This window comes from Actinacidiphila glaucinigra (genome assembly GCF_035918135.1).
Lineage (GTDB): Bacteria > Actinomycetota > Actinomycetes > Streptomycetales > Streptomycetaceae > Actinacidiphila > Actinacidiphila glaucinigra.
Genome location: NZ_CP109144.1, coordinates 8,503,183 through 8,618,525, shown reverse-complemented (window position 1 = coordinate 8,618,525; position 115,343 = coordinate 8,503,183). Strand labels below are relative to the sequence as shown.

Sequence of the window (115,343 nt, the reverse complement as noted above, 5' to 3'; positions counted from 1 at the left end):
TGACGGGGCCGTTCCAGTACCAGTAGACCGTCGGGCGGCTGTCCTTGGCGGGGTCGGCGAAGCGTGCGGGCGACCAGGTCGCCTCCGTCGTGCCGTGGTGCTGCTGTGCGGCGTACGCGGGGAGGGGCAGGCCGGACGCCAGCGCGGCTCCGGTCACTCCCGCGGCGGCCACGAAACGGCGTCTGGACAGGGGGAATTCAGGCATGGCGGTACTCCGTGAGGTGGGGGCGGGGGGAGGCGGGAGGGCGGGACCTGGCGCTCCCGCCGGCCGTGTCAGGCGGTCGCGAGGGCGGCGACGTCGGCGGGCGCGAGGGCGCGGTTGTGCAGCCGGAAGCCGGCGACCGCACCGGTGAGGTAGGGGTGCGTGGGGTTCTGCGAGCGGCCGAGGTAGTTGTGCGTGGTCGTGCCGAGCAGCAGCGGGCTCGCGGCCATCGCGGGGTTGCGGCCGGCTTCGGCGCCGTCGACGTAGAGGATGCCGGTGCCGTCGCCGAGGGTGAGGGCGACGTGGGTCCAGCGGCCCGCGGGCAGCGGCGCGGCGGCGTCGACGACGTCCTCGGCCTCCATGCCGGCGATCTTCAGGGCGGCCCGGGCGCGTCCCGCGCCGGTGCGCGGGGTGAGGAACAGGTAGGTGTCCTTGTGGTAGCCGAGGTCGAAGACGCGGGCGGAGTTGACCAGGACGTCCACCCGCACCCACATGCTGACGGTCAGCTCGGACAGCCCCGCGGTCAGGGCCGGGGCCAGCGCGACGTGGCCCCCGGCACCGTCGAGGGCGACGGCGGACCGGCCGCCCGGTCCGTCCGGTCCGTCCGCGGTCCAGGAGGCTCCCGCGGTGAGCGCGGCGGGGGCGAACGTCCGCGTGGTGTCGAAGGAGGTCGTGCCGGCGCCCTCGTCGAGGGGGTAGCGGGCGATGTCGCGTTCGCGGCCGGGGCGGGGGGCGACGGCCCAGTAGACGCTGTAGTTCTCGTGGTGGACCTGGTGGAACGGCCTGAGGGTGACCGCGCCGCCGTCCGCTTCGGCGGTGAACACGCCGTCGGCGCCGCGCACGGGGCGCAGGGATTCCGGCCGGATCTCCGGGATCGTCGTCAGTTCCGTCGGACCGTGGGTGCCGGCCAGCACGAGCGGCCCGTACGACACCGAGCGCACCTGCGGGTTGTCGGGCGCGGGGCGCCACACGGGTTCGCGGGGCAGTGTGAGTTCGACGGTGTCCCCGGCCCGCCAGCGCCGGTCGAGGGTGAGGTGGCTGCCGGGCTCGACGCGGCCGGTGTAGGGGTGTCCGGCCACGCGGACCCGGGCCCGTCCCGGGCCGTCCGCCAGCCAGCCCGGTATCCGGACCTTGAGCGCGAAGCGGCCGCCGCCCTCGGCGACGGTGATGCGCACGGTGTCCCCGGAGACGGCGTGCTGACGGATCGTCACCCTGCCCGTCGCCCCGTGGGGCCGCCAGTCCGCCTCGGAGGGGATGAAGAGGTTGACGTAGAGCGCGTCGGCGGACTGGAAGTAGATGGTGTCCGCGAACTTGGTGTGGGTCTCCAGGCCGGTGCCGTGGTCGCAGGAGAAGTTGTCGTAGTCGCCGCTGTAGCTGCCGGGCGCCGCCCCCAGCCCGCCCTTGGGCTGCCGGTGCGAACCGGCCCACAGCCCGGTGTAGTACGTGACGAAGCCGTGCTCGGAGTCGGGGTCCTGCTCGCCGAGCATCTGGTTGTACAGGGTCCACTCGTAGTGGTCCATGTAGGCGGTGCGCGACGGTTCGTGCAGGAACAGCTGCCGGCCGAGCTTGAGCATGTTGTAGCTGTTGCAGTTCTCGCAGGTGTTCTCCGACAGACGGCTCACGATCTCGTCCGGCGGCCCGAAGAACTCCAGGTTGGAGTTGCCGCCGATGGCGTACGTGTGGTGCTCCACGACCGTGCGCCAGAAGGTGCGCGCGATGTCGAGGTAGCGGCGGTCCCCGGTGGCCTCGTAGCTGTACGGCGCGCCGACGATCTTGGCGATCTCGGTGTTGGCGTGGCGGCCGGCGAGTTCGTCGCGTCCGGCGGCGAGCGGCGCGTAGAGCTCCTCGTGGTCGAAGCGGCGGGCGGTACGCAGGTGCGCGGGGTCGCCGCTGAGGAGGTGGAGGCGGGTCAGGACGTCGTTCATGCCGCCGAACTCGACCTTGAGCACGGACTGCATGCGCTCGTACGGCAGCGGCGCGGTGCGCGCGTCCGCCCAGGCGGCCATCCCCAGGAGCACGGTCATGGCCTGCCCGTTGCCGCTCAGGGTGTACTGGTCGAGCAGCCCGGCCATGATCTTGTGCAGGGTGTAGTACGGCGCCCAGGGCTTGCCGCCCGCCTCCAGGCTGTCGAAGACCGACTCGGGGAAGGCCGACAGGTATCCGTCGTGGAACCCGGCGCCGGGCGAGGCCGCCTGGCACTGGGCGAGCGCGGCGACGAGGACGCGGGCCTTGTCGGCGTAGACCTGGTCGCCGGTGTTGGCATGGGCCTGGGCGAGCGCGGAGAGCAGGTGCCCGGTGGTGTGGCCGCGCAGCTGGACGTCGGGGGCCTCCCAGCCGCCGCAGGGCTCGGCGGACGAGGGCAGTCCGACGTTGCGGCGGAAGGTGTGCAGGAGCCGGTCGACGTCGACGAAGCGCAGATAGGCGCTGGTGCGGCGCATGTTGTCGAGGAAGGGGCTCGCCAGCAGGCGTACCGCGGACAGCGGCAGCGGGGCGAGCCTCGGACGCGCGGCGGGCGTCGGCCCGCTCCGGCCGGCGACCGGCGGCTCGGAGACGCTCGGCGCGGCGGCTGCGGGGGCCGCCTGGACGGCCTGGGCCGCCACCGACAGGGTCGCGGCCGCGGCGGCGCCGGCGGTCAGCACATTCCTGCGGGACGGCTGGGAGGGGTGTGGTGCGGACATTCTCGGAACTCCTTCCGGGCACGGAGGAGTACCACCGGTCGGCGGCTGCCCGGCGGTATGCGGCCGTGGAACGCGGTTGGCCGGGCAGCCCGATGCCCGGCCACTGGCCTGAGAGCGAATGAATCGTTTTTAGAGCCAGCGGCAACCTAGGGTGACTTCACGGAGACCGTCAAGGGCCGCCGGACATTCCGGGGGACGTGGGGCCACGTCCCCGACGGACCGTCACAAATGGCTGGACAAGGGACATCTGGACGCCGGCGGTCCACCCCCAATGGCGGCGGCGCGGCTTCCGGAGCCGGGCGCCTTGTCGCGGCAGCCGTCGCCGCGTATGTTCCTCCCCGGCGCGCACTGAATCGTTCAAGTCCAGAAGGGGGGCAGCGAGCGCGGTCACCGTGCCGCACCGGGCGTTCACGGGCGGCAGTGGGCACGCCGCCGCATTCCGGCAGCGTCAGACTCCGGGGGATACTCCTTGACGGCGAAAGGAACAGTCACCCATGACCACTGACGAGATCTCCGCGGCCGCCGCCGGCACCTGGCTCCTCGGCGACATGAAGGTCAACCGGATCGGCTTCGGCGCGATGCGGCTGACCGGCAGCGCCGCCTTCCACCTCGGCACGCCCAGCGACCGCGACCGCGCGATCGGCGTCCTGCGCCGCGCCGTCGAACTCGGCGTCGACCACATCGACACCGCCGCCTTCTACTTCTCACGGCTGCGTTCGGCCAACGAGCTCATCAACTCGGCCCTGGCGCCGTACCCGGAGGACCTGGTCATCGCCACCAAGGTGGGGCCCGCGCGGGACGCCTCCGGGGAGTGGGCCACCGCCGCCCGTCCCGACGAGCTGCGCGGCCAGGTCGAGGAGAACCTGCGGCAGCTCGGCCGCGACCACCTCGACCTGGTCAACCTCCGCTTCATGAGCCGCACTTCCGTCGCCGAGCACTTCGGCGCCCTGTCCGAGCTGCGCGACGCCGGACTCGTCCGCCACCTCGGGCTCTCCAACGTCCGTCCCGAGCACCTGGCCGAGGCGCAGGCCATCGCCCCCGTGGTGTGCGTCCAGAACCGCTACGGCGTCGACGCCCGCGACAGCGACGACCTGCTGCGGGAGTGCGGCGCCCGGGGCATCGCCTTCGTGCCCTTCTACTCCATCGCCGGCGAGGGCCGCGAGCACGGGTTGGACGCCGGCGGTGCCGAGAGCGACGCCGTGCTCACCGTCGCGGCCGCCCACGGCGTCTCGCCCGCGCAGGTGCGGCTCGCGTGGACGCTCGCCCAGGGCGACCACGTGCTCGCCATCCCGGGGACGGGCAATCCGGAGCACCTGGTCGACAACCTGGCGGCGGGCGCGCTGCGGCTGACGGACGAGGAGACGGCGCTCATCGACGCGGCCGGCCGCCCCGCCCGCTGACCCCGGCCGCGCCAGGGTGCCCGGGGTCAGTCGTGGGGGACGACCGCCACGGGCGCCTTGGCGTGGTGCAGCACCGCGTGCGTCACCGGGCCGACGTGCAGCCCGGCGGCCGCGTGCCGGACACGGCGGCCGACCACGACCAGCGAGGCGTCGGCCGCCGCCTCGATCAGGTGGTGCGCCGCCCCGCCGGCCAGGGAGTCCTCGACGACCGCGACGGCGGGGTACTTGGCCCGCCACGGCGCCAGCACCTGGGTCAGCGCCTTCGCCTGGGCGCCGGTCAGCTCGTGCTCCAGGTCCAGGGCGATGGCCGCGGGGTTGTAGCCGTAGGAGGCCGGCAGGTTCCAGCCGTGGACGACGCGCAGGCCCGTTCCGCGCAGCACGGCGGCCTCGAAGGCGAAGGCCAGCAGATCGTCGTGGGGCCGGGTCAGGTCGATGCCGAGCACCACGTCGCGGAAGGGCGTGTACTGCGAGACCAGCCCGTCGAGGTCCGGGCGGTGCTCGTCCTCGCCCTTCTCACCGGCCCGTACCAGGACGACGGGCCGGACGGCCTGGGCGACGGTCGCGGAGGCCACGGAGCCGACGAGGAACCCGGCCAGCGCGCCGAGGCCGCGGGAGCCGAGCACCAGCAGCTCCGATTCCTCGGCGGCGACCGCGAGGGCCGCCGCGGGCTGCCCGCTCACGAGACCGGCGGAGATCTCCAGGTCCGGATGGCGCCCGGCCAGTTCGGCGGCGGCGTCGCGCGGCACGGACTCGGCCCACTCCCGCTGGGCGTCGGGGTCCACGGCGGCCACCGCACCGGCCAGCGGGGCGTAGACGGAGCTGTACGGCTGCCACTCGTGGACGTGCACGAGCCGCAGCGGCAGCCCGCGGCGCAGTGCCTCGCGGGCGGCCCAGTCCGCCGCGGCACGGCTCTCGGGCGATCCGTCGAGACCGGCGGTGACCGTACGGGACATGAGGCGCCTCCTGGCGAACGGGACGAAGGGCATGGGCTGTTCGCCCCCAGCTTCCCGCCGGCCGCGGGCCCCGGGCAGGGGCCGCCGGGCCCGGCCGGGGGCCGATCGGCCCATGGGCGACGGCATACGACGTCCGGGACAGTGGGGAGCAGGTCACCGCTGCGATCAAGCGTACGGGGGCGGATCCGGGCGCGACGGCAGGGGGTGACGCATCCGCGACGTACGAAGGGACGTGGCCGGTCATGACGCGGCAGGACGCGGCCGCCGCGGCCGCCGCGGCCGGGGACATCGGGCACCGGATCGCGAGCCGCCGGGAGGAACTGGGCCTGTCCCCGGAGGAGACGACGGAACGCGCCGGCATCGCCCGGGCCACCTGCGGTACGTGGAGCAGGAACCGACCGCGGCCCCCGGCAGTGCCACGCTGCACGGGCCGGCCACGGCGCTGGGGACGAGCGCGTCCGCGCTGAGGCGGGGCTGCCGCCCGGCCGGGGGCGCGCGGCGGACCGGGCGAAGCTGGTCGAACTCGGCCCCGGGAGTGCTGGGCGCCTCTCTCCACCCACGGGGTCGGCAGGATCGGGCTGGACACGCCCGACGGGCTCGCCGTCCTGCCGGTCGACTACACGGTCGCCGAGGGCGTGATCGCCTTCCGCACCTCTGCGGGCGCCACGCCCGCGGCAGCCGCGGACACCCGGTGCGCGTTCGAGGTCGACCACGTCGACGAGGCCCCAGCGAGGGCTGGAGCGTGCTCGTCCGCGGCGTCGCCTCCGCCGTGACCGACCCGCGAGCCGTCCGCGAACTGGCGGAACGGGAGTACGGCGATCCCTGGGCAGGGGGTGAGCGCGACCTGTGGATCCGCCCCGTCCCGGCCGGCGTCACCGGCCGCCGCATCGCGGTCGGCTGGGCACGCGGGCCGCCGCCGCGGCCGCGGCGAGGCTCGAGGCCGAGCCGTCCGCTCCCACGACCACCAGGCCGCTCACCGCGCCTCCTCCGCCGCTCTGCCGCTCGTGCCGCTCGTGCCGCTCGGGCCTCCCCGGGCTCAGGCCCTGCGGTGGCCCCATGAGGGACCGGTCTCCTCCCACTCGCGGGCCCACGCCGCCGCGCGGTGGCGGTCGATCTGCAGGCGGACGACCCAGCGTCCGGCGAGGACCAGCGCGCAGGCGCCCGCCGCGGCGACCGTGCCGAAGACCACTCCCTGGGCCTCGGCCTGCGCGGGGGTGAGCCGGTTCTGCTGCAGGCGGCCGTTCGCGTCCAGCCAGACGGTGGCGGGGGATCCCGCGGGGCTGCCCGGTTCGACGCGGGCCTGGCCGGTCCGGGTGGAGCCGTCGGGCGCGGTCCACCGGACGGGGGTGAGGACCTTGCCGATGGAGCCGGTGTACGGGTTCTCCACGGCCCTCGCGGCGTCCTCGGTCAGGAAGGCCGTCGCCAGGTGGGTGCCCTGGCTGCGCCGGAGCTCGGAGTGCTCCACCGCGGCCGCCGTGGCCGCGCCGGCCGCCGGGGCCCCGGCGGCGATCAGCAGGGCGGCCGCCACGCCCGTACAGGCCTCCACGACATCGCACCGGCGCCGCAGCGGATTGCGGCGCCAGCGCCAGAACACCGCCCTGCCGCCCATGCCCGCGCTCCCTTCCCTGTCCGACGACCGTCGCACGCGCCGGCGCTCCCGCAGCAGGGGCCGCACGGATCATTTCCGCCACAGGACGGGGCCGACCGGCCCCTCCGTGCGTACGCGCCCGGCGCGCCCGGCACCGCCGCCCCGGATGTGACGACCGTCACCCGCCGGCGATCGAACTTCACGTGCCGCCCCGCGTCCTGTCGGTGTCCTCGACACCTTCCGGATACGGAGTACCGATGCCCACCCCCCTGACCGGCCCCCTGTCCCCCGGCACCCACACCTTCGAGGTGGACGGGGTCGTCCAGCGCTACCACGTCCACGGCACCGGCCCGGTGTGCATCGCGCACTCGGGCGGGCCGGGCGTGTTCTGGGAGTACCTGCGCATGCCCGAGGTCGAACGGCAGCTCACGGTCGTCTACCCGGAGCCGGCCGGCACCGGCGGCTCGGGCCGCCTCCCCTCGCACCCGCACGGGTACACCCGTGAGCTCTACAGCCGGTTCCTGGACGCGCTCGTCGACCACCTGGGCGTCCCGCGCGTGCACCTCCTCGGGCACTCGCACGGCGGGTTCGTCGTCCAGTACCACGCGCTGCACCGGCCCGCGCGCGTCGCCGGGATCGTCCTGTACGACAGCGCGCCGGTCACCGGCCCCGAGCACGGCGCCGAGGCGATGCGCATGGTCCAGGAGTTCGCCGCCCGGCACGAGGGTCACCCCGGTCTGCCGGAGGTCCTGGGGGCCCTCCAGGGGGTGTCCGCGATCTCCGACGACGTGGAGATGACGGCGGCCCTCAAGGGGCTGCTGCCCGCGTACTTCGCCGACTACTGGGGCCGGGAGGAGGAGTTCGCACCGCTGCGCGCCGCGGTGGCGGGTACGCACATCTCGGGGCTGGACGAGAATCTCGCCCCCGATCTCATCGACGACCGGGGGCAGTTGGGGGCTCTCACCGTGCCGGCGCTGGTCGTTGCCGGCCGGTACGACGTGATCTGCGGGATGCGGTGGGCCGGTGAACTGCACGAGCTGATCCCCCAATCGGAGCTGGTGGTCCTGGAGAACAGCGGGCACTTCGGCCACCTCGAGGAGCCCGGGCGCTTCGCGGAGGCGGTGGTGGGCTTCGTGACCGCCCGGGAGCGGGTGGTCCCCGCCTGACGGTCCGGAGGAACGAGTGCGACGCGGCGGCCGCGTGGCCGCCGCGTCGCAAGGCCGAACGGGCCTCACCCGGCCGTCGGGGGGCCGGGCCGGCCGGTGACCGGGGACGCCGTGGCGTCCCAGGTCACCGCCGGCCCGGACCGTCGCCCGCCGGGGCCGCGGCTCAGGTGATGACGTCGTACTCCCCGTAGGAGTGCTGGGGCGTCATCGTGGAGTCGAGCCCGTTGGTGACCCATGTCCCCAGGACCATCTCCGCGGTGATGCCCGGGCCGAAGCCGGCCAGCAGTCCGCGGTGCCCGTCGAGGGCGGAGCCCTCCTCGAACATCCGGTACAGGGCGTCGAGGACGACGGCGCTCGCGATGTTGCCGTACTCGGTCAGCGTCGCCCGGCTGAACCGGAACGACTCCGCCGGGACGCCGAGGAAGCGGCACAGGTCGTCCAGGATCCGGGGGCCGCCGGCGTGGATGATGTAGTAGTCCAGCTTGGCGGCGTTCCACGCGTGGTCCTCGGCGACCTGGCGCAGCACCGGTGCCAGGGGTTCCATGGTGCCGGGTACGCGCTTGTCGAGCTGGAAGTGGAAGCCCGTCTGGCGCACCGCGTAGGAGATCCACTCCTCGGTGTTCGGGATGAGGTAGGAGGCGTTGCGCTCCAGCCGCATCCCGGTGCCGCCGCTGCCGCGGACGACGGCGGCGGCGATGCCGTCGCCGAACAGCCCGTTGGACAGCAGCGTTCCGACGCTGAGGTCCGTGGGCTGATAGCACAGTGAGCAGAACTCGCATGCCACGATGAGGGCGTTGGACTCGGGGTACGCCGTACAGAAGTCGTGGGCGCGGTTGATGGCCGCACCTCCCGCCGCACAACCCAGTTGCGCGATCGGCAGTTGACGGGTGTCGTGGCGGAATCCCATCTTGTTGATGAGCCACGCCGTCAGCGACGGCATCATGAAGCCCGTGCACGATACGTACACGATGATGTCGATGTCCTCGGGCTCCAACTCGGCCTGGTCGAGGGCCTTTCGTACGACGGCCGGTACCCGTGCCTTCGACTCCGCCTCGTAGATCTGGCTGCGTACGTCGAAGCCCGGATGTTTGAGCACCTCTTCGATCGGCTGGATCAGGTGCCGCTTCTGAACGCCCGTGTTCTCAATGAGCCTGAGGGTCAGGCCGAGTTGCGGGTGGTCCTTGTGTAGCCGTCGTGCCAGCTCAAGCGTTTGTTCGCAGGTGATAACGTTGTCGGGAACCGAGATCACCGGCTTGCACAGAACAGCCATGGGTGGCTCCATTTCCTGCCCCTCGGCGGGCTATGGTCCATCTGGTGCGCTGCTCCGGGATTTCCGGAGCAGGCCCGTACCTGTCACGAAAATGCGGTAGGGGGTACGGGCGCATTCATCGGCGCACCCACAAAGGACTTTCAGGAGGTCCCGGCAAAAGTCGGTTCACAAGAAGGGACCGGCCGCTGTCGAAGTGGATTCATGGCCTGTTCAGATTTGCGTCCACCAGGAAAATGTACGTCACTTGGGCGGATTCCGCATGTCGGAGCGGCCCGCACCCGCACTCACAAGGGACGACGTGACGAAGCCGGCCCCGCACCCGTGAGGGGTGCGGGGCCGGACCGGAACCGGAGCGGGCAGTTCACCAGGCGACGTGCAGGGCCACCGGGTAGCGCCAGATCGACGTGGCGCTCCACCGCACCTCGTCGGCCGGCTTGGCCAGCCTCAGGTCCGGGAAGCGGCGCAGCAGCTCCCTGAAGGCCACCTGGAGCTCCATGGTCGCCAGCGGCGCGCCCAGGCAGTGGTGGCCGCCCCAGCCGAAGGTCATGTGGGGCGTGCCGGCGCGGTCCAGGTCCAGTTCGTCGGGCCGGTCGTACTTCTCGGGGTCGCGGTTCGCGGTCAGGTACGAGACGTGGACGACGTCACCGGCCCGGATCAGCACGCCGCCCATCTCCACGTCCTCGACGGCGATCCGCGGGATGCCGACGCCCTTGCGGAACGGGATGTACCGCAGCATCTCCTCGATGGCCTGCGGGATGCGGTCCGGCCGCTCGCGCAGCATGGCCAGCTCCCGCGGGCGGGTGAGCAGGGTGTACGCGATGTTGCCGATCTCGTTGGACGTGGTGTCCTGGCCCGTGATGAGCAGGACCATGGCCATGACGGCGAGTTCCTTGTCGTTGAGGATCTCGTCCCCGTCACGGGCCGTGGCCAGCACACTGACCAGGTCGTCGCCCGGGCGGGCGCGCCGTTCGGCGGTGAGCTTGGTGAAGTACTCCCGCAGGTAGGCCTTGGAGTGGACGGCGGCGTCCCGGTTGTCGGGGCTGAAGTCCATCATGGTGCGGGCGTGGCCGCGCAGCTCCCAGCTGTCCTCGTCGGGGATGTCGAGCACCTCGCAGATGGCGGCCAGCGGCAGGGGCGCCGCCAGGTGCTCCACGAGGTCGGCCGGGGAACCGCTCTCCTCCATGCCGTCGAGCAGTTCGGCGACGACCCGCTCGATGCTGGGGCGCATGTGCTCGACGTTCCGCGGGGTGAAGCCCTTGGAGACCAGCGAGCGCAGCCGGCTGCTGTCCGGCGGGTCCATCACGTTGATGGCCTCGTCCTGGACGATCGGCTCCGGCGTCATGCGGGGGAAGTCCTTGCCGACGACGGCGGCGCGGCTGAAACGCCGGTCGGTCGTCACCGTCCGCACGTCCTCGTACCGCGTGACGAGCCAGGCCTCACCCTCGCCGTGCGGCAGCTTGATGCGGGAGATCTGCTCGTTCTCCATGAACTGCTTCAGCTGCGGGTCGAACTCGAGGGCCTCGGCGAAGTCGAAGGGGCAGTTGTGCGCGGAGGAACCGGATTCCATGCGAATACTCCAGTGCACCTGGGCGTCGGGGGGACATATCACAACCAATCCCCAGCGCGCGCCGGTGACCACTGCAGGCGGCCCATCCGGGCGACCCCCGCCCCGGGCCGCGCGGACGGCCGGCCAGGGCCGCGCCCCGCCCCCGCCCATGAGGGTGCCGCGCCCTCGGGGACACAGGGCGCGGCACGCACTCGGGCCCACCGGCCGTCAGTAGTAGTGGCGGCGCCCCGCGACGGCGTGCCCCATGACACCCAGGACCCAGAGCACGAGGCCGATGACCACGAGGATGACTCCCAAGGTCCACAGGATGGACATTCCTGTCAGGAATCCGATGATGAGCAGGATGATGCCGAGGATGATCATGATGCACTCCCTTGCTCGGCCCTGGTCGCCGTTGCCGCGTCCCGGGCCGGACGCGCCCCCGGGGACGGGCCCCGGGGCGTTGACCGCGCGGTCCGCGGTCGCGCCCGGCCCCGTTCGGACGGGACCGGCCGTCGGCGTCGCCCGCCGTCCACGCCTGCGGCCTGGATCTGCCGGCTTCGCATTCACGCCCATTCGTACACGGATCGGCTACCCAGCTCCTCGCGGTTCATGACCGCCGGCTTCGGCCGGTGTGCTGTCGGCCGGGTTCACGACCTCATCTGAGAGAGCGCTCTCAACAGCACGAACTCAGTCAGCGCGGCATCCCGTGATGCCCCCAACACCCCAGCACCGGCGGTCGCTTCCTGTCCGTGACGTCGCACGACCCGCCCTCGCCCGGCCTCGCCGGCTCCAAGCAGTGAAGGCAGGAAACGGTGTGCGACTTCTTTTGTTCCATGTATTGACCGCGGTTCACCCTGGCGGGAAGGTGTTCCCGCCAGATGAGAGCGCTCTCAACGGCTCTCGGACCTGAACCGCACCCTTCCCCGGCACCGATTCCGAGGAGGCATCACACCCGTGTCCGCGCGAACGACCACCGGCAGGCGGTACGCCGCCAGACCGCTCACCCTGATGGTGGCCGCTGCAGCCACCGTGACCGCGCTCTGCCTGGGCCTGCTCGGCTCGGCCAGGGCCGCCGTCCCGTCCGCACCGTCCGGCTGGACCACCGTCTGGAGCGACGACTTCAGCGGGGCCGCCAACTCTCTCCCGTCGGGCGACAACTGGATCATCGACACCGGTACCAGCTACCCCGGCGGCGCCGCCAACTGGGGCACCGGCGAGGTGCAGACGTACACCTCCAACACCGCCAACCTCCGGCAGGACGGTTCGGGCAACCTGCGCATCACCCCGATCCGGGACTCCGCGGGCAACTGGACCTCCGGGCGCATCGAGACCCGCCGCAGCGACTTCGAGCCCCCGTCGGGCGGCAAGCTCCGCATCGAGTCCCGCATCCAGATGCCGAACGTCACCGGCGCGGCCGCGGCGGGCTACTGGCCGGCCTTCTGGACGCTGGGCGCGCCGTACCGGGGCAACTACTGGAACTGGCCCTCCATCGGCGAGTTCGACCTGATGGAGAACGTGAACGGCGTCAACCAGGTCTGGGGCACCCTGCACTGCGGCACCAACCCGGGCGGCTACTGCAACGAGACCAGCGGCCTCGGCGCCACCCGGGCCTGTCCCGGCAGCGCCTGCCAGGGCAACTTCCACACCTACGCGTTCGAGTGGGACCGCAGCGTCAGCCCCCAGCAACTGCGCTGGTACGTCGACGGCGTCCAGTTCCACTCGGTGAACGCGAACCAGATGGACGCGTCCACCTGGAACGCGGCCACCGCCCACGGCCACTTCATCCTGCTCAACGTCGCGATGGGCGGGGCCTTCCCCGACCCGGTGGCCGGGTACAAGACGCCGACGGCCTCCACCGTCTCGGGCGTGCCGATGCTGGTCGACTACGTCGCCGTCTACAGCTCCGGCGGTGGCGGCACGCAGCCCCCGACCTCTCCCCCGCCGTCCGGGAACACGGGCAGCGCGTACGGCACCCTCCAGGCCGAGTCGTACACGCAGCAGTCCGGCACCACCGTGGAGAACACGACGGACAGCGGTGGCGGCCGGAACCTGGCGTCGCTCGCGAACGGCGACTGGGCGCTGTACTCCGGCGTCGACTTCGGGACGACCACGGCCCGGCAGTTCAAGGCCCGCGTCGCCTCCGGCGCCGGGGGTGGCGTCAGCGGTCTGGTCGAGGTCCGGCTGGACAGCCGGAGCAACGCCCCGATCGGCAGCTTCTCCGTCGGCAACACGGGCGGCTGGCAGAACTGGACGACGATCCCCGCCAACATCTCGGGCGTCACCGGTAAGCACGACGTGTACCTCACGTTCACCAGCGGCCAGCCGGCCGACTTCGTGAACGTCAACTGGTTCACCTTCAGCACGACCTGACACCCCGCCGCCCGCGGCGCCCCCGGCCGGTACCTCCCCCGGCCCGGCCGCCGCGGGCGGCACCGTGTCACGCCCCGGTCACGGCGGCCGGCCTCCGCCAGGTGGTCGCCGAGGCACCCGGCCCCGCGCCGCGGAATGAGCGATGTCCCCGTATCCGGATCTTCTGGGCACCGCTCGTGCTCGTCATCGCACTCGCCTCCTGGGTCGGCTGAAGAGCGCGCCGGCACGGCGAGCATCCCTTCCGCGACGGCGTGGCCATGTCGCGGGACGTACGGGACGCCCGCCGCGACATCCGCGCCTGGAAGGCGGGGTCCCTGGGGCACTACGGCGAGGACATCTCCTGGATGAAGCGTCACCGACCCGAGCACGCCCGTCCGGGCACACACCGCACCCGTCACAGCGGTTCCGCGCGCGACTGCTCCCCCCGCGGACCGCGCAGCAGACGCAGCCCGGCAAGACTCTGGAGTGCCATCGCGGCGGCGGCTGCGGTGGTGACCGTGAAGCCACCACGCGACCCGAGTGCGTCGATCGCCCAGCCGGACAGTGCCGCCGCGGCGGCCGTGCCCGCGGCACTGGCGGAGCCGAGCCAGGAGAACGCCTGGGTCAGGACGGCCTGGTGGACGGTCGACTCGGTGAGCACGGAGCAGAGCACCAGAAGGGGTGGGACCGCGGCGCCGGTCAGCACCACCACCAGTCCGAGTCCGACCGGTGAGCGGACGGTCGGCAGGAGCAGGGTACCGAGCATCAGCGCGGTGGTCGCCACCAGCAGTTGCACCGGAGGTGTGGCCTGCCACCGGCGCAGCCCGTACAGCCATCCGGCCAGCAGTCCGCTGCAACTGGAGACGGCGAAGACCGGGGAAGCGGCGCTCGGTGCACCGTGCTCCACCACAAAGGCGGTCACCGAGACCTGCATCGCGCCGAAGAAGACCCCGAGGGCGAGATTGAGGCCCATCAGTACGAAGACCCCGCTGCGCAGCAGCGACCGGCCCGCAGGGGCGTGGGCGCCGGCGCCGCCCACCGGTGAGGGCGCGCTGCCGCGCTGCGCCGCGAAGACCAGGCCGCCGACCACCGACAACGAGGCGGCCAGGACCGTACCGGCCACGGGATGTCCGGCCGCGGCGAGGGCGCTGACCAACGCCGGTCCCACAAGGTAGGCCACCGCGTTGCCGAGGGACTCCAGCGCGAAAGCGGTGGGCAGCTCCGCCGACCGGCCGGTGCGCAGCAGTGCCGCCCAGCGTGCCGCGGACATCGCGCTGAGCTGCGGAACGCTGGCTCCGACCAGCGCACCGCCCAGGACCAGATAGAGGTCGGAGGCATCTGCGGCAACCAGGGACACCAGGGCGGCCACCGCAAGGGCGTGGGCGAGCAGTGCGGGCGGCAGGATCCGGGTCTGCCCGAACCGGTCCACCAGCCGGGCTAGTTGGGGCGCAACGAGCGCGTCCGTCACCGCGAACCCGCCGCTGACCAGGCCGGCCGAGGCGAAGGTGCCGGTCCGGCCATGTACGAGCCAGACGATGCTGAGGCTGGTCATCGCGATGCCGACGCGGCCGAGCGACGCCGGGAGGAAGAATGCTGCGGCGCCCGGGGTACGCAGCAGGGAACGGTAGTTCGCCGATGACACGGCGAGTCCCTTTCGCTGCCCGACGGGGCGGCCCACCTGGGTCGTCGGTGCCCGGATGTACCGACCTGTGGTCGCCGCCTGGAACCGTCCAGTGTTGGCGCGGAGAGGGGGCACGCGCCCCGCACCGACTCCATCACCGGGCAGAAGTCCTGATGTGCTGTTGGTTGTTGTGATCACGGCGATTCTCGCCGCCAGGGCGAGCGCTGTCCATCGCGACACGGATGGGGACCGTCCCCAGCCGGCCCCGGACGTCGCCGCGGGCCTGCGAGCGGCAGGTGTGGACGTGGTCGCTCCCGAAACTGCATCGGGGCTCCCTGGCCTCGGACACGGCGGCGGTGCAGGGCGCCGTTGACCGACTGGCGGAACCTCCCGTGGTTCTGGGCCACTCGTATGGAGGGTCCGTGATCACCGGTCTGCGCGGCGTCGCACGCCTGGTGTTTCTGGCGGCGTTCGTGCCGGATGCGGGTGAGAGTGCGGCCGGACTGGGCGGCGCATCCGCCCGGTTGAAATCCGCCGTCGAGGCGCAGGACGACGGCTCCACCCGCCTTGACCCGAACAGGGCCGTGGAGGCGCTGTACGCGGGCTGCCCCCAGCACCTGGCCGCTTGGGCGACAGGACTCCTGCGAGCCCAGGCCGCTGGCTGCGGGCGAGGGGTACCGGAGCGTCAAAGCTGGAGGGAGACACCTGCCGCCTATGTCGTCTGCGCGAAGGACCGCGCCATCGACCCCGCGCTTCAACGCGTCATGGCGGCACGCTGCGGCTCGGTCCGCGAGTGGCCGACGGGGCACTCCCCGTTTGTGAGCCGCCCGGAACTGGTCGTCGATCTGATCCTGGAACTGTTCGACGCTTCGGACCCGCCGGGCCAGGCGAGACGAGGGCTGATCTCCCCTCGTTGACGGCGGAGGTGAGGGCGTTCGCCTCGCAGTGGACCGCCGTCTCCGCGGCAGGCGGATTCGCTCGCCCGATACGTGCCGCCGAAGACCACGTCGCTGCCGTCACGGCCCGGGCGGTCGACTCCACGGCGACCGGCCGGTCGCTCTGACGTGGAGAATGAGCGAAACAGCGGAAGGGACCACAATGACTGCTTGGTTCAGGGCGGTGTACGACCTCGGGGTCGGAGTGGCCCTGATGTTGGTGGCGCTCGATGTGGGCGCCGTCGCGGGGCGGCTTCACGGCCGTCTGGCGCATCATCCGAGGATCGGCGTCGTCCTGACTCCCCTGGTCCTGAGGGCCGCATGTGCGGTCCTCGGAGCGATCGTGATGGCGGTCGGTGCCGTACGTCTGGTGGTCCGATACCGCGCCACGGCGTAGCTCCTGGCGGGCACGTCCTTCACACGTCCCTGGGGCGCGCGATGAGCAGGGCCACGTCGTCGCGGTCGGCGGGGTGGCGCAGTGCGGCGAGGAGGCGGTCGCAGGTCTCCTCGACCGGCTCGTCGGGGGCGTCCAGGAGCCGGAGCAGGTCGTCGAGGCGCTCGTCGATGGCGCGGTCGCGGGTCTCGACCAGGCCGTCGGTGTAGAGGACGAGGCGGTCGCCCGGGACGAGGTCGACGGTGGTGCTCTCGAAGGGCACGCCGCTGACCACCCCCAGCGGGGTGCCCGTGGGCAGGTCGAGCAGTTCGGGGCGCTTGCCGGCGCGGACGACGACCGGGGGCAGGTGCCCGGCGTTGGCGAGGTGGCAGACTCCGCGACCGGGCTCGTACACCGCGTAGACGCAGGTCGCGATGTAGGGGTCCAGCCCGTGGGTGATCCGGTCGAGGTGGCCGAGGACCTGGGCCGGGGCGAGGTCGAGGCCGGCGAGGGTGGAGGTCGCGGTGCGGAGCCGCCCCATGGTGGTGGCCGCGGGGACGCCGCTGCCCATGACGTCGCCGACGACGAGGGCGACCCTGCCGTCGTCGAAGGGGATCACGTCGTACCAGTCGCCCCCCACCTCGCTGCTGGCCTGCGCCGCGCAGTAGCGGGCGGCGAGTTCCAGCCGGGCGTGGGCCGGCGGGAGTTGGGGAAGGAGGCTGCGCTGCAGGGTCTCGGCGGTGCTGCGCAGCTGCTGGTGGAGGCGGGCGTTGTCGATGGACACCGCGGCCCGGGAGGCCAGTTCGCAGGCGAGGGTCTGGTCGTCCTCGTCGAAGGGCTGGGGGGTGCGGGCGCGGGCGAGGCCGAGGACGCCGAGGATCCGGCCGCGCGCGATGAGCGGCACGGCCAGGGCCGTGTGGACGCCCGCCCGGGCCAGCAGCGAGGCGGCGTCGGGGTCGCGGGCGACGTGCACCAGGCTCCGCTCGTCGGCGTGGGTGATCAGTCCCGGGCGGCCCGTGTCCAGGCATCTCGCGGCCAGGTGGTCGGGACCGTACGAGACGAGGCGCCCGGGCCTGCCGAAGGCACCGGCCGCCTCGCCGGCCTCGACGCACTTGGCGGAGAGCGCGCGGAAACGGGTGCGGTCGTGGCCGGGCTCGCCGCCGTCGTCGCGCAGTGCGGAGTCGAGGACGTCGACGGCGGCGAAGTCGGCCAGTTCGGGGACGACGACGTCGACGAGTTCCCGGGCGGTGTCCTCGACCTCCAGGGAGTTGCCGATGCGGGCGGAACTGTCGGCGATCACGGCGAGGCGCTGCCGGGCGCGGTCGGCCTCCTGGGCCGAGCGGTGCCGGTCGGTCACGTCCACCACCGAGGTCGCGATGCCCAGGACGTGCCCGTTGCGGTCCGCCAGCCGGAAGTAGGACACCGACCAGGCCCGGTCGGCCGTCGGGTCGGCGGGCGTGCGGCCGACCACGTACCGGTCGACGATCGGCGTGCCGGTCCGCAGGACCTGGCGGAGCGCGTCCTCCGCCATGCGGAACCTGGCGCCGGGGAGCACCTCGCGGAAGGGGCGGCCGACGTGGTCGCCCTCCGTCATGCCGTGCATCGCGGCGAGTGCCGGGTTGACGGACAGGTAGCGCAGGTCGGTGTCGAGCACCGCGAGCCCGATCGGGGACTGCGCGACCAGTTGGAGGGAGAGGGCGAGGCCGCGTTCCAGCCGCTGCAGCACGGGCCGGTCGGTGGCTATCCCCAGGGCGTAGACGCGGCCGCGGCTGTCCGTCAGGCGGACGTTGCGGAACTCCGCCAGCCGGGTGCTGCCGTCCTTGTGGCGCACGGGGAACGCCCCCGACCAGCTGCGGCCGGTCTCCAGCACCTCCGTGAACAGCCTCATGGCGTCGTCGCGGTGCTCGGGCCGGACCAGCAGCGGCGCGGCGTACCGGCCGACCGCCTCGTCCGCGGTGTAGCCGAACAGTTGCTGCGCCTGCGGGCTCCACATGTCGATGCGCCCGTCCGACTCGAGCAGGACCGCGGCGACCCCCAGGAGGTCCATCAGTCCACTGGGGCCCAGTGCCCTGGCCTCGAGCTGATCGGCGCCGAGCGGCGGCCGCGCTTCGCTCATCGCAGGCTCCCTCTTCGCCCGCCCCTTCGCCGATCCCTTCCTCGCTTTCCGTCCGTCCGCCTACCCCGGCTGCGGCGAGTGAGTCCTGCTCTTCGGCTCCTCCCGCGGACCGCGTGACCACGTTTCGCCGGCCCGCTCCCGGGCAGGCGCCCATATCGCACGAGAAGCGCACAGAAGAGGGAAATCCCATGGCTGCAGAGTTCCCGGGCGGCCGCCACGTCCTGGCGGTCGTCTCCAATTACGGGGTCGAGCAGGACGAGCTGGTCGTCCCCGTCGAGCACCTCCGTGACAAGGGCGCCGACGTCACCGTCGCCGCGACGCGGCGTGACGCCGTGCAGACCCTGGTCGGGGACAAGGATCCGGGCAAGGTCGTGGAGCCGGACACCACCCTCGACGAGGTGGACCCGACCGGTTTCGACCTGCTGCTCATCCCCGGCGGCACCATCAACGCCGACAACCTCCGGCTCCAGGGGAAGGCGATGGACGTCGTACGCGCGTTCGCCTCGTCCGGGCGACCGATCGCGGCGATCTGCCACGGCCCGTGGGCGCTGGTCGAGGCGGGAGTCGCGAAGGGCAAGACGCTCACCTCGTACGCCTCGGTGCGGACCGACCTGCTCAACGCGGGCGCCGCGTCCTGGGTCGACGAACCGGTGGTGAGCGACGCCTCCGCCGGGTACCCGCTGGTCACCTCGCGCACGCCGAAGGACCTGGACGCCTTCCTGGGCGAGGTCGACAAGCTCCTCGCCGGCGCCTGAGCGCGGTCGCCGCGCGAGCCGGGTCACGGCTCGATGAGGCCGGCCCGGATCGCGTAGCGCGTCAGTTCCAGGCGGTCGCGCAGACCGAGCTTCTGCAGGAGGTTGGCGCGGTGGCGTTCGACCGTCTTGATGCTGATGAAGAGCAGGTCGGCGATCTCCTGGGACGTGTGGCCCTCGGCGACGAGCTTGAGGATCTCCTCCTCGCGTTCGGTGATGGCACGGGCCGGCAGGGGCTCTCCCTGGCGGGCGCGTTCGAGGTAGCTGCGGATCAGGGTGGTCACGGCGCCGGGGTAGATGAAGGGTTCGTCGCGTACGGCGGCCCGGCAGGCCTCCACGAGATCGCGGTCGGCGACGGACTTCAGGACGTATCCGCTGGCCCCGGCTTTGAGGGCCTCGAAGAAGTACTGCTCGTTGTCGTACATCGTCAGGATGAGGATGCGCAGGTCGGGACGGAGCCTGCTCAGCTCCCGGGCGGCCTGCAGGCCGGTCATACGGGGCATGGCGATGTCCAGGACGGCCAGGTCGACCGGCTCCTCGCGGGCCTTGGCGACGGCCTCGGCGCCGTCACCGGCCTCGGCGACGACGGTCAGGTCGGGTTCGCCGTCGAGGATCAGCCGGACGCCCCGCCGCACCAGCGCGTGGTCGTCGGCGAGGAGGATGCGGGTGGGCGGCGGCGCGGTCATCGCGGGCCGTCCGCCGCCGGCGCGGGTACGTCGAGCCGGGTGTCGGCGCCGCCGCCGGGGGCGGCACCGACGGTCAGCGTCGCGCCGATGAGCAGGGCCCGTTCGCGCATGCCGCGCATCCCGGCGCCCTCGGGCGCGTCGCCGATGCCCTTGCCGTTGTCCCTGACCAGGAGTTCGGCCCCGCCTCCGGCGGCGGCGCCGAGGTGTATCTCCACCCGGTCCGCGCCCGAGTGCCGGGCCGCGTTGGTGACGGCCTCCTGGGCGACCCGGTAGAGCACCAGCTCGGTCTCGTCGTCGAACGCGGGGAGCGCGGGCCCCCACTGCTCCACGACGGTGAGTCCGGGGCTGGTGAACTCGCCGGCCAGGGCGCGCAGGGCGCTGTGCAGGCCGAGTTCCTCCAGGACGCCGGGGCGCAGACGGCGCGCGATGCGGCGGATCTCGTCCAGCCCGGCGCGCGTGGTCTCCTGCACCTGCCGCAGGTCGTCCTTGAGAGGGTCGGGGGCCAGGTCCGCGCTGCGGCCCAGTTGCAGGACGACGGCGGTGAGGGTCTGGCCGACCTCGTCGTGGAGTTCCTGGGCGATGCGCTGCCGTTCGGCCTCCTGGGCGGACAGCACGCGGGCGCTGGTGGTGGCGCGCTCGGACTCCAGACGGTCGAGCATGGTGTTGAACGTGGAAATCAGTGCGGACATCTCACCCGATCCGGTGACGGCGGGCCGGCCGCCGGGGCGCAGCAGGTCGGCGGAGTTCATCGCCCGGCTCAGTCGCTGGAGCGGTGCCAGCCCGACGCGCAGCAGCAGGGCGTTGGCGACGAGCATCGCGGCCAGCCCCACGCCCAGCACCAGCGCCTCGCCCAGCAGCACGGGGGTGGAGACCGTGACGGGGCCGAGCAGGAGCACCGCGGCGACGACCAGCACCGCGCCGTTCAGCAGGAAGATCCGCCAGTACAGCGACATGGTCCCGCCCTCCTCGGGGGCCTACCTCCACTGTCCGCGGACACCGCCGTGACGTCCTGCGCGGGCGGCCCGCCGCGCCCCTCCTGCCGTGGGTGGCGGGCACCCGGGTCCCGCTTCCAGCCTGCCCCCGGCCGGGGGGCCGCGGCCATCGGGGGCGGCACCCATTTCCGGGCCGCGGGATTGGGTGCCGCCCCCGATGGTTCCGCGGCCGGGTACGGGCGACGGTGGAGGTGACAGGGCCCACCGCTCCGGGAGGAGGACACCATGCCGCACCTGCACAGGGCCATCGAGGACCTCGAGGCCGAGACGAGGCGCACGGACCCCCGCTTCGCCGAGGGGTTGCGGACCGGCCGCCCCTGCGCGCCACGCGAGTACCGGCGCCGCATGGGCTGGTTCCTGCAGGCGGTGGCGCTCGCCTGGATCCTGATCGGCATCGCGCTGCCGCAGGGGCTGCTGCTGGCGGCCGGACTGGTCCTGGCCGGCATCGGCACGGGGGTCCTGTCCCCCCGGCACGACGCCGTGGGGCGGGGCCGCCGGCGGTCCTGAGCCGGGGCCGGGACGGCGGGTTCAAGGATCGGACGCGCGGTGGGCGGGCGGCCGGCGGGTCCGAAGGTTGTTGCGGGGCCCGCGTGTGGCGCCGTTGCGCGGGGCTCGGGCGGGCTATTGTGTCGCCGACCGAAAAATTGCGCAAATCGTCACATTTGGGAGACCTACGTGATCGAAGGCATCGGCAGGCGCCGTTTTCTCGCCGCGGGGGCGGCCGTCGTCGGGGCGGGCGCGGCGGCGAGCCGTGCCTGGGCGGGCACACCGCTGGCCGATGTACCACCGGGCGGGATCCTGCGGAGCAAGGCCCGGCTCCCCCGCCCGTTCCAGGTACCCCTGCCGGTCCCGCCGGTCCTCGAGCCCACACTGCGGACCGCGACGACCGACTACTACAACATGACGCAGCGCGAGGCGAGGCTGGAGATCCTCCCCGGACTGCGCACCAGTTGCTGGACGTACGACGGTCTCTTCCCCGGGCCCACGATCGTCTCCCGTTCGGGGCGCCGTACGGTCGTCACGCACCGCAACGAGCTGCCCCAGCCGACCGTGGTCCACCTGCACGGCGGTCACACCCCCGCCGAGAGCGACGGGTACCCGATCGACCTGACCATGCCGGTCGGCGGCAACATGTCGTACGACGACGCGATGGCGGGCATGCCGGAGATGCACGGCTCGTCCGGGAACCTCAGCCACGGCCAGCGCAGTTACACCTACCCGATGCTGCAGCGCGCGGCGACGCTCTGGTACCACGACCACCGCATGGGCTACACCGGCCCGGCGGTGTACCGCGGTCTGGCCGGGTTCCACCTGCTGACGGACGACGAGGAGGACGGGCTCGACCTGCCGCGCGGCTCCCGCGACATCCCGCTGCTGCTCGCGGACCGGGCGTTCGCCGAGAACGGGGCGCTGCTGTACCCCGCGGTCGACTCGGGCATGCACAAGCCGGGCGTCGTGCACTCGCACCACTTCGGGATGATGGGCGACGTCATCCTCGTCAACGGCGCCCCGTGGCCCGTGCACCGGGTCCGGCGGCAGCGCTACCGGCTGCGCTTCCTCAACGGCTCCAACGTCCGGGACTTCCGTCTGGAGCTGGACCCGCCGCCGCCGGGCGGCAGGGGCCTGCTGCAGATCGGCAGTGACGGCGGACTGCTGGGCAGCCCGCTGGCCCACGACAGCCTGCGCATGGCCCCGGCCGAACGCTTCGACATCATCGTGGACTTCGCCCGCTACCGGCCCGGCACCAAGGTGCGCCTGATCAACCGCTTCGGCAGCGGCAGCACCGCGCAGGTCATGCGCTTCGACGTCTCGCCGTCCTCGCGGAAGCCGCACGACGACACCCACGTCCCCAAGCGGCTGTCGCGCTACCCGGCCACCGTCCTCGACCCCAGCAAGGCCGTGGCGCACCGGACCTTCGCCTTCCGGCACTCGCGCGACGGCTGGACGATCAACGGCCTGCCGTACAAGCCCGGCCGCTCGCTGGCGCGGGTGAAGCTCGGCACGGTCGAGATCTGGAAGTTCACCTCGGTGTTCTTCCATTCGGTGCACGTGCACCTCGACGCGTTCCGGGTGCTGTCGCGCAACGGCAAGAAACCGGGCGCGTTCGACGCGGGCTGGAAGGACACGGTGGCGACGGGCCCGGGCGAGACCGTCGAGGTGGCGGTCCGCTTCACCGACTACACGGGCAAGTTCATGATCCACTGCCACAACCTCGAGCACGAGGACATGGCGATGATGGCCGACTTCACCACGTACTGAGCGGACCCGGGCTCAGCCACGGCGGCCCCCGGCCCGGCGCGGCGTCACTGCGACGCGGCCGGGCCGGTCGGCTGTCCGGGGCCCGTACCGCCGGGCGGGGGGCTCTCCCCGCCCGGCGGTCCTGGCGTTCCGGGCTCGGGACTGCGCGGGGCGGGGCCCGTGCCGGGCGGCGGGGACTGCGGGGCGGTCCCGCCCGGTTCGCCCGTCGGCGTGGCGGGGCCCTCCTCCGGGGCGGCGGGCGAGCCGTCCCGCGGCGACCCGGACGGGCTGCCGGACGGCGCGTTCCGCGGGGGCGTCGTCCGCTCGTCCCCGGAGGCCTTGCCGTCGCCGCCGGCCCGGGTGAACCACTCGCCGGTGTCCGGGTCGCGGACCACGAACGTCCGCACCGGCTCGGACGCCGGGGCCACCACGACCGTCCTCGACGGCTGGTATCCGGGCCACGCACGGCCGACGGTCGTGGCACCGCCCTTCTGCTCGACCGGCCGGGTCAGCGGATTGCCGCAGGCGCAGCGCACCCGGGGCAGGCCCCGGTCGTCCACCAGCACCGCCGTCCCGGCCTGCAGCACCGACTGGAAGGCGGTGGGCCGCCCGCCGCGGTAGCCGTGGTTGGTGACCCGGGTGTCCGCGCGCAACTGAAGCGGGGTCAGGTCCCGCAGGTACGCCGGCACGCCGGACGGCTCGAGGCCCAGCACCCCGGCGAAGGCCTTGTTCTTCGCCGGGTCCGCCGACAGGGCGCTGATCTGCTTCTCCACGTCGCAGCTCGCGGCGTCGCGCGTTCCGCCGTAGAGGCCGGGCATGGCGCCGCTGTAGACCTGCCGCACGGCACCCCCCGTCGTCGACGGGGTCGGCAGTGCCGGTGTCGCCGAGGGGGCGGCGGTCTCCTCGGCCGTCGACCGCGTGAACGGGTTCGGTCCCGCACTGCCCGCCGTCTGCAGGAAGAGCTCCCCCTGCTTGCCGCCCGACACCCCGCCCGGCCGGGTGAACACCACGGCCAGGGCCACCGCGGCCACCACGACCGCGGTGATCGCGGCCACCTTGGGCACCGATCGCCACCAGGGGCCTTCGTGTCCTCCGCCGTCCCCGTCGCCGTCTCCCCCGCCCCCTCCGCCGCCGTCGTCCGGCGGTTCGCCCGGTGGCGGGGGCGGTTCGCCCACGACGACCGTCGGCGTCCGGCGCCGCCGTCCGTGCGGGTCCTGGCCGGGGGGCATCGCCTCGTCCGTTCCGTCGGGTCCGGACAGCGGGCCCGCGGGCGGGCCCTGGGGGCGGGCGAGCGAGGGCGGTAGAACGCTCACAGGGCTTTCCTCCACTCGTCCCCGACCGGCACGCGAGGCGGACGGCGCCGCCGTCCGCCTCAGAAGCCCCACCCGCTGACCATTGTGTGCGCCCGCGGCACAGTCCCCGCAAGCCGACGTCGGCCGGGACGGCACGCCCGTACGGTCCCCTCACGGGGCCGCTGCGAGGGGTGCGCCGCCACGGCTCCGGGGGGACCATGGAATCGCGTCGGCGGGAACGGCGGGGGACGGCGGGCCGACCGGCCGGAACGGCAGGCGGAAGAGGCGCCCACCATGAGCGACACGGATCGGTACACGACCGGCCCGGAGCGGCTGGAGGGGCTCTCGACGAGCCCGAGCGGGCTGATGGACCTCCTGGGTGTGGCCGCGGTGCTCCTGGAGGGTGACGGCCGGGTGGACATGTGGAGTCCGCAGGCCGAGGAGCTGTTCGGCTACACGGCGGAGGAGGCGGTCGGCCGCTACGCCGCCCATCTGCTGGTGCACGACGCGCACCGCAAGCTCGTCGTCCGGCTGTTCGCCGAGGTCATGAGGACCGGCGAGAGCTGGGCGGGGTCCTTCCCCGTGCGCTGCAAGGACGGCAGCCGGCGCCTGGTGGAGTTCCGCAACATGCGGCTGATGGACAGCCTCGGTGACCACTACATCCTCGGGCTCGCGACCGACCGGTCCACCATGCGCGAGGTGGAGCAGGAGGTCGCCCTGTCCACGCGGCTGATCTCGCAGTCGCCGATCGGCATCGCCGTGCTGGACATCGGGTTGCGGTACCTCAGCCTCAACCCCGCGCTCGCGCGGTTCCACGGCATCTCGGTCCAGGACCACCTGGGGAACACATTCCGCAGCGTCATGCCCGGGCCCGAGTTCCGGACGGTGGAGACGGAGATGCGCCAGGTGCTGGCGTCGGGGGTGCCGATGGTCGACCGCTACATCGTCGGCCGCACCCCCTCGGGTCCGCGTGACGAGCACGCCTGGGCGGTGTCCCTCTACCGGCTGGAGGACCACCGCGGACACGTGCTGGGCATCGCCGAGGTCGTCGTCGACATCACCGACCGGCACCGTGCCGCCGCGGAGGCCGACCGCGCCCGGCGCCGGCTGGCGATGATCGCCGACGGCTCCGCACGGATCGGCACCGCCCTGGAGGTGGAGCGGACGGTACGGGAACTCGTCGAGGTCGTGGTGCCCGAACTGGCGGACCTGGCGGCGGTCGACATCCTCGACGTCGTCCTGGACCAGCGCGCCCCCGCCCCGCCCCCGGACGCACCGGTGTTCCGCTCCCTCGCGGTCAAGAGCGCCTATCCGACGGACGCGGCCCGGGCCGTCCCCGCCCCCGGCGTCGTCGTCACCCACCACGCCGAACACCTCTCGGCGCTGTGCGTGCGCACGCTCCGCCCCCACATGATCGCCCACGCCGGCCCGCACGACCTAGAGCGGATCAGCCCCGACCCCGAGTCGGCCCGGCTCCTGGCCGACGCCGGGGTCCACTCGTGCATGGCGATCCCGCTCATCGCCCGCGGCGAGGTGCTGGGCGTGCTCGGCATGTGCCGGGCCCGTACGCAGGAGTCCTTCGACGAGGACGACCTCACCCTCGCCTGCGAGCTGGCCGCGCGCGCGGCCGTGTGCATCGACAACGCCCGCTGGTACCAGCAGGTGAGCAACACCGCCGAGACCCTGCAGCGCAGCCTCCTCCCGCAACCGCAGCCGTACCACCCCGGCCTGGAGGTCGCCGCGCGCTACCGGCCCGCGCAGGCCAGGAGCAAGGTCGGCGGCGACTGGTACGACGTCATCCCGCTCGACGACGAGCGGACCGCGCTCGTCGTCGGCGACGTCATGGGCAGCGGCATCGAGGCCGCCACCACCATGGGTCGCCTGCGTACCGCCACCTCCACGCTGGCCGAGCTGGACCTGGACCCCGCCGAGGTGCTGGCCCACCTCGACAAGATCACGCGCGGCCTCGACCCGTACATCGCGACCTGTGTGTACGCCCTGTACGACGCGCGCAGCGCCGAGTGCCGGTTGGCGACCGCCGGGCACCTGCCTCCGGTCCTGGTGCACGGCGACGGCTCTCCGGAACTGCTCGACCTGCCCACGGGGACGCCCCTGGGGGTCGGTGGCGTCCCGTTCGAGAGCACGAGCATCACGCTCGTGCCCGGTGACCGTCTGGTGCTGTACACGGACGGGCTCGTGGAGACCCGCGACGACCCGATCGACGAGCGCCTCGCGCTGCTCCTGGCCCTGCTCGGCACGCCGGACCCCTCGGTGGAGGAGACCTGCGACCGGCTGCTGCGGGAGCTGCCCGGCGCGGACGGGCACGACGACGTCGCCCTGCTGATCGCCCGCGCGGACCCGCACCGCCGGCCGTGGGAACGCCCCTGATCAGGTGCCGCCGGGCGGGTGGTGACCGCGTCCCCGGGTGGGCTGGGCCCCGGGAGGGTGGAATGCATGGGGTTCGGCCCCGGCGCACGCCCGGGCCGTACTGCCGCACGAAAGGCGTGAGGGAATGGGACACGGCGGAAACGTGATCGCTGAGCTGCTGGCCGACCACCGCGAGGTCGAGGAGATCTTCGACCGCATGCAGTCGATGTCGACCGGCAACCCGGCGCTGCGGGAGCTGGTGGACGAGGTGACCATCGAGCTGGTGCGGCACTCGGTGGCGGAGGAGCAGTACCTCTACCCGGCCGTCCGCGAGCACGTCGAGGGCGGGGACCGCATCGCGGACAAGGAGATCGCGGACCACGCCAGGATCGAGGAACTGCTGAAGGAGCTGGAGCAGCTGCCGCCGAACGACGGCCGGTTCCACCCCCTGCTGATGCGGCTGATGGACGAGGTCACCGCGCACGTCCAGGACGAGGAGGGCACGCTCTTCCCCAGGCTCGGCAGCGTCTGCTCCCCCGAGGCGCTCGACGACCTCGGCGACAAGGTGCGCCGCGCCAAGTCCCTCGCCCCCACCCGGCCCCACCCCTCCACGCCGGACACGCCTCCCGCCAACAAGATCATCGCCCCGGGCGCCGGCCTGGTCGACCGTGCCCGCGACTTCGTGAGCGGCCGCGGCCGGTCCTGACCGCCCGACGCGGGGCGGCGGCGCAGGGTTCCCGTTCCTCCCGGGACCCTGCGCCGGGCCCTCCGGGGCGGGCGTGATGCGGCTCATGTCGCGAAAGCGCTGTTTTGCGTACGCTGGGCGCGCCGCGCACCGGACGGGCGCGGCACCCCCGCGCACGGAGGACGGTTCGTTCGGCATGCACAGTGAGCTCTCGTCGGTCATCGCCGCCGCCACCCGGTGGCTGCTGTCCGCCTATCCGGCGACCGGTGGAGCGCTCAGCCGTGCCCTGGCGGAGGCCCAGGCCCGCCAGGCCGCCATGGTCGCGGCCGCCCTGCGCCATCCGACGGCGGTGGACGCCGCCCTGCTCGGGCTGCTGGCGCCCGGTGGCGCCGACCGGCTGGACCGGATCGCCGGCGCCTGGATCGCCGGCGAGAACAGCGGGGACGGCTGGCGGACCTGGGTGGACGAGGTCGTCGTGAGCTGGGCGGCCTGTCTGCTCTCCGACCCGGGCCTGGCCGCCTCCGCGGTGACGGCCCTCGCGGCCACCGAGCACGGTGCCGCGCTCGCCGGCGACGCCCTCCGGCTCACCGACCCGGGCGCCCACGACCGCGCGGCGGCCGCCCTCCTCCGGCACCCGGACCTGGTGGCCCCGATAGCGGGCCTGCACCGCGCCGAACTGACGGCCCTGCTGGCGGCGGAGCCGCTCGACAGTTCCCCGGCCTAGCCAGGCCGTGTCGTCACATGCCCTCCCCCCAACCTTCGGCCGGGGGTGGCCCCACTCGGCGGCGCTCCCCCGGCTTCGCTGGGAGGTGCCCCCGCGTTGTCGAATCGTCCGAGTCTCCGCCTTGCGATGCACCGCACCTGGGGGCACCTCCCAGCGGTAGCTGGGGGAGCTCATTCGAGGACACGGCCCAGCCTGCCGGTTCCCGCGGCGCCGGACCCGCCGCCCGCGCGCCGCGAGTGACATTCGCAGGTGTATGCGGCGCTTGTTCGGGAAAAGGCAGAAGATGCCTGTACGTGACGCCGTGACCTGGTTGGCCCGCCGCTGCCGGGACCCGGTCGTCACGCTGACCACTCGGGCGACCGTCGCCGCGACCATCTCGTATGTGATCGCCGTGCACGTCAGCAGCGAGTCCGCCCCGCTCACGGCGCCGCTCACCGCGCTGCTCGTCGTGCAGGTGACGCTCTACTCGACGCTCACCACCGGCATCCGCCGGGTGAACTCCGTGGTGGTCGGGGTGCTGATCGCCGTCGGGTTCAGCGTACTGGTGGGGCTGACGTGGTGGAGCCTGGGGCTGATCATCCTCGCGTCGCTGGTCATCGGGCAGTTCGTGCGGGTCGACGAGTTCGTCAACGAGGTGGCCATCAGCGCGATGCTGGTGCTCGGGGTGAGCCAGTTGACGGTGCAGGCGTGGGACCGCGTGCTGGAGACCCTCATCGGGGCGGGGGTGGGCCTGCTGCTCAACGTCCTGTTCGCGCCGCCCGTGTGGGTGGGGACCGCCGGGGCGTCCATCGAGGACCTCGCCCGCCGCATGCGCCATCTCCTGCTGTGCTGCGGCGAGGAACTCGGCTCGCCCACCGCGGTCGAGCGGGCCGCGGCCCGGCTGCACGAGGCGCGCCGGCTGGACCAGGACGTCGCCGAGGTCGACACCGCGCTGCGCAGGGCCGAGGACAGCCTGCGGCTCAATCCCCGCGTCAGGGAGGGGCTGTTGTCGCGGGTGGTGCTGCGGACCGGTCTGGACACCCTGGAGATCTGCGTGGTGGTGCTGCGCGTCCTGGCGCGGTCGCTGACCGATCTCGCCAAGCGGCGCGGCGCCGACGAGCCGCTGTTCGACCGCGACGTGGCGGTCGCCCTGGAGGAGCTGTTCGCGCATCTCGGAGGGGCGCTGGTCAGCTTCGCCGTCCTGGTGACGACGCAGGTGAGCAGCAACGCCGAGGAGGCCGAGGCCCGGCTGGCCACGGAGCTCGCGGCGGCCCGCGCGAGCCGGGAGAAGGTCGCCGACATGCTGCTCGACCGGGTGCGGCAGCATCCGGGGGCCTGGCAACTGCACGGGTCCCTGCTCGCCGAGGTGGACCGCATCCTCGACGAGCTGGCCCTGGAGCACCGTTCCGACCGGCTGATGGAGGAGCTGGACGAAGCCGCCCGCGCGCAGCAGGAACGCTTCGCCGTGCTGGCCCGGTTGCGCCTGGTGGCCCGCGGCGAGCACGTCCGGCGCCGTCGTCGCGGGCAGGGGGCGCCCGCCGCGGAAACGCGGACGGGAAGGCCGCCGGTGCCCTCCGCCCGGGCGGACCGGCCGGGCCGTGCGCCGGGCGACCGGCGCCGCCCGGCACATGACCGGTCCCGCTCGGGGTGACGTCACGACCCAGCCGGCCCGGGGCGCGACGGTGAAGGCGGCGGACGGTTCAGCCGCGCGCGAACTCCAGCAGGTCGGCGTTGAAGCGTTCGGCGAATTTGGGCACCATCGCCAGCCCGTGCGGGGCTCCCTCGTACACCTTGTAGACGGCACCCTTGACCAGCTTCGAGCTCTTGGCGCCCGCGGCCACGATGGGCACGATCTGGTCGTCGTCACCGTGCACGATCAGCGTCGGGACGTCGATCCTCTTGAGGTCCTCGGTGGTGTCGGTCTCGGAGAACGCCTTGACGCAGTCGTACGCGCCCTTGATGCCCACCGTCATGCTCCACAGCCAGAACTCGTCGCGGGTGCCCTGGCTGACGGTCGACCCTTCGCGGTTCGCGCCGTAGAACGCGGCGCTGAGGTCCCGGTAGAACTGGGACCTGTCGGTTGCCACGCCCTCGCGGATCTCGTCGAAGACCTCGATCGGAAGACCCTCGGGGTTGGCCTCCGTCTTCAGCATCAGCGGCGGGATCGCGCCCACCAGCACCGCCTTGGCGACCCGGCCCGTCCCGTGCCGCCCCATGTAGCGGGTGACCTCGCCGCCGCCGGTCGAGTGCCCGACGAGGACGATGTCGCGAAGGTCGAGTTCCTCGATCACGGCCGCCAGGTCGTCGGCGTAGGTGTCCAGGTCGTTGCCGTCCCACGGCTGCCCGGAACGCCCACCACCGCGGCGGTCGTGGGCGACGCCGCGGAAACCGTTGTCCACCATCCACTGCATCTGCGGGTCCCAGGCGTCCGCGGTCAGCGGCCACCCATGGGAGAACACGACGGGCCGGCCGGTCCCCCAGTCCTTGAAGAAGATCTGGGTCCCGTCCTCGGCTGTTGCGTACGGCATGATCCTGAGGCCTCCTCGCTCCGGTGGGAACGCAGGGTTTCGGGGTTTGCCCGTACTCGGGCCGGACCACGGGCCGGGCCGAGTACGCCGTTGCTCAAACCGTAATGCTGCGGCGATGTCGCGGCGCGCCGAGATCGGGCCCGGCAGGGTCCGGGGGTGCGCCCGGGACGCCCGATCAGGAGGGTGTGTCCAGCAGGTGGGGGCCGTTGTTGCGGACGCTGTTCACCGCCGTGCCGACGGCGCGGGCGGCCAGGTGGCCGTCGGCCGGCGCGGTCAGGAGGGCGCGGAGTTCGCCGGGGTCCTGGTGCTCGGGGTCGAGCCAGGCGTCGTAGTCGGCGGCCGCGATCGTCAGCGGCATCCGGGGGTGGACCCGGCCGGCGGCGTCGCTGGCGTCCGTGGTGATGATCGTGCAGGTGGCCAGCCAGGCGCCCGGGTCGTCGTCACCGGCGACCTCCTTGTTCCGCCACCATTCGTACAGGCCGGCGAAGGCCATGCCCTGGTCCCGTGCCTCGGGGCTGATGAAGTAGGGCTGTTTGTAGGCCTTCCGGTCCTCGGTGGCCGGGACCGGGACCCACTCGTAGAAGCCGTCGGCCGGCAGCAGGCAGCGGCGCCGGCTGAATGCGCGGCGGTAGGCCGGTTTCTCGTGGACGGTCTCCATACGGGCGTTGATCATCCTGGAACCGACCGCCGGGTCCTTGGCCCAGGACGGGACCAGGCCCCACCGCAGCGGCCGCAACTGCCGCTCCAGCGCGCCGGTCTCCCGGTCGACGCCCTCCAGGACCGACCACACGCTGTCCGTCGGGGCGACGTTCCAGCTCGGCGCGACGAGGGCTTCCGGATTCCATTCGGTGACCCGGAACTGCTGGACCAGGTCCTCGGGGCGTCGGGTGGAGACATAGCGGCCGCACATGCCGACCAGCCTGCCACGCCGCACGGACACTCATCGCGGCGGGCATCCACGGACGACCGGAAGAGGGCGGGTTCAGCCGGGGGGTGCGACGGAGGCGTCCAGCAGGGGGCCGAGTTCGCGGGCCACGGTGGTCAGGGCGCGTACGTCCCGCTCCGCCCTGGCGATGACGATGGCGCCCTCGACGGCGCTGATCATCAGCGTCGCCAGCGACGGTGCCCGCCCGGCCGGCACACCCATCTCCTCCAGCGCCCCGGCGACGGGGCCGGTCCAGGTCGCGAAGGCGGCGGCCGCCGCCGAACGGGTGGCGGCGGAGGTCCCGGCGCAGTCGACGGTGGCCGCCGCGACAGGGCAGCCGGCGTCGTAGCCGGAGGCCAGGAACTCGTCCGTCCACTGGCCGACCATGGCGGCGAACAGCCCGGCGGGGGTCGGCTCGGGCAGGGCGGCCAGGAAGCGGGCCACCCTGTTGCCGGCGTAGCGGCCGGCCCAGCCGACGGCCTCGTTGACCATCTGCTCCTTGCCGCCGGGGAAGTAGTACTGCAGCGACCCCCTGGGGGCTCCCGCGTGGGCGGCGACGTCGCGCATCCCCGTCGCCGTGACACCGCCTCGGCGGATGAGCTGCGCGGCGCTGAAGACCATGCGCTCGCGCGGACCCCGCTCGGAACCGGTCATCGCCGACCTCCCACTGTCTGCCCCTCCCGCCTTCCCGTCCTGCCCGCGCACGGGCCGACGGCCGGCGCCGCGAGGTCTATTATGACGGCTGTCATAGCGTTATGACAGCCGTCATAACGCTACGGGTCGATCGGCCGGACGGCCGGAGCGGCGGTGGGCAGTGGCGGACGTGGGATTCATCGGCCTGGGGATCATGGGGCAGCCCATGGCGCTCCGTCTGGCCGGTTCGGGGACGCGGCTCGTGGTCTGGAACCGCACGGCGGCACGGTGCGCCCCGCTGCGCGCGGCCGGGGCCGAGGTCGCGGACGGCCCCGGCGCGGTGTTCGACCGGGCCCGCGTGGTGGTCCTGATGCTCGCCGACGGCGCCGCCGTCGACACCGTCCTGGGCCGCGGCACCCCGGACTTCGCCGCCCGGGTGGCCGGGCGTGTCGTCGTGCACATGGGGACCACCTCGCCCGCGTACTCGCGCGGTCTGGAGGCCGCCGTCCGCGCGGCGGGCGGCCGCTATGTCGAGGCCCCGGTCTCCGGCTCCCGCAAGCCAGCCGAGGCGGGGCAGCTCGTGGCGATGCTCGCCGGGGACCCGGAGGTCGTGGAGGAGGTGCGGCCGCTGCTCGCGCCGGTGTACCGGGAGTCGTTCGTCTGCGGGCCGGTGCCGGGGGCGCTGCTGATGAAGCTCTCGGTCAACCTCTACCTCATCACGATGGTCACCGGGCTCACCGAGGCCTTCCACTTCGCGGAACGGCAGGGTCTGGACACCGGGCAGTTCCTCGACGTGCTGGACGCCGGGCCCATGGCCAGCGCGGTGTCGCGGATGAAGGCGCCCAAGCTGCGGGAGCGCGACTTCTCGGCGCAGGCCGCCGCGGCGGACGTGCTCCACAACAACCGGCTGATCGCCGAGGCGGCCCGCGCGTCCGGCCTGGCCTCGCCGCTGCTGGACGTCTGCCACGCCCTCTTCGACGAGACCGTGGAACAGGGAGGCGGGCGAGCGGACATGGTGGCCGTCCTGCGGGCGATCGAGGCCAGGACGGACGTCGACGGCGGCCTGCCGGCCGAGCTGCCGGCGGGATGTGGCCGGCGGTGAGCGCGACCGTCACGCCGGCGGAGGCCGCCGTCACCGCGCGGCGCGTGTGGCGGCTCGCCGAACCGGTACACGCCGTCACCTATTTCGCGCCCGAGGCGCGCGCCGCGTACGAGGAGGCGGGGCTGCGCGGCTACTGGCGCGGCTACTTCGCCGGTCGGGCGGCGCCCCTCGGCCCGGTGGGCCCGGAGCCCGTCGTGGCCGCCTTCTTCGGCTTCGCGCCCGGCATGGTGGCCCGCGCGCTGCCCGGCGTCTGGGCGCTCGCTCCGCCCGAACGCGCCCTGGAGGCTCGCCGGCTCGGGGCGGGCGCGGCGCTGCGGCGGCTGCTGGCAGGGCGGGAGGCCGCGGTGGCGGAGGCGGTGGACCTGCTGCGCCCGGTGACCGGCGGCCTCGACATCGCGGGGCGGGTGCTCGCCGCCGCGAACCTGGCGCTCCCCTCCCCCGGCGACCCGGTCGACGCCCTCTGGCACCAGGCCACGCTGCTGCGCGAGCACCGCGGAGACGGCCATGTCGCGGCGCTCGTCGCGGCCGGCCTGGACGGGTGCGAGGCGCTGGTGCTGCGCACGGGCATCGACCTGCCGCGTACGGAGCTGCAGCCGCACCGCGGCTGGACCGACGAGCAGTGGGACGCCGCCGCGGCCCGTCTCGCCGCCCGCGGTCTGCTCGGCACGGACGGCGCCGCGACCGCCGCGGGCCGGGAGGCCCACGGCGCGCTGGAGGAGGCCACCGACCGCGCCGCCGGGCGGCCCTGGGAGGCGATGGCCCCCGAGGCGGTCGAGCACCTGGTCACGCTGCTGTCCACGGTGGCGCGGGCCTGCGCGGGGGCGTTGCCGTACCCGAATCCGATGGGTGTGCCCGCGCCCTGAGGGGCGTCGCAGGAGGTGCGGGCTGCCTCAGGCGGAGAGGAGCCCGGCGATGCAGGCGTCCCAGTCGATGCGGGTGCCCTCGGTGCCGAGGGGGACGAGTTCCGCGGTCGCGGCCAGGAAGCGGGCGAGTTCACCCGTGGCGACCTGGAGGACGGCCGCGCCGCCGGGCCCGGCGAGGGTGATCAGGGTGTGGGCGTGGTCGCCGGGTTCGACGTGGACGTCACCGTCCCCGGCCGGGGCCGCGAGCCCGGCCAGCAGCAGCTCACGGGAGAGCACCCACTCCGCCTCGTCGCCACCGTCGCCGTGGCCGAAGCGCATCCGGACGGTGTAGGGGTCGTCGGGACGGTACCGGCAGTCCGCCGACAGATCGAGGACCCGCCCGGTCCCGGTGATCAGCCGGAGGAACAGGTGCTCCGTGAGTGCTCGCATGGACGCCCCCTCGTGGGCCCGGTTCGGCCGCGTTGCCGTTCAGCAGCATGTCGTTGCCCTGCGCTTGCCCCGTGAGTCGCGGTCCGGGCCGGGGCGGCCGGGAAGATTTGGTGAAGGCTCGGCGTGCTCGCCGCCGGGCGGGGTGAAGCAGGCCGTGATCGTCTTGCCCTTCGCCTGGGTGCGGGCGTGGCAGTGGTCCGCGACGGCGTTCACCAGCACCAGGCCGCGCCCTCCGGTGGCGGACCATTCGGGGAGCCGCGCGGCGGGCACCTCGTCGTCGGAGTCGTGGACGCTGACGTGCAGGCGGCTGCCGTCCCAGGTGAGGACGAGGTCGGCGGAGCTGTGCGCGTGGATGTGGGCGTTGGTGACCAGTTCCGAGACGGTGAGCAGCACGTCGTCCACCGTGCCGGGGGCGTCCGCGGTCCAGCCGAGAGCCGCGAGGTGCTCACGCGTCCAGTGGCGGCCCGCACGCGCTCCGCCCGCCGCCGGGAAGGACCTGGCCCAGCCGACCGCCTTCAGGGAACCGCCGGTCATCGCAGCCCTCCCTCCGCCGCGGGTTACGGCCCGACGCCGTCCCGGTCCCGGCTCCTGCCCGAGGCGGGGCCGGGAAAACGGCCGTTCACCCGGGTGCCCGGTCAGGAGCGCCGGTCCGGCGCCATGACGTTTGCGGGTCCGGGGAGTTCACCGCCGATCCCGCGGACCGGGGGGAGGTCCGCGTCCGCCGTGGACTGCGGGAGCGGTACTCCGGCGGCGGCCGCCGCCCGTTCGGTGTCGTCCGGGGAGCAGCCGAGCCACGCGCAGAACAGCACCGTCGCGTCGTCCTGGAACTCGCCCACCTGGTGGTCCGACACCCTGCGCATCAGACGGCACAGGGTCTCCGGGAGGGGCAGCCGGTCGGCGTGGTGGCGGATGAGGAAGTCGAGGAAACCGGTGAGCCCGAACTCTCCGCCGGTGACCGTACGGGCCTCCGGGATGCCGTCGGTGTACAGCACCAGGCGGTCGCCGGGCTCCAGTTGTTCGCGGCACACCTGCGGTGCCACCCCCAGGCCCAGGCCCATGGGGTCGCCGGGCGCGCAGGCGAGTTCGGCGACCCAGCGTCCGCCGCGGATGAGGATCGGCGGGTGGTGGCCGCGGTTGACCCATTCGAAGAGGCCGGTGCCGGTGTCGAGCCGGGCGACGACGCCGGTGGCGTAGCGCGTCCCCTCGAACTGCTCGACCAGCACCTTCTCGATCTCCTCGGTGGTCTCGACGAGTTCCGCCTTGCGGCGGCGGGCGTTGCGGCCGGCGCCCATGGCGAGGCTCGCGGTCAGGCCGGCCGCGGTGTCGTGCCCCATCGCGTCGAAGATCGACAGGTGGACCAGCGGGCCGTCGAGGGCGTAGTCGAAGGCGTCGCCTCCGACCCGGTAGGCGGGTTCCAGCGCCGCGGAGATGACCACCCGGCCGTCCGAGTACGAGCGGGGCGGCAGCAGGCGCCACTGCATCTCGGCGGCCACGTTCATGTTCTCGGTGCGTACCGTGCGCGCGTAGGCGTCGCTGTAGTCGCGCTTGACGGTGACGATGAGCGCCACCGCGTCGGCCAGCGCCTGCACGTCCTCGCGGGTGCGGCGGTCGTCGGCGTCGGTGGTCACGCGGAGCAGGCCGAGCCGCTCCGAACCGCCCAGCAGGGGAGCCCACCAGCGGCACTTGCCGGGGCAGGCGGAGGCGGCGGCAAGCAGCCGGCCGTACTGGAAGGCGCGGCCGGGCACCGTGCCCTCGATCCTCAGCTCGGAGCTGTGGTTCCGTTGCCGGCACTCGCCCGCGCCCTCCTCGGCGAGGTTGCGCAGCACATGGCGCTGGAGGTCGGCGAGGTAGATCGTGACGTGGGCGAGACCGGCGGGTTCGGCGTGCTCGGCGATTTTGGCCGGCAACCGCTCCAGGGGCATCAAGTGGCTGTCGGCCAGCAGGCCCGCCAGCATCCGGTGACTCAGCCGATCCCTGTCCTGAACCGTCACCCTTGCTCCTCGCCGCCCGTCGGGAGGCCGCCGTTCCGGCGTCCTCGCCCGGGCCGGGTGGCCCCCGTCCTGAACCTTTCCCATCGTACGCATACCACCCATAAGTGACGTAACGGGCACGTCGTATCACTCACGGGTACCACTACGGCGACGTGCGCGCCGATGACGTACGGCGGTACGGATGGCGGGGCGCCGCACGGACCGCCGTTACGTAGCTTGACGGACGCCATTCATCGGCTTTCGCCCTCGTTTTTGCTGTGTCCACGGCCGGGGACCGGGCGACCGGCGGACGCGTCGACACGGAGGTCTGCGATGACGGCTTACGACTACATCGTCACAGTACGAGGGCGCCGCCCTGGCCGTACGCAGGGCGCAGGGCGCAGGAGAGCCTCGATCGCCTCGGTCTCGGCCTGCCTGCCGACCAGGGAGGGGATCCGTGTCGCCATGGTCCGCCCTCACGGCTTCCCGGCACTCGTACGCTAACCACCGCACAAGGCGAGGGTTCGTTCCTCCGCCGCTCGGGCCGCGCACGCCACCCGCGCGTTCGGGTACCTCAAAGGGCCTCGGGGTGCGTGGTCGGAGGTCCGGGGCTGGGGTCAGACCTCCGCGGGTACGTGCGCGTCGGCGTCCTTCAGCCGTCCGGCGACCGTCGCCAGGATCTCGTCGGAGAACTCGGGGTCGGCGACCGCGCGCGAGATCAGCATCGCGCCGACGAGTGCGCTGAGGGTGACCATCGCGTCGGCCTGCGCCGCCTCGGGGTCACCGCCCTGCGCGGCCTCGCCGATGAGCGCGAGGTACTTGCGGACCTGCTGCTCGTACGCCTCCCTCAGCCCCTCGTCGCCGCGACCGGCCGTGGCGCCGAGGGTCACCAGGGCGCAGCCGGTACCGGGAGCGTCCCGGTGGCGGGCGCTGAGGTAGGCGTCGATCAGCCCCGAGCGGGGCGCCCCGGGGTCCCTGCGGGCGGCCTCGGCCATCTTGCCCTCGCCGTCGGCCAGCGCCAGTGCCGCCGCCTGGCCCATCAGGTCCTCGCGCGACGAGAAGTGCTTGTAGAACCCGCCGTGGGTCAGCCCGGCCTCCTTCATGAGGTCCGCGACGCCGGGGCGGGTCATGCCCTCCTCACGGATCCGGCGGGCCGCGATCCGCAGGACCTTCTCGCGCGACTCGGCCTTCGCTGCCTGCGAGTGACCCATCGCCTGACCTCCCGGATGTACGTCGGACCGTCCCGACCCATGTGGATGACGGACATCATACACCCTCCCCGGCGACCCCGGCCGGACCTTTGACATACAGGATGACACGCATCATCCTGCATATGAGGATGACTGAAATCATCCAGAAACGCCGGCACGCGGGCCTCCACCGCAGCAGGCCCGGCGCCTCACCCCCACCGCCCCACCGCCCGCGACCCCTCCGCGAGGACCCATGACCACCGCAGCAACCCGGCCGGACGTCAAGCGGGGAACCCTCCCCGTCTTCGCCACGGCGACGGCGATCACGGTCGCCAACATCTACTTCACCCAGCCCCTCCTCGACCAGATCGCCCGGGGCTTCGGCATCTCCGCCTCCACGGCCGGGCTCGTGGCCACGGCGGGGCAGATCGGCTATGCGCTGGGCATCGTGGCCGTCGTACCGCTCGCGGACCGGGCCCGGCTGCGCCGGCTGTCCAGAGTCCTGCTGGCGGTGACCGCCGTCGCGCTGCTCGCGGGCGCCGCGGCGCCGTCCGTCGCACTGCTGGGCATGGCGACCCTCGTCCTCTCGGCGAGCACCGTACTCCCCCAGGTGATCATGCCGACGGTCGCGTCCATGGCCGCACCCGGCCAGGCCGGACGGGTCCTGGGGGCGGTCGGCACCGGGCTGACGATGGGCGCCCTGCTCTCCCGCACCGCCTCCGGGCTCATCGCCCAGGCCGCGGGCACCTGGCGGGCGGGCTTCCTGGTCGCCGCGGCGGCCACGGCGGCGCTGCTGCTGGTCCTTCCCCGCTACATGCCGGCCGGGCGGCCCGCCGGAGCCGAGGCCTCGGGCGGTTACGGACGGCTGCTGGCCTCGCTCCCCCGACTGCTGGTGGACCACGCCCCGTTGCGGCTGTCGGCCGCGCTGGGGGCGACGGTCTTCGCCTCCTTCTCCGCCTTCTGGTCCACGCTCGCCTTCCACCTCACCGCGCCGCCCATCGGGCTGGGCCCGGCCGTGGTCGGCCTCTTCGGCCTGTGCAGCGTGCCGGGCGCGCTGGCCGCCCGCTACTCGGGCCGGCTCACCGACCGGTGGGGGCCGCCGGCGGTCAACACCCTCTCCGTCATCGCGGCGGTGGCGGCCTTCGCGCTCTTCGGGGTCGCGGGGCGATCGCTCGCCGTCCTCGCCGTCGGCTGCAACCTCCTCGGCTACGGGGTGACCAGCGGCCAGATAGCCAACCAGGCCCGCATCTTCACCGCGGCGCCGGGGATCCGGGGCCGCCTCAACACGGTGTACATGTTCGCCGTCTTCGGTGGCGGCGCCGTCGGTTCGGCCGTCGCGGGCGTACTCTTCTCGGCCTCCGGCTGGCACGGCGTGGTGGCGGGCGGCCTCGGCTTCCTGCTCCTCGCGGGCCTGACACTCGCCTGGCACGGCCTGCGCGCCCGTAACGGCGGCAGCGGGAGGGGCGCCCGGCGGGGCGACGACGCCGGACCCGGCCGTGCCGAGGCCGACACCGCCGCCACTCCCGCCGTACGCGGGTAGCGAACCCCCCGCGGAGCACGGGCCGCAGGGCCCGCGCTCCGCACGGTCACGCGGGACGGCCGCTACCTCCCGGCGCGCTCCCAGGTCAGGACGCCGGTGCGGAGCGCGCCCCAGATCCTGGCAGCGCCGGGCAGGCTCAGCCGGAGCCTGCGGCCGTCCAGCTCGGCGATCCGCGTCTGCGAACCGCCCACCCAGTTGGGGAACAGGCTGAGTTCGACCCGGTGCACGACCGTGTCCTCCGCCGGGACCTCGAAGGTGCCCGCGTAGGCGAGATAGCCCGCGGCCGCCGCGGCCAGTTCCTCGGGCAACCCTTCCTCGAGCCGCCCGTGGCGGAAGTCCGGCCGCCCGACCCGCATGATCTGGGCCGACATGTGGCCGTCGGGGCCATAGGTGATCAGCCCCCGGGGCCGCGGCCCGAAGGGCTCGACGACCTCGCCGGTGGCGACGTCGGTTGCCGCGTAGGACACCAGACGCCAGGCGCCGATCAGGGATTCGCGCAGTTCATCGGGGGCCATTTCGCTACCTCGCATTCGTTCCTTGACTTCCAGGATGACGAGAGTAATCCTGAATGAGGATGATGCAAATAATCCAGAATGGGAAAGGACGCGTCATGACCGACACCTACGACCCCACGCGCACAGCGATCCTGCTGGTCGACCCCTACAACGACTTCCTGTCCGAGGGCGGAAAGGTCTGGCCCGCACTCGAGCCCGTCGCCTCCGAGGTGGGCCTGCTCGACAACCTCCGCGCCGTCGTCGGCGCCGGGCGCGCGGCGGGCCAGAAGGTCTTCTTCGTCCCCCACCGCCGCTGGCAGGAGGGGGACTACGAGGACTGGGAGCACCCCAACCCGACGCACCGCATCATCCAGGAGCGGCGCACCTTCGCCTTCGGCACCTGGGGCGGCGAGTTCCACCCCGACTTCCGGCCCGCCGACGGGGAGGTGGTCATCCAGGAGCACTGGTCGCAGAGCGGTTTCGCCAACACCGACCTGGACTTCCGGCTCAAGCAGCAGGGCATCACGCATGTGATCGTCATCGGGCTGCTCGCCAACACCTGCATCGAGTCCACCGGCCGCTACGCCATGGAGCTCGGCTACCACGTGACGCTCGTCCGCGACGCCACCGCGGCCTACCGCCCCGAGATGATGCACGCCGCCCACGAACTCAACGGCCCCACGTACGCCCACTCCATCACCACCACCGCCGACCTGCTGGGGACGCTGGAGAACGGAGACCACTGACATGCGACTGACCGGAGAGATACTGATAGGCGCGTCGTCCGTCCCCGCGTCCGAGGGCACGATGAAGGCACTCGACCCGGCGACCGGCGAGCTGGTCGGGCCGGAGTTCGCGCTCGGCGGTGCCGCCGAGGTCGACCGCGCCGCGCGTCTGGCCGACGAGGCCTACGACACCTACAACCGCACCGGTATCGCGGAGCGTGCCGCGTTCCTGGAGCTGATCGCGGACCGGCTGGAGGCGATCAAGGGCGAACTGGCCGAGCGGGCGGCCCTGGAGACGGGTCTGCCGGTCGCGCAGCTGGAGGCCGAGGCGGTCAAGTCCGCCGGACAGTTCAGGCAGTTCGCCGAGGTCGTCCGGCAGGGCCGGTTCCGGCAGGCCGCCGTCGACCCGGCCCAGCCGGAGCGGCAGCCGAGGCCGCGCATGGACCACCGCATGCAGAAGATCGCGATCGGACCGGTGGCCGTGTTCGGCGCCAGCAACTTCCCGATCTCGTACTCGGTCGCGGGCGGCGACACCGCCGCCGCGCTCGCCGCGGGCTGCCCGGTGATCCTCAAGGCCCACAACGCCCACCCCGGCGCATCGGAGCTGCAGGGACGCGTCATCCAGGCCGCCGTCGCCGACTCCGGGCTGCACGAGGGCGTGTTCTCGATGCTCCGGGGAGCCGGCAACGCGATCGGCGAGGCCCTGGTGGACCACCCGCTGGTCAAGGCGGTCACCTTCACGGGCTCCGAGGCCGGCGGCATGGCCCTGTACCGGCGGGCGCAACTGCGCCCCGACCCGATCCCGGTCTTCGCCGAGATGACGAGCGTCAACCCGACCTTCGTCCTGCCGGCCGCGCTGGCCGCGCGCGGTGGCGAGATCGGCGACGGTTTCGCCGAGCGCATGCTCGTCAACGTCGGCCAGGCCTGCCTGAAGCCGGCCGTGCTGCTGGCCGTCGACGGCCCGGGGTACGCCGCGATGCGCGAGGCGGCCGCGGCACGGGTGAGCGCGACGGGCGCCCGGACGATGCTCACCCCCGGCATCCACGACGCCTACGGCCGCGGGGCGCAGCGCCTGCGCGGCTCGGGTGCCGCGACCGTCGCGGCCGGACCGGAGCCCGAGGGCGCCTTCGAGGGCCGCGCGCAACTCCTCGAGGTCGACGGCGACCGGTTCCTGGCCGAACCCGCGCTGGCCGACGAGGTCTTCGGACCGGCCGCGCTGCTCGTCCGGCTGACCGGCGTCGAGCAGATGACGGAGGTGGCCCGGAGCTTCCGCGGCCAGCTGTCGGCGACGATGCACCTCGAGGACGCGGACCACCCGCAGGCCGCCCGCCTGCTGCCGGTCCTGGAACGCCGTACCGGCCGGATCGTGGTGAACGCCTTCGCCCACCCGCAGGAGGTCGGCCACGCCACCATCCACGGCGGCCCGTTCCCGGCCACCACCGACAGCCGCTTCACCTCCGTCGGCATGAGCGCGATCGAGCGCTTCCTGCGACCCGTCACCTACCAGGGTTTCCCGGACGCGCTGCTCCCCGAGGCACTGGCCCCGGACAACCCGCTGGGGCTGTGGCGACTGGTCGACGGGCACGTCACCCGCGACTGACCGCGCGCCGGGCGCGAGGCGGGGCGGGCCCGGTCAGGTGAAACGGGCCAGCTCGTCCCGGGTGCGGTCGCCCCAGGGGTGCTCCTCGCCGAGATGGCGCACCCGGTCCTGGAGGACCTGGCGCAGCAGCCGGCCGGCGCGTGCGGAGTCGCCCGCCGCGCCGACCGAACAGGCGTGGGCGTTACGGCTGTTGAGGGTGGAGGGGTGGTCGTCGCCGAGGACGCGGGTGCGGTCCTGGACGAGGATCTCCAGCAGGTCCGCCGCCTCCCCGTGGCGGCCGGCCGCGGCCAGGCAGCGGGCGCGGCCGCCCCGGGCGGTGAGCGTCTGGGGGTGGTCCTCGCCCAGACGGTCGCGGCAGTCGTCGACGAGCCGTCGGTACAGCGCGGCGGCCTCGCCCGTGCGGCCCGCACGCAGGATGCAGCGGGCGTGGGCGGCGCGGACCGCGAACAGCTGGGGGTGCCCGGCGTCGAGGATCCCGCCGCTCTCGGTCAGCAACGTGTCCAGGAGCCGTACGGCTTCCTCCGTCGCCCCGGCCTCGCTGAGGAAGACGGCCTGGTAACGGCGCCACAGCAGCGGGATCGGGCTGTCCGGCCCGTGCACGGCGGCTCTGCGGCCGTCCGCGATCAGGGCGTCGAGCAGCGCCGCCGCGCGGCCGGGTTCGCCGGCCTCGCCCAGGAAGCGGGCCCGGCCGTGGCGGGAGGCGAGGGAGTCGGGGTGGAGCGGGTCGAGGACCTTGAGGCAGTCCTCCAGGAGTTCCTCGAAGAGCCCGGCGGCCCGGGCGGCGTGCCCCGCCTCGCCGAGGAAGTGGGCGTGGTGGCGGCGGTTGTTGAGGGTGTAGGGGTGGTACGGGCCCTGGGTGCGGGTACGGTCCGCGACCAGGCTGTCGAAGAGCCGGGCGGCCTGTCCGGGGCGGCCGGCGTCGCCGAGCAGGTAGGCGTAGCCGTAGCGGCTGCTGAGAGTGTGCGGGTGGTCGGCGCCCAGCAGGCGGGTCCGATCGGCCAGCACGGACTGGTACTCGGCGACCGCCTCATCCAGGCGGCCGCTCTCGCCGAGGAACAGGGCGAGGTTGTTGCGGCTGTTGAGGGTGTGGGAGTGCTCGCGCCCGAGGATGCGCGTGCGGTCCTCGATGACGCCGCGCAGCAGGTCGACGGCCTCGGCGGGGTGGCCGGCCATGCCTCGGTAGCGGGCGTGGGAGTTGCGGTTCTCCAGCGTCTCCTTGGCGTCGGGCCCGCCGCGCCGCTCGGCCTCCGCGACCAGGTCGTAGTAGAGGTCCGCTGCGCGCCGCGGGTCGCCCGCCTCCCCCACGCACGTGGCGTACCACTGCCGGGGCAGCTGCCCGGGATCGGCTCCGGCCTTGTCGAATGCGGCCATCGCGTGGCGCAGGTCGCCGCGCTGGTAGGCGGTCGCGCCGATGTCCAGGGCACGTACCGGGTCGGCGTGGTCGATGAGGATCTCCCACACGGCGTCCGGGATGCGCGGCGGCGGCACCTGCTCGTCCAGTGTCTGGTGCAGGTAGTCGAAGGCGAGGTACGCGCCCTCGTCTCTGGGCAGCAGCAGGCTGGAGGTGGCGTGCAGGGGGGCGGTGGCCCAGCTCAGCGCCTCCTCCCACGGCTCCGGCCGCAGGCTGCCGCCGCCGCGCAGGTCGAGGTGGATCTCGTGCAGGCGACGCAGGACGTCCTCGGGCAGCGGCTCGTGGTGACCGGCGCGCCGCGCGTCCACGGCCCCGGCCACCAGGGCGGCGGCGCGCGGACGGGCGCCTGCCGCCCAGGCGTTGCGAAAGTCGTCGAGCAACTGGGGCGCCGCGGCCAGGTACTCGGCCACACCGCGGCTGCCGGTCCGGGCGCCGTTGACGGCGGCCCTGATCCTCGGATCGTCCGTGTGGTGCTGGGCCCGGGCCAGCTCCGCCTCGCTCCAGGTCCGGTCCACCCGGACGACCGAGGCCAGCCGCAGCACCTCGCGGCCCGAGCGCAGGACGTCGCCGCCGGGCTCGTCGTCGGCGGCGGAGCGGGCGCCGAAGCGAATGTGCTGACGGGCACTGATGGTCGCGACGACGGCGACCCGCGCCGATCCGGCCTCCAGCAGCCGCTGTACGTGACCCGCCGTCAATCCGCCTGCGCCGAGGTAGTTCTCGAGGTCGTCCAGCCACACCACCGCCCGGTACCACCGGGAGACCGGGTCGACGAGCGCGACCATCGCCTCCCGGCTGTCCGGGACGACCAGCCGGTGGCGCGGGAAGTGCTTGCGCACCACCTCGTACGCCAGGCGGGTCTTGCCCGCCGTGGAGTCCCCCACCAGGAGCAGGAAGCCCCGGCCCCCGCTCAGCACCGCCTCCGCCTGCGGCATCGCGTCCCGGCCGACGAACACCGGGACGCGGCCGAAGCCCGCCGTCCCGCCGCCGCCCGGCGCGGCCGGGTGGACACCGAGGCCGATGGGGTCGCCCACGTCCGCCACCAGCGGTGCCGTGCCGCGCCGGGAGATCCGCAGCAGACCGGGCAGCGCCCGCCTGCGACCGGCCGTCTGCTCCAGCGCCCTGCCTCCTGAGGCGGCCACGGTCTCGGTCGCCGCGCCGGCCACCGCTCCCGGCGGACCGAGCAGCAAGGTCAGCAGGGGCCGGGCCAGGCCCGCGAACATCCTGAGCAGGTAACCCGCAGCGCCCGCGATACGCCCCCACACGGCAGCCACCACACACCCCCGTTCCCCCTGTGCTCCCCCTGCCGTGGTGCATTCCCGGTGGCGCCGTCCGCTATCCCCCGGAGGCGCTGTAACGGGCGGAGGCCAGTGAGAAGTCGAGGAAGCCGCGGGCCCAGGCGTGGATGCCGTCCGCGTACTGGCAGACCGCCGCCAGCTGCGCCGGGGTCAGGTCGGCCTCGAGGGCGCCGGCGTACAGGTCGCGCGTCGCGGTGCGCAGGGCGGCGACGCGGCGGGCGTGCCACAGCCGTGTCTCGTCGACGGCCTCGTCCAGCGTCAGACCGTGGTGGTGGCGCAGGACGAGGACCAGGTTGGTGGTCTCCCCGGAGCGCAGCTCCTTCTCCACCGAGAACAGGTCGTTGGTCCAGCCGATGACGTCGGCGGCGGCCTCCCGCAGCGCGCGGCAGGCCGGCGAGAACCAGATCGCCGCAGGAAGTTCCGACTCCTGGGCGTACTCGATGAGGTCGAAGCACCAGCCGGTGGCACCGGAGACCCGCCGCCAGGCGACGTAGGCCTCGGGGGTGGGCACCTCGTGGCCGCCGCGGAACCGGAGCATGTCCTGGTTGGTGCGGATCCACGCGACGAGGTGGCGGCGGAAACGGTCGCCCCAGGCGGGCCCCATGGCGCCGGTCACCCGCGGCACCACCTCGTCCAGGGCGCGGACGGCCGGTGGCGCCGACGCGGGGACGGCGCGCGCCCAGCCGCCGACGGCGTGCGCCATGGCCTCGAGTTCCGCTCCGGTCCCGGTGGCCGGGCCGGCGTCGCTGTCGTCGTCGACGGCGAACATCCACAGCGTGAGCCGGGCCAGCTCCGCCAGGCGGGCCGGGGCCGCCCACGGCCACACGTGCGCGGCCATGGCGACCTGCCGCTCCCGGCCGGCCTGACCCGAGGTCAGCGCGGACAGCAGACCGGTGCGCCGGGCCCAGGCCATGACCTGCGGTTCCACCTGCCGCAGACCGGGATTGAGCAGCGACGGGCCCGGCACGCGGACGGGCCCCCCGGCCCGCTCCCGTACGGTCGCGCTGTGCGAGGCCCGTCCCCCCGGGCCGTCGATACGGACGAACGCAGACGTCTTACCCACCTAGATCCCCCCTTCCCGGGCCCTCAGCGGCCCGGGCAAGGACTACGACTTCCAGCCATCCCCGTCCCGGTTCCTACCCAGTGTTCGGCCATCGGACGCCAGGAACGGGCGGGTGACGTCAGGGCGCCGACACAACCGGGCAGGCGATGCGGGAACCCGGTCCGTCCGCATCGCGTCATGATCCGGGTGGGCACCGACCGCCCGCGACACCGTTCACCGTCACCTTCCCCGGCACCATCACATTCATCGAGGAGAGCAGTGCACAGACACCGCCGCCCGTACCCCGCCGCCGTGACCGCCGTGCTCCTGGCCGCCCTGCTGGGTGCCTGCGGGAGCCCGGACACCGTTGCCGTGGCCGGATCCGGACCGTCGGCCACCGCTTCCGCGGGCACCCGTACCCCGGCCGCGAAGGCGGACCCGCCCGTCACCGGAGCACTGGACGACCACCGGCACGTGGCGCGCAGGACGACCACGGGGCGGCGCCCGCACATGGTGCAGCGGTGCACCGACCGCACCCGGCGGGTGCGGCACACGTCCTCGAGCGGTTCCGGAAAGCGCAAGTCGACCCGGACCTGGTACACCACCGAGCACTACAAGGACTGCCGGAAGGTGCAGCAGGGCACCGAGTCCTACACGCGGGTGGTGTCGGCGGAACGCTGGTGCGTCGAGCTGGACGACGTCGGCGGCGACCGCACCCGGGACGACGTCTGGTACAAGGTCGACTCCGCCACCTACGGCAGGGCCGTCGACGCGGAAGAGGGCACCCGGATGTCCTTCACCCCCCTGGCGAACGGCTGCTGACAGCCCGCCACGGGCGCTGTACGGCCGGGTGACGACGCGGGGCGGGACGGCCCTGGGCGGTGCCGGGGCCGGCGTAATCCGGATGCGCCCCGCCGGGGGCGTCTGCCATCCTCGCGCCCATGTCCACGTTCCGAGACCTCCTCGCCGAAGGGGAGGCCGTCCCGACCGAGGGCTGGGACTTCTCCTGGTTCACCGGCCGCGCCACCGAGCAGCGCCCGTCCTGGGGTTACGCCCGGCTCCTCGCGGACCGGGCAGGCCGGTCCGAGGCCCTCCTCGACGTCCAGACCGGCGGCGGGGAGGTCCTGGCCACCGTGCCCCTCGCCCCGCCGGTCGTCGCGGCGACGGAGTCCTGGGCGCCCAACCTGGAGATCGCCCGCCGCAACCTGGCACCCTTCGGCGCCACCGTCGTCCAGGCCGAGAACACGGCCGACCTCCCCTTCCCCGACGGCCACTTCGACCTCGTCGTCAGCCGGCATCCGGTGGTGACCCGCTGGGACGAGGTGCGCCGGGTGCTGCGTCCCGGCGGCACCTATCTGTCCCAGCAGGTCGGCGCGGGCTCGGTTCGGGAGCTGACGGACTACCTGATGGGGCCGCGACCGCTCGCCACGCACACGCGGGACCCCCTCACGACCACGGCCGGCTCCAGCGGGGTCGAGGCCACCGCCCGCGCCGAGGCGGCGGGCCTGGAGGTCGTGGACCTGCGCCAGGAGGCGCTGCGCATGGAGTTCCACGACATCGCCGCCGTGGTCCACTTCCTGCGCAAGGTCATCTGGATCGTGCCGGGATTCTCCGCGGACGCCTACCGCGAACGGCTCGCGGAGCTCTACGGCTTCATGGAACGGCACGGGCCCTTCGTGGCCTACTCGCAGCGCTATCTGATCGAGGCCCGCAAGGGCTGACCCCGGCAGGAGGGCACCCCTGGTGAAAGCGCCGACGACCAGACCTTTCGAGGCGTCCGATGTCGGTGCCGCGGCCGGCCTCCTCGCCGCCCGCCACCGCCGCAACCTGGCAGGGGAAGCGGCGCTCGACCCCGGTTTCGCCGAACCGGCGGCCTGCGCGGCCCTCCTGCGGGACGACTGGGAGCGGGGCGCGCGCGGAGCGGTCGCGGAGACGGCGGACGGCACACTCGCCGGATACCTCCTCGCCGTGCCCGGCGACGACGTGCGCGGACGCCATGTGTGGACGGGGCCCGGGCACTACGCGGCACACGAGGGGGACGTCCTGCGCTGCCTGTACGCGGACCTGTCGGGTCCATGGCTCGGCGAGGGGCGGCTGCACCACTACGCCGTCGCGGCCGCGCACGACCTGCCGGTCTGGCTGTCGCAGTGCTTCGCCTACGAGCAGGTCCACGCGGTGACGGACCTGGCGGCGGCGGGGGCGGCCGGCTTCCACGACGACGTGCGGGCCGCCGGGCCTTCGGACCTCGCCGCGCTGGAGCCGCTGTTCCGCCTGGTCGCCGACGCGCACACGGGCCCGCCGGTCTTCGCCTTCATCGAGCCGTCCTTCCACGAGGGCCTGCGGCCGGGCCACTTGGAGCTGCTGGAGGACCCCGCCGTGTCGTACTGGCTCGTCGAAGGGCCGGAGGGGGTGCGGGGCTTCTGCGTCATGCGGCCCGTGCCCGACGACGAGGTCTCCCTGACCGCGCCGCGCGGCTCGGTCGAACTGCTCCTCGCCGCGACAGCCCCCGAGTGCCGGGGCGGCGGTGTGGGGCGCCGCCTCACCGAGCACGCCCTCGCGGACGCGGCCCGGAGAGGGTTCCGCGTGTGCGTGACGGACTGGCGGGCGGCGAACCCGCTCTCGTCGGCGTTCTGGCCGCGCCGCGGCTTCCGTCCCGTCGCCCACCGGCTGCACCGCCTCCTCGACCCGCGGCTGTCACGGGGCTGAGCCGGGCCGGCTGGGCCGTGGCGTCACATGCCCTCCCCCGACCTTCGGCCGGGGGTACCCCCACTCGGCGTCACTCCCCCAGCTCCGCCGGGAGGTGCCCCCGGGCACGGCCTAGTCCACGACGCCGAAGTCCTCCGGGAAGTCCTCCAGGAACGCGCGGCGCCGGGGATCGGTCTCGGCCGCCGTCATCGCGGACAGCAGGTCGAGGAACCCGTCCCGCTGGCCCTCCGTCATCCGGTCGACCACGGCGGCCACGCCCTCCAGGGCCTTCAGTGCCTCGTCCTGGTCCATGCGCTCGTCGTCCGCGTCCTCGACGAACCAGGTGAGGTCCACGAGGGCCGCCACGAGGGCGTGGGTGAGCGAAGGGTACGGAGGCATCGGTGTGTTCTCCCTGCGGGCTACGGCTGTGGCGTTCCCCGGCATCCCATCACGAGGCGCCGACAGCGCCGCGCCCAGGTCGGTGCCGCAGGTGGCCGAGCGTGTTCCGGGGCGGCGCCTACGGTCCGCCCCCGTGCCGCGGCGTCTCCCCGCGCAGTGCCGCGCATGCCACGGAGCAGATGACACCTGCCGCGGCCGGGTGACCGCCCGCGCTCGCAGCTCCATGCCCAACTCCCGTGCTGCCTCGGCCCGTTCGGCCACGACCCCGGTTCACCCGACAGGTCCGGCCGGATTGCCCTGATGGGCCGTCATTCATTTTTTGTTGGCCCGCCGTTCCCGTACGGTTCCGCAAGGCCGGCACCTCGGGGGCGGATTGGCGCGGGCACATGGGTGACCGTTTATGCTCTGCACCGTCATTGGGATTGTTGTGAACTCAACCACGTTTGGCCGTCGAGGGGACAGCGCGCCATGAACCGTCCGGGGATGTCGATCAACCAAGTGCGGATAGCCGTGGCCTTGCTCAGCCTCGCGCTGTTCGCGCAGACGACGTTCTGGCTCCTCTACGACATCGCTGTCCGCGGTCTGCCCGGCGCCTGGTCGCTGTGGACGACGGGGTGGGTGCCGGGCCTGTCGGCGACCTCCTCGCTCGACCTCGGCCTGGCGGCGCTGCAGCTCTGCGCCGGTCTGGCCGCCCTGTTCCGCACCCGCGGCGCCGGCGGCCTGCTGATGACCTCGTGCACGGTGACCCTCGGCTTCCGCCTCCCGGCGGTCTGGTACCTGCTGCTCGACTCCCCCTCCGACCCGTGGTTCGGCACCCTGAAGGGCGCCTCGCTGAACGCGGTGGGCAGCACCGCCGTCCTCGCGGTGGTCCTCTGCCTCGTCCTGGGCGGGCTCCTCCTGCTCGCACGGCACATGGAGTACGAGGCCGCCGCCTCGAACGCGGTGACCGGCGGTGTCCGCCCGGTGAAGGTGACGGCCACCGCCTCCGGCCTGCTGCTCGCGGTGCTGAACGTCTTCTACATCGGCCGGAACGCCGTGACGGCCTTTCAGGTCGGCCCCGGTGTGCTCACCGACCTGATCGTCGGCAAGGGAAGCGGGCGGGCCATCCTCGCGGTTCCGTCGCCGTACCAGTGGGTGTGCCTGACCGTGCTGTGCGGGGCCGGCATGCTGCTCGCAGCCAGGCGGCGGCCCACCGCCCCGGGCTTCTCGGTGGGTCTGTCGCTCTTCATGATGCCGTCGGCCTTCACGGAACTGTGGGGCTACGCGGTCGGCTCGATGCCCGTGACCGCCGTGGACACCTCGCAGAGCCTGCTGGAGTTCGTCGGTTCCGCGGCGGTGGTCGCCCTCATCGTCGGCGACGTCCGCCGCGACCGCCGGCCCGACGACGCCGACCTCGACGTCATGACACCCGCCGTGCCGATGAGGACCGCGGCGCCCGTACCTGCCGTACCCACCACGCCCGCCGTGCCTGCCACGCCCGCCACGCCCGCCACGCCCGCCGCACCGGCTGCCCAGGACGACGAGGACGACGACGCGGCGGAAGGGGCCGTCGAGGCCGTGCAGGTCACCGTCCCCGCCCAGCGCCACACCGACGCCGACACCGACGCGGAGGCCGAGCGTCCGGCGACCGAGGCCGCCGGCGCCTGACGCGGGCGCCGTCCCGGCCGGACCGACCGGCTCCGCCGCGAAAAGCGTTTGCGCGGAGCCGGTGCCGGTGCCGAGAGTTACGGCATGCCCATCACCGTGCGGTCGGCCACCCCCGAGGACGCTCCCGTCATCTGCGACGTGCTCAACGCCGTCGACGTCCTGGAGCTCGGGCGGCCCGAGACCGACCTGGCGACGGTCGAGTCGTCGCTGATCCACCCCGAGGCGGACCTGGAACGCAACTCCTGGCTGGCCTTCGAGGACGGCGCGCTCGTCGCCTACGGGCTGCTGTGGGACGACTCCGGCGCCGAACGCATCGACGTCGACCACTACGTCCTGCCCGCCCACCAGGAGGCGGGCGAGCGGCTGCTGGACCTCCTCCAGGCCCGGGCCGCCGAACGCGCCGCGGAGAACGGCGCGGAGCGGGCCGTCGTCCATCTCGCCCTCAACACCGCGCCCACCATGGACACGGCCCGCCTGACGCGGCGCGGCTGGAGGACCGTACGGCGCTACCACGTGCTGACCCGACCGCTGTCCGCAGCCGCGGACCCCGTCCCCGGGCTACCGCCCGGACTGACGCTGCGCGACTGCACGGCGGAGGCCGACCGCCGCCGGGCCCACGAACTCCTGCAGGAGAGCTTCGCGGAGCACTTCGACCACCAGCGGCGCAGCTACCGGCAGTGGCTGGACGACCTCGGCCAGGGCATCGACTGGTCCCTGGTGTGGATCGCCTCGCTGGAGGGCGCGGGGGACGTGGGCGCGGCGCTGACCCGTGACGACCGCGCGGCCATGGCGTGGATCCGGAGCCTGGGCGTGCGCAAGGAGGCGCGGGGCCGGGGCGTCGCCGGCCATCTGCTGCGCCATGCCTTCGGGGTCTACGCCGCCCGCGGCCGCGACACCCTCGGCCTCGGGGTGGACACCGACAACTCCACGGGGGCCCTGCGGCTGTACACCGCGCACGGCATGACCCTCCACTTCGCCGTGGACACCTGGGAATTGACGCTGCCGGCGGCCACCCCGGAGTGAGCGCGCCGCCCGCCGCGCGGCCGGACGACCGGCCCGGGGGCCCGGAGCAGCCCCGCCGCCTCCGCCACCGCGGGCGGCGGTGAGTGCCGACGTCGGGTCCGAAGGACCGAGTCCGGGGGTGGTCAGGGCGAGCCCGCCCACGCGTCCACGGCGGTCGCAGCGGCAGGGCGGTGTCCCGCGGCGCACCTGATCCGCCGACACCGCGCGGGCCGGGCAGGACGATCTGCCGGTACGCGCCGGTTCCGCCGAGGTCGCCCAGGTGGGCGGCAGCCCGCATCGTCCCTACGGGCCCGCAGCGGACGCGATCCCCTTGCCGCGCTCACCGGTTCATTCGCGGTTCACGTTCCGGCCACCCCCGCGAGAACAGGGCTCTTTACCGTCCCTTGGTATTCGCTATACCGGAACATAGACTTGGAGGCACTGTGCGGCCGCACAGACTTCTTCCGCTGCTCCCTCGCCACGACGGCGGCAGGTCCGCCCTCACCTGCCGGTTCAAGTGCGGTGACGCCTGCGCCCACGAGGCCCCGAACACCAGCGGCAACGCCTACCTCGGCGACGTCGTCGCCGACGCCCTCTCCCGCCGCACCATGCTGCGGACCGGCGCCGTGGTCACCCTGGCCGCCGCCGCGGGCGGCATGGCCGTCACGTCCGGCACCGACGTGGCCGCCGCCGCGCCCGAGCCGCTGCACGGAGGCCACGGCGGTCACGGCGGCACCGTCGATCCCGACGCCGCCAAGGGCCTGCGCTTCCGGCCCGTCGAGCCGAACACCGTGGACGCCGTCGTCGTCCCCGAGGGCTATGCCCAGAGCGTCCTGATCCGCTGGGGCGACCCCATCCTGCGCGGCGCCCCCGCGTTCGACCAGGCGCGGCAGACCGCCGCGTCGCAGGCCGGCCAGTTCGGCTACAACAACGACTTCCTGCACCTGTTCGACCTGCCAGGTGAGCGCGGCCGTCAGGTACTCGTCGCCAACCACGAGTACACCGACGAGATCCTCATGTTCCCGGGCTACGACGCGGCGAACCCCACCCGCGAGCAGGTCGAGATCGCCTGGGCCGCGCACGGGCTCAGCGTGGTCGTGGTCGAGGAGGAGCGGCACTCCGGCCGCCTGTACCCGGTGAGCCGGCACGGCCTGAACCGCCGGCTCCACACCCGGACCGCCTTCCGGCTGACCGGTCCCGCCGCGGGCAGCCCCCTGCTGCGCACCAAGGCCGACCCCACCGGCACGAAGGTCCTCGGCACCCTCAACAACTGCGCCGGCGGCACCACCCCATGGGGCACCGTGCTGTCCGGCGAGGAGAACTTCAACCAGTACTTCGGCAACGCGGCCTCGGTCACCGACCCGGTCACCGCGGAGCGGCTGAAGCGCTACGGCATCGCCGGCGCGGCCAGCGAGCGCAAGTGGGAGCGGTTCGACGACCGCTTCGACCTGGCCAAGGAGCCCAACGAGGTCAACCGCTTCGGCTGGATCGTGGAGCTCGACCCGTTCGACCCGGACTCGACGCCTCGCAAGCACACCGCGCTCGGCCGCTTCAAGCACGAGGCCGCGCAGCCCCGCCTCACCGAGGACGGCCGCCCCGTCGTCTACATGGGCGACGACGAGCGCTTTGACTACATGTACAAGTTCGTGGCGAGCAAGGCGATGCGGCACGGCACCGGGCGGGCGGTCCGCGAGCACAACCTGTCGCTCCTGGACGAGGGCACGCTCTACGTCGCCAGGCTCACCGGCGACAGCCCGGCCGCGGAGTTCGACGGCAGCGGGAAGCTGCCCTCGGACGGCGAGTTCGACGGCTCCGGCGAGTGGATCAAGCTGGCGAGCGGCACCACCTCCTTCGTGGAGGGCATGACCGCCGAGGAGGTCTACCTCTTCACCCGCATGGCGGCGGACAAGGCCGGAGCCACGAAGATGGACCGCCCCGAGGACGTCGAGCCCAGCCCGCGCACCGGTCGCGTCTACGTGGCGCTGACCAACAACACCAACCGCGGCAAGGCCGGTTCCGCCGGTGCCGACGAGGCCAACCCGCGGAACAACAACAAGCACGGGCACGTGCTGGAGCTGGCGGAGTTCTTCGACGACCCGGCCGCCGACCGCTTCGCGTGGCGGCTGTTCCTGGTCGCGGGCGACCCGTCCGACCCCGCGACCTACTTCGCGGGCTTCCCGAAGGACGACGTCAGCCCGATCTCGTGCCCGGACAACGTGGCCTTCGACCCGCACGGCAACCTGTGGATCTCCACCGACGGCGCGCCGGGCACCCTCGGCACCCACGACGCCCTCTTCGGTGTCGCGGTCAAGGGTGACAAGCGCGGTCAGGTCCGTCAGTTCCTGAGCGTGCCCAAGGGCGCCGAGACGTGCGGACCGATCGTCCAGGACCAGCGCGTCCTGGTCGCGGTGCAGCACCCGGGCGAGACCGACGGCTCCACGTACGAGAACCCGTCCTCGCGCTGGCCCGACGGGGGCAAGCGGATCCCCCGCCCCTCCGTCGTCGTGGTGTGGCGCAAGGACGGCCGCGGCATCGGTGTGTGACGGAAACGGCCCCGCCCGGCGTGCCGGGCGGGGCCGTCCCGCGGTCGTCGTCACGGGGCCGGACGGGACCGGCACCGCCCCGCACCGGCTCGAGCGGCGCGGGGAGGTGCCGGACACCGACGGTACGTCAGTTCACGGTGACCGGCAGCTCGTAGAGGTCGTTCTGGGTGACCACGGGCTTGTTGCGCAGCTCCGCCGCCGGGACCGCCAGGTCGAGCTTCGGGAAGCGCTCGAACAGGGCGGGCAGCGCCACCGAGGCCTCCAGCCGGGACAGCGCGGCGCCCGGGCACACGTGCGGGCCGTGGCCGAAGGCGATGTGCCGGATGGGGTGGTCGCGGGTGATGTCGAAGACGCCGGCGCTCGGGCCGTGCTGCTTCTCGTCGCCGCCGATCGCCGCGTAGGAGACGATCAGCGCCTCGCCCTTGGCGATCACCTTGTCGCCGACGGGGACGTCCTCGGTGGCGAAGCGGATCAGCACATGCGAGGTGGGCGTGGAGTGGCGCAGGGTCTCCTCCACCACCGACTCCCAGCTCGCCTTGCCCTCCCGCACCAGCGCGAGCTGGTCGGGGTGGGTGAGGAGGTTCACGACCGCGTTCACGATGAGGGAGATGGTGGTCTCGTGCCCCGCGGCGATCATGAGCTGCAGGGTGCTCTGGATCTCCTCGTCGGTGAGGTGGTCACCGTCCTCGGAGGCCGCGATGAGAGCGCTGGTGAGGTCGTCACCGGGCTCGGCGCGCCGGTCGGCGACGGTCTTGGCCATGAGGGCCGCGAGCTCGCCGAGGGTGGCGAGGACCTCTGCGGGCGGGGTCTGGGTGGAGAAGAACTTCTCGAACAGCACCTTCAGCCGCGGCAGGTGGGCCTCGTCGATGCCCATCAGCTCCTGCACCACGTACATCGGCAGCGGGTAGGCGAAGGTGGCCTTGAGGTCGAGCACGTCGCCCTCGCGCGCCGCCTCCTCCACGCGCTCCAGGAGACCGGCCGTCAGCTCCTCGATCCGGGCCCGCATCTGCTCCACGCGGCGCGGGGTCAGCGCCTGGGCGACCAGGGCACGCATCCGGCGGTGGTCGGCGCCGTCGACGGTGAGCATGGAGCGGCCGGGGTTGGCCAGGCCGATCAGCGCCCAGTCGGCGGGTATCTCACCGCGGGTGAAGGCGTCCCAGTGGGCGATGTCCTTCACCAGCCGCGGGTCGGTCAGCAGCGCGCGGGCCTCGGCGTGGTGCGTCACGGCCCACACCGGCACCCCGCCGGGGAGTTCGACCGCGGCCAGCGGGCCCGCCTCGCGCAGCGCGGTGCTCTCGGCGACGAGGTCGCCCACCAGCGGGTCCAGCACGATCGGGGCGGCCGCGTGGTGGCCGGTGACCGGGCATTCCATCAGAGTTCTCCTAGTACGGGGGTGGGTGTGAAACGCACGGGGAGCTTGGTCATGCCTCGCAGCCACGGGGACGGACGGCGCACCAGATCGGCGGCATCGACCGCCAGTTCGATGTCGGGCAGCCGGTCCAGCAGCACCTCGATGCCGGTGCGGGCGATGGCCTCGGCGATCTCCTGGGCCGGGAACGGGCAGCGGTGCTCGCCGTGCCCGAAGGAGAACCAGGCGTTGTTGCCGTTGGTGGAGGCACCGGCCTCCAGGTGCACCTGGGGGTCGGCGTTGGCCGCGGCGAAGCCGAGGATGAGCAGGTCGCCGGAGGCGATCTGGCGCCCGCCGAGCCGGGTGTCGCGGCTGGCCCACCGCCCGGCGATGTTCTGGCTGGGGGTGTCCTCCCACAGGACCTCGTTCATGGCCTGCCCGACGCTGTGCCGGCCGCCGGTGAACGAGGCGGCGAAGCGGTCGTCGGTGAGCATCAGCCGCAAGGAGTTGCCGATCCAGTCCGCGGTGGGCTGGTGCCCGGCCACGGTCATCACCATCAGGTCCTGCACGATCTCCTCGTCGGAGAAGTCGTACCGGTCGGCGAGCATCCGCGAGACGACGTCCGCGCCCGGCTGCTCCTTCTTCGCCTCGAGCAGTTCGGTCATCGCTGTGTAGACGTGCGTCTGGCCGGCGATGGCGTCCGGGCCCCCGTCGACCAGGTCCTTGACCGCCTTCACGAGGAGGGGGCCCTGCTCCTCGGGGAAGCCGTACAGCCGGGCGAGCACGCGGACCGGGAGCAGCATCGCGAACTCGTCGAGGATGTCCGCCGTGCCGCCGCCGCAGAAGGTGTCGACGAGTGCGTCGGCGTAGCGCTCGGCGTAGCGGCGCAGTTCGACCGCGTCGATGGCCTCCATGGCGTTGCCCATCATCGCGGCGCGCTGCCGGTGGCGTTCGCCCACGGTGTAGAGGATCGAGGGCTGCTTGCGCCCGATCATGGGCAGCAGCGGCCAGTCGTCGGGTATGTGGTCCCACTGGTTCCACAGGTCCGAGTCGCGGCTGAAGAGCACCGGGTCGCCGGTGACGTGCAGCAGTTCCCGGTAGCCCAGCACGAGCCAGGCCGGTATGCCTCCGTCGAGCGTCACGGGGGCCAGGGCGCCGTGGTCGCGCCGCAGTTCCCGGTAGAGGGCGGCGGGTTCGACATGGAAACGCGGACCGCTGAACGGCACCGCCCCGGCGAACGGGTCGGTGCCGGCGGCCGCGGTGGGCTGGCTGGTCACGGAGCGGTCATCTCCCGGGCGCGCGGGTGGGCGGCGGACAAGGTCTGCAGGTGCTGGACGAGGGTGATGAGGACGTCCTTGGAGGACTGCCGGGACCGCGCGTCGCAGTCCACCAGCGGCACCCCGTCCGCCAGCGACAGCGCGTCGCGGACCTGCTCCTCGGTGTGCTTCGGCCCGCCGAAGTCGTTGCGGGCCACCACGAACGGGGTGCCGTGGTGCTCCAGGCGGTCGATGGCGTACCAGGAGTCGTCCAGGCGGCGGGTGTCTACGAGCACCACCGCGCCGAGCGTGCCGGAGAACAGCCGGTCCCACAGGAACCAGAAGCGCTCCTGCCCGGGCGCGCCGAACAGATAGAGCACGGTCCGCGCGTTGACGCTGATCCGGCCGAAGTCGAAGGCCACGGTGGTGGAGGACTTGGTCCCCACACCGGCGAGGTCGTCGACCCCGGCACCGGCCTGCGTCATGGTCTCCTCGGTGTTCAGCGGGCGGATCTCGCTGACCGAGCGCACCATGGTCGTCTTCCCGACGCCGAACCCGCCGGTGATGACGATCTTCAGCCCGTTGTCGGCGCTCGCGTCGAGCGGTGCCCGGGGCCCCGACGGGCCGGGAACGAGGCCGGGGTCAGAGGTTGCGTAGTCCAACGAGCACCTGCTCCAGGATCTCGGGGTCCGGAAGTTGAGCCGTCGTCCGGACGGTACGGGGGTGCCGGGCGCTGATGCGGCCGGTGGCCAGCAGGTCGCACAGGAGCACCTGGGTGATGCCGACCGGCAGCCCCAGGTCGGCGGCGAGCTCGACGACTGCGGTGGGCCGGCGGCAGATCCGCAGGATCGCCGCGTGCTCGGACTGCATCCCCGGGACCGGATCGCACTCGGCGACCACGAGGGTCACGAGGTCGAACGCGTCGGACACGGGCCGGCTGCGACCCGACGTCAGGGTGTACAGCCGGTCCGGATCCTCCTCCCGGCCCGGGCGGGGTGTCATGCGCCGTCGCCGTCCTCACCGGGCACCTCGCGCGGGGGGGCGCTCAGGTGCTCGCCGAGCTGCTCGACCAGCTCGTGCATGTTGTGGCCGATGAGGCCGACCTCGGCGTCGTCGTCGGCGACGACCGCCAGGTGGGCGCCGTCGCCGGCCTCGACGATGAACAGGATCCCGCCGTAGAACTCGGCCATGGCCTGCCGTACGCCGCCGCTGCCGTCGCCGAACTCGATGGACGCGCCCTGGGACAGGCTCTGGATGCCGGCGGAGATCGCCGCGAGCTGGTCGGCCTGGTCGACCGAGAGCTCGGGAGTGCGGCACAGCTTGAGTCCGTCCCGGGACAGGACCAGGGCGTGGCGGGCGCCCGGGGTGCGCTCCAGCAGGTTCTCCAGCAGCCAGTTGAGCCGCTCGTCCGTACTGGTGTGGCCGGTGGCCGGTGCGGTCATCGCGCGTCGCTTTCTGGGGATGGGGCCGTCGCGTTGTGCTCGTCGCGGTCCGCGCCGGGCGCGGACGCGGGGGACTCGTGGTCGGGGGCGGGTGCGGGTGCGGCGGGGGTGGTGCCGTGCACCGCGCTGCGGAAGGTGCTGAACCTCGCGGCCCGTTCGGCCGCCGTGCCGTGGCCGGCCGAGCCCGGGCGTGCGGCGGGCCGGTCGTGGCCGGGCCCGTCGTGGCCGACGGCGGACAGCGTCTGACCGCGGCGGCGCTTGGGCAGGCCGCTCTCGCCCAGCTCCGGTGCCGTGCGCCGGGCCTCCTCGCCCGGGTCGGGCGTCTCGGCGGGGGCCGGGACGGAGGGGGCGGCGGCCGGGGCCTCCGGGGGCAGGAGGGGCTCGGCGTCGGGGCCGGCGTCCATACCGGGGCGCGGGACGGTGAGCAGTTCCTGCGGGATCATCATGACCGCGCCGGTGCCGCCGCGGGCCGAGGGCCGGAAGGAGATGGTCAGGCCGTGCTTGCGGGCCAGTCGACCGACGACCGTCAGGCCGAGCCTGGTCCCGGACAAGCCGGTCAGGTCCCCGGACCCGGCGGCGACGGCGCTCTGCGCCCGGCGCAGCGCGACCTCGCCCATGACCAGGCCGCTGTCCTCGACGGTGATGACCGAGCCCGCGGGCACCTCCTCCACGTACACGTGGACCTCGGCGGTGGGCGGGGAGAAGTTGGCCGCGTTGTCCATGAGTTCGGCCAGCGCGTGCATGACACCCTCGGCGGCGTGGCCGACGACGGCGACCTCGCTGGTGGAGTGGAGCCGCACCCGCTGGTAGCCGGCGATGCGCCCCATGGCGCCGCGCAGGATCGACTCCATACGGATCGGCTTGGCCCACCTGCGTCCGGAACGGGCCCCGGTCAGCACGGCGATGCTGTCGGCGAGGCGGCCGGCCTGGGCGGTGCGGTGGTCCAGGTGCAGCAGGTCGTGCAGCACGGCCGGGTCGGTGTGGCGGTGCTCCATCTGCCGCAGGTCGGCCAGCATGCCGGTGGCCAGTGCCTGCATGCGCCCGGCGGCATTGGCTCCGACGGCCATCGCCGCGGCGCGGCGCGACTCGCTGCTGCCCACGCGGTCGGCGATCAGGGCCAGCATGCGGCGCTGAGGGCCGGTCAGCGGCTCCCGTACGGCGGTGAGCACGCGGTCGGCGGTCTCGCCGGCGGTGATCCGGCGGACGGCGGCGGGCAGCAGCTCGTCGGCGAAACGTTCCGCCTCGGCCCGCAGGGTGTCGAGCTGCCCGGCCAGCCGCCGTGCCCGCCAGCGCTCCTGCGCCGCCACGGCCACGGCCACGACCAGCGCGAGGATCCCCGCGGCCGCGCCGGCCACGGCGGGGGCCCGCAGCGACCCGGGAGCGGCGACGATCAGCCACACGGCCACCGGAACGGTGACCACCAGGGGCACCGCCAGGGCCCGCGCCAGGTACGCGAGCGGAGCACGCTGCTCACGCGGCCGTGCCGGGATGCGCAGGCGCCCGGTCCGCGGGCGCGGTAGCGCGGTCTGCGCTGTCATCGATCAGGACCTCGGGACCGTCTGGACGGATGGGATGGACGGAGTGGGAATCCGGCAAAAACGGGCACCACCACGCACACGAATCCCGGGCGGGCTCCGTGTTCGCGGGGAACTCGCGGTCACTATATGCGAGTTGCCGAGGCTGTTGATCAATGAGCCGACGACATTCCTCGGCTGGTGGGGACATGTGGAGCAAACGCGGCATGCGGCGGTCGCGGCGCCGGGGAAGCGGTGCTTCCGCTCCCCCGCGGCGCCACCGGAGGCACGTCCGTGGGCGCCACATCTTCGCTGCGCCACTGACCACGTTTTTTTGCCGTGCCGTCAGGGCCCGGGCGGGACTCCCCGGAAAGGGGAGCCGCACGGCCGGCGCGCCGGCGCACGGCTCCGGCCCGGCGGCCGGCGGGGAACGCCGGCGGTGTGTCCACTCTGCGACATGTCGCAACCCCGCCACACACCGGCGGCGCCTCATTCCCGGACGGACACGCCCCGGACCCCGGCGACTTGGTGCGCGACCTCCTCCGCGGCCGCGGGCACACGGGCGAACCGCGCGGCCACGCCGACGACCAGCGCCAGGCCGAGGGCCGCTGCGCCGATGAGGAACAGCGTGCGGTGGTCCTGGCCGCTGCGGGCGAAGACATAGGAGTAGAGGTAGGCGGAGAGGGCCAGCGACAGCGCACCGGCGACGGTCGCCGTGCCCCATGCCGCCGACTGCGCCTCGGGACGCCGCGCCACGAGTTCGTGGACGCGGCCCAGCACGACCGGCACGACACCGGGTGGGAAGGAGCCGATGACGACGCTCAGCACCGCGATCTCGGGCAGGCTGTGCGCGGTGGCGAGCGCCGCGAGGGCCCCCGCCTGCACCAGGGTGATCAGCAGCAGGGCCCTGGCGAAGCCGAGGCGGTCGCCGAGCAGGCCGTAGAGGGTGGGGCCGACGAGGGCGCCGAGTCCGTACAGGATCCACACCGTGGAGCCGGCCGCGGACCCGCGGCCCAGACCCCGGCTGACGAAGTCGGCGAGGAACGCCATGGCCGGGGTGAGCCCCATCGAGATCAGGGCGTACTCCACGAGCAGCAGCCTCAGCCGCGCCGAGCGGACGGGCCTGCCCTGCCCCTCCCGCGGAGCCGAGGGGACCGCGGGTGCGCCGGGCCGGGGCCAGCCGTTCCAGCTCAGCGCCGTGAAAAGGGCACACAGGACGGCGAGCCCCGTCCAGGTCCGGCTCAGGCCGAGCTGCAGCAGCAGGGGCACCAGCGTGCCCGAGGCGGCGATGCCGACGCCGAGCCCCGCGAAGATCGCACCGCCCGCCAGCCCGCGCCGCTCCCCCTTCAGGTACGGGAGCACCGCGCCGGCCACCCGCACCATGATCACGCCGCCCGCGAGCCCCGAGGCCAGGCGCCAGAAGAAGAACCAGGGCACCGATACGGGAACGCTGCAGGCCAGCAGTGCGAGCGTGGCGAGCACCATCATCCACCGCAGGGCCCGGCGGTCGCCCAGCCACCGCCCCACCCGCCGGGCGCTCAACGCGCCTGCCAGGTAGCCGGCGAGGTTGGCCGCGCCGAGGTAGGCCACGGCGGACGGCGAGAACCAGTGGGCGTTGATCAGCTCGGGGACCAGGGGCGTGTAGGCGAACCGGGCGAGGCCGATACCGACGAAGCTCGCGCTCGCGCCTGCCGCTATCGCCCGCCACGCGGCGGGTCCCGGTGGTGTGGTGCTCATGTGCTCGCTTCCGCTCTCCGCCCGGTCACGGCGGACCCGGGCGCCGCCCGGTCCGTCCGCCGTCCGGGCCATCTTTGACAACCCCGTCATGTTTGACAGCCTTGCAAACTTTGACGGAGCCGTCAAAGATAAATTACGGTGGGGCCATGGCTGGACGGCGTCAGTTCGATGAGCAGCACACCCTGGGCCGGATCCTGGACGTCTTCTGGAACCAGGGCTACGGAGCGACCTCCATGCAGGACCTGGCGACCGCCACCGGGGTGCAGCGCGGCTCGCTCTACAACGCGTACCGCGACAAGGAGACGCTGTTCCTGCGCGTCTTCCGGGACTACGCGGACGCCTTCGTCGCCGAAGCCGCCGCCACCTTGGACCAGCCCGACGTCCGGCGCGCGCTGGAGGACTTCTTCGACTTCACCATCGCCTCCATGACCCGCGGCACCCCCGCCCGAGGCTGCCTGTCGACCAAGACCGCCACCGACACCCAGGCGGACGCCGAACCCATCCGGATCGCGATCCGCGGCATGCTGGACCGGCTCGAGGGCGTCATGGCCGAACGGCTCTCCCGCGAGGACGCGGCCGGCCTGCTCACCGTCCCGCCCACCGAGGCCGCGCGGGTGCTGGTCACCATGACCCGAGGCACCGTGGTCATCGAGCGCGTCTACCAGGACGCGGACCGCCTCCGGGCCACCGCCAGGTCCCTGATCGCGATGGTGCTCGGCGCACGACGGCAGGCCACCGCCTGACCAACGGGCCCGGTAGGGTGCCCCGATGACCGTGTCGGAGGGGGACGAGCCCGGCTGGAAGGCCACCCGCGCCTGGGTGCAGCGGCACCTTCGCGACGGGGAACACGTCGAGTCCGCGGAGCGGCTGCGCGGCGGCTGGACCTCGCAGATGCGCCGCCTGCGGGTCACGGGGCCGGGAGAAGGACGCCAGTTGGTGCTGCGCTCCTTCGTGAAGCCCTTCTACCTGCGGCACGCGGAGGGCCTGCTCACCCGTGAGGCGCGGATCCTGAAGCTGCTCGGCCCGACCGCCGTCCCCGCCGCCGAGTTCCACGCCGTCGACGCGACAGCGGAGCACTGCGACCACCCCTCGCTGCTCATGTCCCACCTCCCGGGCGGCGTACGCCTGCAGGACGCGGAGGCCGGTGCACGGGCCTGGCTGCTCGCCCGCCAACTCGTGCGCATCCACGGCCTGTACGTCGGCGAGGAGGACCGGCCGCGCACCTACCAGGCCTGGACGGCGCCCGAGCGCGTCCGGCCGCCCGAGGGCACGAGCCGACCTGACCTGTGGGCCCGCGCGGTGGACGTCATACGCCGTGACCCGCCCGCCCACGAAGGCGGCTTCCTGCACCGCGACTTCCACCCGGGCAACGTCCTGTTCACCGGGCACGGCGGGCACCTGCGCATCACCGGCGTCGTCGACTGGGTCGAGACCTCCTGGGGCCCCGCCGACCTCGACGTGGCCCACTGCGCCACGGCACTCGCGCTGCTGCACGGGCCCGCGGCCGGGATGCGCTTCGCCGACCTCTACACCGCCGCGGGCGGCAATCTGGCCGAGTCCCCCGGCGCCCACCTCTACTGGCGGCTCCTGGACGCCCTCGCCTTCGCACCGGACGCCGAGAAGGTCGCCGTCCCCTGGCGCGAACTCGGCCGCGGCGACCTCACCCCGGCGGCGCTCGCGACGCGCCTGGAGGCCTACATCGCGGCGCTGCTCGCCCGCTACGGCGGCGCCTGACCGAACAGGCGGGCGTCCGGCGCCGGATGCCGTTCCCATCTGTGCAACTGCGCGTACTCCCCCCGGATTTCGTCTTGTCACCCGGGTGTGATCGCCACCAGGGTGCAGGGCGAGCCGCGGGCGCGATGGTGCGCCGAGCATCCGATGTCCCACTACCGAGCCCGGGGTCACGCCGGGCTGCCGGAGGCATTCGTCCATGTCAACACGCATACGGCCCAGACCGGTTCACCGCACCGGCCGCACCGGCCTGTCCCTCCTGCTGGCCGCCGCCGTCGCCCTGGGCGTCACCGGCCTGACCGCCCCCGCCCACGCCGCCGACCCCACCACCGGCACCGGGACGGCGCCGGCACCGCGGCCCTCCACCGCCACCCCCGCCCTGGTCGACGGCCTGGCCGACCCCGCCGACGCCTCCGTGCCCGCCGCCACCGCCGCCCGCGCCCACCTGGCCGGCCACAAGGACCGCTACCGCATCCCCGCCCCCGACCGCGACCTGGCCACCGACACCGTCACCACCGGCCCCGACGGCACCGAGACCGTCCGCCTCGGCCAGAAGTACCGCGGCATCCCCGTCCTGGGCGCCCAGTACCTCGTCCGCATGACCCACAAGGACGGCAAACGCACCGTCACCGGCACCTCCGGCACCTACTTCACCGCCCTCGACCTCGACACCACCCGCCCCACCCTCCCCGCACCCACCGCCGTGCAGAACGCGGTGCGGCAGGTGCGGGAGGAACTGGCGAAGGGCGGTTACCGCCCGGCGCACGCCAAGAGCGCCAAGGACGGCCTGACCGGCACCGACCGCGGGCTGACCGTGCTGCCCACCGGCAAGGGCGTGCTGGCCCGCCACGTCACCGTGCGCGGCACCGACCCGGCCACCGGCTCGCCCGTGGTCCAGGAGGTCTACGTCGACGCCGCCACCGGGGTCCTGCGTTTCGAGGCCGGGGCGCTGCGGACCCTCACGGCCGCGGCACCCGCCACGGGCACGGCAGGAAACGGCACTTCGACACGAGCCGCGACACCGGCCGCTGCCCCGGCCGGTTCGACGGGCGTCACCGGCAGCGGTGTCCTCCTCCACGGCGCCACCGTGCCGCTGAACCTCACCAAGGACGCCGCCGGCGGCCGGTACCTGCTGCGCGACTCCGCGCACATGGCCGACAGCAAGAGCCACAACGTCATCCAGACCTGGGACGCCTCCAGCCTCTGGTGGATGGACCTCGACGGCCAGTGGCCGGAGGGCGTGGTGCCCTTCGCGATGCCGACCCCGAAGGCGCCGCAGGAGCTGACCGACAATGGCGCGGTCGACGCCCACTGGGCGGCCGGGAAGGTCTACGAGTTCTACCGCGGCACCTTCGAGCGGGACAGCCTCGACGGCAAGGGCATGGCCATCAACTCCCTCGTCGGCGTCACCGCCGATCTCGGCTACCCCTGGGTCAACGCCTTCTGGGACGGCAGCAAGATGGTCTACGGCACCGGTGACGACGAGTACCGCTCCCTCGCCTCCGACCTGGACGTCGTCGGCCACGAGATGACCCACGGCGTCGTCGAGCACACCGCCGACCTGGTCTACGCCGGCCAGTCCGGCGCCATGAACGAGGCCATCGCCGACTACCTCGGCAACGCCATCGACGTCACCGTCGGCCGCACCCCCATGACCGACCCCGACGCCGGCCTGATCGGCGGCGACCTCTGCCGCACGCTGACGCCGAAGGAGTGCGCCTTCCGCGACCTCAACGACGGCGCGGACACCGGGGACTTCATCAGCATGCCGCTGGGGTCGCGCAACGACCAGGGAGGTGTCCACCTCAACTCGCACATCTTCGGCGGCGCGCTCTGGGACATCCGGGAGAGCCTGGGCGGCGAACTCGCCGACAGAATCGTCTACAAGGCGCTCACCTCCTACATCACCCCCCTCGACGGCTTCACCGAGGGCCGGGACGCGGTCATCGCCGCCGCCAGGTCGCTGCACGTCAAGGGCGACCGCATGGCCAAGGTGAAGAAGGCCTTCGACGCCCACGGCATCGTCCCCGGCTGGGAGAAGGACCTCGGCCTGGACAGCGACGTCCTGCTCGGCCGGCTCGGCACCCTCGAAACCGGTCTCGCCAACGACATCGGTCCCGCCACGGGCGGCGGCTGGTGGGCGGTCCCCCGCTCCAGCGCCGACAGCGCGGCCCCGTACTCGGTGTGGACCGGGAGTCTGGACGGCAAGGGCAAGGCCCGTCAGGTCTCGCCGGAGGACGGGCGCTACCACCTCAGCCCTGTCACCGACGGCAGGCGCGTGGTGTGGCTCGCCGTCGGCGACACCTACGACCTGATGTCGGCCCCCGTGGCCGGCGGCCCGGCGAAACGGCTCTACAGCACCTCCTCCGCCTCGATCGGCAGCCTGAGCATGGACGGCGGCACGGTCGCCTGGTCCGAGAACGACGGCCAGGGCCACGCCAACCTGCGCTACATCGAGGGCTCCGACCCCGCCCCGCGCACCGTCCCGCTGAACCGCCCCGACGCCACCGCCGACGACGCCGACGTCCGGGCCGAGTCGCCCTCCGTCCACGACGGGCGCATCGCGTACACGGTGAGCGGCTGGTGGGGCGACGACCCCGGCCACCGGCGCGCCGTCGTCGACGTCTTCGACACGCGGACGGGCAGGACCGCGCTCGGCACCCCGGGCCGCGCGGTGTGGACCAGCCGGCCCGTGGCGACCTCCTCCGGGGTGTACTGGCTCGCCGACGAGGACCCCTTCGACGAGGGGCAGTCGGCCGTACGCAGGAGCGGCCTCGACGGCTCGGGCACCACGGACGTCATCCCCGCGACCTCGTCCGCGACCATCGGGGCCTGGGCCCTGACCGCGTCGGACACGGCCGTCACCCTCACCGTCGACCCGCCGGCCCCGACGGGCCTGCCGTACCTGGCCACCCAGCTCCGGCAGTACTCGTCGAAGGGTGCCCCGCTGGGCCGCGTCTCGTGCGCGCCGGGCCGGCAGACGTACGCGGTGGCCGCCGGCGGTGGCCGTGTGCTCTGGCTGGACACGACCACCACGTCCTTCGACCTGGTGACCCGCTCCCGCCCCGCGGGCGACTGCGGCTGACCGTACGCCGGGTGGGCCGGCGCCGGGCTCCGGCCCCGGCCCACCCGGAGCGGGAGCCGTCAGCGCGGCATCGGCAGCTCCACCAGCGCGGCGAGTTCGGCTCGGGTCGCCGGCCGCAGGGTGGCCAGGACGTGGCGGGCGGCCGGGAGCCCGGTCTCGCCGGATCCCCGCAGAGTCACGGTGCAGACCAGGCCGCCGTGAGGCAGCCTCAGTTCACGGGTGGGGTAGGCGCCGCCGCGGGCGATCAGCAGGCGGCCGCCCCCGTCGTCGCGGCAGTGGATCTCCTGCCCGAACGGGACGGGGCAGCCGCGTGCGTCGACCCGCCGCGTGTCGACTCCGGCGCGTTCGACCCGGATGCTCAGGGCCGGGGAGTCCCCGCTCTCGTAACGGGCGCCGAAGCCGTCGGCGCCGGCGCCCCCGACGTGCAGCGTGTAGCCGGGCGGCGGGTCGCCGACGCGCAGCAGGGCGTGGTCCACCTGGTTGGCACTCATCCACTCGTCGAGGGTGGGCGGGCGGGCGGCGTCCCAGGCCGCGTACGCCCCGCCCGCCGCGAGGACGACGGCCGCGGCCAGCGCGGTGAGCCGCGCCCTGGCTCCGGGCAGGAGGAACGCGGCGGCGAGGGCGTGACAGGTCCCTCCGGCGGGGAGCAGCACACCCCAGTCGGCCGACTCGCCGACGTGGTGGAGCACCACCGCCACGGCGAGCGCCCCGGCGGTGCCGAAGACGTACACCCCGGCCGTCCAGCCCCACAGGCCCGCCGCGCGGCGGGTGAGCGGCACGACGGACCGGGCGGCCCTGCCCAGGCACGCGAGCAGCGCCGCCGCCAGGGCCACTGTGCAGGCGAGCGCGGCGGCCAGGACCGCCGGCCTGCCGGTGAACAGCGCGGCGAGCACCACCTGGAACTGGACGGCGGTCAGGGCACTACCCGCCAACCAGACCGCCGCCAGATGCGCGCCCACGGCCGTGGCGTCGTGCTTCACGATCATGTCCTGTCACCACGCGCGGGCGGGTGTCCCGGTTCCACGCCGGCGGAATCCGGAACCTCGGGCCGCGGGGAAGCGAAGCGGGAACTCCTGATCGTTCTGGTGTACGGGCACGCACCGCGCCCCTCGTAGCGACACCGTGAAGGAGCAGGCATGACCACTGGGGAGGACGGCCGGACGGGTGTCCGCGGCACCGGCGAGGACGAGGCGGAGGCGCCGGCCCGCCGGAAACGGCCGCGAAGGGTCCGCGCGCAGCGTCCCTGGTGGCAGGAGCTGCCGATCCTCGTCGTCGTGGCCCTGGTCATGGCCCTGGGGATCAAGACCTTCTTCGTGCAGGCCTTCTCCATCCCCTCGGGTTCGATGCAGAACACCCTGCAGGTGGGCGACCGGGTCCTGGTGGACAAACTCACCCCGTGGTTCGGGGCGACGCCGCAGCGCGGCGAGGTGGTCGTCTTCCGCGATCCCGGCGGCTGGCTGGACGACCAGCCGCAGCCGACCGGCGGGAACGTGCTCACGAAGGCGCTCGCGTTCGTCGGGCTGGCGCCCTCCTCCGACGAGCAGGACCTCATCAAGCGCGTCATCGCGGTCGGCGGCGACACCGTGGAGTGCGAGCGCGGCAAGCCGGTCACGGTGAACGGGAAGGCGCTGGACGAGCCGTACGTCTACCCCGGCGCCACGCCGTGCGACGACATCCCGGTCGGGAAGGTCACCGTCCCCGAGGACCATCTGTGGGTGATGGGCGACCACCGCGACGCCTCACGGGACTCGCGCGCCCACGTCGACGAACCGGGCGGCGGCTTCGTGCCGCTGGACGACGTGGTCGGCCGCGCCTTCGTCGTCGCCTGGCCGGTGCCGCGGTGGTCCACGCTGCCGGTGCCCGCGACCTTCGACCGGTCGTGACCTGCGGCGGCCCCTGCCCCGCACGGCAAGGGCCGCCTTGCTTGACCCCTCGCAGCACGGCACCGACAGTGGGGAGGTGCCACGATGCGGGACTGTTTCCCGCGATGCGAGGACGAGAGAAGGCGATGCGGCCATGACCGCTGATCGCGATCGCAACGGGGCGGCGGACGGTTCCGTCCAGGTGGTCCGGAAGTCCGCCCAGATCCTGGACTGCTTCTCCGTGACCACCCCCCGCCTCCAGGCGTCGGAGATCGTCCGCAGGACCGGCCTGCCGTCCTCCACCGTCGCGCGCATCCTGCGCACGCTCGTCCGGGAGAACCTCCTCCAGCGCGAGGGCACCGCCTACAGCATCGGCCTGCGGGTGATCGGCTGGTCGGCGGCGGCCACCGCCGCCTCGGACCTCATCGCCGCGGCCAGACCGCTGGTGACCGCGCTGCGGGACCACTGCGGTGAGTGCTGCGGCCTGCAGGTACGGCAGGACGGCAGACGGGTCACCGTGATCTGGGCGCAGTCGACGCACTCGATCGTCTACCGGGGCCACGTCGGCCAGGTCATGCCCCTGCAGCCCAGCGCCGCGGGCAAGGTCTTCATGGCCTTCGACCCGGACGTACTCGCCCTCGTCCTGGACGAGGGCCTGACGGCCCGTACCGCGCGGACCGTGGTGGATCCGGCGGTGCTGCTGGGTCAGCTCGAGGAGGTCCGGGAACAGGGCTGGGCGTTCTCCGAGGAGGAACTCGAGCCGGGACTGAACTCGCTGGCCGCGCCCGTGCGCTCCGGCGACGGCCGCGTGATCGCCGCGGTGAGCGTCGGGGGGCCGTCCCACCGCCTCACCCCTGCCCGCGCCAAGGATCTCGCGGCCCAGGCGATCGACTGCGCCGCGGCCATCGCCGAGGGGCGGATGTGGCGGGGCAACGGAGAATAGCGCCCGTCGTCGCGGCCCCTCCCCGGCCTTCGGCGGAGGGGGCGGCGAGGCACTGCCGATACGTCCTGGCACGCCGCGCCCTCCCAGGGAGAGCCGCGAGGAGCCGGGGGAAGAACTCCGACGACGGGGCCCGTCCTCCCCGCGTCGAACGGATCGCCTTGACGATGCCCCATGCGGGTCGCACAGTGGATACCGCATTGCGGCAATGGCTTCCACGATGCGGCAAAGTGAGGACGGTGGGGCCATGATCCAGACGAGTCCCCGCGCCGGCCGGTGCCCGGACGCACAAGGTGCCGGCTCCGCTTCGGCGCTCCCGGCACCCGGCCATGACGGATGCCCCGTCAGGTACCGGCGGCTGCCGGTGTTAACGCCCGCCCCGCACGGTTCCGCCACGGCGGCCGTGTCCCGGGCCCCCAGCGCAGGCCGCCCCTGACGTTCCGGCCGAGCGGCCGGATCACCACCCGGGCCGGGTGACGTCCCGTCCGTCCACAGGTGCGCGGTCACGCGTTCCCACCGTGCCGGAGGGCGCACGCGTATCGCACGCGCACCGTCCGTGCCCGGCGCACGAACCACCCGCAGGACCCCACATGAACCTCTTCTCTTCCCCCGTCCCGGCAGCGGCGCAGGCAGGACGCGGCGTCCGCCCATCCGGAGCACGTCTCGCCGGCGGACGGGGGAGGCAACCACGGCGCAGCGGCCGGGCCGGCGAACGCGTCCCGAGGGCGGGCATCCGCATCCAGGTGTCCCTGCCGGCCGGACTGATCGCGGCGATCACTCTGGCCGGATCGTTCGCCCCGGTGGCCATCCACCTGTCCCCGCTGCTAGTGGCCGCCCCGACGTCCACGGCCGCGTTCGCCCGCGCCCGGTTCACCGCGTGCGTCGCCCTCGTCGCCAGCGCCGCGATGCTGGTCGTCGACCGCCACGACGGGCTGCTGCACTCGTCCATCCTGCCCATCCACATCGGCGCGCTGCTGGCGGTCTCCGGCTTCGTCATCGCCGCGCGCACGCTGCACGACCGCGACCTGAGGGAACTCCACGAGGTGCGGGCGGTGTCCGAGGCCGCCCAACGGGTGCTGCTGCGGCCGATCCCGGAGCGCATGGGCCCGCTGCGGGTCGCCTCCGTCTACCGCGCGGCCGCCGCGCACGCCCTGGTGGGCGGGGACCTGTTCGGCGCCACCCGTACCGACCACGCGACGAGATTCCTGATCGGCGACGTCCGCGGCAAGGGGCTGCCGGCCGTGGAGGACGCCTCCGTGCTCCTCGGCGCGTTCCGCGAGGCCGCCCACCACCACACCACCCTGCCCGCGCTGGCCGCCTCCCTGGAGCTCAGCGTCGAGCGGCACCTGGCCCAGCTCACCGAGGCCGACCCCGAGGCCGGTGAACGCTTCATCACCGCCCTCCTGGTGGAGGTGCCCGACGACGCCGGCATCGTACGGGTCGTCAGCTGCGGGCACCCTCCGCCGCTGCTCCGGCACCGCGGCCGGGTCATGGCCCTGGAGGCGCGCCGGCCCGCGCCCCCCTTCGGGCTGGCCGGCGACACCCCGGACGACTACCACCTCGACGTCTTCGTCTTCGGCTCCGGGGACACCCTCCTGCTCTACACCGACGGCGCGATCGAGGCCCGGAACGCCTCGGGCGACTTCTACCCCCTCCAGGAACGGGCCGCGACCTGGGACTGGGAGGGGCCGGGCGAGCTGCTGCGGCACGTCGGCGACGACCTGGACGCCCACACCGGACAGCGTCTCGACGACGACCTCGCGATGGTGGCGGTGCAGCGCCCGCCGGTGCCGGGCGTCGGCCAGGGTCCGCCCCCGCCACGGTCGCCGCATCCCGCGGAGGCCGCCCCGTGAGCGGCGGGCGTACGGTGCCGCCCCAGGGACGCACCGGGCACGGCAGGGCGCTGGCGAGCATGATCGTGCCCCGGCTGCCGTGGGGCATCGGCCCCGTGCTGCTCCTGTGCTACCTCGCTGCCGTCTGCGCGGTCCAGCTGGAGGCCTCCTCGGGCGGCCTGGTCCGGTGGTCGCCGTACTCGGCGTTCGCGCCCCTCGTGGCCGCCGCCCTGCTGCCCGTCAGGCGCACCTTCGTCATCGGCGCCGCCACGCTCGGTGCCAGCGTGGCGATCTACGGCTTCGCGATCCACGGAGTGTCGGTGGGCGGCCGCACGGTCGTCATCCTGGCGGCCGCGCTGTCCTTCGTCCTCAGTCTCGTCCTGTGCCGGGCCCGGCTGTGGATGCAGCGCCGGCAGTGCGCGGCCGCCGGCGCGTGCTTCCCCGCGGAACCCGCCGTCACCGCCGCGGCGCACCCCTCGCACCACGGGAGCGGCACCGCCCCGGCGGCTCCCGACGGCCTGCTGGTCACATCCCTGCCGGGGTCGGCGGCGGTGGAGGTCGTCGGCCGCTGCATGCCCGCGCGCGAACACTCCGGGCCCAGCGCACACTGGCTCGACGCCATCCCACTGCCCGGTGCCCGCGTCGCCCTCGTGGCGGGCTCGGTCTCCGCGGAGACCGGTTCGGCGGCGGGCGCGGCGGCCGCCGAACTCCGGGCGGCGGTGCGCACGCTGGCCGACATCGACCTCCAGCCGGACGAGCTGCTCACGCACCTCGACGACGTCCTCGGCCGGCTGCGGCCCGCGGGCACGGGGGTCAGCGCCGCCTGCCTGTACGCGGTCTACGACCCGGTGTCCGGCCGCTGTTCGCTCGCCGCCACCGGGCACCCCGCGCCGGTCGTCGTCTCCCCGGAGGGCGCGGTCACGACCGTCGTGCTCCCGCCGTCCCAACCGCTCGGTCAGGCACGGCCGTCCTCGGAGGCCACCGTGGTGAACCTCCCCGCGGGCAGCCTGCTGCTGGTGCACACCGGCACGTGCCTCGGCGGGCCGGCCGCCGAGAAGGTCCTGCGCACCCTCGCCCGCACCCGGGAGGACCGCCCCTCCCTCGACACCGTGTGCCGCACGGTCCTGCGCGCCCTGCCCGAGGCCGAGCGGCCCTGCGCCGCGATCCTCGCCGCCCGTACCCGCACTTTCGACAGCGGTGCCGTCGCCACCTGGGACCTGGCGCCCGACCCGGCCGCCGTCTCCCACGCGCGCAAGCACGTCGCGGGCAAGCTCGCCGCCTGGGGCCTTCCGGACGCGACGCAGACGACCGAGCTGATCGTCAGCGAACTCGTCACCAACGCCATCCGCCACGCCCTTCCGCCGTTCCGGCTGCGGCTCATCCGCCACGACGACGGGCTGACCTGCGAGGTCTCCGACAGCAGCAGCACCACCCCGCATCTGCGGCGGGCCCGCACCCTCGACGAGAGCGGCCGGGGGCTGTTCATCGTCGCCCAGCTCACCCAGCGCTGGGGCTGCCGCCACACCGAGGAGGGCAAGACCATCTGGGCCGAACAGCCCTGCTGACCCGGCTCCGCCGGCGCGGACCCGGCCTTCCTCCCGGTTCCGGGCGGGCCCCGTCGGAAATGATCGCGGATCCACCGAGTGGCCGGGCGACGTGGGCGGCGCGATCCGCGGGCACCGGCGGAAGCCTTCGCGGCGGGGCGCGACGTCCGCCCGGGTGATGTCCGTGCGGTATGGGTCGGCGTCGGCGACCACAGTCGCGCCGCGCGGTTCCGCTGTCTCGAGGCGGCCCGCTCCTGCGGTCCGGCCGGGGGGTTCCTCGCGAGCCGGCTGGACGCCCATCCCGAGGCGACGGTCGCGATGTACCCGGCGAGGAGCAGGAAAGCCCCGGAGCGCTCGGAGTGCAGCAGGACGCACCGCGGGACGCCAGGCTCCGCCGATCGCAGCGGCGAGGCCGCGACGCTGCGGTCCCGCGCCCGGGGAGCCCGGGGCGCGGGACCGCCGTGTCCGGCGTCCGCGGGGGTCACCTGCGCACGGTGAACTCCCCCGTCAGCGGGCCGAGCCGGACGCTGTACGTGCCGGCCGTGCCGCGGCGCACGGTGAAGTCGACCCGGACCTCGTGCCCGGCCCGGACGCGGACCGAAGCGCGCTGCTCGACCGCGTCCCCGACCAGGAGCACGGCCTCGTAGGTGCCGGTCCGCTCACCGACGTTCTTGACGCGGGCGGAGACGTGCACCGCCTTGCCGGGCCGGGTGTCGTGCGGGCTCACGGACAGCCCGTTCGGCGCGAAGACCGGTTCCGGGCCCGCGACGCGGTCGTGGACGAAGACGTCGAACCGGCGGTTGGTGTCGTCGGCGACGAGGTTCGTCGCGGCGCTCTCGAAGGCCACGTACCGGCCGTCCCCGCTGAGGGAGGGGAGGTCGGACGCGCCGTCGGCCTCCGCCCCCTCCAGGGCGGCGGACACGCGCTCGGTCGTGCCGGCCGTCCGGTCGCGGACGAAGATGTCCGTCTGCCGGTTGGTGTCGCCGGCGGCGAGGTTGGTCGCGTAGCTGTAGAAGGCGACCTTGCTGCCGTCGTCGCTCAGCGCGGGCGCGAAGGCCCAGTCGTCGGCCGTGGCCCCGGCGGAGTCGACGGAGACCTGCTCGGAGGCGCCGGTCCGCAGGTCGTGCGTGAAGAGCTGCCAGTTGTTCATGAAGGCGACGACCCGGCCGTCGGCGCTGATGACGGGACCGGTGTTCTCGCCGGGCCGCGGACCGGGCACCAGGGTGGTGGTGCCGGTCTGCGTGTCGCGGACGAAGACGTCGACCTCGCCGTCGGTGTCGCCGGGCACCAGGTTGCCCGCGGCGCTCTGGAAGGCGACGTACCGGCCGTCGGCGCTGACCGACTGCTCCCTGGAGGCGCCGTCGCCGGGACCGCCGTCGGGGCCTTGCGAGATCCGGCTGGTGGTGCCGGTCCGCCGGTCGCGGACGAAGACGTCGGTGGTGTTGTTGGTGTCGCCCGGCACGAGGTTGTCGGCGTCGCTGTTGAACACCGCGTAGCGTCCGTCGGCGCTCAGGGCGGGGGCGGAGGACAGTCCGTTGCCCTGGGTGCCGTCGGAGGCGACGGACAGGCGTTCCGTGGTGCCGGTCCTGCGGTCGTGGACGAAGCCGTCCGTCTGCTGGTTGGTGTCGCCGGGCACCAGGTTGGTGGCGCCGCTGTTGAACCCGACCCAGCGTCCGTCGGAGCTGAGCGTGGGCGTCAGAGAGAAACTGTCGGCCTGGGCGCCGTCGGAGGCGACCGACACGCGCTCGGTCCCGCCGGTGCGCAGATCGGTGACGAAGACGTCGAGCTCGCCGTTGGTGTCACCGGGGGCGAAGTTCGAGGCGGGGCTGGCGAAGGCCACCGCTGAAGCGTCGGCGCTCAGCCTGGGCCACCACGCCTCGTGGTTGCCCTGCTTGCCCTCGGAGGTCAGCGACACGCGCTCGGTCGCGGACGGCCGGGGCAGTTCCAGGGCGGCTCGGGCCGCCGGGCCCGATCCGCGGACGACGACCCGTACGGGCTTGGAGCGGGAGATCCCGGGCGCGTTCGCGGACACCTGGTAGTCGCCGACGGGGACGTCGCGGATGGTGTAGCGGCCCTCGCGGTCGGTCGTCGCCTTCAGCGGGTCGGGGACGTCGAGGACGGTGACCGTCGCCCCGGGCACGGCCTGGCCGGTCGGGCCGTAGGCGACCCGGCCGGTGATCGCCCCGCGGCGGGTCCGGTCGAGCCGCGGGGACACCTCGGTGTACCGGTCGGTCCGCACCCGCGCGGTGAACTCCTGCGCCACGTAGCCGAAGCGGGTGAGCCGCAGTTCGTGCGTGCCGGCCGCGAGGCGCAACTCGAACCGGCCGTCGGCGCCGGTGGTGACGGTGCGACCGGTGTCGGTGCGGGCGACGGTGACCCCGGCCAGCGGGCGGCCGGTCCCGGCGTCCTTCACCGTGCCGCGCACGCCGCTGCGCAGCGCGGCCTCCTTCACCGCGGCGTAGGCGTCGATGCGGCCCCATCCGTAGCGCGGGTTGGGACGCACGCCGTAGCGCTGGTCGAAGAGGGAGGTACCGGTGAGGATGCCGAGGGCGTCGTCCACGGTGAGGTCGGGGCGGGCCTGCAGCATCAGCGCGACCGTGCCGGACACGTGGGGCGTGGCCATGGAGGTGCCGCTCAGCAGCCCGTACTCGCCGCCCGGCAGGGTTGACAGCACGTCGACACCGGGGGCGGAGACGTCGGGCACGACGTACGACTGCGGCCATTCGGCGGGCGCGTCGATCCAGTCGCTGCGGTCGACGACCTCGCCGCAGGAGAAGTCGGCCACGTCGTCGGCGTCGTCGGTGGCGCCGACGGACACGGCCTCGTACACGTTGCCGGGGCTGGCGGAGCCGTCGACGCACTCGTTGCCGACGGCGAAGGAGGGGAACACTCCGGCGCGGTAGATGTTCCGGGTGGGCTCGATCAGTTCGTCCGCGTAGCCCTCGGCCCCGAGGGACATGCTGACGACGTCGGCGGGTTCGCCCGCGGGCCTGCCCTGCGCGTCGTACGGGGCGATCGCCCACTCCATGCCCGCGATCACCTGGGAGAGCGTGCCCGAACCGCCGGGGATGGTCAGCCCGGCCATGAGTTCGGCGTCCGGGGCGACGCCGATCGCGGTGCCCGAGGCGTCGCCGCCCGCGATGGTGCCGGCGACGTGGGTGCCGTGGTAGCTGCTGTCGTGCGGCAGGGAGGCCACGGGCTCACCGGTGCCGGTGAACTCCAGCCAGCCGCCCGGGTGGGCGGGGTCCTTGGCGTCGTCGGTGGCGAGCTTCCCGGCCAGGTCGGGGTGGTCGATGTCGACGCCGGTGTCCAGGACGGCGACGCGCACGCCCTCACCGGTGGGCCCCTGTTCGGCGCGCACCTTGTCGACGCCGATCTTCGTCAGGCCCCAGGTGCTCGCCCCCGCGGTCGCGGCGCGCGTCGCCCCCGCGTCCTTGTCGGGCTCGGTGAGGGGTGCCTGGAGGGTGAAGTTGGGGATGATGTGGTCGACCGGGGCGAGGGCGGCGAGCTCCTGGAGGGTCTGCGGCGTGACCTTCACCAGGACCATGTTCTTCAGCCAGAAGGTGTTGAGCACCCGGTCGCCGCGCGCCTCGACGAGGTCCACGACCGGGGACTGCACGGACCGTGCGCTGCGCGTCAGTTCGTCCCGCACCGCGCCGGGGTCCGCGCCCCGCTCGGGGAGTCCGGTGCGGTCCCGCAGCACCACGGCCGCCTCGACACGTCCGTCCCCTCGCGCCCGGACGGCGTCCATCCTGCGGAGCAGCGTGGAGTCGATCTTCTCCCGCCCGGCCTTGGCCGGGGCGGACGCCGGGTCGTTCTGCTGCGCCGCCGCCGGGAGCGCGGTCAGCAGCAGCGAGCACAGGCCGATGGCCGGCAGCCACGCGCGATGGCGTCGTCGTCGGATCGAGAGGTCGGCGGGCAGCGGCATGGGCGCTCCTTCGTGCGACGTGGGTCCACGTCACGAGCCGGAATGACGACGTACCGCGGGGAACGCTGACAGCCGCTTCACCGGAATGACAAGATGATCGCGGGGCGACTTCCCGTCAGGTGACGGGAGTACGACACGTGAAGAGAGCACGAAGGCGGACCACGGACCATGCTCGAATCCATCGGCCTGAGCCGGCAGGACGAATCGGTGTACGAGGCCCTCGTGCGCCGGGTGCACGCCACGGTCGCGGAACTGGCGCACGACTGCCGGCTGCCCGCTCCCGCGACGCGCCGCAGCGTACGGTCGCTGGTCTCCCTCGGCCTCGCAGTGCGCTCCACCGGGCGCCCCGTGACCTACGCGGCGGTCTCCCCGGACAGCGCGCTGGAGGCCGTACTGCGCGACCGGGAACGGGCGTTGAACGACGTGCGCTCCCATGTCTCCGGCCTGATGGACCTGTACCGCGCGGGCACGCGCTTCGTGAACCCCGGTGAACTGGTCGAGGTCGTCTCGGGGCGGGACGACGTCAACCGCCGCTGGGCGCAGTTGCAGCAGAGCACGCGCACACAGGTCCGGGGCTTCGACCGGCCGCCGTACGCCTCGCACGAGGAACACACCGAGCCCAACCCCGTCGAGCTCGAACTGCTCAAGCGCGGCGTCGCCTACCGTGTGATCTACGACAGCACCGTCCTCTCCCTGCCCGGCTGGCTCGCGGACGTCACCGTCGGCGTCCGGCACGGCGAACAGGCCAGGGTCGCGGCCGACCTGCCGATGAAACTGGCGATCTCCGACGACCGGCTCGCCATCATCCCCCTGCTGCGGCCCGGCGACCACGCGGTGACGGCGTCGTACCTGATCCACCCCTCCCCCCTGCTCGACGCGCTCGTCGCCCTCTTCGAGGCGTTGTGGGAGCGCAGCGTGCAGGTGCGGCTGCCGTCGAACGGCGGCTCCCCGGGGAGGCTGGAACAGGCGCCGGACGAACTGACCGCCGAGGAGGCGAAACTGCTGACGCTGCTCGCCGCGGGCGCCACCGACAAGTCCGCCGGCCGCGCCCTGGGCTGGAGCGAACGCACCGTCCAGCGCCATGTCACCCGGCTCATGCAGCGCTTCGGCGCCCAGACGCGTTTCCAGATCGCCATGGAGGCCACCCGCCGCGGCTGGATCTGAGCCCCGCTTCGGGGCGACCCGGTGGGCGGTCCTAGGATCGTGCCCCGGGTCGAGCTGGGGGTGCGCATGGCTTTCGAGATCGATCTGCCGCTCGCCGCGGACCCGGAGCGGGACGCGGAGGCGGCCCGGCTGGCCGGCGCGCTCACCGAGGTCGGCAACGAACGCTTCCTCCGGGCCGTCCTCAGGGAGCCGGCGCGTATCCACCACCGCAGCACGGGAAGCCTGTCCGGCAGGCCGACCGACGCCCCCGAGGTGACCGAACCGACGTCGAGCCTGCTGGTCCGCGCTCTCCACACGGCCTTCAGCGCGCACCTCCCGCTCAGCCTCTCGCCGGATGTGCTGTGGTACGCCGTCGTGCACGAGGTGGCGGTCCATGTGCGCCTCAACCCGGCGGCGTACGCAGGGCTGTTCACGCGAACGCCCGGCCACCGGCAGACGATCCTCGTCCAGGACGACCGCGCCCCGGAGGACTGGGAGCGCTCCGTCAACCTGGTGCGGGAGCCGCTGCGCGCCCTGATCGGCGACGGTACGGCCGAGCTCTTCCTGCCCGTCTTCTCCACCACCACCCCGGCCGACGCCACCGCCGCCCTGGTGGCTCTCATGGACGTCGTCAGCCCGTACTACCGCTTCCGCTGGCGGACCCTGTGCGGCATTCCCCGGATCCGGCTGGAGGGGACGGCGGAGGACTGGCGGCTGCTGGCCGCGCGGGCCCGGGAGCTCGCCGGGCGGTTCGAGGGGCTGCGGCCGTACTTCGAGGGCCTGCAGCCCGTCCTGGACGCGATCGCGGCAACGGCCCCGGGCCGGGGCCGGGGCGTCGACGAGGAGTTCTGGCGATCGCTCTACAAGTACCGCTCGGAGTCGGGTGGTTCCTGGGTCACCGGCTGGATCAACGCCTTCTTCGCTCACCGCTACACCGACGACGGGCCCGTGCCCAAGGACGCCTTCGGACCGGGCCGCTCGGACGAGGTGCACTTCCCCTCGCACGTCTCCCGGGTGCCGTTCCGCTGGGAGACTCCCGCGGGCACCCTCGACATGGCCTTCGTGGGAGGCGTGCTCGGCCTGGAGCGGGACGGCACCTGGCTTCGGCCCCGGCTGGGACACGCCGTCGTGGAGCTGCTTCCCGAGACCGAGAGGCATGACGAACGCCTGCCGGAACCCTGGAGGCTGGCCGACGTGCAGCGCCTCACCGGTTGCCCGGAGGCCCGCCTCCTCGACACCATCGGCACGGTCACCCACCAGGGCGCGGCCCTCCGGGCCGACCTCGCGATCGACCTCGGCGGCATCTGTGTCGTCCGCGGCGCCGACGGCGACTGGCACCTCGGCGACCTGATCGGCGACGACGGCGAGATCCAGTGCTGGCAGAACGCCGGCCCCGACCTGGGTGAGGCCCTGCGGATTCTCTGAGCGCCGTGTCGCTTCCCCCGGACCGTGCGGGATGTCACAAAATGTCCTGGGTGCCGCGGGCACCGCGCCGTTCCGACGAGCCGCCAGGGAGTCCTCTTGGGTACCACCGTCGCAGATGTCATGGTCGCGGCTCTCGCGGCCTCCGGCGTACGGCGGGTGTACGGCCTGCCGGGGGATTCCCTGAACGGGTTCACCGACGCCCTCCGCCGCAACGGATCCGTCTCGTGGGCCCACGTACGGCACGAGGAGACCGCCGCCTTCGCCGCGGCCGGCGAGGCCGCCGTCACCGGGCGGCTCGCGGTGGCGGCGGGCAGCTGCGGTCCGGGCAACCTCCACCTCATCAACGGGCTGTTCGACGCGCAGCGCAGCCGCGTGCCGGTGCTGGCGGTCGCCGCGCACATCCCGCGGGCCGAGATCGGCGGCGAGTACTTCCAGGAGACGCACCCGCAGGAGCTGTTCCGCGAGTGCAGCGTCTACCGCGAGATGGCGAGCCTGCCCGAGCAGGTCCCCAGGATGCTGCGCATCGCGATGCGCTCGGCGCTGGAGCGCAGGGGCGTCGCGGTGCTGGTCGTCCCCGGCGAGCTGTTCCTGGCCGACATCGACCTGCCCGTACCGCCCCGCCCCGTGGTCGGGACCTCCTCCCGTGTGCGGCCCGACGACGCCGGGCTGGCGCGCGCCGCGGAGGTCCTCAACAGGGCGGAACGGGTGACCATCCTCGGTGGCGCGGGCTGCCACGACGCGCACGACGAGGCGGTCGCCCTGGCCGACGCGCTGAAGGCGCCCATGGTGCACGCGCTGCGCGGCAAGGAGTTCCTGGAGCACGACAACCCGTACGACGTGGGGCTGACCGGCCTGATCGGCTACAGCTCCGGCTACCGGGCGATGGAGCACTGCGACGCCCTGCTGATGCTCGGCACCGACTTCCCCTACCGCCAGTTCTACCCGGGCCCGGACGTGCCGGTCGTCCAGGTCGACGTGCGCGGTGAGCACATCGGGCGGCGCACCGAGGTCGACGTCCCCCTGGTCGGCACCGTCAAGGACACCGCCGCCGCGCTGCTCCCGCTGCTGCGGCCCCGGACCGACCGCTCCTTCGCCGACCGGATGACCGGCCACTACCGGAAGGTGCGCGGCCGTCTGGACCACCTCGCCGCGGCCGGGCAGTCGGACAACCCCATGCACCCCCAGCACGTGGCCGCCACCGTCGACAAGCTCGCGACCCGGGACGCCGTCTTCACGGCGGACGTCGGCACCCCGACCGTGTGGGCGGCACGCTATCTGACGATGAACGGCCACAGGCGGCTGATCGGCTCGTTCAACCACGGCACGATGGCCAACGCGCTGCCGCACGCCATCGGCGTCCAGGCCTCCCACCCGGGGCGCCAGGTCGTGGCCCTGTGCGGCGACGGCGGACTGAGCATGCTGATGGGGGAGCTGCTGACGCTGCGCCGGCTGGACCTGCCGGTCAAGATCGTGGTCTTCAACAACACCGCGCTCTCCTTCGTGGAGCTGGAGATGAAGGCCGCGGGCATCGTCAACTTCGGCACCGACCTCGGCGAGACGGACTACGCCGAGGTCGCACGGGCGGCGGGGCTGTTCGGTGCCAGGGCCGAACGGCCGGGTCAGCTGGAGGAGGCGCTCACGGCCGCGCTCGAGCACGACGGCCCCGCCCTGGTCGACGCGCGTACCGCGCGCCAGGAGCTGTCGCTTCCCCCGAAGATCACCTACGGCCAGCTCAAGGGGTTCACGCTGTTCGCGACCCGCACGATCCTGTCCGGGCGGGCGGACGAGATCGTGGAGCTGGCGAAGACCAACCTGCGCGACCTCGGTTTCGACTAGGACCTGTCCGGTCGATCTTGGCCATAGGCTGGGCGCGGCACGATCAAGCCGAACAGGTCATGGGCGATGGGGGATAATGGGTTGGGCCGGCAGGAGAGGCACCGCAAGGTGCTCAGACCGCTGCTACGAGCCGGGCTTGAGGTGATACCCGACGCGGGTCCGGCCTCGGCGATACCGCATGTCCTCGGGTACGAACGAGAGCGAGTTTTCGGCTTCTTCCTCGTCGAGTACGGGGACCCGCGACTCGTGGAGCGGCTCAACGAGGGCTGGTACGACCTCGCCATGTCCGCCGGCCTGCTCGATGCGAATCGCGAATTCCTTCTCATGTTGCCCAGGGGCACCTGGACGGCCGCGGTAGACCGCCGGCTGCGGCACAGGGTGCATGTCTGGCACCGGGTTCGTCTGCTGGACCGGTGGGACATCATGGGGGCCGGCGCGGCTACGTTCCTCGGCATTCGTGCCGGCCACCCTGGCTTCGCCATGCTGGCCCTGGACAACAGCGTCTGGCTCCTGGCCGACACGTATGAATCGGGTGTAGGTGTGTACGCGGTACGCGACCCCGCCCATTCCCCAGGGGTCATGCGCGACTTGGAGTGGCTCGCCATGGAGGACGTCTACAGGGACCGGGATTTCCGACGTGAAGTCACCGCCTGGCTGGAGAGCAGGCAACAGCGCCAGGACTTGTCCGGACAATCATGTGCATAACGGGGATGACCGCGATTGCTGCGGTGGCGGTATCGAGGAACGCATGGCCGCGTCTGCCATAACGGACGTCGGCCCGGGCGCGGAGCCGAGCACCGCCCTGCCCCGTGTGCTGATCGGCGGAGACGGCATGATGGGGATCATGAAGTCTCTCGCCGCAGCCGGTCTGCGCATCGTGGAGGGCTGGACCGGGCCCGACGGGCTCGTTCCGCCCACCGTCATCGGACAGGCACCGAGCGTCCCGTTTGAGGACGGGCGCGTCGAGGCCATGTTGGACTTCCTCGATCCGCAGCTCCGCGAGATGGCGAACGCCGACTGGTACCGGCTGTCGGTCGAAGGAGGACTCTTCTCCGAGACCGACCGCAGGTTCCTGATCGCGCTCCACCCCGGCCAGGACCGCCTCGCACGGTGGCACTGCGTCGAGCTGCAGAGCGAGTGGGACATCATGGGCAAGGGTGCTGACGGGCTGCTCGGCAGTGCCCCCTACCGGCCCGAGTTCAGCATGCTGTCGCTCGACGGGAACGTGCTGTGCTTCGCCACGACGTGGGAGCACGCGATCAGCACCTCGGTGCTGAAGGCGCCGCATCGTTCGCAGGTCCTCCGCCGCTGGGCGGAGGCGCTGACGGACGGCTCCATGGACGACATGGGCGAGCCGGACGAGGCACCGCTGAGCCTGGCGGCACGTCGCTGGCTCGACAGCCACTAGCTAGGACGCGAAGCCGGTACGGAACCCGCGCGCGCCCGCCGTGCCGGGGCACGGCGGGCGCGACGCACCGTCAGGGCTGCAGCCACCAGGGGCTGGAGTAGGCGACACCCAGGTCGTTGCAGGGGTGTCCGGACGGCCCGGGCTGCCCGTTGGGCTGCGAGGGGTCGGAGATCCGCAGCACCACCCAGGCGCCGTCCTCGACGTCGAGCGGGACGGTGAACTCGGCCAGGCTGCCGGACGTGGCCGGGACGACCTCCGCCACGGTCGGCGCGCCGGAACCGGGGCGCAGCACCTGGATGTTCAGGGGCTTGCCCAGCCAGTCGGGGCCGCGGTCGAGGTCCACGGCGAAGCGGACGTCGCCGGAGGCGAGCGGCAGGACGCCGCCCATCTGGACGCCGCCCGCGGTCGCGTCCAGCCGCAGCCCGGAGAAACGGGTGGCGAAGAAGCGGCGGGCGCGCATGGCCTCCAGGACGCCGGCCCGGGTGTTCTCCGTGACCCAGAGCCCGGCGCGGCCCACGCCCTCGACCTTGCCCCACTCGGCGCCGTGGTGGTCGCTGACCCCGGTGATCCCGGTACGCCAGCCGGCGTTGAGGACGGCGTTGAGGTGCGAGGACTTGCGGTCCGACCAGCCGTCGAAGAGGTAGTCGTCGCCGCGGTTGAACATCTCGACGCTGACCATCTTGTCGCGCACCGCGGCGGAGTAGGCGAAGTCGTTGAAGCGCCCGATCTCACGGCCCGGGTGGTTGAAGCCCGCCACCGCGTCACGGCCGGCGATCCAGCTGTAGAGGGAGCCCATCGAACTGGCGCCGCCCAGGTCGACGAACTGGTCGGTGAACCATACGTTGGCGTGGCCGAGGAGCGGGTGCGACCACTCGAAGCCGCGGATCGCGGTGTAGTTGCCGGGATCGTTCGCGGCGTCCGCGAGCTGGCGGGTGCGGTCCCACTCGCCCTTGGAGAGGCCGTTGATCGAGAGCAGGGTGGTGTGGTCGGTGAGCGCCGCCACGTCGAGCCCCGCGTCGCGCATGGAGGCGAACGCGAGGGCGGGGTCCCCGTCGCCGTCCGACATCAGGGTGTGGTTGTGCAGGTCGGCGTGGACGAGTCTGGTGCCCTGGGTGACGAGTGAGGCGCGGGAGGCCCCGGCCCGGTTCGTGGCGGGGGTGTCCGCGGCGGCGCGGGTGCCCGCGGCCAGGGCGGTTCCGGGCAGGGAGGCCGCGATCAGCAGGCCGCCCGCACCGGCGAGGAGGGAACGTCGGCTGGGTCCGTGCGCGTGCGTGTGCGCCGTGTCGGCGTGGTGTCCGCTCATGGCGGCCAGTACAGCCGGTTGACAGGAGCATGGTCGAAATCGCGGGTTCCCGGCGGGTGAACGCCACGCGCCCGCCCGGTGCCGCTCAGCGGGGCGCGTCGGGCGCCACCAGCGTACGCACGAACGGGACGCGGACCAGGACGAACGCGCCCGCCACCACGAGCAGCGCCCCCATCAGCATGGGCAGCGACCACCAGCCTCCCCGCAGGTGCTCCTCGAACACCGTCACACCCAGCACGAGGCTCACGGTCGCGTCCCCGAGCGTCAGCGCGGGCTGGGAGGCCACCAGAGGGCCGGACTGCATGGCGTTCTCCAGCAGGAAGACGGCCGCGACCCCGACGAGGGCGAAGCCGTACGTCTGCCACGCGGTGAAGAACGCTGCCGCCCCGTCGCTGTCCCACACCTGAGTGGCGTCCTTGAGCAGCCCGGCGGTGAGTGCGTAGCAGACGGCAGCCGAGAGGCCGAAGCAGGCGGCGCGCACCCGGCCCGCCGGGCGCCGGACGGCGATGAGGACGAGCACCAGGACGGCGGCGACACAGCCGGACAGCGCCATCATCCAGGTACCGGTGGGCGGCCGGTCCACCCCGCCGCCGGGCGAGGCGGCCCACAGCCCCACTCCCAGCCCGGCCACCATGGCCGCCACGGCGGCCCAGCCACGCGGCGGGAGCCGGCGGTGCAGCACGAAACCGCCGATGAACAGCGCGAAGGGCAACTCCAGGACGAACAGCGGCTGGACGAGCGAGAGCGCGCCGTTCAGCAGCGCCAGGGCCTGGAACGCGGCGGCCGCCACCACCGCGCCGAACCCGGCCAGCCAGACGGGCTTGCGCAGCAGTTCGCCCATGAGGGCCGGCCGCAGCCCCGCCGAGAGCGGAACCGTGCGGGCCGCGTAGCGCTGCAGCACGGTGGCCAGCGCGTTGCTGACCGCCGCGAGCAGCGCGAACAGCACGGCAAGGATGGTCTGCACCAGGGCTCTCCTCCGGCTCCCGGCCCACGCTAACCGCTGCGCTCCCCCACCGGCCCGCGCGACGCGTCGGAGCGCGACGGCCGGCGTGGCCGGGGAGGCGAGCCGGGTGCCGGGCCTGGGCCGGGTGCCGGGCCGGGGGCCTGGTCAGGGGCCTGGTCAGGGGCCTGGTCAGGGGCCCGTAAATGCGGTTGACGACGGTCGCCGCGCACCGGTTTCCTGCTGCGATGCCGACCCTTCGTATCGAACGGCCCCACGGCGACGCCATGCTCGAGGACTGGCGGTTCGTCCACAACACGGTCATCCCCACCGGCCCGCTCTCCCTCGACGACGTGCGGGAGCGCTCGCGGCGCAATCATCTGGAGGTCGCCTACCTGGGCGACGCCGTCGTGGGCTGCACGACCGTACGCCCGCCGACCGGCGAGGACGCCACGGCCACGGTCATCGCCCGGGTGCTGCCCGGCCACCGGGAGCAGGGCTTCGGTACGGCGCTCTACACCCGGGGGATGGACCGGGCGCGCGAGATGGGCGCGGCGGCGGTCGAGACGGTCGTCCTCGCGTCCAACTCCGAGGGGTTGCGCTTCGCCGGGGCGCGGGGCTTCGTCGAGGTCGAACGCTATGTGCTGCCCGGGGACACCATCGCGTACGTCACCCTGCGACTGCCGTCAACTTGACCGGGGCCTGAAGGCCCGGGCTTGCAGGTAGGTACACGGCTGGCTGCCGCGTGGCCTCCCGCATCTGAGCCCCTGCTAGGCAGGGGCTGGGACGCGTGACTCACGCCCCGCAAGCCACGCAGCCTCGCCCTTGCGGGCGATGTTGCGGGAAGCATTCAGGTCTGCGTGCGCAACGACGCCGCATGACCTGCACTCGAACCGGGCCTGAGAGGTCCGGTTCCTCTTGTCTGTGTACTGGCATTCGGAGCAGGTCTGACTCGTATACGCGGGATCCACGTACACCAGTGGCACGCCGGCACGGCGTGCCTTGTACTCCAGGAACTGCCCGAGCTGGGCGAACGCCCAGGAGTGCACCGCGGCCCGTTGGGGCTTTCTCAACCGAGCCCTCTCACGGATCCCCTGGAGGTTTTCCAGGGCGATGCCGCGCGAGGTGCGTTCAGCCGCTGCCACGATGCGTTTCGACATGACGTGATTGGTGTCGGCGGCGAACCGCCGCTCCCGGCGAGCGCGCTTCTTCAGCAGGCGCTTCGCCGACTTCGTGCCCTTCTTCTGCAGCTTCGCCCGCAGGCGCAGTTGGCGAGCCCTGTACCGGTTCAGCCGGCGGCCGGCGAGCACGTCGCCATCCGATGTCGTTGCAATGTTCACGATGCCCAGGTCCACACCGAGGAACCCGTCGGGGCTCTCGTTGAGGTCGACCTCGGGAACCTCGCACGTCGCGAAGAGGTAGAACTCGCCGTCGCGCTCGACGAGGTCGGACTCGCCCTTGCGGTACTCCCGCAGGACCTGCAACTGGTCTTCGGAACCGGCGAACCGGACACCCTTGAGCCTGCCTGCCGTGGTCCAGATGGAGACCGTCCCGGCATCGTGCTGCCAGGTCAGCATCCGGTCGTCGTACGGCTGAGCAGCATCCGGGCGGAACGTGACCGGCTTCGACTCGGCCTTCGTACGACGCTTGGAACCCGACCGGCCCAGGTTGCCGGCCTTGATGTTCGCATGAAGGGTCGTGTACGCGTCGCGGACCTTCTTGATGACATGCTGCGCGGCCTGGGCGCCCAGACCGCGGGCCCGTATCTCGGCGTACGTGTACTTTCGCAGTTCGTACTCGCGCGGCACGCCGCGGTCGAATACGACCTGCGACACCCAGTTCGCGGCGTTGTTGCATTCGCGCAGCGTGGAGCGCAGCGCGACCGCCTGCTCGGCGGTCGGCAGCACCTTCACCTGCACGACGATCTTCACGCGACGAACCGTACCCCTCGACACCGACAACCAGCCCGCCCGGGACTGCAGTTATCAACGTGCCCGGCAGCCGTCCAATGGCAATCGCCGCCCTGCCGATCACGGCAAGGCGGCGAGCAGTGAGACGGCGCCGCTACGCGGCCCCGCAGGTCTGGAGGCGATTCCTCCCGGGCCTGAAGGCCCGGGGTTCCTCGCCAGAACCTGCTGAACCCCGGTCCCCGGGGCCGACCGCCGGGAGCGCACTCGGCGCATCGGCAGACCTGCGCACCGCTCAGGCGTGGTCCGCGGGCGCGCTGCGGCGCAGGTAGCGCTCCGTCACCTCGCGCAGCCGGTCACGGCCGAAGCTCCGCCCGTGGCCGGGGTGGACGACGCGGACGTCGAGGTCGGCGAGGAAGGCAGCGGTGCGCCGGTAGGCGGCCACGTCGGACTCGGGCAGGTCGTCGATCAGGTAGCCGTCGTAGACGGCGTCGCCGGAGTACAGCACCCCCGTGCGCTCTTCGAGGAGGGCGACGGAGCCGGGCGTGTGGCCGGGCACATGGAGGACGGTGAGGACGCGCCCGCCGAGGTCGATCCGCTCGTCCCCGCTCAGGGTGCGGGTGAGGGTCACCGGGCCGATGCCGTAGGCGCCGGGGTCGTATCCGGGGTCGGGCAGGGCGTCCAGGAGAAGGTCCGGGAAGGACGCGCCCACGTCCTCGGTGCCGAGCCGTTCGGCGAGTTCGGGCCCGTTGAGGCTGGCCGGCACGCCCCGCGCGAGGGTCGCGGCGTCCGCGCTGTGGGCGGCTCGCTCGGCGAACTCGCGGGCCCCGCCCACGTGGTCGAGATGCGCGTGGGTGAGGAGCAGCAGCGGGTCCCGCGCCAGGATCTCCGGGACCTCACGGCGCAGGGGCACCACCCCGAGGCCTGCGTCGACGACGAGGTCGCGCTCGGAGCCGCGCAGCCACCACACGTTGGCCCTCACGATCTCGTGGGCGTGCGGCTCACTGACGCGGACGAGGCCGTCCTCGACGTCGCGTCGCTCGTACCAGTGCGTCATACCGGCCCAGTGTCCTCGCCCCGGGCGCGGGTCCGACGGCGGGGTCCTGCGGGGGCGGGGCCGGAGACGGAGACGGGGCGGCCGGGCCTCCGCGGCAGCGATGTGAGCGCTGCCGGCGGCGACCCGGCCACCCCGGTCGCGGACCGTCAGTTGCGGATGATGTTCTCCGCCTGCGGCCCCTTCTGTCCCTGGGTGACGTCGAACGTCACGGCCTCACCCTCGACCAGTTCGCGGTAGCCGTTGCCGGCGATGTTCGAGTAGTGCGCGAACACATCGGGGCCACCTCCGTCCTGTGCGATGAAGCCGAAGCCCTTTTCCGAGTTGAACCACTTCACGACGCCTGTCGCCACCGCGTCCATCCTTCACGTGCCAGCTGAAGAGCCACGCCGACTGCGTGACCCGAGGTCGCCTCCTGCCGGAGACGGCCACGGAGCCCTCTTTACCCGATGCAGGGCGTTTTTACGCCGGGTCCTCGCATCTGTACGTCCCCTGCCGCAACGGACCGCCCCCGGGCGGGCGCTCCGGGCGCCGCCGGCGGGCCGTCGGCGGCGGGCGGCGGGGCGCGGACGGGCCTCGGATGGAAAGCGGCGGGGCGCCGGCGTGGAAGGGCCCTGCTCCCGGTGCCGCTCCGCACCGACTTCCGCGCATTCGTGGAGCAATGCCCGAAGTCGGCCGAATGGATGCCGCAAAGTTTTTCGCGACCACGGGTCGACACGCGTAGATGTTTTAGGTTAAATGGTGCATACGCTGCCGCGGCAATCCCCCGGGAAGGCCTTGCGGACCCCTTGTGACGAGTTCGTGTGCGTGATACGTTCCCGGCGTCAGCGGGGAGTGGGCGGAAATGCATAAAAGGCAATCTGTCGACCGTGTCCAAGAAGCGTCCGGTGACCTCGGACCGAACACGTTGTTAGAGTCGGACGAATTCAGTCCGAAGTTCCTCATGCTCGGACCGGTGAGGATAGCGGACGACGGCAACGTCATTGCACTTCAGCCGTCGAAGCCCGCCAACCTCCTCGCGGCGCTCCTTTTGCATCCCAATTCCACGGTGTCCGCCGAATTCCTGCAGCGGGTGGTCTGGGGCGAGGAGCGCCCCGTCAGTGCGAGATCGGCACTGCACACCTGCGTCCAGCGATTACGGCAGCTGTTCGCCAAGTACGGGATCGCCGGCACCCTCATCGAGGCCGTCCCCGGGGGCTACCGGATCGGCGCCGACGCCGGCTCGCTCGACCTGATCGCCTTCCGCGACCTGCTGCGCGCCGCCGACCAGGCACCCGACCCGGAGCGGGAACTGCGCATCCTGCGGACCGCGCTGGCCCTGTGGCAGGGTCCGCTGCTGGCCAACATCCACTCCGACATCCTCCGGCGCGAGGTCGTGCCCCGGCTGACCGAGGAGCGGCTGCGCGCCATGGAGCGGGTCTTCGACCTGGAACTGGCGCTGGGCCGCTGCCGCCAGGTGCTGTCCGAGCTCTGGCCGGTGGCCCGTTCCCACCCCGCGCACGAGCCCTTCTGGGCACAGCTCGTCGAGGCGCTGCACCGCACCGGGCGGCGCGCCGAGGCCCTGTGCGAGTACCGCGTGGTGAAGGAGTACCTGCGCACCGAGCTCGGCGTCGACCCGGGGCCCGCCCTGCAGCGCCTGGAGCTGGCGGTGCTGCGCGGCGAAGATCTGTCGGCCGGCCCTCCCGGGCGTCACGGCCCGCATTCCGGCGCCAATGGTCGAGACCATTCCGGGGGCAGCTCCGACATATCCCGCACGGCACTCCCGACCGGAAAGCCTTTGCTGTCCGGGGGTGCCGCGCAGGTCCTGGAAACACTCGTCGGGGCGGGCCTCCTGGAGGAGGGTCCGGACGGCCACTACCGAATGCACGACTCCCTCCGGATTCTCGCCCGCGGGGCGATGGAATTACGGACGGAGGCGTCCGGTCCCGATATTCCGTCCAGCACCTGAACGCCCCCGGCGGTTCGGGGACGTTACCGCCGGTGTCCGTTGTCCGCCAACCGCGCCCGAATGGGAGTAATGACGGTATGACCGCTGCGTACGAGGAAGTCGCGCATTCGTATCCCCGTATCCGCCGTGACGTCCTTTTCACGGAGACTCCGGACGGCGTCGTATTCCATAACGCCCACGGCGGATTCAATCTGCGGGGCAGATCGGCCTACCGGTTCGCGACACTGGTCGTTCCCCATCTGAACGGGACGAACCGGGTCGAGCAGATCTGCGCCGGACTGGGCGAGCACCAGCGGGCCATGGTCGGTGAACTGGTGGGCGCGCTCTACGGCAGGAACTTCGCGCGCGACGTCGTCCCCGGCAGTGACGGACTCGACGAACTGACCCCCGAGGTCGCGGAGCGCTTCGCGGCGCAGGTCGACTACATCGACCACTACGTGGGGGAGGCCGGGAGCCGCTTCCGGCGCTTCCGCGACATCCGCGTGGCGGTGCTGGGCGACGACCCGGTGGCCCGGTGGTGCGCGCTGAGCCTGGTCCGCAACGGCTGCGCGGCGCTCGCGCTCCCGGCCGCCACGGGTCCCGGGACCGACCCCTTCGCCGAGGCGCTGCGCGAGGCGGAGGGGCTGGAGGGCGACGGCTGTCCCGTGGAGGTCGTCCGGTGGGACGTGACGGGCGGCGACGGCTGGGACGACCTCGCCGGGTACGACGTGGTCCTGACCACCGGGGCCCCCGGGGCCGCCCTGCGGCTGCTCGAGGCCGGTGTCCCCGAGGGCGTACGGCTGCTGCCCGCCTGGACCTTCGGCGACCAGGCGGTGGTGGGCCCGGTCATGACGGCCGGGACGACGGGCTGCTGGTCCTGCGCCGCGCTGCGACTGGGCGCCAACGGCGAGCCCGGCGCCGCCGCCGACCTGTGGAGCGCGGTGCGCCTGCACGACCCCGGGCAGGCGGAGGAGGGGCGGATCTCCGGACCCCCCGCGGCCATGCTCGGCAACCTGCTGGCGTACGAGGTCTTCCGGCTGGTCACCGGTGTGCTCACGCCGGAGACCGAGGGGCGCCTGGTGCTGCAGGACCTCGACTCCCTCGACGTGGTCACCGAACCCCTGCTGCCGCACCCGCGCTGTCCCCACTGCCGGGAGGACGAGGCACCGGCCGCCGAGGCCGCCCTCACCGCCGCCGACCTGACGGACGGCCGGGACGGCCTCGACGCGCGCGACGGCCAGGACCGGCAGGAGTCGCCCGGGACCGGGTCACGGGAAGTGGCGCCCGAGGCCGACGCGGACGAGGCCGTCGCCGCGCTCGACGCCCGCTCGGTGTTGACGCAGACGCGGGCCGGGGTGTTCGGCGCGTTCGCGGACGACGCGTGGGAGCAGACCCCGCTCAAGGCCGGGACCGTCAGGCTGGCCGTGGGGCACGGCAGCCCCCGCGAGATCACCGCGTTCGACGTCCACCATGTCGCCGGGGCCCGGCTGCGGGCCCTCTACCGCGCGGCCGAGGTGTACGCCGAGCACGTCGTCCCGCAGCGGGGGGTCGTGGCGGGCGCCGCGCTGGACGCGGCGCGCGAGAAGTGGCTTCTGCTGGCCCCGGACGCCCTGGACATCGCCTCGGGCACCGGCGCGGGCGCGGACTCGGTGCGTGCCTGGGTTCCGGCCGTGTCCTTGGGCGATGCCCGTACCGCCCTGGTGCCGGCGGCGGCCGTGCGGACGTTCGGCGGCCACAATCACGACCGGCTCTTCGTGGCGACCTCGGCCGGGTCGGCCGCGGGTCCGTCCCCGTCGCGGGCCGCGGTGCGCGCCCTGTACTCGGCGGTGGCCTTCCACACGCTGACCGCGGCGCTGCGCTCGCGCTGCCCCGTGGCGGCGACGGCCGCGGAGTGGGCCGCCGACGACCCGGAGGTGGTCTTCCTCCGCCGTTCGGCGGTGAACCTCGGGCTGCGGGCCGAACTGCTGGAGCTGGGCGGCCCCGACGGGCTCGCCCCGGTGATGTTCGCCCGCGCGCAGGACCCGGGCACCGGGCGCGCGCTGTGGGCGGTCGACGCAGCCCGCTCCCCGCGCGAGGCCGCGGTCGGCGCGCTGCGCGACCTCCTCGGACAGGCGCAACTCGGCCGGGACGACGCGCTGACCACTCCCCTCGACACCGGGGACCCCCTCCTGGGCGACCTCGACCCGATGACCGTCGCCGTCACCGCCACCGAAGAAGCGGGGGGCGGAACTCCGGTCACCGACGGCGCCGGCGTGCTGCGCCGTGTACGGGAGCGCGGTCTCGACGCCCTTGTCGTCGCCACCGGTTCCGCCGACCTGCGGTCGGCCGGTGTCCACGTCGCCCGGGTCCTGCTGACGCACGGGGCCGTGGATGCCCTCTGACGTCGCCGTGGAGCGCTTGCTGGGCGACGGCCTGCGCCGCCACCCGGGCGCCGGCGCGCCGCCGCGGGTCACGCTGCTCGGCTTCCGGGACGAGCAGCGGGTCCCCGCGGGCGAGACGCCCCGCTCCCCCGTCGCGCCGGTGCACCTGTACGGTCACCACGCCCTGGTGGGGCCGGTGACCGGCGCGGACGGGGCGGCGGCGTGCACGCGCTGCCTGGCGCGGCGGTGGCAGGCCGTACGGCCCGGGATCCTTCGCGACGCCCTCGAACTCGGCTCCGCCACACGGCCGACGGGCCCGTGGCCCTTCACCACCGCCTTCGCGATGGACGCCGTCGCCGCGCTCCTCGCCGCCGCCGCGGAGCCCGCCCGGCGGACGGGGACGGCGGGCCGCCACCCCGTCGTCCACCTCCTGGACCTGGAGACCCTGGAGGTGAACCGGGCCGTGGTCGTCCCCGACGCCGAGTGCCCGGACTGCGACCGCCGCGTCCCCGACTCCGCCGAGGGCGCGACCGTCACGCCCCGCAGCGTGCCCAAGGCGGATCCCGCAGGCTTCCGCGGCCGGCCGATCGAGGCGTACGACCTCCCGCTGGAGTCCTTCGTCAACCCGGTGACGGGGATGCTGGGGCCGTCGGTCGCCCCGGACCTGACCTCGGCGTCGACCGCGTCCACCGTCGGCGCCTTCACCCTGCGCTCCGGGGCGTACCTGCGGGAGTCCTACTGGGGCGGCCACACCGGCAGTTACGCCCGCAGCGTGCGGGTCGGGGTGCTGGAGGGCATGGAACGGCTGGCCGGGATGCGGGCCCGCGGCAAGCGCACCACCGTCGTGGCCGCGCTGAACGGACTCGGCGACGACGCGCTCGACCCGCGGACCTGCGGGGTCTACTCGGACGCCTTCTACCGGGCCCAGGACGTCGTGCGGCCGTTCGCGCCCGACCGTCCGATCCCGTGGGTGTGGGGGTACTCGCTGCGCGACCGGCGCCCGCTGCTGGTGCCGGAGGTGCTGGCGTACTACCACGCGCCCGGCGGCCTGGAGAACCGGTTCGTACAGGAGAGCTCCAACGGCTGTGCCTCCGGAGGCAGTCTGGAGGAGGCCGTGCTCTTCGGCCTGATGGAGGCGGTCGAGCGGGACGCCTTCCTCATCGCCTGGTACGCGGGGCTGCCGCTGCGGGAGATCGACCCGGCCACCAGTGGCCGCGCCGCGACCCGGCACATGGTCGAGCGGCTGGCGATGTACGGCTACCGCGCCCGGTTCTTCGACACGCGGATCACCTTTCCCGTCCCCGTCGTCACCGCGGTCGCGCAGCGCGTGGACGGGGGCACGGGCGCGCTGTGCTTCGGCGCCGGGGCGGCGTGGGACCCCGAGGCGGCCCTCGCCGCGGGCCTGTCGGAGATCGCCACCGACGCCGTCAAGCTGCGCCGCCGCACCGAGCGGGACCACGACCGGCTGGCGGCGATGGCGGCGGACTTCGGCACCGTCCACGTGCTCCACGACCATCCGCTGATGTACGGGCTGCCGGAGATGGCCCGGCACGCCGCCTTCCTGCTGGACCGGGAGGACCCGGTGCCGCAGCCACCGCTCGCCGTCGCCGACCTGCGGACCGGCCGCCCGCCGGCGGCGGACCTGCGCGAGGACCTGGAGGCGGCCGTGGACGCGGTCACCGCGCGCGGATTCGACGTCGTCGTGGTGGACCAGACCATGCCCGAGCAGCGGGACGCCGGCCTGCACACGGCGTCCGTCCTCGTGCCCGGACTCGTCCCCATCGACTTCGGCTGGCACCGCCAGCGCGCCCTGCACATGCCCCGGCTGCGCAGCGCCCCGCGCGAGGCCGGGTTCACCGACCACGACCTGCGGACCGGCGAACTCAACCTCGCCCCGCACCCCTTCCCGTGAACCGCCGCCCGTGCACAGCGGCACCACAGCCGCAGACAGAGAGGACCGGACATGGGGCACACCCATGAGTACGCGACCGCGGTGATGCGGCGCGGCAGGGTCGCGATGGAGCCCGCCGACTTCGTACCCGACTGGGTGGACCGGCCCAGGAAGGAGAAGTACTACCCGGGCGCCGAGCGCTTCCCGCTGCCCGACGGCGACTTCCCCGACGACGCGGGCGTGGGCCGGGGCCTCGCCGGGCCGGGGGGCGACGCCCCGTTCAGCCTGCCCCTGCTGGGCGGCATGCTGCGCGACTCGTACGGGCTGGTCGGCCGCCGCCTGGCCGTCCAGGCCAACACCGACCTGGGCACGCTGCCGATGTACACCCAGGCCAACTGGTCGCGCGGCACGGCCTCCGGTGGCGGGCTGTACCCGGTGGGCGTGCACTGGGTCAGCGGTGCCTCCGGCCCGATGACACCCGGGGTGTACCACTACGCGCCCTCGCACCACGCCGTGCGGCGGCTGCTGACGGGTGACGTGTCGGGCGAGGTCCGCGCCGCGGTCGGCGACGCCCGGCTGCACCGGGACACCGACCAGTTCCTCGTTCTCGGCGTGAAGTTCTGGCAGAACGCCTTCAAGTACAACAGCTTCAGCTACCACGTGGTGACCATGGACACCGGGGCGCTGCTGCAGACCTGGCGGATGTGGGCGCAGGCCCGCGGGCTGCGGATCGACCCGGTGCTGTGGTTCGACGAACCGCGCCTGGGTCGGCTGCTGGGGGCGGAGGCGGACGAGGAGGGCGTGTTCGCCGTCGTGCCGCTGCGCTGGGACGGTACGGCCGGCGCGGCCGCCGACGGGGCGGCCACCTCCGGGGTCCGGCGCACCGAGCGAGAGCGGTCGCGCCGCGTGCTGACCTTCGAGACCGTGCGGCAGGTGCACCGCGCCACGCTCGACGGCGCGTCGGCCCGTCCGGCGCCGGAGGCGCTGGAGGACGCGGCCGCCCCCGCCGTGCCTCCCGGCGGGCAGCGGCAGCCGCTGCCGCCCGCCGCGCCCATGGAGCTGAGCGTGCGCCGTGCGCTGCGCGAACGGCGCAGCAGCTTCGGCCGGTTCACCGGCATCCACCCGCTGTCGGGCGGGCACCTGGCCGCCGCGCTGAAGGCGGCGGAGGCGGGCGCGGCGCTGGCCACCGACGTCACCCCGGCCGGGAGCCCGCGCCTGGCGTCGCTGTACGTCTTCGTCAACCACGTCGAGGGCGTCGCGCAGGGCGTGTACGCGTACGACGCGCAGGCGGCGGAACTGCGGCTGCTGAAGCAGGGCCCGCCGGGCGCCTTCCTGCAGGCCCACTACTTCCTCAACAACTACAACCTGGAGCAGGCCGCCGCGGTGATCGTGCCGGCGGTCCGCACCCACGCCGTGCTCGACGCCGCCGGGGACCGGGGCTACCGGCTCGTCAGCGCGGCGATCGGCGCGGCAGCGCAGGCGGTCTACACGGCCACCGCGGCCTCGGGAACCGCGTGCGGCGTGGCGCTCGGCTTCGACAGCGTCGCCTTCGCCGAGGAGCTCGGGCTCACCGGCACCGGGGAACTCCCGCTGCTGCTGATGCTCGTCGGCAACGAGCGACCGCGCCCAGCCGACTTCCGCTACGAACTCGTGCCGTCCGCGGGCGGCCGTGACGCGCGCGGCGACGGGGCGGCCCGGGCCGTCCGGGAGGGCGAGGCCCAATGAGCACCTCACTCGAACGGCCCACCGCCCCGCCGGCGGCGGCCCTGTCCCCGCGCTTCATGCTGCGGCTGGCCGGTCTGCCGGTCGGGGCCGCGCAGCGGCTGCGCAGCGCGGACGCCCGCCGGTGGGCGGACCGCGTCCTGGACGAGGAGCGCCGGCTAGCCGAGGCCGGCGCCCGGCTGAGCGACCCGCTGGCCGCGCTCGTGGCGGACAACGACGACGACGCGATGCGCCGCGAGGTGCTGCGGCTGCGCCGGGCCGTGTTCAACAACCGCCTCCCGCAGGACGTTCCGGGAGCTCTCGCGCTCGCCGCCCGGCTGGACGGCCCCACCGGCGGGGAGCTGCTGGCCTGGCTCCGCGACCGGGGGGCGTGGGAGGAGGAACGGGCCCGCGGCCGGACGGTGCTGGAGGGCGCGTTCGGCGAGGGGCGCGCCGCGCTGCGCGAACTCGCCGCCGGGGAGCAGCTGCGGACGGGGCTGCTGCTGGCCTCGCCGACCCTGGACGGGCAGCTCGACGCCTACGTCCGGGGCGACGCGGCCGCGTCCGGCAAGCGGGGCCGGAAGATCGAGCGGTCGCTGCTCGCGTACCTGTACCGCACCGCATGCAAGACCAGCCCGTTCAGCACCTTCACCGGTGTCGCGGTCGGGGAGTTCCGGACGGACGGCGAACCCGGCGGGAGCGTCCGCGTCGCCGAGCGCTGGACCGGCCACGCCCGGCTGAACGTGGTGGTGCTGCGGCGGCTCGCCGACGCCGTCGCCGCCGACCCCGGGCGGCGCGGCGACCTGCTGGTCTCCCTGGCCTCGGGCTGGGAACTGGACGACGAGCGGGTGCGCTTCGTACGGCGCTCGGTGACCGCGGGCGACGACTCCGCCGCCGTCAGCTTCGACGCGGCACGCGACCGGCTGTTCTTCCTGCGCCGCAGCGGCGCGCTGGAGGGGCTGCTCGGCCTGCTGCGCGAGCGGCCGCGGCTGCGCCACCGGGACCTGGCGGCCTGGCTGCGCCGTGAGCGCGGCGCGACCGCCGAGGAGGCCGAGCGCTACCTGTCGGCGCTGCTGCAACTCGGCATGGTGCAGCTCAACTCCCTCCACCCGGACGTCCACAGCCGCGACCCGCTGCGGGACTTCCAGGAGGCGCTGCGCGAGGTCGGCCGGCCGTGGGCCACCGCGCTCGCCGGGCGGCTGGAGGGGGCCGCGGCCGGTGTCGCCGCGTACGCCGACGCGCCGCCGGCCCGGCGGCGTGAGCTGCTGAGCGGGCTGCGCCGTGAACTGCCCGCTGTCGTGGAGTCGCTGGGCGTCTCCGGGACGACGCTGCCGCAGACCCTGCTGTACGAGGACGCGCGGGCCGCCGACGGTCCGGTCACCGCCGACCTGCGCCGGTGGACGGAGCTGGCCGAGGGGCCGCTGCGCTCGCTCGCCCGCGTGCTGCCGGCCTTCGACGTCTCCCTGGCGCAGCGGCTGACCTTCAAGGGCTTCTTCCTGGCCCGGTACGGTCGGGGCGGGCGCTGCGACGACCTGCTGAGGCTCGTCCACGACTTCCACGAGGACCTGTTCGAGCAGTATCTGCTCTTCACGTCCCAGCGCCCTCCGCACGACAGCCGGGAGGGCCATCAGCCGGAGGAGAACTGGCTGGGCCTGCCCCAGATCACCGCACTGGACCGGGCCCGCGCCGCCTTCGTCGCGCGCATGCGGGAGGCGTGGCGGAAGCGGGACGCGGACCCGGAGGCGGAGGAGCTGTGGATCGACGACGGACTCGTGGAAGCCGTCGCCGGTGAACTCGCCCCGCTCCCGCGGGGTTTCGCCCCGCAGAGCCACTTCGTGCAGCTCGCCGACCGGGCCGAGGACCCCTTGGTCGTCCTCAACGGGTCCTACGGCGGTCTGTGCTTCCCGTTCACCCGCTTCACCCACTGCTTCGACACCGCCGCGGACTCCCCCGGCCTGTCGGAGCGCCTGCTCACCACGCTGCGCGCCGCGCAGCCGCAGGGCGCGGTCTTCGCCGAGATCACCGCGGGCTCGGCGACCACCAACCTCAACCTGCACGGACGCCTGACGGACTATCAGATCCTCTGCCCCGGGGAGACCGGCTCCGCGCCGCCGGAAGCCCGTATCCACCTCGACGACCTCTTCGTGGAGCACGACGCGGACGAGGACCGGCTGGTCGTGCGTTCACGTCGGCTCGGCAAGGAGGTGATCCCGCTCTACCTGGGCTACCTGGTCCCGATGGTGCTCCCCGAGATCCCCCGCACCCTGCTGCTGCTCTCCCCCACCTCCAAGACGGCCCTCGACGTGTGGACGGGCGTGCCGGAGGCGCCCGCCGTCGAGGGGGTGACGACCCGGCCGCGGGTCCGGCACGGCTCCGTGGTGCTGTGCCGGCGGCGCTGGACCGCCGACGCGACGGCGCTGCCGCGGCGCGCCACCGGGGAGGACGACGCCGACTGGTTCCTGCGCTGGCAGCGCTGGCGGCGCCGGCACGGCGTCCCCGCCCGGGCCTTCGCGACGGTGCTGCCCGGGGCCGGCGCGCCCGCGGGCTGGGCGGGCGGCTCCAAGCCGCACTACGTCGACTTCGACGGCCCGCTGTCGCTGCAGGCACTGGAGGGCCTGGTCAAGGACCCCGCGGGACGTGTCGTGCTGGAGGAGATGCTGCCGGCCGAGGACGAACTGCACGTGGCCTCGGACCGGGGCCGGCACGTCGCGGAGCTCGCGGTGGAGCTGTTTCCCACCGGCCCGGCACATCCCGTACCCGACGAGGAAGGACACGGTGAGCGGGCATGACCTCACCCGCCCTGACCGGCCCCCCGGCGCCCCGCGGCCCCGCCGCGCCCGGCGACTGGCAGTCCCTGCACGTCTTCTACGCGGCGAGCCCGCGGCCGCTGCTCCTGGACTGCGTCAGGCCGCTGGTGGACGAACTGACCCGGGACGGGCTGCTCTCCGGGTACTTCTTCATCAACTACTGGCTGCAGGGCCCGCACGTCCGGCTGCGCCTGAAGCCCTCGTCCGCGGCGGCGAACGGCGAGGTGCGCGACCGCGCGCTGGCCGCGGTGCAGCGCTTCCTCACCACGCGCCCGGCGCTGTACGAGGTGAAGGCCGGCTTCCTCGCCGACCTCTACAACACGCTGTTCGAGCTGGAGTACCCGCAGGAGCAGCGTGAGAAGCTGCTCGGCCCGGACGGCCGGATGCTGCTGCGGGACAACAACTCCGTGAGCATGGAGCCGTACGAACCGGAGTACGGCAAGTACGGCGGCCCGGCGGGCGTCGCCCTGGCGGAGTGGCACTTCCAGCGCTCCAGCGACCTGGTCGTCGAGGCGCTGCGCACCATGAACCTGCACGTCCGCACGGTGCTGCTGGGGACGGCCGCGCAGCTGATGATGGTGATGTCCGCGTCCTTCCTGGACGACGACGAGGAACTGGCGCACTTCCTGGAGCGCTACCACGCCTTCTGGGACGGCGCCTTCTCCGGGACCGACTTCACCGCCCGCAAGGGCTATGACCGCGCCTACGAGGACATGGGCGCCGAACTCGGCCGCCGTTTCACCGCCGTCAGGGCGGCGATCGCGCGCGGGGCGGAGGAGGAACTGCCCGCGTTCCTGAGGGGCTGGGCGCTGCACTGCCGTGATCTGGCGGGGCGGGTGCGGCGGCTGGCGGCCGACGGCGAGCTGGTGTTCCGGCGCTGGAGCGGGGGCGAGGAGTTCGGCATCACCGACGAGCGGCACGCGCTGGCGATGCTCATGTCCCCGTACATGCACATGACCAACAACCGGCTCTCGGTGACCATCCGGGACGAGGCTTTCCTCGCCTATGTGCTCGCCCGCACCCTGCGCGGGGGCGCGGACACGGCCGGCGCGGCGCCGGGAGGGACCGGATGAGAGCACCCGGCATGCCGGAGTCGCGGCCGCGGCGGCGGCCCGATCTCCTCGTCGGCCCCGCGGTGCTGCGCGGCACCGCGGAGCTGCGCCCGGTCAAGGACCCGGTCAGCGGGCGCCGCTTCGAGCTGCGGGCCAAGGAGTTCTTCGTCCTGGACCACCTGGACGGCGAGCGGACGCTGGCGGAGGTCGGCGACGCGTACGCCGGTCGCTTCGGCGCGCGTCTCGGCGACGCCCAGTGGCGGCAGTTGCTCGGTCTGCTGTACGGGCGCGGTCTGCTGGCCGGCGCGGAGGGCGCGGCCCCGGCGGGTTCGCCCGGCGCGTCCGGACCGGGACCGAAGGGCGCCCTGTCCGGCCGCTCCACGGTGCTGAGCGGGCACGTCCGCATGGTGTCCGACGCCGGCGCGCTCATCGAGGACCTGCACCGGCGCACCGCCTTCGCCCGCACACCGTTCTTCCTGGGCGCGGTGCTGCTGCTGGTGTGCGCGATGATGATCCATTTGGCCGCCGAGTTCGGCACACTGGTCGACGACATGAACCAACTCGCCCACCAACCAGTGCTGTTGATGGCCGTGGGCGTCGGGCTCTGGGTCAGCATGGCCCTGCACGAGCTGGCGCACGGCCTGGTGGGCCGCGCCTTCGGCGGCACCGTCACGGAGATCGGGCTGCGCTGGCGGCTGCCGGTGACGTACATGTACTGCCTGGTCCAGGACGTGCCGTTCTTCGCCCGGCGCCGCCACCAGATGGCGACCGCCGCGGCCGGGCCGGCCATGAACCTCGCCCTTCTCCTGCCCCTGTGGCCGCTGTGGACATGGGCACCGGCCGGGGCGCCGCACTCCGCGCTCGGCGGTGCGCTGCTGGTGGGCCTGGTCTTCGCGCTCGCCAACCTCCTGCCGCTGCCACCGCTGGACGGCTACAAGCTGCTCGGGTACGGCCTGGGCGTGGAGCGGCTCGCCGCCGGCAGCCGCGCCTATCTCGGCGCCGCCGTCGCGGGCCGGTTCGGCCGCGGCCCGGGCACCGGCGGCTACCCGCCGCGGGCGCGTGCCGTCTACCGCGCGTACGGCCTGGCGGCCGGGGTCCTGACGACGGGGGCCGCCGCGCTGCTCCTGCTCCGGGCCACCAGGACGCTGGCCGACCGCTACGGCGCCGTGGGCGGCTGGGCCCCGGTGCTCCTCCTCCTGGCCGCCGTCGTGCTGTGGCGGCTGGGCCTGGCCGCGCGCGCCAGGCGACTCCAGCACCCACCGCCGGACGGGGACGAGGGCACGCGGGACTCCGCGCGGCCACCCCGTACCGCGCCCGCCGTGACCGCGCACCCGCCGCGCGGGACGGCCGGCGACGACCATCACCCAGCAAGGGAACCAAGGGAACAAGTGATGACGCCAGTGGAACCGGCCGCCGAGGCCGTGGTGATCGACGACGTGCGCAAGAGCTACGGCGACCTCAAGGCCGTGGACGGGGTGTCGCTCACCGTGCGCCGCGGAGAGTTCTTCGGCATCCTCGGGCCGAACGGCGCCGGGAAGACCACGCTCATCGAGATGGTCGAGGGACTGCGGCGTGCCGACGGCGGGAGCGTGTCCGTGCTCGGTTCGTCCCCGTGGCCGCGCAACACCGACCTGCTGCGGCGGCTCGGCGTCCAGACCCAGGCCTCGGCGTTCTTCACCCGGCTCTCCGCGCTGGAGCACCTGCGGACCGTCGCCACGCTGTACGGCCTCGGCCCGGAGGCCGCCGACCGCGCGCTGAAGGAGGTGGGGCTGGGCGAACAGGGCGGCATACGCGTCGACGACCTGTCCGGCGGGCAGCGCCAGCGTCTGGCGATCGCCACCGCGCTCGTCCACGAGCCCGAGCTGATCATGCTGGACGAGCCCACGGCCGCCCTCGACCCGGAGGCCCGGCGCTCGCTGTGGAGCCTGCTGCGGGGCCTGAAGGGCCAGGGGCGCACCATCGTCCACACCACGCACCACCTCGACGAGGCCGAGGCCCTCTGCGACCGGGTGGCGATCATGTCCCGCGGCAGGGTGATCGCCCTGGACACGCCCGCCAACCTGGTGCGTTCCCTCAAGGCGCCGACCCGCGTGCTGGTGCCCGCCGACCGCATCACCGTCGAACGCGCCCTGGCCATCGACGGCGTGGACCGCGCGGAGGTGGACAACGGCGAGGTCGTCATGGAGACCAGGGTGGCCGGCCAGGTGATCGTCGCCGTGAACGAGATCGCCGGGCCCGACGCGGTGCAGACCCGCACCGCGACCCTGGAGGACGCCTACCTCGCCCTGACCGGATCGGAGCACTGACCGTGAGCGCGTACGCCGCACTGACCCGGGCCAACTTCCGTGCCGCGGTCCGGGACAAGACCACCGTCTTCTTCACCTTCGCCTTCCCCCTGCTCTTCCTGATCGTCTTCGGCCTGATCTTCCAGGGCCAGACAGTCGAGGACGACGGCCCCCCGTACATCAACTACATCGCCCCCGGTGTTCTGTCGTGGGGCGTCGGCAACGCGGCCATGTTCGGTGTGGCCTTCACCCTGATGCACTGGCGCCGAGACGACATCCTGCGGCTCATCTGGCGCACACCCGCCTCGCTGACGTCCGTGCTGGCCTCCCGCTACGCCATCGCCGTGGGCGTGGGGCTGGCGCAGGCCGCGCTGTTCATCGGCGTGGCGCTGCTGCCGGGCTTCGGGCTGCAGCTCGCCTCCGGGTGGCCGCTGGTGATCCCGGTGCTGGTGCTCGGCATCACGACGTTCATGGCGCTGGGCCTGGTGGTGGGCAGCCTCGCCGACACGCCCGAGGCGGTCGCTGCGATCGCCAACTGCATCATGGTGCCCATGGCGTTCCTGTCCGGTTCGTTCTTCCCGGCCGACCTGATGCCGGGCTGGGTGCGCGATCTGTCCCTGGCCCTGCCGCTGCGCTACTTCAACGACGGCGTCCTCGGCACGCTCTCCGAGACCCACCACGGCAGCGCGGCCGACTACGCCCTCTCCTGCGCCGGACTCATCGGCTTCGCGGCGCTGTTCGCGCTGGTCGCCGCCAGGACCTTCCGTTGGAGCAACCGCGGATGACCGCCGATCTCGCCCCCGTGACGGCGCCGCCCGCGGCGCTGATGGACACCGCGGCCCGCGCGTTGCGCGAGGCCCTCGCCGAACGCCACCCCGCGGCGCCGCCGCGGGTGGTGCCGCTCGGCACCGCCGACACCCTCGTCCCCGGGCGCGATCCGCACCGCGCCGAGCGCCCGGCCGCCGTGATCCACCTCACCTGGGACGCCGTGCTGATCGGCCCATGGCGCGGCACCGATCCCGCGGAGCGGGCGTGCGGGCAGTGCCTGGCCATGCGCTGGCAGCGGCTGCGCACCCGTTCGGAGCGCGAGGCGTGGGAGACCGGCACGGCGACGCGGGCGGCGGGCGAGCGGCCCGCCCTTCCCGGCTACGTCGTCGACGCCGTCTCGTCCCTGTACGAGCGCGCCCTGACCGCCGGCCCGTCCGGGCCGCGGCCCCGCGTCACCCGGCTGGACCTGGCGACCCTCCAGGTCACCTCGGTGCCCCTGCTGGGCGAACCGCTGTGCCCCCACTGCGTCCCCGAGGACGGGACCGCGGCGCCGGAGACGGTGCCGGTGCCGGTGCCCCGGCCCAAGCCGTCCCCGGAGGCGTACCGGCTGCGTTCCCCGCGCTCGTACGGGCTGCCCGCCGACGCGCTGGCCAACCCGGTGTGCGGGGTCCTCGGCGCCACCACCTGGACGGACGTGAAGTCGCCGACGACCGCGCCGGTCGCCGGGAGCGTCTTCATGCGCGGCTACGCGGGCCTGACCGACGTCACGTGGAGCGGCCAGGCCAACTCCTTCCGGGCCAGCCGCGACCTGGCCTTCCTGGAGGGCCTGGAGCGCTACGCGGGCACCCACCGGCGGCGCCGCGGGCCGCTCCTGACGGAGGCGTACGACGTGCTCGGCGACCGGGCGCTCGACCCGCGCGAGTGCGGCCTGTACGCGCCGCAGACGTACCGCGACGACCCGATGCTGAACCCGTTCGCTCCGGACCGCCCCATCCCGTGGGTGCCGGGCTGGTCACTGCGCGACGAACGGCCGGTCCTCGTCCCCGCCCGGCTCGTCCACTACAGCGCGGGCCTCGCGGCGGACGACTTCGTCTTCGAGTGCTCCAACGGCTGCGCCATCGGCAGCTGCTGGGAGGAGGCGGTACTGTTCGGGCTGCTGGAGCTGATCGAGCGCGACTCCTTCCTCCTCGGCTGGTACGGCAACGCACCACTCACGGAGATCGACCTCGGCTCCTGCACCCGCGCGACCATCCACGCCATGGTCGACCGGGCCGCCCTGCAGGGCTACGACGTGCACGTCTTCGACAACCGGGTGGACCTGCCGGTGCCGGTCGCCACCGGCCTGGCGGTGCGCCGCGACGGCGGTCCGGGCACCCTGGCCTTCGCCGCGGGGGCCGCCTTCGACCCGGAGACCGCGGTGGAGTCGGCGGTCTCCGAGATCCTCACCTACATCCCCCACCTGCCGGGGCAGGTGCGTGAGCGTCCGGAGGAACTGGCCGCCATGGCCGGGGACTTCGGGCTCGTGCGACGGCTTCCCGACCACGCCGCGCTCTTCGGGCTGCCCGAGATGGCGGAGCACGCCGCCTCGTACCTGCGGCCGGCCGCCGTACGGGCGCCGGGCGAGCTGTACGCGGACTGGGAGCGGCGACTGCCGCGCACCGGGGACCTCCTCGACGACGTCCGGCTGTGCCGGGACGTCCTCACCGGGGCGGGCTTCGACGTGATCGCCGTCGACCAGACGACGCCCGAGCAGGAGCGGCTGGGTCTGCGCACGGTGTGCGCCCTGGTCCCCGGGCTGCTGCCGATCGACTTCGGCTGGACGCGTCAGCGCGCCCTGCACATGCCCCGGCTGCGCACTGCGTTCCGCCGGGCCGGGCTGCGGGGCACGGATCTCGGGGAGGACGAGCTGCGGCGCGTGCCGCACCCGTTCCCCTGAGCCGCGGGCCGTACACCGTGTCCCGGCCCCGCCGGAACGGGACGGGACACGGCAAAGCCCTCCGCGCGGCGGTGCGAACCGCGGCGCGGAGGGCGATGACCCGGATCCGGAGGATCAGGCGGTGCAGCTGGTGGTGCTGGTGGTGCTGGAGCAGGTGCTGGTGCTCGAGCAGCTGGTGGACGAGCCCAGCATGACCTCGCTCGCGTCCGAGTAGTCGGTGATCTCGAAGGTCTCGGACTCCAGCTCGAGGATCTCCTGGGCGAGCGACTCCAGCGAGTTCTGCGGCATCGTGTCTCCTCCTGAGGGAACGGGCCGGTCGGCCCATGGGTGAACGCGACGACAAGGGCGCGGCTCCGGGCGCCGGTTGCGGACAACCGCACACCCGTGCGCCGTACCCGGGTTCCTTTCTAAGGGGTGCCGCTGGCAGATCCGTGCGCGTCCCGCTGTCACCCCGCTGTCAGCCCCGCGGCGGGCCGCCCGCCCCGACACCCCATCGACGGGAGCCACTTGTGAGCCCTTCCCCGAACGGCGCGTACGGCCCGGTCCTCGACGGCCTGCCGGCGGTGCTGCGCCCCACCGTGGCCGACTACCTCGACCTGCACCGGCATCCCGAACTGTCCGGAGCCGAGGAGCGCACCGCGGCGCGCCACGCGGAGCGACTGCGGGACGCGGGTCTCGAGGTCACCACCGGTGTCGGCGGGCACGGCGTGGTCGGCGTGCTCCGCAACGGCCCCGGCCCGGTGGTTCTCCTGCGCGCCGAACTCGACGCGCTGCCGGTCCGGGAGGCCACCGGCCTGCCCTACGCCAGCGAAGTCGTCGCCCTCGACCCCGAGGGCCGCCCGGTGCCCGTCATGCACGCGTGCGGGCACGATCTGCACCTGGCGTGCCTCGGTGGTACGGCGGCGCTGCTCGCGGGCGCCACCGGCCACTGGTCGGGCACCCTGGTGACGGTGGGCCAGCCGGCGGAGGAGACCCTCGGCGGGGCCCGCGCCATGCTGGAGGACGGCCTGTACACCCGTTTCCCGGTCCCCGACGTCGTCCTGGCCCAGCACTCCGCGCCGCTGCCGGCCGGGATGGTCGCCCACGCGCACGGCCCGGTGCTGGCGGGCAGTCGGCTGCTCGAGGTCGTCGTGCACGGCTCGGGCGGCCACGCGGCCAGCCCGCACCTGGCGGTGGACCCGGTGGTGGCCGCGGCCGCGATCGTGCTGCGGCTGCAGACCGTGGTGTCCCGGGAGACGAGTCCGGCCGAGCAGGTGGTGCTGACGGTCGGTTCGCTGCACGCGGGCACCCGGGGCAACGTCGTGCCCGCGTCCGCGACACTGGAGGTCTCGGTACGCGCGTTCGGCGACGAGGCGCTGGAGCGGGTGACGGCGGCCGTGCACCGCATCGTGACCGCCGAGTGCGCGGCCTCCGGCTGCCCGCGCGAACCCTCCGTCCGCGTCCTCGCGCAGTCGCAGCCCACGCTTGCGGACCCCGGCACGGTCGCGGCCGTGCGCCGGGCGCACGAGGAGACCCTGGGCGCCGGGCGCGTCGCCGTCTGGCCTGCGTCCACGGCCACCGAGGACTTCCCGCTCTACGGCCCGGCGGGGGCAGCGCTGCACGGCGCGGGTGAGGTACGCACCGCCTACTGGATGCTGGGGTGCGTCGGCCCGGAGCAGTGGGCCCGGACCCCGGGTGCGGGCGCCGCGGCCAAGATGGCCGCCCTGCCGCCGAACCACTCCCCCGCGTTCCGTCCCGACCCCCGCCTGTCCGTCCCCGCGGGCGTCACCGCCCTGACGGCGGCCGCCCTGGCACAACTGGCCGGGCCGGCCCGGTGACGTCCCAAGGGGGCGCCGCCCGGGCGGAATTCGCCCCTCCACCGACTCCGACGGCACGTCGGGAACCGTGAGCGCCTGTGTGCTCTCCGCAACTATCTCGTCAAAAGATCTTGACTTGGCGGCGCGCCGGGCCGTGAATAGGACGGCGCGCTGCCCGTTCCCGGGAGGAACACCCGTCGATCCGGGGAATGAGGACAGTGCGGTGCCGATACGGGGTGGAGGTAAGGATTGAAGACCCAACGGAAGGTCCGCAGAACGGGAGTGCTCGACGTCGGGTGCCACAGCGCCCTGCTCACGGTCGTGGAGCGACGGGACGACTCGCCGCTGGAACCGGTCCTGGCGCGGAAGGTGCGGCTGCGCCTGCACGAGACGCTCGACGCGACGGGACGGCTCGACCGCTCGGGCGTGCGCAGCGTCCAGCACGCGGTGGCCCGGACCCTGGCGGCGGACGAAGGGCGTTCGCTGCCTTCTGTGTACGCCTTCGCCACCTCCGTCATCCGGGACGCGCCGAACCGTGACGAGGTCATCGCCCAGGTCGCCCGGACCACCGGCACCCGGCTGCGGGTGCTGTCGGGCGAGGAGGAGGCCCGGCTGGCCTATGTGGCCGCCCGCCAGTGGGCGGGGGAGGACGGACTGCCGCTGCTGGTCCTGGACATCGGGGGCGGCACGGTCGAGATCGCCGACGGCACCGGGGAGCAGCCGCGCGCGGTCCACTCACTGCGCCTCGGAGCCCGTGCCGTCAACCGCCGTTGGGACCTGGTGGAAGCCGTCACCTCCAAGCGCCGGCTGCACGAGGTCCGCGACCGGCTGCGCGCGTCCGTCGCCGAGCTGGGCGACGCCCTGCCCCGGGCGCCGCGGGACGGCCGGGTGCTGGCCTCCTCGAAGACGTTCACCCAGCTGGCGCGGCTCGCGGCCGCCCGCGGCACGTCCGACGAGGGCCTGGACCGCCTGTCGCTGCAGCAGGTGCGGGAGATCGTGCCCGTCCTGGCCGCGAACGGCCCGGCGGGGCGCGCCAGACTCCCGGGCATCTCACGGCACCGCGCGGGTCAGTCCCTGGCGGGGGCGCTGGTGGCCGAGACCCTGATGGAGATGTGCGGGGTGGAGAGCGTGGAGATCTGCCCCTGGTCCACGCGCGAGGGGCTGCTCCTGGAGCGCCTGGAGTCAGCGGCCCCGGCCGCTCACCGCCGCGTCGTCTGAACCGCCGGCGGCGGGCACGGCCGCACCGGGCGCCGGCGCGTCCCAGTCCAGGCGCAGCACCGCCAGGTCGTCCGTGTGGCGTTCCTCGTTGAGCTCGCGGACCTGCCCGATCAGCGCGTCGAGGTGGGCGTCGGGCCCCGTCACGGAGGTGCTGCCCAGCAGGCGCAGCAGCCCCTCCGAGCCGAGCCGCTCACGGCCGGGGCCCGCGTGGCCTTCGATGAGGCCGTCGGTGTAGAGGGTCAGGGTGCCCCGCTCCGGCAGGTCCAGGACCGTGGCGGGCCACTGGTCCAGGCCCGGCGCGATGCCCAGGGCGACACCGTGGGCCGCTTCGGCCGGCCGCGTGCCGCCGCCGGTGGTCAGCAGGGGCTCGTGGTGCCCTGCCAGGTGCACCGTCGCCCGCCGCGCGGCGAAGTCCAGGGTGAGCAGGGTGCACGTGGTGAACAGGTCGGGGTGCGAACGTTCCGCGACGAGCATCCGCTCCAGCAGACGCAGGAGTTCCGGGCCGCGGTGACCGCCCAGGGTGAGCGCACGCCAGGCGATGCGCAGGCAGACGCCGAGTGCCGCGGCGTCCGGCCCGTGACCGCTGACGTCGCCGATCACGGCGTGGACGAGCCCGTCGTCGGTCTGCACCACGTCGAGGAAGTCACCGCCCAGCAGGGCGCTCTCGCGTCCGGGGAGGTAGCGGCTGGTGGCGGTCACGGCGGGGGTGGTCAGCAGCGGCTGCGGCAGCAGGCCGCGTTCGAGGCGTGCGTTCTCCTGCGCCCGCAGCCTGCCGGCCTGCAGGTCGGCGCCGGCCCGCTCGACCTGCTTGCGCTGGACGGCGTAGCGGACGGCGCGCTGCAGGAGTTCCGGCTCTACCTTGCCCTTGACGAGGTAGTCCTGGGCGCCGGTGGCGAGGGCCTCGGAACCGGCCTGCCCCTCCGCCAGACCGGTCAGCACGATGACGGCGGTGTTCGCGTCGGCGCGCTGGATCTCGGCGACGGCGCCGAGGCCCGCGGCGTCGGGCAGGTGCAGGTCGAGCAGGACGCAGTCGGCGGCCCGCTGCGAGAGCTCGAAGCAGGCGTCCGCGAGGGTCTTGTGCCAGACGAGCGTGTACCGCAGTGAGGTGTCGGCGAGCAGTTCGGTGACCAGCAGGGCGTCGCCGGCGTCGTCCTCGACGAGCAGGATCCGGTGGTGCGCGACGGGGGCGAGCGGCGTGGGGGGTGTCGTCACGGTCGCGGCTCCCTCGTGGCCCCGTCGGCATCCGCCGCGGCCGGCTCGGGCGCGGTCCCGGACTCGGGACCGGTCTCGGTCTCGGTCTCGGTCTCGGTCTCGGTCTCGGACTCGGACTCGTCCTGCTGTGCGGGGAGGGTGAAGGCGATGCGGGTACCGGAGTCGTACCCCGGGTCGATGGCGATGGCGCCGCCGTGGAACTCGACGATCTTCTTGCACATGGCGAGCCCGATGCCGTTGCCCGGGTAGGCGTCCCTGGTGTGCAGCCGCTGGAAGATCACGAAGACCTTCTCGGCGAACTCGGGGGCGATGCCGATGCCGTTGTCCGTGACGGAGAACCGCAACAGGTCGCCGTCGCGCCGGGCCGCGACGTGGATCCGGGGCTCCCGCTCGGGGTGGCGGAACTTCACCGCGTTGGAGATCAGGTTCTGCCAGAGCATGCCCAGTTGTGTGGCGTCGCCGACGACGGTGGGCAGCGGGTCGCGGGTGATCCGGGCGCCGGACTCCTCCAGGGCCACGCTCAGCGCCTCTTCCGTCGCGTCGGCGATCCGCTCGAGGTCCACGGTGCTCTGCTGGTTGTGGACCCGGCCCACCCGCGAGAAGGCCAGCAGGTCGTTGATGAGGGTCTGCATGCGGTTCGCGCCGTCGACGGCGAACGCGATGTACTGGTCGGCGCGCTCGTCCAGTTGGTCCCCGTAGCGGCGCTGCAGGAGCTGGGTGAAGCTCGACACCTTCCGCAGCGGCTCCTGCAGGTCGTGCGAGGCGACGTAGGCGAACTGCTCCAGTTCGGCGTTGGAGCGCTTCAGCTCGGCGGACTGCTCGTCGAGCAGCTCCCGCGCCCGCTCGGCGAAGGAGAGCTCCTCCGCGAGCCTGCGCCGCATGGCCTCCACGTCCCGGCCGAGCCGCCGCAGGTCGGCCGGGCCGGTCGCGGTGATGGGGCGCTCGAAGCGGCCCCGCGTCACCTGCCGGACCTCGGTGCCCAGCCGTTCCAGGGGCCCGTTGATGCCGCGCCGCAGCCCCTCGAAGACGAGAACGGCCAGCAGCACGATGACCACCGCGATGGCGGTGAACACCCCGTTGCGCAGCCGCACGGCGGCGTCGAGCTGGGTGCCGGCGGTGATGCGGGCCTGCCGCAGGTGCTCCTGCTGGCCGGTCAGGGCGTCGCGGACCCGGTCGAAGGCCGCCCTGCCCTCGTCGGCCCGCTCGGTGGCGAGCGGCACCGGCTCCCCCGGCGTGGCGGCAGCGGTGGCGACCGGCCGCGCGATGAGCCCCTGCCAGGCGGCCGCCGCGTCCACCACGCCGTCGAGGTCGGCACGAGCCCGCGCGTCGCCCTGGACGAGGGGACGCAGCCGGCCGAGGGCGGTCCGCTCGTCCGCCAGGCCCTGGGTGTACGGATCGAGGAACTGCCGTTGCCCGCTCAGCCCGTATCCGCGGACGCCGGTCTCCTGGTTCACCAGCGCGGCCTCCAGCCGTATGGCGTTGACCAGGGCCGGGGAGCGCTGGTCCACCAACTGGTCGGTGAGCGAGCCACTGCGGTCCAGCGCCCATATCCCGAGCGCGCCCAGCGCGGCGAGCACCGCGAGGGCGACGCTCACACCGACGCGGAGCCACCGGCGGGTCGTCCACGCCGACAGCCGGCCCCGGGCGTCGTCCGGGACGTACGCCGCCTCCGGGCCGCCGTCCGCCTGCACGATCGTCTCGCCCGTTGCCACGCTGAACGCCCTCCGCTCGCCTCGCCGCCGTCGGATGCCCGAGGGCGGAACCCACTGTAACGGCCGCGCGACAACACTTGTTGTCGTGCGTTTCGGCAGGTCCTAAGGTGGGGGCCATGCCTGGCACCCACTTCGCTCCGCGCCTGCCGGAGGAGGAACTCGCCGCACTGGCGATCGGCACGGTCGACGACCTCGCCCGGCGCCTGGCACGTCATGCCCTCCGCCCGCTGACCGTCCCCGGGACCGCCGCCGACGACGGTACCCAAGCACGCGGGGAGGCCCTGGCGTACCTGCACATGCTCAACCTCCTCCAGCAGGCGATCGGGCACCTGGAGAACCTCGCGGCCGAGCAGGCGGCCGCCGCAGGTGCCGGATACCCCCAGATCGGCCGAGCCTGCAACATCAGCCGCCAGGGCGCCCGCCGCCGCTGGCCCGGCCTGGTGACCAGCGACACCCCCCACCGTCCCCCGCGGCGCACCGACCGGACCCGGAGCCAATGATGATGATCGCCCCAGCCCGCCCCCACGACGTGCTGCTGGTCGAGGACGACCCCGCGGACGCCATGCTCATCGGCGACGCCCTCGCCGAGCGCGGCGCCCGCAACCTCACCCAGGTCGAGGACGGCCTCGCCGCCCTGGAGTATCTGCGCGACCCGGCGAACCGGCGCCCCGACCTGATCGTCCTCGACCTCAACATGCCCCGGATGAACGGCCACGAGCTGCTGGCGATCCTCAAGAGCGACGAGGAACTGCGCGCGATCCCCGTGGTCGTCCTCACCACCTCCGCGGCGCCCGACGACGTGACCGGCGCCTACCGGCAGCACGCCAACGCGTACGTCACCAAGCCCGTCAACCTGGACGACTTCGAGCGGGCCGTGCACAGCATCGACGCCTTCTACCTGGACACCGTCACCAAACTGCCCCGCCGGTGAGCGTGGCCGGAAGCGGATGAGCGTCATACGCGGAATACGGGGTAGACGGACGGCTGGCCGCATCTGAGCGCGGCCGGCCGGGGAAGCAGCACGAAAGGCACCACCATGGAACCGAGGCTGGACGGCCGCACCGCCCACCTGGCCGACTGGCCCTGCATCCACGCGGGATTCGCACACGAGGGGGACTCCGAGGCGATCTCCGCGGCCCGGCGCTTCACCGCCGGGTTCCTCGCCCGTGTCCAGGGCGAGCACGGCGTCCCGGTACCGGTCGAGACGGTCGAGACCGCGCAGCTCGTCGTCAGCGAGCTGGTCACCAACACCTGCAAGTACGCTCCCGGCCCCGGCCTGCTCGACCTCGAGGTGGACGTCGACACGGCGACGCTGCTGGTGTCCGTGTGGGACACCAGCAGCACCCTCCCCCTCGCCCGCGCGGCCGAGCCCGGGCGGATCGGCCAGCACGGTCTGGAGATCATCCTCGCGCTGTGCGAGGGCTACGACGTGCAGCGCCAGCCGGTGGGCAAGCGCATCACGGTCCGCATCTCCCTGGAGCCCCGGGTCCGCTGAGGCGCGGCACGCCCCCGCCGTGACGGCGATCGGGTGAACCCCCGGCCCCACCGGGTTCACCGGCGGGCGCGCATGGAAGGTGCCTCAGGCGCCGGTCCGCCGCTTCCGGCGTACCGCCCGGCCACCCGGCCACCCGGCCACCCGGAAACAGGACCGTCCAGGAGCAGCACCATGACCAGGATCGCCGTCATCCTCGGCAGCACACGCCCCGGGCGCATCGGAGCGGGCGTCGCCCGGTGGGTGTACGAGAACGCCGCGCTCCGCGGCGACGCCGAGTACGAACTGGTCGACGTCGCCGACTACGCCCTCCCGCTGCTCGACGAGCCGGTGCCGCCGTCGATGGGCCGGTACAGCCGCCCGCACACCTTCGCGTGGGCGGAGAAGATCGGCTCCTTCGACGGCTATGTCTTCGTGACGGCCGAGTACAACCACTCGATCCCGGGGGCGCTGAAGAACGCCATCGACTACCTCTTCGCCGAGTGGAACAACAAGGCCGCCGGGTTCGTCGCGTACGGCAGCGTCGGCGGCACCCGCGCGGTGGAGCACCTGCGCCTGGTGATGGCCGAGCTGCGGGTGGCCACCGTCCGTGCGCAGGTGGCGCTCTCCCTCTTCCGGGACTTCGCCGACATGAGCCGCTTCGAGCCCGGCCCGCGTCGGGCGGGCGAGCTGGGCGTCGTCCTCGACGAGGTCGTGGCCTGGAGCGAGGCCCTGGCGCCGCTGCGCCACGCGCCGTCCTGACCCCGGCCCCATCAGGCCTTCCTCGTACCGTGCGGCCCCTCGTAGGGTCCTCCCATGGACGGACGACAGGGGGGCGCGCCGGCGTGCGCGGGGTGCGGTGGGACGGTGGCCCCGGACGGTCACTGCTGGGACTGCGGCGTCGCACAGCCGGCGTTCCGGTCGCGCGTGGAGGCCACCGCGGGCGGTGCGGCGGGCGTCAGCGACCGGGGGAAGCGGCGCGAGGTGAACGCCGACGCGATGGCCGTGACCACGGCCGGCGCGTGGACGATCGGCGTGGTGTGCGACGGGGTGTCCATGTCGCCCCGGTCCGAACGGGCCGCCCGGCTCGCCGCCGAGGTCGTCTCGGACGCGCTGGCACCGGCGCTGCTCGCCGGCACCGCGCCGGAGATCGCGCTCGAGGAGGCCACCCGCCGCGCCGGACGCGCGGTCGCCGCGCTCGCCGTCTCCCCGGACGAGGCACCGGCCTGCACCTTCGTCGCGGGCGTCACCGGTCCGGACGGCCTGTGGTGTGCCTGGATCGGCGACAGCCGGGCGTACTGGCTGCCGGACGAGGGCCTGGCCATCGCGCTGACCGACGACGACACCGGCGAACTGGACGCCCTGACCGGCTGGCTGGGCGCCGGGAGCGGCGAGCCCGCGCCGCGGGTGCGCAGCGGCCGGCCGGCCGTGCCCGGCCGCCTCCTGCTGTGCACCGACGGGCTGTGGCGGTACCTCCCCGGTGCGGAGGCCCTGCGGGACCGGCTGGCCGCCGCACCCGCCTCCGGGGGCGGCGGGGGGCCGCTGGACGGCGCGCGGTGGCTGGTCGGGTACGCGCTCGACGCGGGCGGCCACGACAACGTGACGGCGCTGCTGCTGCCCGTGCCCACCGGGGTTCCGCCACGGGCGGGGTCGGCGGGAGAGGTGTAAGCAAGAGGTATGCGTTTTGCACCACGCGCAGGCACGTACTGGTCCGCGGAGCGGAATCCCGCACTGATCGCGGTCCCGGTACTGCTGATCGTGGCGATCGTCATCAGCGATCTGCTGATCCCCACGGAGGGCCACCTGGGCCCGCTCCTGGTGGTGGCGCCGGCGCTGACCGCGTCGTTCGGCGGGCTCCGGCTCACCGCCCTCATCGGGGGGCTCGCGGTGGCGGCGCTCACCGTGGTGTCGGTGGCCGACGGCACCATCACCACCTCGTACCGCCAGAGCGAGATCATCGCGCTGGTGCTCGTCTCCGCCTTCACCGTGGTCTTCGTCAGGCTGCGCGAACGGCACCAGGCCGAGTTGCAGCAGGTGCGCTCGGTGGCGGAGGCGGCACAGCAGGTCGTCCTGCAGCCCCTGCCGGAGCGCATCGGCCCGTTGCGGATCGCCTTCGACTACCAGGCCGCCGAGGACCAGGCCCGGATCGGCGGCGACCTGTATGCGGCGGTGCGCACGCCTGGCGGCACCCGGCTGCTCATCGGGGACGTCCGGGGCAAGGGCCTGCCCGCGATCGGCGACGCCTCCCTGCTGCTCGGAGCGTTCCGCAGCGTCGCCTACCGCGCTCCGCCGCTGCCCGCGCTGTACGCGCACCTGGAGGCCACGGTGTCCTGGAAGGCCGCGCAGGCCGGTGGTGACGGCCTGCAGGAGGACGCCGCGGTCGAGTCGTTCATCACCGCGATCCTGGTGGACTTCCCCGACGACCGTCCCGAGGTGCGCATCCTCAACTGCGGCCACCCGCCCCCGCTCCGGCTGGCCGCCGACGGCCTCGCGCCGCTCGACCCGAGCCAGCCTGCGCCGCCCATCGGCCTGGGGCTGCTGCAGCCCTCGCACCCGGGTGTGGACACCTTCCCCTTCGCTCCCGGCGACATCCTGCTGCTCTACACCGACGGCGTCACCGAGGCCCGTGACGGGTCCGGCCGCTTCTACCCTCTCGCCGAGCGCGTCGCGTCCTGGCCGGGTCGCAAGACCCCCGAGGACCTGGTGCGGCACGTGCGCGAGGACCTCCTCGCCTACTGCGGTGGACGGCTCGGCGACGACGCCGCGCTGATCACCGTGCGGCGGGAGCGTGCGGGCATCGGCCTGTCGCACGAACCGCAGGCGGTCGACGCGCCGTCGGCGCTGTCCGGCGGCCCCGAGCCCGGTCCGTCCACGACGGTGCCGCCCTCCGACCCCGAGCGGGAATGACCTTCCGCCGCGCCCCGTCGCCCGCACCCGTGTTCCGCCGCCGGAACGCTGATCTACGCTGGGCCCGCCCACGCCAGCGGCGGCCCTTCGGCATCGTGTCGGGAGGCCCGCCCCACCGGAAGGACGGCCCATGAACGAGCAGCGCCCGATCGACTGGGACGAGGCCACGTGGCTCAACGCCCCGCAGCACGCGGAGGCGGACGGGCGCGGGATGCTGGTGACCACCCGCGACCGCAGCGACTTCTGGCGCACCACCGGTTACGGCTTCGTCCGCGACGACGGGCACGCACTGCTCACCGCGTTCCAGGCGGACACGTCGACGGAGGTGACCTTCCGCGCGGACTTCGACACGCTGTACGACCAGGCCGGGCTCATGATCCGCGTCGACGCGGAGACCTGGGTCAAGGCCGGGATCGAGATGTCCGACGGCGTGCCGCACCTCGGCGCGGTCGTCACCCGCGGGGTGTCGGACTGGTCTCTCGCCCCGGTGCCCGACTGGGCCGGGCACTCCGTCACCGTGCGCGCCAGCCGTTCCGGTGACGCGGTCACGATCCGTGCACGCCGCGACGACGGCCCCTGGCGGCTGGTCCGGCTGGCGCCGCTCGCCCCGGACGCCGTCGCCACCGCGGGACCCTTCTGCTGCTCCCCCGAACGCGCGGGCCTGCGCGTGGCGTTCACCCGTTTCACCCGGGGGGCAGCCGACTCGGCGCTGCACGAGGAGCCGCAGCAGGCGGGCGCAGAGGGCCGCTGAGGGCCGCGGAGGGCTGGTGAGGACACGATGGGGTTCGTGGGCGAGACCTGGCGGGTGCTGAGCGACGGGGAACCCGTCGGGGAGATCACGGTCGAGGAGGCCGACTTCCCGTGGCTGTCGGGGCGGTTCACTCCCGCCCCGGCCTTCGCCCGGGTCGGGCCGCTGTTCGCCCGCGAACTCGCCCTGATGCAGGCCGCGATGACCGCGCCGGCCGAGGAGGACGAGCCCTGGGCCGCCTGGGAGGCGGCCTACGGCGAGGTGCGCCGCGCGGTGACTCTGTCCTCTCCCTCGGGGCCCGTGGCCGAGTTCCTGCTGCACATCAAGGACGACCAGGCCTGGTTCCGGTGGAGCGACGAGCCCTTCGACGACGACTCGC

96 protein-coding genes (2 of these 96 only partly in view) are annotated in these 115,343 nt (G+C 73.6%); 55 read left to right on the top strand and 41 right to left on the bottom strand.

What is annotated here, in order from left to right; all coding sequences use genetic code 11:
* Together OIE69_RS39120 and OIE69_RS39115 are read right to left on the bottom strand one after the other, a co-directional pair.
* Positions 1-205: the beginning of a glycosylhydrolase-like jelly roll fold domain-containing protein gene (locus tag OIE69_RS39120; RefSeq protein ID WP_326579873.1), read on the bottom strand. 3,197 nt of this gene lie to the left of the window's left edge; the window shows 205 of its 3,402 coding nt (coding positions 1-205); it begins with the start codon at positions 203-205; its stop codon lies beyond the left edge, outside the window.
* Between the two features lie 68 nt (positions 206-273).
* The gene (locus OIE69_RS39115) at positions 274-2,880 is read right to left on the bottom strand and encodes a glycoside hydrolase family 127 protein (RefSeq protein ID WP_326579871.1); all 2,607 of its coding nucleotides are present in this window, start codon (positions 2,878-2,880) and stop codon (positions 274-276) included.
* A 494-nt stretch (positions 2,881-3,374) separates the two neighbouring features.
* On the opposite strand from OIE69_RS39115, the gene OIE69_RS39110 reads away from it, so the two are divergent.
* Positions 3,375-4,280, top strand: coding sequence for an aldo/keto reductase (locus tag OIE69_RS39110; RefSeq protein ID WP_326579869.1), 906 nt, complete (start codon positions 3,375-3,377; stop codon positions 4,278-4,280).
* Between the two features lie 26 nt (positions 4,281-4,306).
* On the opposite strand, the gene OIE69_RS39105 is transcribed toward OIE69_RS39110, so the two are convergent.
* Positions 4,307-5,233: a universal stress protein gene (locus OIE69_RS39105; RefSeq protein ID WP_326579867.1), complete on the bottom strand. Its 927-nt coding sequence runs from the start codon at positions 5,231-5,233 to the stop codon at positions 4,307-4,309.
* A gap of 572 nt (positions 5,234-5,805) precedes the next feature.
* Here OIE69_RS39105 and OIE69_RS39100 point away from each other — a divergent pair.
* Positions 5,806-6,006, top strand: coding sequence for a pyridoxamine 5'-phosphate oxidase family protein (locus OIE69_RS39100; protein ID WP_326581543.1), 201 nt, complete (start codon positions 5,806-5,808; stop codon positions 6,004-6,006).
* A gap of 99 nt (positions 6,007-6,105) precedes the next feature.
* Here OIE69_RS39100 and OIE69_RS39095 read toward each other — a convergent pair whose 3' ends face one another.
* Together OIE69_RS39095 and OIE69_RS39090 are read right to left on the bottom strand one after the other, a co-directional pair.
* Positions 6,106-6,291 (bottom strand): hypothetical protein, encoded by a 186-nt coding sequence (locus OIE69_RS39095; RefSeq protein ID WP_326579865.1) that lies wholly within the window; start codon positions 6,289-6,291, stop codon positions 6,106-6,108.
* Positions 6,270-6,842, bottom strand: a complete 573-nt coding sequence (locus tag OIE69_RS39090; protein ID WP_326579863.1) for an Rv1733c family protein — start codon at positions 6,840-6,842, stop codon at positions 6,270-6,272. Before OIE69_RS39090 ends, OIE69_RS39095 begins: the two co-directional genes overlap by 22 nt.
* Positions 6,843-7,078: 236 nt before the next feature.
* Here OIE69_RS39090 and OIE69_RS39085 point away from each other — a divergent pair, with 236 nt between their 5' ends.
* Positions 7,079-7,987 carry an alpha/beta fold hydrolase gene (locus tag OIE69_RS39085; RefSeq protein WP_326579861.1) on the top strand — a complete coding sequence of 303 codons (909 nt, stop codon included), beginning with the start codon at positions 7,079-7,081 and terminating at the stop codon, positions 7,985-7,987.
* A gap of 163 nt (positions 7,988-8,150) precedes the next feature.
* Here OIE69_RS39085 and OIE69_RS39080 read toward each other — a convergent pair whose 3' ends face one another.
* The 3 genes from OIE69_RS39080 to OIE69_RS39070 form a co-directional block, all read right to left on the bottom strand.
* Positions 8,151-9,257 carry a type III polyketide synthase gene (locus OIE69_RS39080; RefSeq protein WP_326579859.1) on the bottom strand — a complete coding sequence of 369 codons (1,107 nt, stop codon included), beginning with the start codon at positions 9,255-9,257 and terminating at the stop codon, positions 8,151-8,153.
* A gap of 361 nt (positions 9,258-9,618) precedes the next feature.
* Positions 9,619-10,824, bottom strand: a complete 1,206-nt coding sequence (locus OIE69_RS39075) for a cytochrome P450 (protein ID WP_326579856.1) — start codon at positions 10,822-10,824, stop codon at positions 9,619-9,621.
* A 207-nt stretch (positions 10,825-11,031) separates the two neighbouring features.
* On the bottom strand, positions 11,032-11,187 hold the full coding sequence (locus tag OIE69_RS39070; protein ID WP_326579854.1) for a DUF6131 family protein: 156 nt from the start codon (positions 11,185-11,187) through the stop codon (positions 11,032-11,034).
* Positions 11,188-11,814: 627 nt separating this feature from the next.
* On the opposite strand from OIE69_RS39070, the gene OIE69_RS39065 reads away from it, so the two are divergent.
* The gene (locus OIE69_RS39065; protein WP_326581542.1) at positions 11,815-13,176 is read left to right on the top strand and encodes a glycoside hydrolase family 16 protein; all 1,362 of its coding nucleotides are present in this window, start codon (positions 11,815-11,817) and stop codon (positions 13,174-13,176) included.
* Positions 13,177-13,570: 394 nt separating this feature from the next.
* On the opposite strand, the gene OIE69_RS39060 is transcribed toward OIE69_RS39065, so the two are convergent.
* Positions 13,571-14,797 (bottom strand): MFS transporter, encoded by a 1,227-nt coding sequence (locus OIE69_RS39060; RefSeq protein ID WP_326579852.1) that lies wholly within the window; start codon positions 14,795-14,797, stop codon positions 13,571-13,573.
* A gap of 221 nt (positions 14,798-15,018) precedes the next feature.
* Between OIE69_RS39060 and OIE69_RS39055 the strand changes: the two genes are divergently transcribed.
* A complete protein-coding gene (locus OIE69_RS39055) occupies positions 15,019-15,693 on the top strand; it encodes an alpha/beta hydrolase (RefSeq protein ID WP_392567623.1) in 675 nt (224 codons plus the stop codon).
* A gap of 434 nt (positions 15,694-16,127) precedes the next feature.
* Here the strand turns inward: OIE69_RS39055 and OIE69_RS39050 are convergent, their stop codons facing one another.
* Entirely contained in the window at positions 16,128-18,200 is a 2,073-nt protein-coding gene (locus tag OIE69_RS39050) for a SpoIIE family protein phosphatase (protein ID WP_326579850.1), read from the bottom strand.
* A 188-nt stretch (positions 18,201-18,388) separates the two neighbouring features.
* Between OIE69_RS39050 and OIE69_RS39045 the strand changes: the two genes are divergently transcribed.
* Complete coding sequence (locus tag OIE69_RS39045) at positions 18,389-18,955, top strand: type 1 glutamine amidotransferase domain-containing protein (protein ID WP_326579848.1); 567 nt, start codon at positions 18,389-18,391, stop codon at positions 18,953-18,955.
* Positions 18,956-18,978: 23 nt separating this feature from the next.
* On the opposite strand, the gene OIE69_RS39040 is transcribed toward OIE69_RS39045, so the two are convergent.
* Entirely contained in the window at positions 18,979-19,638 is a 660-nt protein-coding gene (locus OIE69_RS39040) for a response regulator transcription factor (RefSeq protein WP_326579846.1), read from the bottom strand.
* The gene (locus tag OIE69_RS39035; RefSeq protein ID WP_326579844.1) at positions 19,635-20,591 is read right to left on the bottom strand and encodes a HAMP domain-containing sensor histidine kinase; all 957 of its coding nucleotides are present in this window, start codon (positions 20,589-20,591) and stop codon (positions 19,635-19,637) included. Before OIE69_RS39035 ends, OIE69_RS39040 begins: the two co-directional genes overlap by 4 nt.
* A gap of 264 nt (positions 20,592-20,855) precedes the next feature.
* On the opposite strand from OIE69_RS39035, the gene OIE69_RS39030 reads away from it, so the two are divergent.
* Positions 20,856-21,137, top strand: coding sequence for a DUF3040 domain-containing protein (locus tag OIE69_RS39030; protein ID WP_089225554.1), 282 nt, complete (start codon positions 20,856-20,858; stop codon positions 21,135-21,137).
* A gap of 168 nt (positions 21,138-21,305) precedes the next feature.
* Complete coding sequence (locus tag OIE69_RS39025; RefSeq protein WP_326579841.1) at positions 21,306-22,889, top strand: multicopper oxidase family protein; 1,584 nt, start codon at positions 21,306-21,308, stop codon at positions 22,887-22,889.
* 44 nt (positions 22,890-22,933) lie between these two features.
* On the opposite strand, the gene OIE69_RS39020 is transcribed toward OIE69_RS39025, so the two are convergent.
* Positions 22,934-24,181 (bottom strand): DUF6777 domain-containing protein, encoded by a 1,248-nt coding sequence (locus tag OIE69_RS39020; protein ID WP_326579839.1) that lies wholly within the window; start codon positions 24,179-24,181, stop codon positions 22,934-22,936.
* 273 nt (positions 24,182-24,454) lie between these two features.
* On the opposite strand from OIE69_RS39020, the gene OIE69_RS39015 reads away from it, so the two are divergent.
* The 4 genes from OIE69_RS39015 to OIE69_RS39000 all read left to right on the top strand — a co-directional run bounded on the left by OIE69_RS39015 (position 24,455) and on the right by OIE69_RS39000 (position 29,566).
* The gene (locus OIE69_RS39015) at positions 24,455-26,548 is read left to right on the top strand and encodes a SpoIIE family protein phosphatase (RefSeq protein WP_326579837.1); all 2,094 of its coding nucleotides are present in this window, start codon (positions 24,455-24,457) and stop codon (positions 26,546-26,548) included.
* Positions 26,549-26,672: 124 nt separating this feature from the next.
* A complete protein-coding gene (locus OIE69_RS39010) occupies positions 26,673-27,233 on the top strand; it encodes a hemerythrin domain-containing protein (protein WP_326579835.1) in 561 nt (186 codons plus the stop codon).
* 175 nt (positions 27,234-27,408) lie between these two features.
* Positions 27,409-27,936, top strand: a complete 528-nt coding sequence (locus OIE69_RS39005; protein ID WP_326579833.1) for a hypothetical protein — start codon at positions 27,409-27,411, stop codon at positions 27,934-27,936.
* A 283-nt stretch (positions 27,937-28,219) separates the two neighbouring features.
* On the top strand, positions 28,220-29,566 hold the full coding sequence (locus tag OIE69_RS39000; RefSeq protein WP_326579831.1) for an FUSC family protein: 1,347 nt from the start codon (positions 28,220-28,222) through the stop codon (positions 29,564-29,566).
* A gap of 49 nt (positions 29,567-29,615) precedes the next feature.
* Here OIE69_RS39000 and OIE69_RS38995 read toward each other — a convergent pair whose 3' ends face one another.
* The 3 genes from OIE69_RS38995 to OIE69_RS38985 all read right to left on the bottom strand — a co-directional run bounded on the left by OIE69_RS38995 (position 29,616) and on the right by OIE69_RS38985 (position 32,022).
* Complete coding sequence (locus tag OIE69_RS38995) at positions 29,616-30,443, bottom strand: alpha/beta fold hydrolase (RefSeq protein WP_326579829.1); 828 nt, start codon at positions 30,441-30,443, stop codon at positions 29,616-29,618.
* A 175-nt stretch (positions 30,444-30,618) separates the two neighbouring features.
* The gene (locus tag OIE69_RS38990) at positions 30,619-31,353 is read right to left on the bottom strand and encodes an SOS response-associated peptidase (protein ID WP_326581541.1); all 735 of its coding nucleotides are present in this window, start codon (positions 31,351-31,353) and stop codon (positions 30,619-30,621) included.
* A gap of 72 nt (positions 31,354-31,425) precedes the next feature.
* On the bottom strand, positions 31,426-32,022 hold the full coding sequence (locus OIE69_RS38985; RefSeq protein ID WP_326579827.1) for a TetR/AcrR family transcriptional regulator: 597 nt from the start codon (positions 32,020-32,022) through the stop codon (positions 31,426-31,428).
* 160 nt (positions 32,023-32,182) lie between these two features.
* Between OIE69_RS38985 and OIE69_RS38980 the strand changes: the two genes are divergently transcribed.
* Positions 32,183-33,103, top strand: a complete 921-nt coding sequence (locus OIE69_RS38980; protein WP_326579825.1) for an NAD(P)-dependent oxidoreductase — start codon at positions 32,183-32,185, stop codon at positions 33,101-33,103.
* Positions 33,100-33,966, top strand: coding sequence for an SCO6745 family protein (locus OIE69_RS38975; protein WP_326579824.1), 867 nt, complete (start codon positions 33,100-33,102; stop codon positions 33,964-33,966). Before OIE69_RS38980 ends, OIE69_RS38975 begins: the two co-directional genes overlap by 4 nt.
* A 27-nt stretch (positions 33,967-33,993) precedes the next feature.
* Here the strand turns inward: OIE69_RS38975 and OIE69_RS38970 are convergent, their stop codons facing one another.
* The 4 genes from OIE69_RS38970 to OIE69_RS38955 form a co-directional block, all read right to left on the bottom strand.
* The gene (locus OIE69_RS38970) at positions 33,994-34,395 is read right to left on the bottom strand and encodes an SsgA family sporulation/cell division regulator (RefSeq protein WP_326579823.1); all 402 of its coding nucleotides are present in this window, start codon (positions 34,393-34,395) and stop codon (positions 33,994-33,996) included.
* A 39-nt stretch (positions 34,396-34,434) separates the two neighbouring features.
* On the bottom strand, positions 34,435-34,929 hold the full coding sequence (locus tag OIE69_RS38965; RefSeq protein WP_326579821.1) for an ATP-binding protein: 495 nt from the start codon (positions 34,927-34,929) through the stop codon (positions 34,435-34,437).
* A gap of 101 nt (positions 34,930-35,030) precedes the next feature.
* The gene (locus OIE69_RS38960; protein WP_326579819.1) at positions 35,031-36,386 is read right to left on the bottom strand and encodes a PP2C family protein-serine/threonine phosphatase; all 1,356 of its coding nucleotides are present in this window, start codon (positions 36,384-36,386) and stop codon (positions 35,031-35,033) included.
* Between the two features lie 596 nt (positions 36,387-36,982).
* Positions 36,983-37,576 (bottom strand): TetR/AcrR family transcriptional regulator, encoded by a 594-nt coding sequence (locus OIE69_RS38955; protein ID WP_326579817.1) that lies wholly within the window; start codon positions 37,574-37,576, stop codon positions 36,983-36,985.
* Between the two features lie 232 nt (positions 37,577-37,808).
* Between OIE69_RS38955 and OIE69_RS38950 the strand changes: the two genes are divergently transcribed.
* A complete protein-coding gene (locus OIE69_RS38950) occupies positions 37,809-39,095 on the top strand; it encodes an MFS transporter (RefSeq protein ID WP_326579815.1) in 1,287 nt (428 codons plus the stop codon).
* A gap of 62 nt (positions 39,096-39,157) precedes the next feature.
* Here OIE69_RS38950 and OIE69_RS38945 read toward each other — a convergent pair whose 3' ends face one another.
* Entirely contained in the window at positions 39,158-39,610 is a 453-nt protein-coding gene (locus tag OIE69_RS38945; RefSeq protein WP_326579813.1) for a lipocalin-like domain-containing protein, read from the bottom strand.
* Between the two features lie 95 nt (positions 39,611-39,705).
* Here OIE69_RS38945 and OIE69_RS38940 point away from each other — a divergent pair, with 95 nt between their 5' ends.
* The gene (locus tag OIE69_RS38940; protein WP_326579811.1) at positions 39,706-40,335 is read left to right on the top strand and encodes an isochorismatase family cysteine hydrolase; all 630 of its coding nucleotides are present in this window, start codon (positions 39,706-39,708) and stop codon (positions 40,333-40,335) included.
* A gap of 1 nt (position 40,336) precedes the next feature.
* Positions 40,337-41,914 (top strand): aldehyde dehydrogenase (NADP(+)), encoded by a 1,578-nt coding sequence (locus OIE69_RS38935; protein ID WP_326579809.1) that lies wholly within the window; start codon positions 40,337-40,339, stop codon positions 41,912-41,914.
* 33 nt (positions 41,915-41,947) lie between these two features.
* Here the strand turns inward: OIE69_RS38935 and OIE69_RS38930 are convergent, their stop codons facing one another.
* Positions 41,948-44,587 carry a tetratricopeptide repeat protein gene (locus OIE69_RS38930; RefSeq protein ID WP_326579806.1) on the bottom strand — a complete coding sequence of 880 codons (2,640 nt, stop codon included), beginning with the start codon at positions 44,585-44,587 and terminating at the stop codon, positions 41,948-41,950.
* A gap of 70 nt (positions 44,588-44,657) precedes the next feature.
* A complete protein-coding gene (locus OIE69_RS38925; protein WP_326579804.1) occupies positions 44,658-45,683 on the bottom strand; it encodes a terpene synthase family protein in 1,026 nt (341 codons plus the stop codon).
* A 291-nt stretch (positions 45,684-45,974) separates the two neighbouring features.
* Between OIE69_RS38925 and OIE69_RS38920 the strand changes: the two genes are divergently transcribed.
* From OIE69_RS38920 to OIE69_RS38910, 3 genes are all read left to right on the top strand, one after another.
* On the top strand, positions 45,975-46,484 hold the full coding sequence (locus OIE69_RS38920; RefSeq protein WP_326579801.1) for a hypothetical protein: 510 nt from the start codon (positions 45,975-45,977) through the stop codon (positions 46,482-46,484).
* A gap of 119 nt (positions 46,485-46,603) precedes the next feature.
* The gene (locus OIE69_RS38915) at positions 46,604-47,383 is read left to right on the top strand and encodes a class I SAM-dependent methyltransferase (protein WP_326579799.1); all 780 of its coding nucleotides are present in this window, start codon (positions 46,604-46,606) and stop codon (positions 47,381-47,383) included.
* A 22-nt stretch (positions 47,384-47,405) separates the two neighbouring features.
* Positions 47,406-48,368: a GNAT family N-acetyltransferase gene (locus OIE69_RS38910; protein WP_326579797.1), complete on the top strand. Its 963-nt coding sequence runs from the start codon at positions 47,406-47,408 to the stop codon at positions 48,366-48,368.
* 111 nt (positions 48,369-48,479) lie between these two features.
* On the opposite strand, the gene OIE69_RS38905 is transcribed toward OIE69_RS38910, so the two are convergent.
* Positions 48,480-48,746 carry a hypothetical protein gene (locus OIE69_RS38905; protein WP_326579795.1) on the bottom strand — a complete coding sequence of 89 codons (267 nt, stop codon included), beginning with the start codon at positions 48,744-48,746 and terminating at the stop codon, positions 48,480-48,482.
* 483 nt (positions 48,747-49,229) lie between these two features.
* On the opposite strand from OIE69_RS38905, the gene OIE69_RS38900 reads away from it, so the two are divergent.
* The 3 genes from OIE69_RS38900 to OIE69_RS38890 all read left to right on the top strand — a co-directional run bounded on the left by OIE69_RS38900 (position 49,230) and on the right by OIE69_RS38890 (position 53,938).
* Positions 49,230-50,393, top strand: a complete 1,164-nt coding sequence (locus OIE69_RS38900) for a hypothetical protein (RefSeq protein WP_326579793.1) — start codon at positions 49,230-49,232, stop codon at positions 50,391-50,393.
* An 84-nt stretch (positions 50,394-50,477) separates the two neighbouring features.
* The gene (locus tag OIE69_RS38895) at positions 50,478-51,416 is read left to right on the top strand and encodes a GNAT family N-acetyltransferase (RefSeq protein WP_326579791.1); all 939 of its coding nucleotides are present in this window, start codon (positions 50,478-50,480) and stop codon (positions 51,414-51,416) included.
* 422 nt (positions 51,417-51,838) lie between these two features.
* Positions 51,839-53,938: a PhoX family protein gene (locus OIE69_RS38890; RefSeq protein ID WP_326579789.1), complete on the top strand. Its 2,100-nt coding sequence runs from the start codon at positions 51,839-51,841 to the stop codon at positions 53,936-53,938.
* Positions 53,939-54,065: 127 nt separating this feature from the next.
* Here the strand turns inward: OIE69_RS38890 and OIE69_RS38885 are convergent, their stop codons facing one another.
* The 7 genes from OIE69_RS38885 to OIE69_RS38855 form a co-directional block, all read right to left on the bottom strand.
* Positions 54,066-55,310: a cytochrome P450 family protein gene (locus OIE69_RS38885; protein ID WP_326579787.1), complete on the bottom strand. Its 1,245-nt coding sequence runs from the start codon at positions 55,308-55,310 to the stop codon at positions 54,066-54,068.
* Complete coding sequence (locus OIE69_RS38880; RefSeq protein ID WP_326579785.1) at positions 55,310-56,563, bottom strand: cytochrome P450; 1,254 nt, start codon at positions 56,561-56,563, stop codon at positions 55,310-55,312. The genes OIE69_RS38885 and OIE69_RS38880 overlap by 1 nt, the downstream gene beginning before the upstream one ends.
* Complete coding sequence (locus OIE69_RS38875) at positions 56,560-57,204, bottom strand: GTP-binding protein (RefSeq protein ID WP_326579783.1); 645 nt, start codon at positions 57,202-57,204, stop codon at positions 56,560-56,562. Before OIE69_RS38875 ends, OIE69_RS38880 begins: the two co-directional genes overlap by 4 nt.
* The gene (locus OIE69_RS38870; RefSeq protein ID WP_326579781.1) at positions 57,185-57,544 is read right to left on the bottom strand and encodes a DUF742 domain-containing protein; all 360 of its coding nucleotides are present in this window, start codon (positions 57,542-57,544) and stop codon (positions 57,185-57,187) included. The genes OIE69_RS38875 and OIE69_RS38870 overlap by 20 nt, the downstream gene beginning before the upstream one ends.
* A complete protein-coding gene (locus OIE69_RS38865; RefSeq protein ID WP_018557865.1) occupies positions 57,541-57,984 on the bottom strand; it encodes a roadblock/LC7 domain-containing protein in 444 nt (147 codons plus the stop codon). Before OIE69_RS38865 ends, OIE69_RS38870 begins: the two co-directional genes overlap by 4 nt.
* On the bottom strand, positions 57,981-59,522 hold the full coding sequence (locus tag OIE69_RS38860; RefSeq protein WP_326579779.1) for a sensor histidine kinase: 1,542 nt from the start codon (positions 59,520-59,522) through the stop codon (positions 57,981-57,983). Before OIE69_RS38860 ends, OIE69_RS38865 begins: the two co-directional genes overlap by 4 nt.
* Positions 59,523-59,987: 465 nt before the next feature.
* The gene (locus OIE69_RS38855) at positions 59,988-61,325 is read right to left on the bottom strand and encodes a YbfB/YjiJ family MFS transporter (protein WP_326579778.1); all 1,338 of its coding nucleotides are present in this window, start codon (positions 61,323-61,325) and stop codon (positions 59,988-59,990) included.
* Between the two features lie 56 nt (positions 61,326-61,381).
* Between OIE69_RS38855 and OIE69_RS38850 the strand changes: the two genes are divergently transcribed.
* The 3 genes from OIE69_RS38850 to OIE69_RS38840 all read left to right on the top strand — a co-directional run bounded on the left by OIE69_RS38850 (position 61,382) and on the right by OIE69_RS38840 (position 66,051).
* Positions 61,382-61,978: a TetR/AcrR family transcriptional regulator gene (locus OIE69_RS38850; RefSeq protein ID WP_326579777.1), complete on the top strand. Its 597-nt coding sequence runs from the start codon at positions 61,382-61,384 to the stop codon at positions 61,976-61,978.
* A 25-nt stretch (positions 61,979-62,003) separates the two neighbouring features.
* Complete coding sequence (locus OIE69_RS38845; RefSeq protein WP_326579775.1) at positions 62,004-62,969, top strand: phosphotransferase family protein; 966 nt, start codon at positions 62,004-62,006, stop codon at positions 62,967-62,969.
* A 196-nt stretch (positions 62,970-63,165) separates the two neighbouring features.
* Positions 63,166-66,051 carry a M4 family metallopeptidase gene (locus tag OIE69_RS38840; RefSeq protein WP_326579773.1) on the top strand — a complete coding sequence of 962 codons (2,886 nt, stop codon included), beginning with the start codon at positions 63,166-63,168 and terminating at the stop codon, positions 66,049-66,051.
* A 59-nt stretch (positions 66,052-66,110) separates the two neighbouring features.
* On the opposite strand, the gene OIE69_RS38835 is transcribed toward OIE69_RS38840, so the two are convergent.
* Positions 66,111-67,037, bottom strand: a complete 927-nt coding sequence (locus OIE69_RS38835; protein ID WP_326579771.1) for a hypothetical protein — start codon at positions 67,035-67,037, stop codon at positions 66,111-66,113.
* A gap of 150 nt (positions 67,038-67,187) precedes the next feature.
* Between OIE69_RS38835 and lepB the strand changes: the two genes are divergently transcribed.
* The 4 genes from lepB (at position 67,188) to OIE69_RS38815 (ending at position 72,250) form a co-directional block, all read left to right on the top strand.
* On the top strand, positions 67,188-67,934 hold the full coding sequence (gene lepB / locus OIE69_RS38830) for a signal peptidase I (protein ID WP_326579770.1): 747 nt from the start codon (positions 67,188-67,190) through the stop codon (positions 67,932-67,934).
* Between the two features lie 133 nt (positions 67,935-68,067).
* On the top strand, positions 68,068-68,856 hold the full coding sequence (locus OIE69_RS38825; RefSeq protein ID WP_326579769.1) for an IclR family transcriptional regulator: 789 nt from the start codon (positions 68,068-68,070) through the stop codon (positions 68,854-68,856).
* Positions 68,857-69,443: 587 nt separating this feature from the next.
* A complete protein-coding gene (locus OIE69_RS38820) occupies positions 69,444-70,706 on the top strand; it encodes a PP2C family protein-serine/threonine phosphatase (protein WP_326579768.1) in 1,263 nt (420 codons plus the stop codon).
* Complete coding sequence (locus OIE69_RS38815; RefSeq protein ID WP_326579767.1) at positions 70,703-72,250, top strand: ATP-binding SpoIIE family protein phosphatase; 1,548 nt, start codon at positions 70,703-70,705, stop codon at positions 72,248-72,250. Before OIE69_RS38820 ends, OIE69_RS38815 begins: the two co-directional genes overlap by 4 nt.
* Positions 72,251-72,710: 460 nt before the next feature.
* Here OIE69_RS38815 and OIE69_RS38810 read toward each other — a convergent pair whose 3' ends face one another.
* The gene (locus OIE69_RS38810) at positions 72,711-76,157 is read right to left on the bottom strand and encodes a S8 family serine peptidase (protein ID WP_326579765.1); all 3,447 of its coding nucleotides are present in this window, start codon (positions 76,155-76,157) and stop codon (positions 72,711-72,713) included.
* 168 nt (positions 76,158-76,325) lie between these two features.
* On the opposite strand from OIE69_RS38810, the gene OIE69_RS38805 reads away from it, so the two are divergent.
* From OIE69_RS38805 to OIE69_RS38785, 5 genes are all read left to right on the top strand, one after another.
* On the top strand, positions 76,326-77,321 hold the full coding sequence (locus tag OIE69_RS38805; RefSeq protein ID WP_326579763.1) for a helix-turn-helix transcriptional regulator: 996 nt from the start codon (positions 76,326-76,328) through the stop codon (positions 77,319-77,321).
* 66 nt (positions 77,322-77,387) lie between these two features.
* Positions 77,388-78,725 (top strand): DUF4419 domain-containing protein, encoded by a 1,338-nt coding sequence (locus OIE69_RS38800; RefSeq protein ID WP_326579761.1) that lies wholly within the window; start codon positions 77,388-77,390, stop codon positions 78,723-78,725.
* A 96-nt stretch (positions 78,726-78,821) separates the two neighbouring features.
* On the top strand, positions 78,822-80,561 hold the full coding sequence (gene poxB / locus OIE69_RS38795; protein ID WP_326579759.1) for a ubiquinone-dependent pyruvate dehydrogenase: 1,740 nt from the start codon (positions 78,822-78,824) through the stop codon (positions 80,559-80,561).
* Positions 80,562-80,807: 246 nt separating this feature from the next.
* Positions 80,808-81,266 carry a hypothetical protein gene (locus OIE69_RS38790; RefSeq protein ID WP_326579757.1) on the top strand — a complete coding sequence of 153 codons (459 nt, stop codon included), beginning with the start codon at positions 80,808-80,810 and terminating at the stop codon, positions 81,264-81,266.
* 43 nt (positions 81,267-81,309) lie between these two features.
* On the top strand, positions 81,310-81,969 hold the full coding sequence (locus OIE69_RS38785; protein ID WP_326579755.1) for a hypothetical protein: 660 nt from the start codon (positions 81,310-81,312) through the stop codon (positions 81,967-81,969).
* Between the two features lie 70 nt (positions 81,970-82,039).
* On the opposite strand, the gene OIE69_RS38780 is transcribed toward OIE69_RS38785, so the two are convergent.
* Positions 82,040-83,272, bottom strand: a complete 1,233-nt coding sequence (locus tag OIE69_RS38780; protein WP_326579753.1) for a CehA/McbA family metallohydrolase — start codon at positions 83,270-83,272, stop codon at positions 82,040-82,042.
* An 85-nt stretch (positions 83,273-83,357) separates the two neighbouring features.
* On the bottom strand, positions 83,358-84,236 hold the full coding sequence (locus OIE69_RS38775; RefSeq protein ID WP_326579751.1) for a DMT family transporter: 879 nt from the start codon (positions 84,234-84,236) through the stop codon (positions 83,358-83,360).
* 224 nt (positions 84,237-84,460) lie between these two features.
* Between OIE69_RS38775 and OIE69_RS38770 the strand changes: the two genes are divergently transcribed.
* On the top strand, positions 84,461-84,907 hold the full coding sequence (locus OIE69_RS38770; RefSeq protein WP_326579749.1) for a GNAT family N-acetyltransferase: 447 nt from the start codon (positions 84,461-84,463) through the stop codon (positions 84,905-84,907).
* 75 nt (positions 84,908-84,982) lie between these two features.
* On the opposite strand, the gene OIE69_RS38765 is transcribed toward OIE69_RS38770, so the two are convergent.
* The 3 genes from OIE69_RS38765 to OIE69_RS38755 all read right to left on the bottom strand — a co-directional run bounded on the left by OIE69_RS38765 (position 84,983) and on the right by OIE69_RS38755 (position 87,526).
* Positions 84,983-86,143, bottom strand: coding sequence for an RNA-guided endonuclease InsQ/TnpB family protein (locus OIE69_RS38765; protein WP_326579747.1), 1,161 nt, complete (start codon positions 86,141-86,143; stop codon positions 84,983-84,985).
* Positions 86,144-86,414: 271 nt separating this feature from the next.
* Positions 86,415-87,176 carry an MBL fold metallo-hydrolase gene (locus OIE69_RS38760; protein WP_326579745.1) on the bottom strand — a complete coding sequence of 254 codons (762 nt, stop codon included), beginning with the start codon at positions 87,174-87,176 and terminating at the stop codon, positions 86,415-86,417.
* 146 nt (positions 87,177-87,322) lie between these two features.
* Complete coding sequence (locus OIE69_RS38755; RefSeq protein ID WP_018557881.1) at positions 87,323-87,526, bottom strand: cold-shock protein; 204 nt, start codon at positions 87,524-87,526, stop codon at positions 87,323-87,325.
* Between the two features lie 602 nt (positions 87,527-88,128).
* On the opposite strand from OIE69_RS38755, the gene OIE69_RS38750 reads away from it, so the two are divergent.
* The 9 genes from OIE69_RS38750 to OIE69_RS38710 all read left to right on the top strand — a co-directional run bounded on the left by OIE69_RS38750 (position 88,129) and on the right by OIE69_RS38710 (position 103,900).
* Positions 88,129-89,121 carry an AfsR/SARP family transcriptional regulator gene (locus OIE69_RS38750; protein ID WP_392567622.1) on the top strand — a complete coding sequence of 331 codons (993 nt, stop codon included), beginning with the start codon at positions 88,129-88,131 and terminating at the stop codon, positions 89,119-89,121.
* 77 nt (positions 89,122-89,198) lie between these two features.
* Entirely contained in the window at positions 89,199-91,481 is a 2,283-nt protein-coding gene (locus OIE69_RS38745; RefSeq protein WP_326579743.1) for a TOMM precursor leader peptide-binding protein, read from the top strand.
* Complete coding sequence (locus OIE69_RS38740; protein WP_326579741.1) at positions 91,471-93,372, top strand: TOMM precursor leader peptide-binding protein; 1,902 nt, start codon at positions 91,471-91,473, stop codon at positions 93,370-93,372. Before OIE69_RS38745 ends, OIE69_RS38740 begins: the two co-directional genes overlap by 11 nt.
* A 51-nt stretch (positions 93,373-93,423) precedes the next feature.
* Positions 93,424-95,076 carry a SagB family peptide dehydrogenase gene (locus OIE69_RS38735; protein WP_326579738.1) on the top strand — a complete coding sequence of 551 codons (1,653 nt, stop codon included), beginning with the start codon at positions 93,424-93,426 and terminating at the stop codon, positions 95,074-95,076.
* Positions 95,073-97,841: a lantibiotic dehydratase gene (locus tag OIE69_RS38730; RefSeq protein WP_326579736.1), complete on the top strand. Its 2,769-nt coding sequence runs from the start codon at positions 95,073-95,075 to the stop codon at positions 97,839-97,841. Before OIE69_RS38735 ends, OIE69_RS38730 begins: the two co-directional genes overlap by 4 nt.
* Positions 97,838-98,932 carry a lantibiotic dehydratase C-terminal domain-containing protein gene (locus OIE69_RS38725; protein WP_326579734.1) on the top strand — a complete coding sequence of 365 codons (1,095 nt, stop codon included), beginning with the start codon at positions 97,838-97,840 and terminating at the stop codon, positions 98,930-98,932. The genes OIE69_RS38730 and OIE69_RS38725 overlap by 4 nt, the downstream gene beginning before the upstream one ends.
* Positions 98,933-100,302: 1,370 nt before the next feature.
* Positions 100,303-101,217: an ABC transporter ATP-binding protein gene (locus OIE69_RS38720; RefSeq protein ID WP_326581540.1), complete on the top strand. Its 915-nt coding sequence runs from the start codon at positions 100,303-100,305 to the stop codon at positions 101,215-101,217.
* A 2-nt stretch (positions 101,218-101,219) separates the two neighbouring features.
* Positions 101,220-101,981: an ABC transporter permease gene (locus tag OIE69_RS38715; protein ID WP_326579732.1), complete on the top strand. Its 762-nt coding sequence runs from the start codon at positions 101,220-101,222 to the stop codon at positions 101,979-101,981.
* Positions 101,978-103,900, top strand: coding sequence for a TOMM precursor leader peptide-binding protein (locus OIE69_RS38710; RefSeq protein ID WP_326579730.1), 1,923 nt, complete (start codon positions 101,978-101,980; stop codon positions 103,898-103,900). Before OIE69_RS38715 ends, OIE69_RS38710 begins: the two co-directional genes overlap by 4 nt.
* Before the next feature lie 114 nt (positions 103,901-104,014).
* On the opposite strand, the gene OIE69_RS38705 is transcribed toward OIE69_RS38710, so the two are convergent.
* The gene (locus OIE69_RS38705; protein ID WP_089228050.1) at positions 104,015-104,188 is read right to left on the bottom strand and encodes a thiazolylpeptide-type bacteriocin; all 174 of its coding nucleotides are present in this window, start codon (positions 104,186-104,188) and stop codon (positions 104,015-104,017) included.
* Positions 104,189-104,409: 221 nt separating this feature from the next.
* On the opposite strand from OIE69_RS38705, the gene OIE69_RS38700 reads away from it, so the two are divergent.
* Positions 104,410-105,717, top strand: coding sequence for an amidohydrolase (locus OIE69_RS38700; RefSeq protein ID WP_326579727.1), 1,308 nt, complete (start codon positions 104,410-104,412; stop codon positions 105,715-105,717).
* Between the two features lie 228 nt (positions 105,718-105,945).
* Entirely contained in the window at positions 105,946-106,914 is a 969-nt protein-coding gene (locus tag OIE69_RS38695; RefSeq protein WP_326579725.1) for a Ppx/GppA phosphatase family protein, read from the top strand.
* Here the strand turns inward: OIE69_RS38695 and OIE69_RS38690 are convergent.
* Both OIE69_RS38690 and OIE69_RS38685 read right to left on the bottom strand, forming a co-directional pair.
* Positions 106,879-108,126 (bottom strand): PP2C family protein-serine/threonine phosphatase, encoded by a 1,248-nt coding sequence (locus OIE69_RS38690; RefSeq protein ID WP_326579723.1) that lies wholly within the window; start codon positions 108,124-108,126, stop codon positions 106,879-106,881. The two genes, OIE69_RS38695 and OIE69_RS38690, sit on opposite strands and share 36 nt — an antisense overlap.
* Positions 108,123-109,838, bottom strand: a complete 1,716-nt coding sequence (locus OIE69_RS38685; protein WP_392567621.1) for a sensor histidine kinase — start codon at positions 109,836-109,838, stop codon at positions 108,123-108,125. Before OIE69_RS38685 ends, OIE69_RS38690 begins: the two co-directional genes overlap by 4 nt.
* A 116-nt stretch (positions 109,839-109,954) precedes the next feature.
* On the opposite strand from OIE69_RS38685, the gene OIE69_RS38680 reads away from it, so the two are divergent.
* The 8 genes from OIE69_RS38680 to OIE69_RS38645 form a co-directional block, all read left to right on the top strand.
* Positions 109,955-110,338, top strand: a complete 384-nt coding sequence (locus OIE69_RS38680) for a hypothetical protein (RefSeq protein ID WP_326579721.1) — start codon at positions 109,955-109,957, stop codon at positions 110,336-110,338.
* Positions 110,338-110,769: a response regulator gene (locus tag OIE69_RS38675; RefSeq protein ID WP_037731260.1), complete on the top strand. Its 432-nt coding sequence runs from the start codon at positions 110,338-110,340 to the stop codon at positions 110,767-110,769. The genes OIE69_RS38680 and OIE69_RS38675 overlap by 1 nt, the downstream gene beginning before the upstream one ends.
* A gap of 105 nt (positions 110,770-110,874) precedes the next feature.
* Positions 110,875-111,333: an ATP-binding protein gene (locus OIE69_RS38670; RefSeq protein WP_089228055.1), complete on the top strand. Its 459-nt coding sequence runs from the start codon at positions 110,875-110,877 to the stop codon at positions 111,331-111,333.
* 171 nt (positions 111,334-111,504) lie between these two features.
* Positions 111,505-112,071, top strand: coding sequence for an NADPH-dependent FMN reductase (locus OIE69_RS38665; RefSeq protein ID WP_326579717.1), 567 nt, complete (start codon positions 111,505-111,507; stop codon positions 112,069-112,071).
* Between the two features lie 54 nt (positions 112,072-112,125).
* Complete coding sequence (locus OIE69_RS38660) at positions 112,126-112,977, top strand: PP2C family protein-serine/threonine phosphatase (protein ID WP_326579715.1); 852 nt, start codon at positions 112,126-112,128, stop codon at positions 112,975-112,977.
* 9 nt (positions 112,978-112,986) lie between these two features.
* Positions 112,987-114,216: a PP2C family protein-serine/threonine phosphatase gene (locus OIE69_RS38655; protein WP_326579713.1), complete on the top strand. Its 1,230-nt coding sequence runs from the start codon at positions 112,987-112,989 to the stop codon at positions 114,214-114,216.
* 130 nt (positions 114,217-114,346) lie between these two features.
* Positions 114,347-114,967: a DUF1349 domain-containing protein gene (locus OIE69_RS38650; protein WP_326579711.1), complete on the top strand. Its 621-nt coding sequence runs from the start codon at positions 114,347-114,349 to the stop codon at positions 114,965-114,967.
* Positions 114,968-114,994: 27 nt separating this feature from the next.
* Positions 114,995-115,343, top strand: partial view of a hypothetical protein gene (locus OIE69_RS38645; protein WP_326579709.1) — the 5' portion only. It continues 11 nt past the right edge of the window; 349 of the gene's 360 nt are visible here — the first part of the coding sequence; it begins with the start codon at positions 114,995-114,997; the stop codon falls past the right edge of the window.

Coding starts and splice junctions, on each gene's coding strand:
- OIE69_RS38785 (WP_326579755.1), top strand. CDS start 81,310: ATGGCCGCGTCTGCCATAACGGACGTCGGCCCGGGCGCGGAGCCGAGC.
- OIE69_RS39055 (WP_392567623.1), top strand. CDS start 15,019: ATGGGGACCGTCCCCAGCCGGCCCCGGACGTCGCCGCGGGCCTGCGAG.
- OIE69_RS39005 (WP_326579833.1), top strand. CDS start 27,409: ATGCACAGTGAGCTCTCGTCGGTCATCGCCGCCGCCACCCGGTGGCTG.
- OIE69_RS38705 (WP_089228050.1), bottom strand. CDS start 104,188: ATGCCGCAGAACTCGCTGGAGTCGCTCGCCCAGGAGATCCTCGAGCTG.
- OIE69_RS38720 (WP_326581540.1), top strand. CDS start 100,303: ATGACGCCAGTGGAACCGGCCGCCGAGGCCGTGGTGATCGACGACGTG.
- OIE69_RS38735 (WP_326579738.1), top strand. CDS start 93,424: ATGGGGCACACCCATGAGTACGCGACCGCGGTGATGCGGCGCGGCAGG.
- OIE69_RS38670 (WP_089228055.1), top strand. CDS start 110,875: ATGGAACCGAGGCTGGACGGCCGCACCGCCCACCTGGCCGACTGGCCC.
- OIE69_RS39030 (WP_089225554.1), top strand. CDS start 20,856: ATGCCGCACCTGCACAGGGCCATCGAGGACCTCGAGGCCGAGACGAGG.
- OIE69_RS38730 (WP_326579736.1), top strand. CDS start 95,073: ATGAGCACCTCACTCGAACGGCCCACCGCCCCGCCGGCGGCGGCCCTG.
- OIE69_RS38660 (WP_326579715.1), top strand. CDS start 112,126: ATGGACGGACGACAGGGGGGCGCGCCGGCGTGCGCGGGGTGCGGTGGG.
- OIE69_RS39075 (WP_326579856.1), bottom strand. CDS start 10,824: ATGGAATCCGGTTCCTCCGCGCACAACTGCCCCTTCGACTTCGCCGAG.
- OIE69_RS38770 (WP_326579749.1), top strand. CDS start 84,461: ATGCCGACCCTTCGTATCGAACGGCCCCACGGCGACGCCATGCTCGAG.
- OIE69_RS39010 (WP_326579835.1), top strand. CDS start 26,673: ATGGGACACGGCGGAAACGTGATCGCTGAGCTGCTGGCCGACCACCGC.
- OIE69_RS39035 (WP_326579844.1), bottom strand. CDS start 20,591: ATGTCGCTGTACTGGCGGATCTTCCTGCTGAACGGCGCGGTGCTGGTC.
- OIE69_RS38915 (WP_326579799.1), top strand. CDS start 46,604: ATGTCCACGTTCCGAGACCTCCTCGCCGAAGGGGAGGCCGTCCCGACC.
- OIE69_RS38940 (WP_326579811.1), top strand. CDS start 39,706: ATGACCGACACCTACGACCCCACGCGCACAGCGATCCTGCTGGTCGAC.
- OIE69_RS38650 (WP_326579711.1), top strand. CDS start 114,347: ATGAACGAGCAGCGCCCGATCGACTGGGACGAGGCCACGTGGCTCAAC.
- OIE69_RS38900 (WP_326579793.1), top strand. CDS start 49,230: ATGTCGATCAACCAAGTGCGGATAGCCGTGGCCTTGCTCAGCCTCGCG.
- OIE69_RS39115 (WP_326579871.1), bottom strand. CDS start 2,880: ATGTCCGCACCACACCCCTCCCAGCCGTCCCGCAGGAATGTGCTGACC.
- OIE69_RS38745 (WP_326579743.1), top strand. CDS start 89,199: ATGACCGCTGCGTACGAGGAAGTCGCGCATTCGTATCCCCGTATCCGC.
- OIE69_RS38840 (WP_326579773.1), top strand. CDS start 63,166: ATGTCAACACGCATACGGCCCAGACCGGTTCACCGCACCGGCCGCACC.
- OIE69_RS38990 (WP_326581541.1), bottom strand. CDS start 31,353: ATGTGCGGCCGCTATGTCTCCACCCGACGCCCCGAGGACCTGGTCCAG.
- OIE69_RS38805 (WP_326579763.1), top strand. CDS start 76,326: ATGCTCGAATCCATCGGCCTGAGCCGGCAGGACGAATCGGTGTACGAG.
- OIE69_RS39080 (WP_326579859.1), bottom strand. CDS start 9,257: ATGGCTGTTCTGTGCAAGCCGGTGATCTCGGTTCCCGACAACGTTATC.
- OIE69_RS38935 (WP_326579809.1), top strand. CDS start 40,337: ATGCGACTGACCGGAGAGATACTGATAGGCGCGTCGTCCGTCCCCGCG.
- OIE69_RS38850 (WP_326579777.1), top strand. CDS start 61,382: ATGGCTGGACGGCGTCAGTTCGATGAGCAGCACACCCTGGGCCGGATC.
- OIE69_RS38855 (WP_326579778.1), bottom strand. CDS start 61,325: ATGACGGGGTTGTCAAAGATGGCCCGGACGGCGGACGGACCGGGCGGC.
- OIE69_RS39045 (WP_326579848.1), top strand. CDS start 18,389: ATGGCTGCAGAGTTCCCGGGCGGCCGCCACGTCCTGGCGGTCGTCTCC.
- OIE69_RS39090 (WP_326579863.1), bottom strand. CDS start 6,842: ATGGGCGGCAGGGCGGTGTTCTGGCGCTGGCGCCGCAATCCGCTGCGG.
- OIE69_RS38845 (WP_326579775.1), top strand. CDS start 62,004: ATGACCGTGTCGGAGGGGGACGAGCCCGGCTGGAAGGCCACCCGCGCC.
- OIE69_RS38950 (WP_326579815.1), top strand. CDS start 37,809: ATGACCACCGCAGCAACCCGGCCGGACGTCAAGCGGGGAACCCTCCCC.
- OIE69_RS38865 (WP_018557865.1), bottom strand. CDS start 57,984: ATGACCGCACCGGCCACCGGCCACACCAGTACGGACGAGCGGCTCAAC.
- OIE69_RS38800 (WP_326579761.1), top strand. CDS start 77,388: ATGGCTTTCGAGATCGATCTGCCGCTCGCCGCGGACCCGGAGCGGGAC.
- OIE69_RS39065 (WP_326581542.1), top strand. CDS start 11,815: ATGGTGGCCGCTGCAGCCACCGTGACCGCGCTCTGCCTGGGCCTGCTC.
- OIE69_RS38885 (WP_326579787.1), bottom strand. CDS start 55,310: ATGGAATGCCCGGTCACCGGCCACCACGCGGCCGCCCCGATCGTGCTG.
- OIE69_RS38825 (WP_326579769.1), top strand. CDS start 68,068: ATGACCGCTGATCGCGATCGCAACGGGGCGGCGGACGGTTCCGTCCAG.
- OIE69_RS38760 (WP_326579745.1), bottom strand. CDS start 87,176: ATGACGCACTGGTACGAGCGACGCGACGTCGAGGACGGCCTCGTCCGC.
- OIE69_RS38970 (WP_326579823.1), bottom strand. CDS start 34,395: ATGCGAGCACTCACGGAGCACCTGTTCCTCCGGCTGATCACCGGGACC.
- OIE69_RS38995 (WP_326579829.1), bottom strand. CDS start 30,443: ATGCCGTACGCAACAGCCGAGGACGGGACCCAGATCTTCTTCAAGGAC.
- OIE69_RS39110 (WP_326579869.1), top strand. CDS start 3,375: ATGACCACTGACGAGATCTCCGCGGCCGCCGCCGGCACCTGGCTCCTC.
- OIE69_RS38835 (WP_326579771.1), bottom strand. CDS start 67,037: ATGATCGTGAAGCACGACGCCACGGCCGTGGGCGCGCATCTGGCGGCG.
- OIE69_RS38725 (WP_326579734.1), top strand. CDS start 97,838: ATGACCTCACCCGCCCTGACCGGCCCCCCGGCGCCCCGCGGCCCCGCC.
- OIE69_RS38740 (WP_326579741.1), top strand. CDS start 91,471: ATGCCCTCTGACGTCGCCGTGGAGCGCTTGCTGGGCGACGGCCTGCGC.
- OIE69_RS38655 (WP_326579713.1), top strand. CDS start 112,987: ATGCGTTTTGCACCACGCGCAGGCACGTACTGGTCCGCGGAGCGGAAT.
- OIE69_RS39040 (WP_326579846.1), bottom strand. CDS start 19,638: ATGACCGCGCCGCCGCCCACCCGCATCCTCCTCGCCGACGACCACGCG.
- OIE69_RS38780 (WP_326579753.1), bottom strand. CDS start 83,272: ATGAGCGGACACCACGCCGACACGGCGCACACGCACGCGCACGGACCC.
- lepB (WP_326579770.1), top strand. CDS start 67,188: ATGACCACTGGGGAGGACGGCCGGACGGGTGTCCGCGGCACCGGCGAG.
- OIE69_RS38955 (WP_326579817.1), bottom strand. CDS start 37,576: ATGGGTCACTCGCAGGCAGCGAAGGCCGAGTCGCGCGAGAAGGTCCTG.
- OIE69_RS38895 (WP_326579791.1), top strand. CDS start 50,478: ATGCCCATCACCGTGCGGTCGGCCACCCCCGAGGACGCTCCCGTCATC.
- OIE69_RS39070 (WP_326579854.1), bottom strand. CDS start 11,187: ATGATCATCCTCGGCATCATCCTGCTCATCATCGGATTCCTGACAGGA.
- OIE69_RS38945 (WP_326579813.1), bottom strand. CDS start 39,610: ATGGCCCCCGATGAACTGCGCGAATCCCTGATCGGCGCCTGGCGTCTG.
- OIE69_RS39095 (WP_326579865.1), bottom strand. CDS start 6,291: ATGGGGCCACCGCAGGGCCTGAGCCCGGGGAGGCCCGAGCGGCACGAG.
- OIE69_RS38665 (WP_326579717.1), top strand. CDS start 111,505: ATGACCAGGATCGCCGTCATCCTCGGCAGCACACGCCCCGGGCGCATC.
- OIE69_RS39000 (WP_326579831.1), top strand. CDS start 28,220: ATGCCTGTACGTGACGCCGTGACCTGGTTGGCCCGCCGCTGCCGGGAC.
- OIE69_RS38810 (WP_326579765.1), bottom strand. CDS start 76,157: ATGCCGCTGCCCGCCGACCTCTCGATCCGACGACGACGCCATCGCGCG.
- OIE69_RS38860 (WP_326579779.1), bottom strand. CDS start 59,522: ATGACAGCGCAGACCGCGCTACCGCGCCCGCGGACCGGGCGCCTGCGC.
- OIE69_RS38965 (WP_326579821.1), bottom strand. CDS start 34,929: ATGACCGGCGGTTCCCTGAAGGCGGTCGGCTGGGCCAGGTCCTTCCCG.
- OIE69_RS39105 (WP_326579867.1), bottom strand. CDS start 5,233: ATGTCCCGTACGGTCACCGCCGGTCTCGACGGATCGCCCGAGAGCCGT.
- OIE69_RS38680 (WP_326579721.1), top strand. CDS start 109,955: ATGCCTGGCACCCACTTCGCTCCGCGCCTGCCGGAGGAGGAACTCGCC.
- OIE69_RS39015 (WP_326579837.1), top strand. CDS start 24,455: ATGAGCGACACGGATCGGTACACGACCGGCCCGGAGCGGCTGGAGGGG.
- OIE69_RS38820 (WP_326579768.1), top strand. CDS start 69,444: ATGAACCTCTTCTCTTCCCCCGTCCCGGCAGCGGCGCAGGCAGGACGC.
- OIE69_RS38675 (WP_037731260.1), top strand. CDS start 110,338: ATGATGATCGCCCCAGCCCGCCCCCACGACGTGCTGCTGGTCGAGGAC.
- OIE69_RS38870 (WP_326579781.1), bottom strand. CDS start 57,544: ATGACACCCCGCCCGGGCCGGGAGGAGGATCCGGACCGGCTGTACACC.
- OIE69_RS38905 (WP_326579795.1), bottom strand. CDS start 48,746: ATGCCTCCGTACCCTTCGCTCACCCACGCCCTCGTGGCGGCCCTCGTG.
- OIE69_RS38985 (WP_326579827.1), bottom strand. CDS start 32,022: ATGACCGGTTCCGAGCGGGGTCCGCGCGAGCGCATGGTCTTCAGCGCC.
- OIE69_RS39050 (WP_326579850.1), bottom strand. CDS start 18,200: ATGAGCGAAGCGCGGCCGCCGCTCGGCGCCGATCAGCTCGAGGCCAGG.
- OIE69_RS39085 (WP_326579861.1), top strand. CDS start 7,079: ATGCCCACCCCCCTGACCGGCCCCCTGTCCCCCGGCACCCACACCTTC.
- OIE69_RS38710 (WP_326579730.1), top strand. CDS start 101,978: ATGACCGCCGATCTCGCCCCCGTGACGGCGCCGCCCGCGGCGCTGATG.